98 protein-coding genes, 2 tRNA genes and 1 riboswitch (2 of these 101 cut by a window edge) are annotated in these 115,343 nt (G+C 42.8%); of the genes, 48 read left to right on the top strand and 52 right to left on the bottom strand.

The genetic code is table 11. The features are described from left to right. From AOC03_RS06980 to sdhC, 5 genes are all read right to left on the bottom strand, one after another. Positions 1 to 414 carry the start of a 2-oxoglutarate dehydrogenase E1 component gene (locus AOC03_RS06980; protein ID WP_062534525.1) on the bottom strand. The gene continues 2,448 nt to the left of window position 1, outside the view, so the window shows 414 of its 2,862 coding nt (coding positions 1-414); its start codon is at positions 412 to 414; its stop codon lies beyond the left edge, outside the window. A gap of 1,121 nt (positions 415 to 1,535) precedes the next feature. After that, a complete protein-coding gene (locus AOC03_RS06975; protein WP_062534523.1) occupies positions 1,536 to 2,246 on the bottom strand; it encodes a succinate dehydrogenase iron-sulfur subunit in 711 nt (236 codons plus the stop codon). 203 nt (positions 2,247 to 2,449) lie between these two features. Beyond that, a complete protein-coding gene (sdhA, locus tag AOC03_RS06970; RefSeq protein ID WP_062534521.1) occupies positions 2,450 to 4,300 on the bottom strand; it encodes a succinate dehydrogenase flavoprotein subunit in 1,851 nt (616 codons plus the stop codon). A 297-nt stretch (positions 4,301 to 4,597) separates the two neighbouring features. Further along, the gene (gene sdhD / locus AOC03_RS06965; protein WP_227514327.1) at positions 4,598 to 4,984 is read right to left on the bottom strand and encodes a succinate dehydrogenase, hydrophobic membrane anchor protein; all 387 of its coding nucleotides are present in this window, start codon (positions 4,982 to 4,984) and stop codon (positions 4,598 to 4,600) included. Positions 4,985 to 5,004: 20 nt separating this feature from the next. Then, positions 5,005 to 5,391, bottom strand: coding sequence for a succinate dehydrogenase, cytochrome b556 subunit (gene sdhC / locus AOC03_RS06960; RefSeq protein ID WP_084785796.1), 387 nt, complete (start codon positions 5,389 to 5,391; stop codon positions 5,005 to 5,007). Between the two features lie 1,076 nt (positions 5,392 to 6,467). Here sdhC and gltA point away from each other — a divergent pair. Continuing rightward, positions 6,468 to 7,748 (top strand): citrate synthase, encoded by a 1,281-nt coding sequence (gene gltA, locus AOC03_RS06955; protein ID WP_062534517.1) that lies wholly within the window; start codon positions 6,468 to 6,470, stop codon positions 7,746 to 7,748. Between the two features lie 128 nt (positions 7,749 to 7,876). Here the strand turns inward: gltA and AOC03_RS06950 are convergent, their stop codons facing one another. Together AOC03_RS06950 and AOC03_RS06945 are read right to left on the bottom strand one after the other, a co-directional pair. Then, on the bottom strand, positions 7,877 to 8,776 hold the full coding sequence (locus AOC03_RS06950; protein ID WP_062534515.1) for a hypothetical protein: 900 nt from the start codon (positions 8,774 to 8,776) through the stop codon (positions 7,877 to 7,879). A gap of 170 nt (positions 8,777 to 8,946) precedes the next feature. After that, positions 8,947 to 9,474: a type IV secretion protein Rhs gene (locus AOC03_RS06945; RefSeq protein WP_227514204.1), complete on the bottom strand. Its 528-nt coding sequence runs from the start codon at positions 9,472 to 9,474 to the stop codon at positions 8,947 to 8,949. 292 nt (positions 9,475 to 9,766) lie between these two features. Here AOC03_RS06945 and AOC03_RS06940 point away from each other — a divergent pair, with 292 nt between their 5' ends. Together AOC03_RS06940 and ribBA are read left to right on the top strand one after the other, a co-directional pair. After that, complete coding sequence (locus AOC03_RS06940) at positions 9,767 to 11,056, top strand: replication-associated recombination protein A (RefSeq protein ID WP_062534513.1); 1,290 nt, start codon at positions 9,767 to 9,769, stop codon at positions 11,054 to 11,056. A 182-nt stretch (positions 11,057 to 11,238) separates the two neighbouring features. Beyond that, a complete protein-coding gene (gene ribBA, locus AOC03_RS06935) occupies positions 11,239 to 12,351 on the top strand; it encodes a bifunctional 3,4-dihydroxy-2-butanone-4-phosphate synthase/GTP cyclohydrolase II (RefSeq protein ID WP_062534511.1) in 1,113 nt (370 codons plus the stop codon). 165 nt (positions 12,352 to 12,516) lie between these two features. On the opposite strand, the gene AOC03_RS06930 is transcribed toward ribBA, so the two are convergent. The 6 genes from AOC03_RS06930 to AOC03_RS06905 all read right to left on the bottom strand — a co-directional run bounded on the left by AOC03_RS06930 (position 12,517) and on the right by AOC03_RS06905 (position 18,714). Further along, on the bottom strand, positions 12,517 to 13,014 hold the full coding sequence (locus AOC03_RS06930; protein ID WP_084785795.1) for an acyl-CoA thioesterase: 498 nt from the start codon (positions 13,012 to 13,014) through the stop codon (positions 12,517 to 12,519). A 40-nt stretch (positions 13,015 to 13,054) separates the two neighbouring features. After that, on the bottom strand, positions 13,055 to 14,074 hold the full coding sequence (locus tag AOC03_RS06925; RefSeq protein ID WP_062534509.1) for a hypothetical protein: 1,020 nt from the start codon (positions 14,072 to 14,074) through the stop codon (positions 13,055 to 13,057). A 63-nt stretch (positions 14,075 to 14,137) separates the two neighbouring features. Then, positions 14,138 to 15,079: a uroporphyrinogen-III synthase gene (locus tag AOC03_RS06920; protein WP_062534508.1), complete on the bottom strand. Its 942-nt coding sequence runs from the start codon at positions 15,077 to 15,079 to the stop codon at positions 14,138 to 14,140. A 63-nt stretch (positions 15,080 to 15,142) separates the two neighbouring features. Next, positions 15,143 to 16,156 (bottom strand): hydroxymethylbilane synthase, encoded by a 1,014-nt coding sequence (gene hemC, locus AOC03_RS06915; protein WP_062534506.1) that lies wholly within the window; start codon positions 16,154 to 16,156, stop codon positions 15,143 to 15,145. Between the two features lie 190 nt (positions 16,157 to 16,346). Then, complete coding sequence (locus AOC03_RS06910; RefSeq protein WP_062534504.1) at positions 16,347 to 17,084, bottom strand: LytR/AlgR family response regulator transcription factor; 738 nt, start codon at positions 17,082 to 17,084, stop codon at positions 16,347 to 16,349. Positions 17,085 to 17,559: 475 nt separating this feature from the next. Further along, positions 17,560 to 18,714 (bottom strand): histidine kinase, encoded by a 1,155-nt coding sequence (locus AOC03_RS06905; RefSeq protein ID WP_062534501.1) that lies wholly within the window; start codon positions 18,712 to 18,714, stop codon positions 17,560 to 17,562. Positions 18,715 to 18,824: 110 nt separating this feature from the next. Here AOC03_RS06905 and argH point away from each other — a divergent pair, with 110 nt between their 5' ends. The 3 genes from argH (at position 18,825) to thiC (ending at position 23,017) form a co-directional block, all read left to right on the top strand. After that, positions 18,825 to 20,198, top strand: a complete 1,374-nt coding sequence (argH, locus tag AOC03_RS06900) for an argininosuccinate lyase (protein ID WP_062534499.1) — start codon at positions 18,825 to 18,827, stop codon at positions 20,196 to 20,198. 157 nt (positions 20,199 to 20,355) lie between these two features. Continuing rightward, on the top strand, positions 20,356 to 20,652 hold the full coding sequence (locus tag AOC03_RS06895) for an oxidative damage protection protein (protein ID WP_062534498.1): 297 nt from the start codon (positions 20,356 to 20,358) through the stop codon (positions 20,650 to 20,652). Positions 20,653 to 20,758: 106 nt separating this feature from the next. Further along, positions 20,759 to 20,883: riboswitch (TPP riboswitch) on the top strand. A gap of 250 nt (positions 20,884 to 21,133) precedes the next feature. Further along, entirely contained in the window at positions 21,134 to 23,017 is a 1,884-nt protein-coding gene (gene thiC, locus AOC03_RS06890; RefSeq protein WP_062534496.1) for a phosphomethylpyrimidine synthase ThiC, read from the top strand. A gap of 94 nt (positions 23,018 to 23,111) precedes the next feature. On the opposite strand, the gene AOC03_RS06885 is transcribed toward thiC, so the two are convergent. Both AOC03_RS06885 and AOC03_RS06880 read right to left on the bottom strand, forming a co-directional pair. Continuing rightward, the gene (locus tag AOC03_RS06885) at positions 23,112 to 24,002 is read right to left on the bottom strand and encodes a fructose bisphosphate aldolase (RefSeq protein ID WP_062534494.1); all 891 of its coding nucleotides are present in this window, start codon (positions 24,000 to 24,002) and stop codon (positions 23,112 to 23,114) included. Positions 24,003 to 24,189: 187 nt separating this feature from the next. Beyond that, positions 24,190 to 25,038, bottom strand: a complete 849-nt coding sequence (locus AOC03_RS06880) for a hypothetical protein (protein WP_062534492.1) — start codon at positions 25,036 to 25,038, stop codon at positions 24,190 to 24,192. A 293-nt stretch (positions 25,039 to 25,331) separates the two neighbouring features. Between AOC03_RS06880 and AOC03_RS06875 the strand changes: the two genes are divergently transcribed. The 3 genes from AOC03_RS06875 to AOC03_RS06865 are packed head-to-tail and all read left to right on the top strand — an operon-like array spanning position 25,332 to position 28,777. Beyond that, positions 25,332 to 27,233, top strand: a complete 1,902-nt coding sequence (locus AOC03_RS06875) for an ABC transporter ATP-binding protein (RefSeq protein ID WP_062534490.1) — start codon at positions 25,332 to 25,334, stop codon at positions 27,231 to 27,233. Between the two features lie 27 nt (positions 27,234 to 27,260). After that, the gene (locus AOC03_RS06870) at positions 27,261 to 28,151 is read left to right on the top strand and encodes an alpha/beta fold hydrolase (RefSeq protein ID WP_062534488.1); all 891 of its coding nucleotides are present in this window, start codon (positions 27,261 to 27,263) and stop codon (positions 28,149 to 28,151) included. Between the two features lie 8 nt (positions 28,152 to 28,159). After that, the gene (locus AOC03_RS06865) at positions 28,160 to 28,777 is read left to right on the top strand and encodes an alpha-ketoglutarate-dependent dioxygenase AlkB family protein (RefSeq protein ID WP_062534487.1); all 618 of its coding nucleotides are present in this window, start codon (positions 28,160 to 28,162) and stop codon (positions 28,775 to 28,777) included. Between the two features lie 21 nt (positions 28,778 to 28,798). On the opposite strand, the gene AOC03_RS06860 is transcribed toward AOC03_RS06865, so the two are convergent. The 4 genes from AOC03_RS06860 to AOC03_RS06845 all read right to left on the bottom strand — a co-directional run bounded on the left by AOC03_RS06860 (position 28,799) and on the right by AOC03_RS06845 (position 32,366). After that, positions 28,799 to 28,996: a hypothetical protein gene (locus tag AOC03_RS06860; RefSeq protein WP_062534484.1), complete on the bottom strand. Its 198-nt coding sequence runs from the start codon at positions 28,994 to 28,996 to the stop codon at positions 28,799 to 28,801. A gap of 82 nt (positions 28,997 to 29,078) precedes the next feature. Beyond that, positions 29,079 to 30,086 carry an NADP-dependent oxidoreductase gene (locus AOC03_RS06855; protein ID WP_062534482.1) on the bottom strand — a complete coding sequence of 336 codons (1,008 nt, stop codon included), beginning with the start codon at positions 30,084 to 30,086 and terminating at the stop codon, positions 29,079 to 29,081. Positions 30,087 to 30,179: 93 nt separating this feature from the next. Next, positions 30,180 to 30,938, bottom strand: a complete 759-nt coding sequence (locus AOC03_RS06850; protein WP_062534480.1) for an endonuclease/exonuclease/phosphatase family protein — start codon at positions 30,936 to 30,938, stop codon at positions 30,180 to 30,182. A 318-nt stretch (positions 30,939 to 31,256) separates the two neighbouring features. Continuing rightward, entirely contained in the window at positions 31,257 to 32,366 is a 1,110-nt protein-coding gene (locus AOC03_RS06845) for a hypothetical protein (protein WP_062534478.1), read from the bottom strand. A gap of 379 nt (positions 32,367 to 32,745) precedes the next feature. On the opposite strand from AOC03_RS06845, the gene AOC03_RS06840 reads away from it, so the two are divergent. The 3 genes from AOC03_RS06840 (at position 32,746) to AOC03_RS06830 (ending at position 35,919) form a co-directional block, all read left to right on the top strand. Next, positions 32,746 to 34,971: a M3 family metallopeptidase gene (locus AOC03_RS06840; protein ID WP_062534476.1), complete on the top strand. Its 2,226-nt coding sequence runs from the start codon at positions 32,746 to 32,748 to the stop codon at positions 34,969 to 34,971. After that, the gene (locus AOC03_RS06835) at positions 34,971 to 35,228 is read left to right on the top strand and encodes a YheV family putative metal-binding protein (protein WP_062534473.1); all 258 of its coding nucleotides are present in this window, start codon (positions 34,971 to 34,973) and stop codon (positions 35,226 to 35,228) included. The genes AOC03_RS06840 and AOC03_RS06835 overlap by 1 nt, the downstream gene beginning before the upstream one ends. Before the next feature lie 88 nt (positions 35,229 to 35,316). Beyond that, positions 35,317 to 35,919, top strand: a complete 603-nt coding sequence (locus AOC03_RS06830; RefSeq protein WP_062534472.1) for a hypothetical protein — start codon at positions 35,317 to 35,319, stop codon at positions 35,917 to 35,919. 150 nt (positions 35,920 to 36,069) lie between these two features. On the opposite strand, the gene pnp is transcribed toward AOC03_RS06830, so the two are convergent. The 11 genes from pnp to tpiA form a co-directional block, all read right to left on the bottom strand. Beyond that, on the bottom strand, positions 36,070 to 38,166 hold the full coding sequence (gene pnp, locus AOC03_RS06825; RefSeq protein WP_062536576.1) for a polyribonucleotide nucleotidyltransferase: 2,097 nt from the start codon (positions 38,164 to 38,166) through the stop codon (positions 36,070 to 36,072). Between the two features lie 568 nt (positions 38,167 to 38,734). Further along, the gene (gene rpsO / locus AOC03_RS06820) at positions 38,735 to 39,001 is read right to left on the bottom strand and encodes a 30S ribosomal protein S15 (RefSeq protein WP_062534470.1); all 267 of its coding nucleotides are present in this window, start codon (positions 38,999 to 39,001) and stop codon (positions 38,735 to 38,737) included. Positions 39,002 to 39,396: 395 nt separating this feature from the next. Beyond that, positions 39,397 to 40,473 (bottom strand): tRNA pseudouridine(55) synthase TruB, encoded by a 1,077-nt coding sequence (truB, locus tag AOC03_RS06815; protein ID WP_062536574.1) that lies wholly within the window; start codon positions 40,471 to 40,473, stop codon positions 39,397 to 39,399. A 92-nt stretch (positions 40,474 to 40,565) separates the two neighbouring features. Beyond that, positions 40,566 to 40,970 (bottom strand): ribosome-binding factor A, encoded by a 405-nt coding sequence (locus tag AOC03_RS06810; protein WP_062534468.1) that lies wholly within the window; start codon positions 40,968 to 40,970, stop codon positions 40,566 to 40,568. 143 nt (positions 40,971 to 41,113) lie between these two features. After that, positions 41,114 to 43,849 carry a translation initiation factor IF-2 gene (gene infB, locus AOC03_RS06805; protein ID WP_062534466.1) on the bottom strand — a complete coding sequence of 912 codons (2,736 nt, stop codon included), beginning with the start codon at positions 43,847 to 43,849 and terminating at the stop codon, positions 41,114 to 41,116. 157 nt (positions 43,850 to 44,006) lie between these two features. Next, the gene (gene nusA, locus AOC03_RS06800; protein WP_062534463.1) at positions 44,007 to 45,491 is read right to left on the bottom strand and encodes a transcription termination factor NusA; all 1,485 of its coding nucleotides are present in this window, start codon (positions 45,489 to 45,491) and stop codon (positions 44,007 to 44,009) included. 148 nt (positions 45,492 to 45,639) lie between these two features. Next, positions 45,640 to 46,140 (bottom strand): ribosome maturation factor RimP, encoded by a 501-nt coding sequence (gene rimP, locus AOC03_RS06795; RefSeq protein WP_062534462.1) that lies wholly within the window; start codon positions 46,138 to 46,140, stop codon positions 45,640 to 45,642. A 411-nt stretch (positions 46,141 to 46,551) separates the two neighbouring features. Next, a tRNA-Met gene (locus AOC03_RS06790) sits at positions 46,552 to 46,628 on the bottom strand. 124 nt (positions 46,629 to 46,752) lie between these two features. Continuing rightward, a tRNA-Leu gene (locus tag AOC03_RS06785) sits at positions 46,753 to 46,836 on the bottom strand. A 240-nt stretch (positions 46,837 to 47,076) separates the two neighbouring features. Continuing rightward, positions 47,077 to 47,385 (bottom strand): preprotein translocase subunit SecG, encoded by a 309-nt coding sequence (gene secG, locus AOC03_RS06780; RefSeq protein ID WP_062534460.1) that lies wholly within the window; start codon positions 47,383 to 47,385, stop codon positions 47,077 to 47,079. Between the two features lie 211 nt (positions 47,386 to 47,596). Then, the gene (gene tpiA / locus AOC03_RS06775; RefSeq protein ID WP_062534458.1) at positions 47,597 to 48,418 is read right to left on the bottom strand and encodes a triose-phosphate isomerase; all 822 of its coding nucleotides are present in this window, start codon (positions 48,416 to 48,418) and stop codon (positions 47,597 to 47,599) included. Positions 48,419 to 48,780: 362 nt separating this feature from the next. Here tpiA and pilB point away from each other — a divergent pair, with 362 nt between their 5' ends. The 4 genes from pilB (at position 48,781) to coaE (ending at position 53,657) form a co-directional block, all read left to right on the top strand. After that, entirely contained in the window at positions 48,781 to 50,499 is a 1,719-nt protein-coding gene (gene pilB / locus AOC03_RS06770; RefSeq protein WP_062534456.1) for a type IV-A pilus assembly ATPase PilB, read from the top strand. 203 nt (positions 50,500 to 50,702) lie between these two features. Further along, positions 50,703 to 51,926, top strand: coding sequence for a type II secretion system F family protein (locus AOC03_RS06765; RefSeq protein ID WP_062534453.1), 1,224 nt, complete (start codon positions 50,703 to 50,705; stop codon positions 51,924 to 51,926). 36 nt (positions 51,927 to 51,962) lie between these two features. Then, the gene (locus tag AOC03_RS06760; protein WP_062534451.1) at positions 51,963 to 52,862 is read left to right on the top strand and encodes a prepilin peptidase; all 900 of its coding nucleotides are present in this window, start codon (positions 51,963 to 51,965) and stop codon (positions 52,860 to 52,862) included. A 93-nt stretch (positions 52,863 to 52,955) separates the two neighbouring features. Beyond that, entirely contained in the window at positions 52,956 to 53,657 is a 702-nt protein-coding gene (coaE, locus tag AOC03_RS06755; protein ID WP_062534449.1) for a dephospho-CoA kinase, read from the top strand. On the opposite strand, the gene rlmB is transcribed toward coaE, so the two are convergent. Continuing rightward, the gene (gene rlmB / locus AOC03_RS06750; RefSeq protein ID WP_062534447.1) at positions 53,620 to 54,390 is read right to left on the bottom strand and encodes a 23S rRNA (guanosine(2251)-2'-O)-methyltransferase RlmB; all 771 of its coding nucleotides are present in this window, start codon (positions 54,388 to 54,390) and stop codon (positions 53,620 to 53,622) included. The two genes, coaE and rlmB, sit on opposite strands and share 38 nt — an antisense overlap. Positions 54,391 to 54,487: 97 nt before the next feature. Beyond that, entirely contained in the window at positions 54,488 to 54,823 is a 336-nt protein-coding gene (locus tag AOC03_RS06745; protein WP_062534446.1) for a pyrimidine/purine nucleoside phosphorylase, read from the bottom strand. A gap of 640 nt (positions 54,824 to 55,463) precedes the next feature. Between AOC03_RS06745 and recN the strand changes: the two genes are divergently transcribed. The 7 genes from recN to xerD all read left to right on the top strand — a co-directional run bounded on the left by recN (position 55,464) and on the right by xerD (position 61,767). After that, a complete protein-coding gene (gene recN / locus AOC03_RS06740) occupies positions 55,464 to 57,146 on the top strand; it encodes a DNA repair protein RecN (RefSeq protein WP_062534444.1) in 1,683 nt (560 codons plus the stop codon). Positions 57,147 to 57,294: 148 nt separating this feature from the next. After that, the gene (locus AOC03_RS06735) at positions 57,295 to 57,858 is read left to right on the top strand and encodes a YqgE/AlgH family protein (RefSeq protein ID WP_062534442.1); all 564 of its coding nucleotides are present in this window, start codon (positions 57,295 to 57,297) and stop codon (positions 57,856 to 57,858) included. Positions 57,859 to 57,970: 112 nt separating this feature from the next. Next, a complete protein-coding gene (gene ruvX / locus AOC03_RS06730; RefSeq protein WP_084785794.1) occupies positions 57,971 to 58,510 on the top strand; it encodes a Holliday junction resolvase RuvX in 540 nt (179 codons plus the stop codon). Positions 58,511 to 58,585: 75 nt separating this feature from the next. Next, a complete protein-coding gene (locus AOC03_RS06725; protein ID WP_062534440.1) occupies positions 58,586 to 59,089 on the top strand; it encodes a hypothetical protein in 504 nt (167 codons plus the stop codon). An 89-nt stretch (positions 59,090 to 59,178) separates the two neighbouring features. After that, positions 59,179 to 59,439: a sulfurtransferase TusA gene (gene tusA, locus AOC03_RS06720; RefSeq protein ID WP_062536569.1), complete on the top strand. Its 261-nt coding sequence runs from the start codon at positions 59,179 to 59,181 to the stop codon at positions 59,437 to 59,439. 52 nt (positions 59,440 to 59,491) lie between these two features. Beyond that, positions 59,492 to 60,709, top strand: coding sequence for a methyltransferase (locus tag AOC03_RS06715; RefSeq protein ID WP_062534437.1), 1,218 nt, complete (start codon positions 59,492 to 59,494; stop codon positions 60,707 to 60,709). 119 nt (positions 60,710 to 60,828) lie between these two features. Then, the gene (gene xerD, locus AOC03_RS06710; RefSeq protein ID WP_062534435.1) at positions 60,829 to 61,767 is read left to right on the top strand and encodes a site-specific tyrosine recombinase XerD; all 939 of its coding nucleotides are present in this window, start codon (positions 60,829 to 60,831) and stop codon (positions 61,765 to 61,767) included. A gap of 85 nt (positions 61,768 to 61,852) precedes the next feature. Here the strand turns inward: xerD and AOC03_RS06705 are convergent, their stop codons facing one another. Further along, the gene (locus AOC03_RS06705) at positions 61,853 to 62,692 is read right to left on the bottom strand and encodes a hypothetical protein (protein WP_062534433.1); all 840 of its coding nucleotides are present in this window, start codon (positions 62,690 to 62,692) and stop codon (positions 61,853 to 61,855) included. A gap of 180 nt (positions 62,693 to 62,872) precedes the next feature. Here AOC03_RS06705 and AOC03_RS06700 point away from each other — a divergent pair, with 180 nt between their 5' ends. After that, the gene (locus AOC03_RS06700) at positions 62,873 to 63,481 is read left to right on the top strand and encodes a class I SAM-dependent methyltransferase (protein ID WP_062534431.1); all 609 of its coding nucleotides are present in this window, start codon (positions 62,873 to 62,875) and stop codon (positions 63,479 to 63,481) included. A 92-nt stretch (positions 63,482 to 63,573) separates the two neighbouring features. Here AOC03_RS06700 and lptG read toward each other — a convergent pair whose 3' ends face one another. Together lptG and AOC03_RS06690 are read right to left on the bottom strand one after the other, a co-directional pair. Continuing rightward, positions 63,574 to 64,818, bottom strand: a complete 1,245-nt coding sequence (gene lptG, locus AOC03_RS06695; RefSeq protein WP_062534429.1) for an LPS export ABC transporter permease LptG — start codon at positions 64,816 to 64,818, stop codon at positions 63,574 to 63,576. Continuing rightward, positions 64,818 to 66,122 carry an LPS export ABC transporter permease LptF gene (locus AOC03_RS06690; RefSeq protein WP_062534427.1) on the bottom strand — a complete coding sequence of 435 codons (1,305 nt, stop codon included), beginning with the start codon at positions 66,120 to 66,122 and terminating at the stop codon, positions 64,818 to 64,820. Before AOC03_RS06690 ends, lptG begins: the two co-directional genes overlap by 1 nt. A 317-nt stretch (positions 66,123 to 66,439) precedes the next feature. Here AOC03_RS06690 and AOC03_RS06685 point away from each other — a divergent pair, with 317 nt between their 5' ends. The 3 genes from AOC03_RS06685 (at position 66,440) to sstT (ending at position 70,071) form a co-directional block, all read left to right on the top strand. Continuing rightward, positions 66,440 to 68,107 carry a leucyl aminopeptidase gene (locus tag AOC03_RS06685; RefSeq protein ID WP_062534425.1) on the top strand — a complete coding sequence of 556 codons (1,668 nt, stop codon included), beginning with the start codon at positions 66,440 to 66,442 and terminating at the stop codon, positions 68,105 to 68,107. Positions 68,108 to 68,156: 49 nt separating this feature from the next. After that, a complete protein-coding gene (locus AOC03_RS06680) occupies positions 68,157 to 68,618 on the top strand; it encodes a DNA polymerase III subunit chi (protein ID WP_062534423.1) in 462 nt (153 codons plus the stop codon). A gap of 250 nt (positions 68,619 to 68,868) precedes the next feature. After that, positions 68,869 to 70,071 (top strand): serine/threonine transporter SstT, encoded by a 1,203-nt coding sequence (gene sstT / locus AOC03_RS06675; RefSeq protein WP_062534421.1) that lies wholly within the window; start codon positions 68,869 to 68,871, stop codon positions 70,069 to 70,071. A 180-nt stretch (positions 70,072 to 70,251) separates the two neighbouring features. On the opposite strand, the gene AOC03_RS06670 is transcribed toward sstT, so the two are convergent. Then, a complete protein-coding gene (locus AOC03_RS06670) occupies positions 70,252 to 70,563 on the bottom strand; it encodes a chaperone modulator CbpM (RefSeq protein WP_062534418.1) in 312 nt (103 codons plus the stop codon). Between the two features lie 112 nt (positions 70,564 to 70,675). Beyond that, positions 70,676 to 71,677, bottom strand: coding sequence for a DnaJ C-terminal domain-containing protein (locus AOC03_RS06665; protein WP_062534416.1), 1,002 nt, complete (start codon positions 71,675 to 71,677; stop codon positions 70,676 to 70,678). 456 nt (positions 71,678 to 72,133) lie between these two features. Between AOC03_RS06665 and AOC03_RS06660 the strand changes: the two genes are divergently transcribed. Then, positions 72,134 to 72,496, top strand: a complete 363-nt coding sequence (locus tag AOC03_RS06660) for a septal ring lytic transglycosylase RlpA family protein (RefSeq protein WP_062534414.1) — start codon at positions 72,134 to 72,136, stop codon at positions 72,494 to 72,496. Between the two features lie 63 nt (positions 72,497 to 72,559). Here AOC03_RS06660 and AOC03_RS06655 read toward each other — a convergent pair whose 3' ends face one another. Continuing rightward, complete coding sequence (locus AOC03_RS06655; protein ID WP_062534412.1) at positions 72,560 to 74,620, bottom strand: ATP-binding cassette domain-containing protein; 2,061 nt, start codon at positions 74,618 to 74,620, stop codon at positions 72,560 to 72,562. A gap of 461 nt (positions 74,621 to 75,081) precedes the next feature. Here AOC03_RS06655 and erpA point away from each other — a divergent pair, with 461 nt between their 5' ends. From erpA to AOC03_RS06610, 9 genes are all read left to right on the top strand, one after another. After that, a complete protein-coding gene (gene erpA / locus AOC03_RS06650) occupies positions 75,082 to 75,462 on the top strand; it encodes an iron-sulfur cluster insertion protein ErpA (RefSeq protein ID WP_062534410.1) in 381 nt (126 codons plus the stop codon). A 389-nt stretch (positions 75,463 to 75,851) separates the two neighbouring features. Beyond that, positions 75,852 to 76,208, top strand: a complete 357-nt coding sequence (locus AOC03_RS06645; RefSeq protein ID WP_062534408.1) for a hypothetical protein — start codon at positions 75,852 to 75,854, stop codon at positions 76,206 to 76,208. A 334-nt stretch (positions 76,209 to 76,542) separates the two neighbouring features. After that, positions 76,543 to 78,174, top strand: a complete 1,632-nt coding sequence (gene gshA, locus AOC03_RS06640; protein WP_204247899.1) for a glutamate--cysteine ligase — start codon at positions 76,543 to 76,545, stop codon at positions 78,172 to 78,174. A gap of 68 nt (positions 78,175 to 78,242) precedes the next feature. Continuing rightward, on the top strand, positions 78,243 to 78,767 hold the full coding sequence (locus AOC03_RS06635) for a disulfide bond formation protein B (protein WP_062534405.1): 525 nt from the start codon (positions 78,243 to 78,245) through the stop codon (positions 78,765 to 78,767). Between the two features lie 427 nt (positions 78,768 to 79,194). Beyond that, positions 79,195 to 79,869, top strand: a complete 675-nt coding sequence (locus AOC03_RS06630; protein WP_062534403.1) for a copper resistance protein NlpE N-terminal domain-containing protein — start codon at positions 79,195 to 79,197, stop codon at positions 79,867 to 79,869. A gap of 174 nt (positions 79,870 to 80,043) precedes the next feature. Further along, a complete protein-coding gene (gene mpl / locus AOC03_RS06625) occupies positions 80,044 to 81,555 on the top strand; it encodes a UDP-N-acetylmuramate:L-alanyl-gamma-D-glutamyl-meso-diaminopimelate ligase (RefSeq protein WP_062534401.1) in 1,512 nt (503 codons plus the stop codon). 404 nt (positions 81,556 to 81,959) lie between these two features. Then, positions 81,960 to 82,214 (top strand): GlsB/YeaQ/YmgE family stress response membrane protein, encoded by a 255-nt coding sequence (locus AOC03_RS06620; protein WP_062534399.1) that lies wholly within the window; start codon positions 81,960 to 81,962, stop codon positions 82,212 to 82,214. A 422-nt stretch (positions 82,215 to 82,636) separates the two neighbouring features. Next, positions 82,637 to 83,197 (top strand): peptide deformylase, encoded by a 561-nt coding sequence (def, locus tag AOC03_RS06615; protein WP_062534397.1) that lies wholly within the window; start codon positions 82,637 to 82,639, stop codon positions 83,195 to 83,197. Between the two features lie 74 nt (positions 83,198 to 83,271). Next, positions 83,272 to 84,447, top strand: coding sequence for a type III PLP-dependent enzyme (locus AOC03_RS06610; protein ID WP_062536567.1), 1,176 nt, complete (start codon positions 83,272 to 83,274; stop codon positions 84,445 to 84,447). Between the two features lie 106 nt (positions 84,448 to 84,553). Here AOC03_RS06610 and AOC03_RS06605 read toward each other — a convergent pair whose 3' ends face one another. The 3 genes from AOC03_RS06605 to dnaJ all read right to left on the bottom strand — a co-directional run bounded on the left by AOC03_RS06605 (position 84,554) and on the right by dnaJ (position 87,758). Continuing rightward, positions 84,554 to 85,441, bottom strand: a complete 888-nt coding sequence (locus AOC03_RS06605) for a hypothetical protein (RefSeq protein WP_204247898.1) — start codon at positions 85,439 to 85,441, stop codon at positions 84,554 to 84,556. A gap of 78 nt (positions 85,442 to 85,519) precedes the next feature. Beyond that, positions 85,520 to 86,371, bottom strand: coding sequence for a 4-hydroxy-tetrahydrodipicolinate reductase (dapB, locus tag AOC03_RS06600; RefSeq protein WP_062534395.1), 852 nt, complete (start codon positions 86,369 to 86,371; stop codon positions 85,520 to 85,522). A 247-nt stretch (positions 86,372 to 86,618) separates the two neighbouring features. After that, on the bottom strand, positions 86,619 to 87,758 hold the full coding sequence (dnaJ, locus tag AOC03_RS06595; protein ID WP_062534393.1) for a molecular chaperone DnaJ: 1,140 nt from the start codon (positions 87,756 to 87,758) through the stop codon (positions 86,619 to 86,621). A gap of 483 nt (positions 87,759 to 88,241) precedes the next feature. On the opposite strand from dnaJ, the gene AOC03_RS06590 reads away from it, so the two are divergent. Next, on the top strand, positions 88,242 to 88,901 hold the full coding sequence (locus AOC03_RS06590; protein ID WP_062534391.1) for a DUF2939 domain-containing protein: 660 nt from the start codon (positions 88,242 to 88,244) through the stop codon (positions 88,899 to 88,901). Positions 88,902 to 89,029: 128 nt separating this feature from the next. On the opposite strand, the gene AOC03_RS06585 is transcribed toward AOC03_RS06590, so the two are convergent. Beyond that, entirely contained in the window at positions 89,030 to 90,094 is a 1,065-nt protein-coding gene (locus AOC03_RS06585; protein WP_062534389.1) for a disulfide isomerase DsbC N-terminal domain-containing protein, read from the bottom strand. A gap of 337 nt (positions 90,095 to 90,431) precedes the next feature. Then, positions 90,432 to 91,136 carry a pseudouridine synthase gene (locus tag AOC03_RS06580; protein WP_062534387.1) on the bottom strand — a complete coding sequence of 235 codons (705 nt, stop codon included), beginning with the start codon at positions 91,134 to 91,136 and terminating at the stop codon, positions 90,432 to 90,434. A 114-nt stretch (positions 91,137 to 91,250) separates the two neighbouring features. On the opposite strand from AOC03_RS06580, the gene AOC03_RS06575 reads away from it, so the two are divergent. The 4 genes from AOC03_RS06575 to AOC03_RS06560 all read left to right on the top strand — a co-directional run bounded on the left by AOC03_RS06575 (position 91,251) and on the right by AOC03_RS06560 (position 94,238). Further along, positions 91,251 to 91,850, top strand: coding sequence for a YigZ family protein (locus AOC03_RS06575; RefSeq protein WP_062534385.1), 600 nt, complete (start codon positions 91,251 to 91,253; stop codon positions 91,848 to 91,850). 178 nt (positions 91,851 to 92,028) lie between these two features. Then, a complete protein-coding gene (locus tag AOC03_RS06570) occupies positions 92,029 to 93,012 on the top strand; it encodes a YheT family hydrolase (RefSeq protein WP_062534383.1) in 984 nt (327 codons plus the stop codon). A 103-nt stretch (positions 93,013 to 93,115) separates the two neighbouring features. After that, the gene (locus AOC03_RS06565) at positions 93,116 to 93,658 is read left to right on the top strand and encodes an acyl-CoA thioesterase (RefSeq protein ID WP_062534381.1); all 543 of its coding nucleotides are present in this window, start codon (positions 93,116 to 93,118) and stop codon (positions 93,656 to 93,658) included. Between the two features lie 205 nt (positions 93,659 to 93,863). After that, positions 93,864 to 94,238 (top strand): DsrE family protein, encoded by a 375-nt coding sequence (locus AOC03_RS06560; RefSeq protein ID WP_062534379.1) that lies wholly within the window; start codon positions 93,864 to 93,866, stop codon positions 94,236 to 94,238. Between the two features lie 225 nt (positions 94,239 to 94,463). Here AOC03_RS06560 and AOC03_RS06555 read toward each other — a convergent pair whose 3' ends face one another. Continuing rightward, positions 94,464 to 95,411: an alpha/beta fold hydrolase gene (locus tag AOC03_RS06555; protein WP_062534377.1), complete on the bottom strand. Its 948-nt coding sequence runs from the start codon at positions 95,409 to 95,411 to the stop codon at positions 94,464 to 94,466. Between the two features lie 452 nt (positions 95,412 to 95,863). Between AOC03_RS06555 and AOC03_RS06550 the strand changes: the two genes are divergently transcribed. Beyond that, the gene (locus tag AOC03_RS06550) at positions 95,864 to 97,426 is read left to right on the top strand and encodes an MATE family efflux transporter (protein WP_062534375.1); all 1,563 of its coding nucleotides are present in this window, start codon (positions 95,864 to 95,866) and stop codon (positions 97,424 to 97,426) included. 109 nt (positions 97,427 to 97,535) lie between these two features. On the opposite strand, the gene AOC03_RS06545 is transcribed toward AOC03_RS06550, so the two are convergent. Then, positions 97,536 to 98,267, bottom strand: coding sequence for an aspartate/glutamate racemase family protein (locus tag AOC03_RS06545; protein WP_062534373.1), 732 nt, complete (start codon positions 98,265 to 98,267; stop codon positions 97,536 to 97,538). 152 nt (positions 98,268 to 98,419) lie between these two features. Between AOC03_RS06545 and AOC03_RS06540 the strand changes: the two genes are divergently transcribed. From AOC03_RS06540 to AOC03_RS06525, 4 genes are all read left to right on the top strand, one after another. Next, positions 98,420 to 98,674, top strand: coding sequence for a DUF2798 domain-containing protein (locus AOC03_RS06540; RefSeq protein ID WP_062534371.1), 255 nt, complete (start codon positions 98,420 to 98,422; stop codon positions 98,672 to 98,674). 83 nt (positions 98,675 to 98,757) lie between these two features. Next, on the top strand, positions 98,758 to 101,064 hold the full coding sequence (locus tag AOC03_RS06535; protein ID WP_062534369.1) for a DUF2157 domain-containing protein: 2,307 nt from the start codon (positions 98,758 to 98,760) through the stop codon (positions 101,062 to 101,064). After that, positions 101,061 to 101,660 carry a GDYXXLXY domain-containing protein gene (locus tag AOC03_RS06530; RefSeq protein ID WP_062534367.1) on the top strand — a complete coding sequence of 200 codons (600 nt, stop codon included), beginning with the start codon at positions 101,061 to 101,063 and terminating at the stop codon, positions 101,658 to 101,660. The genes AOC03_RS06535 and AOC03_RS06530 overlap by 4 nt, the downstream gene beginning before the upstream one ends. Before the next feature lie 147 nt (positions 101,661 to 101,807). Then, positions 101,808 to 102,785 carry a zinc-binding dehydrogenase gene (locus tag AOC03_RS06525; protein WP_062534365.1) on the top strand — a complete coding sequence of 326 codons (978 nt, stop codon included), beginning with the start codon at positions 101,808 to 101,810 and terminating at the stop codon, positions 102,783 to 102,785. 271 nt (positions 102,786 to 103,056) lie between these two features. Here the strand turns inward: AOC03_RS06525 and AOC03_RS06520 are convergent, their stop codons facing one another. From AOC03_RS06520 to AOC03_RS06495, 6 genes are all read right to left on the bottom strand, one after another. After that, the gene (locus tag AOC03_RS06520; RefSeq protein WP_062534363.1) at positions 103,057 to 104,787 is read right to left on the bottom strand and encodes a DUF262 domain-containing protein; all 1,731 of its coding nucleotides are present in this window, start codon (positions 104,785 to 104,787) and stop codon (positions 103,057 to 103,059) included. A gap of 282 nt (positions 104,788 to 105,069) precedes the next feature. After that, entirely contained in the window at positions 105,070 to 106,665 is a 1,596-nt protein-coding gene (gene guaA, locus AOC03_RS06515; RefSeq protein WP_062534361.1) for a glutamine-hydrolyzing GMP synthase, read from the bottom strand. 187 nt (positions 106,666 to 106,852) lie between these two features. Further along, positions 106,853 to 108,013 (bottom strand): MalY/PatB family protein, encoded by a 1,161-nt coding sequence (locus AOC03_RS06510; protein WP_062534359.1) that lies wholly within the window; start codon positions 108,011 to 108,013, stop codon positions 106,853 to 106,855. 419 nt (positions 108,014 to 108,432) lie between these two features. Continuing rightward, positions 108,433 to 109,458, bottom strand: coding sequence for a DNA helicase UvrD (locus AOC03_RS06505; RefSeq protein WP_062534357.1), 1,026 nt, complete (start codon positions 109,456 to 109,458; stop codon positions 108,433 to 108,435). Continuing rightward, positions 109,443 to 111,005 carry an ATP-dependent nuclease gene (locus tag AOC03_RS06500; protein ID WP_062534355.1) on the bottom strand — a complete coding sequence of 521 codons (1,563 nt, stop codon included), beginning with the start codon at positions 111,003 to 111,005 and terminating at the stop codon, positions 109,443 to 109,445. The genes AOC03_RS06505 and AOC03_RS06500 overlap by 16 nt, the downstream gene beginning before the upstream one ends. A 78-nt stretch (positions 111,006 to 111,083) precedes the next feature. Then, on the bottom strand, positions 111,084 to 111,872 hold the full coding sequence (locus tag AOC03_RS06495) for a crotonase/enoyl-CoA hydratase family protein (RefSeq protein WP_062534353.1): 789 nt from the start codon (positions 111,870 to 111,872) through the stop codon (positions 111,084 to 111,086). A 220-nt stretch (positions 111,873 to 112,092) separates the two neighbouring features. Between AOC03_RS06495 and rlmF the strand changes: the two genes are divergently transcribed. After that, the gene (rlmF, locus tag AOC03_RS06490) at positions 112,093 to 113,130 is read left to right on the top strand and encodes a 23S rRNA (adenine(1618)-N(6))-methyltransferase RlmF (protein ID WP_062536564.1); all 1,038 of its coding nucleotides are present in this window, start codon (positions 112,093 to 112,095) and stop codon (positions 113,128 to 113,130) included. Between the two features lie 149 nt (positions 113,131 to 113,279). On the opposite strand, the gene gyrB is transcribed toward rlmF, so the two are convergent. Next, positions 113,280 to 115,343: the 3' portion of a DNA topoisomerase (ATP-hydrolyzing) subunit B gene (gene gyrB / locus AOC03_RS06485; RefSeq protein WP_062534351.1), read on the bottom strand. The gene runs 561 nt beyond the window's last position; 2,064 of the gene's 2,625 nt are visible here — the last part of the coding sequence; the start codon falls outside the window, past its right edge; its stop codon occupies positions 113,280 to 113,282.

Here is a 115,343-nt window from a genome sequence, read left to right as displayed (position 1 = left end):
AGCATCCGATAGACCATGATAGGCTAACGTTAAATCTTCAACCGCAGCACGTGGATGCAGCTCTAATGGATCCAACTTCGCGCGGCGATGACCACGACGACGATAAGCAGAAATAAGCTGTTGTACGCCCATTTGCTTAGGGTCGGCAGCGTTCGATGAGCCGACAGTACCAGTGGCTACCGGCTTTCCTTTATTAGCGGTTTGATTACGCGCAAGCAGTAAAAACTGGTCTTGAATCGCGTTATGCTTAGCGTCATTAGGAGATTGGTATTGTTTAAAATAATCTTGCCAATCCGCATCGACACTATCAGGGTCGCTTAGGAACTGCTCATAGAGGGATTCAATGTAATGGGCATTGTCAGCAGCGAGTTCGGTTTGTCCGGTGTCGGCTGATTTTTTAGTTATACTATTCATAATAATCGTCTATTTGATAGATAAATGAATGGAATCGTGCTTATTGTTGTGTGATCCGTCGTATGCTGGGCGCTTAGACAAATTGGCGGTTACCATGGAGTACTGTTTGCTAGGAAAGCGATTGCTAGTAGGGGCTATTGTTGACTGTAACACTTATCTACCGTACCTAAATCTTATAAGATTTGCATTTATAAAATTTTAGAGTATGACCCACTTTATGACTATCAAATCGATAAACGCAAAGTGACTCTATTAAGTAATGATTAATAAAGTGACTCTATTAAGTAATGATTAATTAAGTACCGGTTACAGTCTTCATTATTTGCGAACGTTCGGTCTTGTTTACTGCCTCGTTCCACAAAATTAATCTATATATACTGACATCAGCCATAACCCAAACCACTAATACTTTTCAATAAAAGCCTTAGTAATCAGTTATTTCGTTCAGCTAGCCGATAAATCAGCTATTTCCTGCTGCAAAAGTCTTTCCTTGACCAATAAACGCTGTTTTTGTGCCAAACATACATTGCTATCTAGGGTAGCATGGATAAATAACCTGACATAGTTTGTTTGTTCAATACTAGGTATTTATATAATAAATAGTCACTATCGCTAACATTCTTACTATGTTTGTACCTTCTGCCACTGCTGTACAAGTCTTACCTCAGACTAAAATCAGTCTTGATTAAGAGCAGATAAATTTTACCGCTGCTATGATAGCACTTTTATTGTAATATTTTTATCACAAGTTTACAGATATTCATATTTTTTTGGTAGTTTATTATTACAGCTTTCTAAGTTAGTGAGTAAGACTATTATATTAGCGTTATTTGTGACTTCTAAGCACTTTATATAATTGCATGATGATAATGGTAGTTTAAAGTAAAAATGTGAATGCTTACAGGCGATCAACGCGATACTATTCTATATTTACATTCCGTTATCTAGCCGTTATATAAAGGTAATTTATCTAATGCTTTCGTTATTTGCTGCTTTCGTTACCCACTACTTTAGTTATCCACTGCCTTGCTGATAATAAAAAAACACCGCTCGATTATCGAACGGTGTTTTTTTATTTATACAATATAACGTTAAATACTAGGGTTTAGAAATACCAGCATTTAGCCGGCTTGATCAATCAACAAGTTACGTAGATTGCCAATGGCTTTGGTTGGGTTCAAACCTTTTGGACAAACCATGACACAGTTCATAATGCCACGACAGCGGAATAAGCTGAACGGGTCGTCTAAACGTGCCAGACGCGCGCGCGTATCCGTATCACGACTATCCATAACAAAACGGTTGGCATTTAATAAAGCGGCAGGCCCTAAGAATTTATCAGGGTTCCACCAAAATGAGGGGCAACTGGTTGAACAGCAAGCGCATAAAATACACTCGTACAAACCATCCATTTTTTCCCGTTGCTCAGGTGACTGCAAACGCTCGGTTGGTGGCGCTGGCTGGTCATTGATTAGGAACGGATGTATCTTTTCGTATTGCTCGTAAAACTGGTTCATATCGACGACCAAGTCGCGAACCACTGGCAAACCCGGTAATGGACGAACGGTTACTTTTTCAGGCAAAGTATTCATGTTGATAAGACATGCTAGACCATTCTTACCATTGATATTCATACCATCCGAGCCACAAATGCCTTCACGGCACGAGCGACGGAAAGTAATGGTTTCATCTTGCGTTTTTAGGCGTAATAACACGTCAAGTAACATACGATCTGAGTCAAGTAGCTCAATCGTATAGGTTTGCATACGCGGCGCGGCGTCCTGATCAGGATCGTAGCGATAGATTTCGATGGTGCGAGTACCACGGCTCATAAGCTAAACTCCACACGTAGGTGATGGCGGGCAGACAAAAAATTTCTTATGTCAGTACTAGAGCAATTTTTTTTATCGCGATAGCACTGACTTAATATTGTTGCTAGCGGTCACCTTTTTAATAAATTAATAAGGGATAACACGTTTAAGATATTCGTGCCTATAACATACACGATTACTTATTTTGCTAATCATTACACGAATTAGTAGACGCGAACTTTTGGTTCAACATAATCTACGGTCAGTGGAATTTTACGCACTGGTTTATAGATGATTTTGTTACCTTCAGCATACCATAAGGTATGTTTCATCCAGTCGTGATCGTTACGACCGTTTGGTGCGTAGTCATCATCTTCAGGACGGTCATAGTCCGCCACACTATGCGCGCCGCGACTTTCATGACGATGTGCTGCCGATACCATGGTCGCTTTCGCTACTTCATATAAATTTGCCACTTCAAAAGCTTCAATACGCGCGGTGTTAAAGACTTGTGATTTGTCCGCAAGATGAATTTGGTCAATCTTATCTTCTAAGGCAAGAATTTGTTTGACACCTTCATCCATCATGGCTTGGGTACGGAAGACGCTAGCATGTGTTTGCATGATTGAGCGAATTTCATCCGCCACTTCTTGCGCATTGTAGCCTGAGGTTGACTGCTGCAATTTATCCAGACGCTTAACCGTGTTATCAAGTACATGAGGATCTAATGGTTTATAGTCATGGTCAGCATGATGGAATTCATCAACAATATGTTTACCAGCGGCACGACCGAAGACCACTAAATCAAGTAGTGAGTTCGTACCTAGACGGTTAGCACCGTGGACACTGACGCAAGCACATTCACCAATGGCGTAAAGACCTTTAACCACATTGCCTTTAGTATATAAGCCTTCCTCATCCGTACCGGCTTCTAAATCCGGTGTAATCACTTGACCATGAATGGTGGTAGGAATACCGCCCATCATATAGTGAATAGTCGGAATAACCGGAATCGGCTCTTTGGTAATATCAACGTTTGCAAAGTTTTTGCCAATCTCAAATACCGATGGCAAGCGCTTCATAATGGTTTCAACACCCAAATGGGTCATGTCCATTACGATATGGTCAGCGTTAGGTCCACAACCACGACCTTCTTTGATTTCTTGATCCATAGAACGAGAAACCAAGTCACGTGGTGCCAAGTCTTTTACGGTTGGCGCATAACGCTCCATAAAGGCTTCGCCATCTTTATTACGTAAGATTGCGCCTTCACCGCGGCAACCTTCCGTCAATAGTACACCTGCACCATGAACGCCCGTTGGATGGAACTGCCAGAACTCCATATCTTGTAAGGGAATCCCGGCACGCACTGCCATGCCGATACCGTCACCGGTATTGATATAAGCGTTGGTAGAGGCGGCAAAGATACGACCTGCACCGCCTGTTGCCAGTACGGTAACTGGAGATTGGAATACCGCAACCGTACCAGTTTCTTGCTCAATCGCAATCACGCCATTGATATTACCAGCGTCATCTTTAATTAAATCAAGAGCAATCCACTCGATAAAGAACTCAGTTCCTTGCTCAAGGTTTTTTTGATATAACGTATGCAATAATGCGTGACCTGTACGGTCAGCCGCAGCGCAAGCACGTTGGACGGCTTTTTCACCGTAGTTTGACGTATGACCCCCAAACGGACGCTGATAAATCGTACCATCTTCATTACGGTCAAATGGCATGCCCATGTGCTCAAGCTCATACACCACTTTTGGTGCTTCACGACACATGAACTCAATAGCGTCTTGGTCACCCAACCAATCTGAGCCCTTAACGGTATCATAAAAGTGAAAATGCCAGTTATCGTTACTCATATTACCCAAGCTAGCACCAATGCCACCTTGAGCAGCAACAGTATGTGAACGCGTTGGGAACACTTTCGTAATTACCGCCACCTTCATGCCCGCTTGCGCTAAATGCAAAGATGCTCGCATACCTGAACCACCACCGCCTACGATGACCGCATCGTAATTGAGGGTTTTGATGTTGCTAATCGTATTATCTTGTCTTGTCGCCATTACTGTTTTCCTAATGCCTGTTAATGCCTGTGAAGTAAATACAAAAGCTGCTTAATTAAAGGATAAAACCAAGAAATAGTATTCCTCAAACAGCCTTCAACCACTTACTAAAATTTGCATAATCATCGTTATATAGTGTGTTGCTGATTAGAATATGAACCCGCTCAACACTGTTTGATGACGTTAATCTGGCTAGTGACCTATTGCTGTTCAGGACTTAAGTGGCAAACAAAGCTGACCACGAAATCAGTCCATACACAAGGTCGGTCAATAAAGGTTTAAAAATTAATTTAAAAGTTAAACAGCAACGACACCGAAGCCATTACCCCAAAAAATCATGATGCCCCAAAATAGAAAAACTAAAATGGCGATAATCATCAATGTCTGTAATACTAAACGTAGGCTTGATGCGCCTGCGCCCAACTTGCCTGTGGTAATGTAATCAGTAAATACCGTCCACATTCCAATCCAAGCATGACCGGCAAGGGATAAAATAGCCACCAAGCTGAATAGGCGCATCGGTAAGCTGTTCATAAATGCTGACCATTGATAAAAATCTACATTACTGTGTGTCAAAAAGAACCCGAGTAGTACCACGCTGTAAACCGCTAGCACGACGGCACTGATACGCTGGACAATCCAATCACGCGAGCCTGAGCTGGTCAGACCGGTGGCGCTTTTGATACTTGAATCATTTTTAATCATTAGAACATCACCCATACAAATGACGCGGCAATTAGAATGGCGGCAATCACGAAGCTGACGATAGACGCCGTACTTGCAGACTTAAATTCTTCGTTCGTGCCCATATCAGCAAATAAATGCTTCATACCCATCACAAAGTGATAAGCAATGGCCGCGACAAATATCCACGCCAAAAAGCGTACGAGTACGTTATCGAACACCGTCTCAAAGCTCTCAGGCGACGCCAAAGAATTCTGTAATAGCCATAACATGACAGGAATCAGTAAAAATAAGATAATGCCAGATATACGATGCAGAATTGAAGCAATCGCAATCGGTGATCTATTAACGCTAATCACTTGGCTCAGAGGCAGATTTATGGGTCGGTTGCTTTTCAAAGCGGGCATCCTTTTGCGGTTATACTCGAGTAGTGGCTTATGGTTTGGTAATCGGCTACCACACACACCTAACCCCACACGAGACGAATAAAATAAGGAAGAGCTGGCTGACTTTATTACGGTCGTATATTGTTACTCTCGTACACATTCATAATACGTAATAAAGCATTATTAATCGTGCACTTATATTCAGTGAATGCTACTGCTGAACGGTTTTATAAAATAGTTAACAATCACTATAGGTTCTAAATTCACATCGTCATTCATTGCAATAGCGATTCTATAAGTGACAGGTCAATGCTAATAATTGCCTTAGCACAAAAAATATGGCACTGCTTAATCATCTTTTATTAAGAAAAACTACACAACTACCACTATAAAAATAGAACAATTAACTGCAACATTCAAGCAATAAACCTTGGTTAAGTGTATAAAATATCTGATCAATCGTAACAAAAAATGCGAGCATACAATGTTACAAATGCGAGCGTTTAGTGTTACAAGATAGATTAGCTATTTTATTAATAAGTACAAACAGGATTAATTTGCATAAAATGAGCGATATTCAATCATGTTAATTATAAAATGGCTGACCATTAATTACAAACTTATCCCATAAATAGCAAACATATCTCTAATATGAACAAAAATTGAGAATTTACTCACATGAATAACATTTTAATTTTTATGATTATCAGACAAAACATCATGACATGAATGTGCTGTTAGGTATGCCCTGTCTATTTTTGCCCAATTTTTTTCTAAAACTTATCATCCATATCTTATTAAAAAGATTCAGTCTTTATCAGGATAACCAACATTCTCTTGGTTCGTAAAAACGTTAAAAATCATGCAAAATTACGAACCAGACATATTTTGATACAAAAATTACAGTCAGTAACTGCCACGAAAGCACGTAAATTGGGCGATCTGCTGCGAAAACTCTTTTCAAATGTTGCAGCTTTACTGTTAAGATAACCAGATTATTAAATTAGTTGAATAAATGTTTGTGTATTTAACTAGTGATAACGCGACGAAATATGTCGATAGCATCTTTACTCTAAAAAACCAATGGAGAGGAAATTATGGCTGAGAATAATGCCACCCTAACAGTAGATGGTAAGGATTACCAACTTCCTATTACTGAAGGTACTTTAGGTCCGTCAGTTATCGATGTCGCTGCTTTTCAAAAAGCGGGCTACTGGACTTATGATCCAGGCTTTATGGTAACGGCTCCTGTTGAGTCAAAAATTACGTTTATCGATGGCGGCAAAGGTGAGCTATTGTATCGTGGCTATCCTATCGATCAGTTGGCGAACAATGCTGAATATTTAGAAGTCGCTTATGCGTTGATTCATGGTGAGCTGCCAAACGCTGAGCAAAAAACAGAGTTTTATAAAAAAATTCATAGCCATACTGCGGTACACGATCAATTACGTAAGTTCTTCGAAGGTTTTCGCCGCGATGCTCATCCAATGGCAATTATGGTTGGTGTCGTTGGTGCTTTATCAGCGTTCTACCATGAAGGCTTCGACGTTAACGACGTGCGCCATCGCGAAATCACTGCGATTCGCCTAATTGCTAAAATGCCAACGCTTGCCGCGATGAGTTATAAATACTCACAGGGTGAACCGTTCATGTACCCACGTAATGACTTTACTTACGCGGAAAATTTTGTTTATATGATGTTTGCAACGCCTGCTGATGTTAATTTCCAAGTGAACCCAATCATCGCTAAAGCATTAGACAAAATCTTCACGTTGCATGCCGATCATGAACAAAACGCTTCAACGTCTACCGTACGTTTGGCTGGTTCTACGGGTGCAAACCCTTACGCTTGTATCGCTGCGGGTATTGCTGCGCTATGGGGTCCATCACATGGCGGCGCGAACGAAGCTGTTCTTGAGATGTTAGATGAAATCGGTACGGTTGAAAACGTTCCTGCATTTATGGAAAAAGTGAAGAGCCGTGAAGTGAAGCTTATGGGCTTTGGTCACCGTGTTTATAAAAACTTTGACCCACGCGCACAAGTATTAAAAGAAACTTGTGATGAAGTATTACACGCGTTAGGTATCAACGATCCTAAGCTTGAGCTGGCAATGGCACTTGAGAAAATCGCCCTTGAAGACCCGTTCTTCATCGAGCGTAACTTGTATCCAAACGTTGACTTCTACTCTGGCATCATTCTAAAAGCCATTGGTATCCCAACGTCAATGTTTACCGTTATCTTCTCATTAGCACGTACCTCTGGTTGGATCAGCCATTGGTTAGAGATGCACAGTGAACCGTTCAAAATCGGTCGTCCACGTCAGTTATATACTGGTGAGACGCAACGCGATTTCGTTGAAATCGAAGACCGTAAATAAGTATAGACGTCAGTTCATAATATTAATTTAATAAAAAATCCTGCCATGTGCAGGATTTTTTATGGGAAATGATATCGACTATTGTTATAAATTAATTTTTCTTAAGGATAGTTTGTTATATCTCAGGCTTACTTAAACTCTTTTAGCGTTTGCTCATATTTAGCAATTTGTTCATCATAGCCTTTAATGGTCTCATCAAATTTGCTCATTAATCCTTCAAACTCTTGTTGCTGGCTGCGTTTCATTTGTTGCATATCGAGCGCCTGTTGCACTTCTATTTGCTGCCATACTTGATGCTGTATGATTAAGCGACCAAGCGCAGGGCTTTTGATGGTCAAGCGTTCGGCAATTTCAGAATGTTCAAATAGCTGTGGTATTAAAGTAGCGATATTTAACAACGTATCTGCGTCTTGTGCACTCAATGCTTCTGATGCGGGCTGATAAAGGGCTTGCAAAGCGTGTTGGTAACTTTTAATGATTTGAGCTTCGGTCAGAATTTTTGGTTCACGGGGCTCAAGACTCAGGCGTTTTAACACTTCTAAATCACGTTCACCCACTTCAGTGCTAGTATTTATTTCTGAGTCAGTTTTTGGGCTGGCAATAGTTGCTTGGGCTTTAGCGTTACTATCCGTTTCAGGTGATGAGCCATCTGCATGAGGCGCTAATGAGACGTTGCCAATATCTGCGGCATCTGCGGCTTCGAGCGATGCATATTCTGCTTGCAAGCGCCGTTGTAACCCTTGCATCTGCGTGACATATAATGGTTGGAACTGCGCGATACGAGCAGCGGCTGAGTCGCTCTGTACAATGGGTTTGTTCGCATCAGTTTGCTGTTGCTCTGTGGTTTTGGGAGTACTATTTTCTGTCGTTGATTCAGTTTGTGGCTGGCAAGCACTGAGCAATAAGGTTCCTGCCAACATAGTCGCAAGAAGCGTAGATTTTTGCCGTCTATGATTGGTCACTTTGCGATTAACCATTGCCCTATCATGAAAGGCGGTATCAGGCGTTGGTGTCAAAAACGTAAACATCACGGCACAGTTCCTATTTTAAAAGCTAAAAATTAAAGGTGAAAATATGTATATGTATTGGCTGCGTTCATAAATTGCGTTCATCAATTGTATTGATAAATCATGAGACAAACATCATGGCGGCTATTAGTCGTTGTTGAAGAGGACACTATAAATACGGTGTTCGTACACTACGCATTAGCACTGGTTTTAGTCTGTAAAAATGGAATACATGCCACCAGTAATTCACAATCTTGACCGCGCTGCTGACGTACAAAATAATCCTGCACCATGCGCGCTTGCTGCTCAATACCATAATTAAAAAAGGGCTTGCCCGCTATTAATTCATAGCTATAACGCCGATTCAATAAGGCACCGCGCACGACATTAAGTCCCTGCTGCAGTTGCCAAACGTGCGTCAACTCATGAATGAGCCAACTTTGCTTGCGTAGTGACTCTGCGGTAAAGTCAACAATCCAATCCGCACGATTAAAATAAATATTACCGTTAGGACTGACGGCATAGGTCTTCAGCACCCACCATGCCGTTTTTAGCTGTACGTTATCAAGCTGAATAGTGTCACCAAATACCGAGCGCGCAAGGGCAATTTCCGCCGTATTTAATTTGCGTGTCTGCTTTGGATGGAATTGAAAAAATAAGCAACGTCGCTTTGATGGTTCAGACGGGCTAGTAGATGAATTAACGTTTTGCCTTGGCATGGTGAGTAGTTGACTCCATATCTATGATTCGATGTATGATTCGATGTCGCATTATAGTTATAAGATGATTCGTTATTATCGATACGACATTAATAGGGCTGATAACGCTAAATTAAAAGCGCTTAGGACATAAGCTGTACACTTACGTGACTTTCCTTAACGTGGTTTTGCGTTAGTCTATTTATTGTTTTACCTGTTTTGTCTGTTTGAGTAGTTATTTTGCCTGTTTTGGCTTTATCGTCTTTGGTTTTATGGTCATTTTTCAAACCTCTTTTTTAGTAGCGAGTGCCTTATGTCATCATCTTTCCATGCCGATACGCCCCTTGCGCAGCGCATGCGCCCTACTTCCCTTGATGCCATTATTGGACAGCTGCATTTATTAGCAACGGGTGCGCCGCTACGACGTTTAGTTGAGCAAGGGCATTTGCCATCGATTATTTTGCATGGTGAAGCGGGTATTGGTAAAACCACGATTGCGATGTTACTTGCCGCGGCGGTGGGACGACCTTTTCATGCGTTATCGGCGCTCAATACCGGCGTCAAGCAATTGCGCGAGGTATTAGACAGTAAAGATTCATTGAACTTTGAGTCTCCGGTAGTATTTATTGATGAGATTCACCGTTTTAATAAGGCACAGCAGGATGCCTTGTTAGGTGCGGTGGAATCAGGTGACATTACCTTGATTGGCGCGACCACGGAAAACCCTTCCTTTAGTGTCAATAATGCGCTGCTGTCACGCTGCCAAGTGTACCGTTTAGAGCCGCTGAGCGCGGAGCAAATTGCAACGGTGCTACAGCGTGCCATTACTGAAGATTATCAGCTAAAATGCCTTGATATCAACTTACAAGCTGAGCACTTTATCAGTGAATTGGCGCATGGCGATGCCCGTAAAGCGTTAAATTTATTAGAGTTAGCGATTCAAACCGCTGACCCAAAACAATCGCCACTCATTATTGATGACGCATTAATTGGGCGCGTGGCTCAAACGGCATTGGTACGTTATGACAAAGATGGCGAGCAGCATTATGATATGGTTTCAGCGCTGATAAAATCGGTGCGCGGCTCTGACCCTGATGCTGCGTTATATTGGATGGCGCGAATGCTAGTAGGCGGTGAGCCTGCTGATTTTATCGCACGGCGGTTGGTGATATTAGCCAGTGAAGATATCGGCAATGCCAATCCCAATGCCCTATTGCTCGCCGACACGGCATTGCGTAGTGTGCAATCCATTGGTATGCCCGAAGCGCGCATTATTTTAGGACAAGTAGTGGTCTATTTAGCGACCAGTGCCAAAAGCAACAGCACTTATAATGCCATTAATGCCGCGATGACATTAGCAGAAAAGGATGCTTCTCCTGTACCACTACATTTGCGTAATGGCGTCACCAAACTCATGCGTAATGAAGGCTATGGTAAAGGCTACGCTTATCCGCACCATTATCCCAATCACTATTATCCGCAATCCTATTTGCCAGATAATTTAGTCGGTACTCGTTTTTATGAATTTGCAGACAATCAGCGCGAGCAACACAGTAAGCAATTTATGGACTGGCTAAAAAACCAAGCAGCCAGTAATCAATAAGGCTGGTAATAAGTAAGTAGTCACTCTCTTAACATTCTCCTTGTCGTACTTTTATTTTAATGATAAATGACTTTTACTAAGCACTACAGCACACGGTTCAATCAACTGTTACAATAGACCACGAGTATTTTTAATACCCCTATCTGCTATATATTTATAAATAATAAAATACTGAGACTGTTATGAGTTTAAATACCATTCCTGACATTATTGACGACATTCGTGCTGGTAAAATGGTCATCTTAATGGATGATGAAGACCGCGAAAATGAAGGCGATATTATCATGGCGGCGACCCATGTACGCCCTGAAGATATTAACTTTATGATTACCCATGCACGTGGCTTGGTTTGTTTGACACTTTCACAAGCACGTTGCCAACAGCTTGCGCTGCCACTCATGTCTGACCGCAATGAGGCAAAATTTAGCACCAACTTTACGGTATCTATTGAAGCCGCTGAAGGCGTGACTACCGGTATTTCAGCCGCAGACCGCGCGCGTACCATTCAGGCGGCGGTGGCATCAGCCGCGAAGCCTAGCGACATTGTCCAACCGGGTCATATTTTTCCTATCATGGCGCAAAATGGCGGCGTCTTGCATCGTGCAGGACACACCGAAGCCGGTTGTGATTTAGCGCGTCTTGCCGGACTTGAGCCAGCAGCCGTTATCGTTGAGATTATCAACGCGGATGGTACGATGGCACGCCGCGATGACCTCGAAATATTCGCCAAAGAACATGACATTAAAATCGGTACGATTGCTGACTTGATTAACTATCGTATTGCCAATGAGCAAACGATTGAAGAAGTCGAAGTGCGTCCATTTGCCACTGAATATGGTACGTTTACTTTGTACCGTTTCCGTGAATTTGGTGCGGACGAGACGCATTTAGCCTTGGTTAAAGGCGATGTGAGCACGGGTGTCAGCACCGTACGGGTGCATGGTCTGCATCCTTTACGTGATTTGTTTGCCGCTAAAAATGACGCCACCGGACGTAGTGGCTGGAGTGTACAGTCAGCGTTAGAAGAAATCAGTACCAGTGAGCGTGGGGTGTTGGTATGGATTGGCAGTAATCAGCCGATTGACTTGGGTGATGCGTTAGATAAAGCTGCCGCCAATGAGGCGCTCTCGACCATTACCCAACAGCCGTACCGCAGTATTGGGGTTGGCGCACAGATTTTGCGCCATTTAGGCGTGCGTGATATGCGTTTATTATCATCGCCAATGAAATTTTATGCCTTATCAGGCTTTGAGTTAAACGTGGTAGATTTTGTTCATGCACCTGAGCAAAAATAAGCGTTAATGCCATAATAAGCATTGCTACTATAGCGATGCTTATAGTGTAAAAAACAGAGTATAAAAAAGGCACGCTAGCATCCGTTAGCGTGCCTTTTTGCAGACTTATTAAATAGTTATTAATCAGTTTAAAAACATAACCGTCAGATGACTGTTAAAAAATAGTTATAACTTAGGACTATGCCCCACCTTGTTCTCCAACTCGACCAAACGCGCGCGCTCATCAATAGTCCACGGTACTTTATTTTTGCCCTTGCTATCTAAACGCACGATGACCGCATCGGCAATAGCCACAATGGCTTGTTGCGCACAGCTATAATAACTGTACTCAATGGCAATACTGGTCGTGCCCAAACGCTGACAGCGCACGCCTAATAATAAGGTATCAGGATACGTGACTGGACGTAAATACTGACAGCTCGACTGCGCCAGTACGGTCACCATATTACCATCGAACATACCTAACGCTTGTAGATAGGCGATACGCGCGGACTCGGCATAACGATAATACACCACGTTATTTAAATGGCTAAACGCATCCATTTCGCCCCAATGTATGGGCTGATTATAAATAATAGGATAACCCGCCAATTCTTGTGGTACCTCAGCGCCACTCCCCTGTACGTCGATAAAAGTATTGCGGGTGAGTTTCTTATTATTCATCGTTCACTGCCTATTTTTTGTTTTTTTACGTCTAAAAAGTTTAGCGTTTAGACTGATCTAAAATCTGCGAGGTTAATAACGGTGTCGACGTTGGGGCATTGGCAATTAATTTATCAAGCCCTGCAATCACTTCTGGTATATTTTTTGGCGCTGCCATTGTTACGATACTATTTTGGCTGTCAGCTCCGGAGTCGGTGCTCGATAATTTGGCTGCTGCGGGCGTATCCTTGGCTACCTTATTATTAACAACAGGCTGATTGCTAAGCGCCTTATTGGTAGTTTGCGCCTTATCTTTGGTCGTAGCAGTCGCATCGACTACCAACAGTTGCAATTCATTGCGGGCTTGACGTAAATATTCGGTAAGTTGGTTTTGGTCACGCATATTACTGGCTTGACTGGCTAAATTCAGGGTCATAATGACTTCATGAATCGTCAATTGCTGGCGGGTCAATGCCGTATTGATATTACTACGCTCATGGCTATCATTGCGCTCATGGCTGTGCAAAAACTCTTGGATATTTTGGATAGCAATATTTTGTAATTGCCACGGGTTAGGCTGGGTACTCTGCGCTTGTAAACGTGCAATATCTTTGACCAAGCTTTGTGTAATTACCACGGTCAACGCTGGGGCAATCTCATTACTGCTTTGTGATAGCTGCCATTGCAGTCCACGTAATAAGCCAATCGCGCTCTGATAGTCACTATCAGCCAGCAATCTGTCCGCTGCTTGGATTTGAATCCGCAATAAATCCAGCTGGTTTTGCGCTTGACTACCGATACCTGTGATACCTGTGGCGGTGTTCGGCTCAGCTAAGCTTTGCTGATTAATAGCAAAAAGACGGTCATCCATTTCATTCAACCGCGTCACCACTTGCTCATTGCTTTGCAAGCGCTCATTCATCTGCTGTTGAAAGCGCTGCTGACTGACATACATCCATAGCAATGCGCCAATCATTAGCAACATCAGTAACCACTGCAAACGCAATAATAAAACACTGGCTTGCTGGCGCTGCTGACCTGCCGTAGGCGCATGAGAGGACGTCTTAAATTCGGTTGACATAGAGGCAGTACCGTTATTAATAGATTTGGAAATAAAAGAAAAATAAAATTTAGCGTTGTGCCATTAGGATTGGAGGGCGGCTAAAATGGTCTGAGGGGCTAAATCTTCTACTCGCCAATAACTAAGAGACCGCTCGGCAAGCATATCCGCCAAACGCGCACCCAATACCACGTAGGAAAAATCTGATAACTTAAGCGCTGTGACTTGGTTTAAATTTGTATTGGTATTTAAATTTATATTGGAATCTGAATCGATAGACTGTGCTTGCTCGACCACGCTGAGCCAATGCTCAAATGCCGTGCCACTGCTGATAATCACGACAGGTTTTGGTCGTTGTATAAGCGTGTTATGTGAGACGTTAAATTGCTGTTGCCAGTGCTGATATTGCGCGCTTGCCGTAGCAGGCATGGTACGTTCATACCACGCAATGCTATCAATATGTACGCCGCGCGCTTGTAACGTATCCACCAATAGTCGGCGTCCACCAAGACCACGCCATACCAGTAGCTTATCACCGGCTTGTAAACCTTCAATCTCAGGCATGACCAGCATACCTTCGTTATTAGCAATCGTTGGTTGAAGCACTTGGTAACTGAAAGACGGTAGCGCCACATTATTTAATACAGCTGCCGTCGCTTCACCAACGGCTATTAAATGGCTCGGTGGTTTAGGCAAACTTGCTAATGATTGATTATTAACATCATCATTTTTATTTTCATGCGCCAACGTTTGCCATACCGCCAACCCTGAAGCTGCTGCCGTTGGGCTGACGATAACGAGCGCTTGATATTCTCCTGCCAACCATTGACGCATCAGTGCCATATCAGCATCAGTCACGGGGCGCGGCTGCAAAGCCAACATAGGTATGTCCACCACCGTAAAGCCTGCCGCTTGCAAATGGCAGGTCAATGGCGCGGCACGCTCTATTGGGCGCGTATTAATTACGACGGGTAACGGTGAGGATAAGCTATCACTTGATGGCAAAGACGACAATGAGCGAGACATAAAAACACCACTCTATAAGACTCACGAAATTAAAATAATAATAAAGGATTATCAGCGGCTGGTTTATTCTTCAGGATGATAGATCGCTGCTAAAATAGCACCTGCACCATCGGCAAGCAGCATCGTTGCAACCTCAATACCCAATTGATTGGCTTGCGCTTCTTGCTCTGCTTGCGTGCCACTTAACATAACGCGCTTTTCTGCTTTTAATAAGGCACTGCCATCTGCTTGCCCAACGCGACCGCGCAACCATAAGGTATTACCGTTATCATCATTCGTATAGTCGCTCGCATTATCCGCATGGAGCACGGCATAAGCCGCAATCGGTACTTGGCAACCACCGTCTAAATGGCGATTTAGCGCACGCTCAGCAATCAGGCGAATACGGGCTTGTTCATCGTTAAGTGGTGCTAATAATGCCAATATCTCAGTATCACCCTCGCGACACTCAATCGCTAAAGCACCTTGACCGACAGCAGGCAAACACATATCAATATCCAGCTCGCCACGAATACGCGCGTCAAGCTCAATACGCTGTAGACCACTGGTCGCCAAGATAATTGCATCATACTCGCCAGCATCCAGCTTACCTAAACGCGTCCCCACGTTACCACGTAAGGTTTTGATTTGTAGATCTGGGCGATAGGTTTTAATCTGACACTGACGGCGCAGACTTGACGTGCCTACGATAGCACCTTGTGGTAGCTCATCGATACTATTATAAGTATTGGATACAAAGGCATCGGTCGGCGCGGCACGCTTACAATATGCGCCCAGCATCAAGCCTTCAGGCAGTTGCATCGGCACATCTTTTAATGAATGCACGGCGATATCTGCTTCTTTATCATACATCGCTTGTTCAAGCTCTTTCACAAACAGACCTTTGCCACCGATTTTTGCTAATGGCGTATCCAAAATCTTGTCACCCTTAGTGACAATTTTGAGCAAGTTAATCGTCAAGTTTGGGTACAGCGCTAGCAGACGATCACGAATGTGTTCCGCTTGCCATAATGCCAATGGGCTTTGACGAGTAGCGATATTTAAAGTGCTGATAGTAGGTTGCGGCGTGGTGCTCATAAATGACCTCAATAAGATAAATACTATAGGGTTTGTGCGATGCGCTGACGCAAAAAAATACCCCTATTTAAGCATAAATAAGGGTTTTAAGATATGGGCGGTTTATGAGACGCTTGCTTCTTCATAGACAATGAATAGACGATGCACAGACTATCAGCAGACAATACATGGTTAAGCGCTAGGCTTGGGTTTACATATTTTGAATCTTATCGCGCAGTGCCGGTAAGTGGCGACGGCTGACCGCTAACGTCTCATCAATACCTTTAAAACGCACCTGATATTGACCCGAATCGATCGTTTCTAAGAAATCTAAATAGCTTAAATTGATAATCGCATTACGATGTACGCGGAACAGGCGCTCACTAAATTCTTGCTCAAGCTCTTTTAAGGTGTCATCGATGAGGACGACACCCTCTTTATGATGAACTTTCACATACTTTTGATCCGCCGTACAATAATAGATATCTTTCAAATTAATAAGTTCCACCCCACGATGCGTACGGGCAGCGATATGTTCCCGCAAAGGTCGTGCCGTTGGGTCTTCCAGCTTACGAATTTCATTGAGCTGCGCGGCATTGAGGTTTTTCGCTTTGCCTAAAGCTTCTAGTAGCTCATCTTTATTGGCGGGCTTCAATAAATAACCAATGGCATTGGCTTTAAAAGCGGCAATAGCGTAATGGTCATAAGCGGTGACAAAGATAATAGCAGGAGGATGATCCAGTTCATTTAGTGCCGTCGCGCAGCGAACACCGTCCATCTCTGGCATCCGAATATCCAGTAAAATCACATCGGGCTGCTGCATTTTTACAGCGGTAATGGCTTCAGCGCCCGTCATCGCTTGTGCCACCACTTCATGACCTGACTCTTGTACGATTCTAACCAAACGCTCACGTGCTAATGGCTCATCATCACAAACTACAATGCGCATGTACTTTCCTTTTAAACCGCTTACTGAATAATTTTTTATGATCATTAGTGACGTATATCTTCATACTATTACTATCTTTCTACGATCTTAACCATAGAAAAGAACTAATAACCTAAAGGATTTAAGTTCTATTTGTACCCTTTGAGTTTTATTTGTAATCTTTATGTATCTATAGTACGCCAATTTATGAATAAGAAAAGCGTAATTTATAGAAAACTTTTGTCTATTATTTTATTGATTAAAATAATAGACGATATCAAAGTTGACTTAATATGTTATGCAACAATTGTGCCATTATGATAGGGAAATGTAGAATATGATGGGTAAGTGGTAGCAAATGAGGAAGGTTATATCAGGGAACAATATATAAATAGTTGAGAAACAATGTAAGAATATAAAATCTCACTGCCCATTATAAAAACGCAAAGCAGAATAAAAAATCGCGGCAACAAATAAAAGTCATAAATAGCAGCAACTACAGCCCAACATCTTGCAAAGGGTAATCAATAATGGTCAAAATCTGTTTATGAGTGACTGTACTTTTAATATCTGCACTTTGACCAAAAAAAATCTTAAGACGTTCTGCCTGAATATGAAAGTTAATATGCCGGCGCAAGTCATGAGTCACTATAAAAGTCTTGTTGGGTAGCTGCACGGTAATGTTAATAACAATGCGATGCTGCTGCCACGTGACCATGATATCAATCACAATGGTTTCGGTCGTCATCTCGACCACATTGAGCAGCATTTTTTCGAGTACACTTTGCAACGTCAACGCCGTAATGACCATATCGTACATCATATCGTCATCCGGTAGCTGCCACGTGACCACCAGCTTATCCGCTAAACGGCTCGACTCAATCGCCAGATAATGCTCGCATAGCGCCACTTCTTCCTCAAAGCTAATCTCACGCACCCCATTAAAACTCGCCCGAAATAACGCTGAGACGTGCTGTAATAGCTCAGAGGCACGCGGTGGATTGGTTTCAATTAGCGATACCAAACTATTAATGGTATTAAAGAAAAAATGCGGAGAAATACGCGCTTTAATGATGTCGTTTTGCGCGGTCAGCTTTTGCTCAAAGGATTGCTTAAGTGTCATTAACTCACGATGACGCCGTAAAAAATATAATAAAAATACCGAGGTAAAACCGCCCGTAATCACCACATTAAATAACACATTGAGTAAAAATGCTTTGGGATTGTATACCAGCCAACCCATATTAATCATGACCAACATAATAAGCGTGGCTGAAACTGCCGCGCCACTCATTAATAGCAGTAAAATACGCCCGCTGACACTGATCGTATCCGCACGTTTTAAGAGCGGACGTAAATAGTCAATGAGATACAATGCGGGAAGAATGGTAGCGACGTTTTGGACAATACGACTGGCAAACTTCACCAAAAAATCTGACCATGTTGCCAAATCATGGCGGTCGATAACCGTGACAAACAGCGACCAAAAAAAGATATATAAAAGCCACTGCCAAGGTCTCATCACATCCATGAGCTTGGGAATAAAAAACTCTAAGCGCTCAGCTAGTAAGGCAACCTCATCATTTGCTATACTTGAGGTCTTATTCTCCTGACTTGTCTTAGACTCATATGAACGCCAACTCTTTAACACCTAGTAATCCCGAGCAAAATAAAAATTCACAAGCGCCTGATTCTAGCACAGATGTTTCTAGAACAGACAGCAGCACACAAAATAGCCCGACGAGCAGTCAGGGTCAACAGATGTGGGGCGGACGTTTTAGCGAAGCCACTGACAGCTTCGTTGCCGCCTTTACTGCCTCAGTTGGCTTTGACCAACGCTTCGCCCGCCATGACATTCAAGGCTCAATCGCCCATGCGACCATGCTGAAAGAATGCGATATTTTAGAGGCAAGTGAGGTTGCGACCATTATTGATGGTCTGCATCAAGTGCTGCGCGAAATCGAAGCCGGTGAGTTTAACTGGTCGATTGCGCTTGAAGACGTGCACATGAATGTTGAATCGCGCTTGACCGATATCGTCGGCGCGGTCGGCAAAAAGCTGCATACGGGTCGTAGCCGTAATGACCAAGTTGCCACCGACATTCGCCTGTGGTTACGTGAAGAAGTCGATAATATTGTCGCGCTCCTCGTACGTTTGCAAAGTGGCTTATTAGATTTGGCTGAACAGCATACGGATACCATCATGCCGGGCTTCACGCATTTGCAAACCGCACAGCCGGTCAGCTTTGGTCATCATGTGATGGCATGGTTTGAGATGTTGTATCGCGATACCGAACGCTTGGTTGATGCGCGTCGCCGTATTAACCAAATGCCACTCGGTAGTGCTGCCCTTGCGGGAACGACATTCCCAATCGACCGTACTATTACTGCTGAATTATTAGGTTTTGAGGGTATTTGCCAAAACTCGCTCGATGCCGTATCCGACCGTGATTTTGCCATCGAATTTACCTCGGCAGCTTCTATTTTAATGATGCATATGTCACGCATGAGTGAAGAAATCATTCTGTGGATGTCGGCGCAATTTAACTTTGTGCAAATCCCTGATCGCTTTTGTACTGGCTCATCTATCATGCCGCAAAAGAAAAATCCTGACGTGCCAGAATTGGTTCGTGGTAAAGCGGCGCGCGTATTTGGGCAATTAATGACTTTATTAAGCCTGATGAAAAGTCAGCCACTTGCCTACAATAAAGACAACCAAGAAGATAAAGAACCGCTCTTCGATTGCGTCGATACCTTGACTGGTTCATTATTGGCTTTTGCTGATATGCTGCCAAATATCACCCCTAATAAGGAAAATATGCGCGCGGCAACGATGAAAGGTTATGCGACTGCGACCGACTTAGCCGATTATCTCGTGCGTAATGGCGTTGCGTTCCGTGATGCCCATGAAGTGGTTGGTAATGCTGTTGCGTTAGGTATTGCTGAGGGCGTTGATTTAAGCGATTTATCATTGGCGCAATTGCAGCAGTTTAGCGATGCGATTGGCGATGATGTATTCGAGTATTTGACGTTAGAAGGCTCACTTGCCGCGCGTGACCATTTGGGCGGTACTGCACCGAATCAGGTTAAGCAAGCGATTAGCCGTGGTCGTACTCGCTTGGAAGTATTTGCTTAACAGCTGCTTAAAAATATCAGCGTTTTACTATTAAAAATACCCGCCATTGTTGCGGGTGTTTTTTTGAGCAGAATCAGGTACAGTATTAGGCAATCTCATTTATTCTTAAAACCATTAAAAACATCATTAAAAAAACCATTATAAACAGGAGTCATTCATGACCGAAACTTTTAACCCACAAGCCAATACCGTTTTTTGCCGTAAATATCAGCAGGATTTACCGAAAATGCCGCATCCTCCTTTTCCAAACAAAATCGGTCAAGGTCTACAAGAAACGGTCTCTGATAAAGCATGGAAAGAGTGGCTTGAGCACCAAACGATGCTGATTAATGAAAACCATTTAAGCATGATGGATCCGGAAGCGAAAAAGTTCTTAACTGAACAACGTGATAAATTTATGGACAATCAAGACTATGAGCGCCCACAAGGTTGGACGCCTGAAAACAAAGGCTAAGCAGCTAGCGATGCTCGATATGACGCCATAACCCCTTTATAAATATAGCAGACAAAGGACTAGGACTTGTCATTGAAGTTTGCTAATATAAAGGAGATTTACAACACTGACAGACTCGGGGTGCGGTGTATTATTGACTGATTGATAATTGGTCATCATACATTCGCTGAGAAACCACCCGCCGAACCTGATGCGGTTAGTACCGACGCAGGGAAGTCTTAAGCCTATGTTATATTTGTATAAAGGGCGCGCAGAAATGCCTTTTTATTATTGCCCGCTTTTAGCAGCGCTCAATATTGCTGTTGATAGTGCGGTATGCCAATAAATAAAAATGACGCCCACCAATCCTTTATAGATGACTTATCAAGATTTATGTTGATAGGCATTTATTTTGTGCTTGAATTTATCATTATAAGATAGTCTTGCCCCGCAGCTTCTGGCGGTGTTGCCTTTACCATTGGACAACACGCTAGGACAGCATATGACTATTTCAAATGTTGGCTCACAAGCCACCACCTATACCCCATCAAAAGCGACGACTAAAGCCGACGCGCTAAAAACTCCTGCCCATCGTAGCGAAACCGACGCCCGTTTTGAAGAAGACGCGCGCGATTTACATCGTATTTTACCTGCCTCTCGCAAAGTTTATATAGAAGGCTCACGCCCTGATATTCAAGTGCCGATGCGCGAAATTACCCTTGACCCTACCCCTATTCAAGGTGTGTCCGAGTCCGAGTGGGAACAAAACCCGCCGTTTTACGTCTATGACACCTCAGGCGTTTATACTGACCCCAATGCCACAATCGATTTGACTAAAGGTTTGCCAAAATTACGTGAAGATTGGATTAAAGAGCGTGGTGATACCGAACAGCTCGCTGGTTTATCCAGTTCATACGGTCTAGCGCGCGCGCGTGATATCAGTACCGCTAACTTACGCTTTGCTCATATTGATAAGCCGCGCCGTGCCAAGGCAGGTCAAAACGTCACCCAACTGCACTATGCCCGCCAAGGTATTATTACCCCAGAAATGGAATATATCGCCATACGCGAAACTCAAAAACAGCACGCCTTGACTGATATGCGTCAGCATGAAGGTGAAACATTTGGCGCACACACGCCAGCGATTATTACCCCTGAATTTGTCCGCAGTGAAGTAGCTGCCGGTCGCGCCATTATTCCGAATAATATTAACCATCCTGAATCTGAGCCGATGATTATCGGGCGTAATTTTTTAGTGAAGATTAACGCCAATATCGGTAACTCTGCGCTGGGTTCTTCTATTGATGAGGAAGTATCCAAAATGACGTGGGCGACGCGTTGGGGTGCGGATAACATCATGGATTTATCCACCGGTAACCATATTCATGAAACCCGTGAATGGCTAATTCGTAACTCGCCAGTACCAATCGGCACCGTACCTATTTACCAAGCACTTGAAAAAGTTGATGGTGTGGCGGAAGATTTAACGTGGGAAATATTCCGTGATACCTTGATTGAGCAGGCTGAACAAGGCGTTGATTATTTCACCATTCATGCAGGCGTATTATTGCGCTATGTGCCGCTTACTGCTGGACGCTTGACCGGTATCGTCTCCCGTGGTGGCTCCATCATGGCGCAGTGGTGCATGTTTCATAATAAAGAGAGCTTTTTATATACCCACTTTGAAGATATCTGCGAAATCATGAAGCAGTATGACGTGGCATTTAGCTTAGGCGATGGCTTACGTCCGGGCTGCTTGCAAGATGCCAATGACGAGGCGCAATTTGGTGAACTGCGTACCCTTGGCGAATTGACCAAAGTGGCGTGGAAGCATGATGTACAGGTCATGATTGAAGGTCCCGGTCACGTGGCAATGAACCGTATTAAAGAAAATATGGACTTGCAGTTAGAGGTTTGTGCCGATGCGCCTTTTTATACATTAGGACCTTTGACCACTGATATCGCACCGGGTTACGACCATATTACCAGTGCGATTGGTGCGGCAATGATTGGCTGGTTTGGTACGGCGATGCTGTGTTATGTGACCCCAAAAGAGCATTTAGGTCTGCCGAATAAAAAGGATGTTAAAGACGGTATCATCACTTATAAAATCGCCGCCCACGCTGCTGATTTGGCCAAAGGTCATCCGGGTGCGCAAGCACGTGATAATGCCTTATCAAAAGCTCGTTTTGAATTCCGCTGGGATGACCAGTTCAATCTGGCACTCGACCCTGATACTGCGCGCGAATTCCATGACGAAACGCTACCTAAAGACGCACACAAATCCGCACACTTTTGCTCGATGTGTGGTCCGAAATTTTGCTCCATGAAAATTACCCAAAACGTGCGTGAATATGCAGCGGGACTGAAGAGTAAAGAGGCGTAGGCTAAGTTAATGAATAGCACATTATTTTGAAATAAAAAAAGCCCTGCTATTTAAGTAACAGGGCTTTTTTATATAAGCGGGTTAACTTTTAAACCTATACTTTAGATGCTTGATAAATTTCATCAATCGAAGTATTAATGGTATCGGCAAATTCTTGATCGCTTTGTTGTTTGCTAAGTCCTTCGGTAAAGGCACGTGAGAAGCTGGCAATCATACCCGGATTTTGCTTAAGTTTTGCACAAGCATCCGTGCGACTATAGCCACCCGATAATGCCACTACTTTTAATACTTTTGGATGGTCAATCAGCTCTTGATAGAATCCTGCTTCTTCAGGCAAGGTCAGCTTGAGCATCACTTGCTGTTCATCATTTAAGCGCTCAAGATTATGTAAAATACTGGTTTTAAGAATCAGCTCACAGTCATGCTTTTTCTCACTATTGATATCTACTTCTGGCTCAACGATTGGCATTAGACCTTTTGAGATAATTTGCTTTGCCACATCAAATTGCTGCTGAACGACCAACTCAATGCCGTCAACGTTTGGCTCATAAATCACAGAGCGCATTTTAGTCCCAAATACTGGATAGGTTTTCGCCTTATCCAATAAGAGGTCTAGATTTGGCATCAGGCGCATGACTTGAACGCCATTCATACGTTCTGCTAAGCCTTTATCGACCTTTAAAAATGGGACAATTTGCTTGTCTTCCCATAGATAATTGGCAGTTGGCTTTTCATTCACCTCACGCTCCATGGTATCTTCGAACAAAATAGCGCCAAGCACACGCTCATTATCAAAGCAGCCGCACGTCATGATACGCGCGCGCATCTCATGCACTTGGTCAAACATGGCTTCATCATTGTCATAGGCATCACCCATAACCCCATAATTCTCTAAGGCTTTTGGCGTGCTGCCGCCACTTTGGTCAAGTGCCGCGATAAATCCTGAACCATTTTTGATACGTTGTAATTGCTTTTGGTATTCCATGGAACGAGCATCCTATTTTTAGTTATCAAGGTCAAGTATGACAGGGCTAAACGATTGGCAATCCATTGATAATCGCCTCACCGTGTTGAGTTAACCTTATCATAGGTCGCGCGATGTGCCTAATTTAGCCAAATAAAAAGGTGTTTAAAATAAAATATTAATAAACAATAGTCAATTATAATCATGTTTACGCCAAGAATAACACTGCCACACAGGCAATCGCTAATACTAGCCCGAGCATATTAACGCGGTTCAGCGCTTCTTTAAATACTCCAACACCAATGAGCGTGGCGACGGCAATCACGCCGACATTCATACCGGTAAAGACGATACTTGGTGAGTCAGATAACACTTGATGAGCACGAATATAAGCATAAATATTACCTACATTTAGCGCACCTAATAATAAGCCAGCTGCTAATGCTCGACCTTGCCAGCGTACCCGAATAATCAGCAAATAAATCAATAACAACAAACCGGCACAGCCAAAACTAATAAATAATGTCAGTGGAAAAGCCGCACCTTGCTTGGCAACTTGTTTAAATAAAATATCAATAATGCCATAACCTGCCCAGACACCAAATAACCACAGCGGTGTATGTTTGGCTTGTTTGCTAACCTCACCCTGCTGCGGACGATAAATGAGCGCACCCAATGCCAAAAATCCAAGCAATAAACCAAAAACGCGCGTTCCGGTGAGCACTTCTCCAAATAATAAAAAAGCAGCGATAATAGGAATAATCAACGACAATCTTTGAGCAGCATCAGTGGCTACCATGCCGACTGCTTCAATCGCACGACCCAAAATCACAAAAACGGCTGGCAACAAAATACCAAGCGCAATAATAATTGCCCATGCCCCGCCAAGTGCATTTATGCCACTGATATCAGGCTTGAGTAAAAGCCAAGTCAGCAAAAATGCAACGGGATAACCCGCAACGATGGTTTGGCGAATATCCAACCCTTGTTGCCGTAACACTTTAAGCAGCACAGAAACCGCAACGCTACACAGCACGGCAATGATGAGATACAGCATAAATGAAGACCTTTTTTATTGTTATATATGGAATATAAAGCGATTAAGCATATTGCCTATTTAAGACAGCTTAGAATGTAACCACATACGTCACTGTCAGCAAACTATTTTTAGCATTACTTTATATGATGAAAAAATGCCTGATGCGTTCAAATTACAATTACCATGCAGGGGTGATTGCGAAGTTTTGCTAAAATAGTGTGCTATTTTACTAACATAAGTAACGACGCAGGATAACGCTAAATAGCGTTGGTCCTGACGTATTGCTATTGAATTAATTATTGCTACCGCCTATGAACGCTCTATTTCGCTTTTTTGAATCTCGCCTATCCGCTTTCCCTGATACCCCTATGCCTTTGCCCCGTGATGGACTGATTAAGTTCTTGTGGGCGTGTACCGAGGGCTTGCGCGGTTGGCTACTGCTATTTATGATTTTGTCCGCTGGTATCGGTATCTATGAGGCGATGCTGTTTGCATGGATTGGTAATATCGTTGACTGGCTAGGTACTTATACCCCGCAGAATTTATGGACCGAAAAAGGCGACATACTACTATTAATGCTAGCCGTGCTGATTATCAGCCCCTTTTGGATTACCTTATCCTCGTTGATTCGCTTTCAGTCGATTCAGGGCGTGTTTCCGATGCAGATGCGCTGGCGTTTCCATCAGCGCATGCTGGGTCAATCCATGCAGTTTTATCAGGACGAGTTCTCTGGTCGTGTCTCTGCTAAGGTCATGCAAACGGCGCTGGCGGTACGTGATACGGTGATGACGGTCACGGATATGCTGCTGTATGTCTTGGTCTACTTTATTACTACTGGCGTTATTTTATTTAATTTAGACGTTTTATTATTAATCCCATTTGTGATTTGGTTTGTCCTGTTTGGTTTGAGCATGTGGTTTTTTATTCCTAAGCTCAAACATACCGCCATTGTGCAGGCTGATGCCCGTGCATTGATGGTTGGTCGTATCACCGATGCCTATGCCAATATTATGACGGTCAAGCTATTTAGCCATTCACGTCGTGAGCTGAGCTATGCTAAAGATGCGATGGGGCAGTTTTTAAGCACGGTACATTCGCAAATGCGCTGGGTCTCGCAACTCGAAATCGTCAATCATACCATCAGCGTTATTTTGCTTGGTACGACTGCTGGTATTGGCTTGTATCTCTGGCAACATGGCACAATCGGTGTGGGCGCGATTGCCGCAGCGACCGCCATGGCGTTACGGTTAAACGGTCTTACCAAAATGATTATGTGGCAAACCGCCAGCCTATTTGAGAGTATCGGTACGGTACAAGATGGTATGCGCACCTTATCCGCGCCGCAAACTGTCGTGGATCAGCCCAATGCGCAGACATTGACTGTGACTGCCGGACAGATTGTCTTTGATCATGTTGATTTCAGTTACGAGAGTGATGAGATTGTTGATGAGATCGAAGGCGATTATATTGATGAGGTCAATCCTATGCCTGCCGCGCGGGTGAAGTTATTAGACGATTTTCATTTAGATATCAAAGCCGGTGAAAAAATTGGTCTGGTTGGGCGTTCAGGTGCCGGTAAATCTACCTTAGTTAATTTGCTACTGCGCTTTTTTGATGTTGATAGCGGTCAAATTTTTATTGATGGGCAAGCGATTGATGAGGTTACCCAAGAGTCATTACGTCAGCAAATCGGTATGGTGACTCAAGATACGTCATTACTGCATCGTACGGTACGCGAAAATATCGCTTATGGTCGTCCTGATGCCAGTGATGAGGAAATTATTACCGCGGCAAAACAAGCCCAAGCATGGGACTTTATCAAAGATTTATACGATGATAAAGGCAATACGGGACTGGATACCCAAGTCGGTGAACGTGGGGTCAAATTATCAGGTGGTCAGCGTCAACGCATTGCCATCTCGCGGGTGATGCTAAAAAATGCGCCGATTTTATTATTGGATGAAGCGACCAGTGCCCTTGATTCTGAAATTGAATTTGCCATTACTGAAAGCCTAAACGATATTATGACTGGCAAAACCGTGATTGCTATTGCCCACCGTTTATCTACGATTGCCGCCCTCGATAGACTGGTCGTCATGGATAAAGGACGTATTATTGAGCAAGGCAGTCATGACGAATTACTCGCATTACACGGTGTTTATGCGCGTTTATGGCATCGTCAAAGTGGTGGTTTCTTAGGCGAAGACAGCTAATTTCCTTTAATCAAGACAGGTAAGCCTATGGAAGCCTTTGCAAAAAGCATCACGATAAATGAAAAAAAGGCACGCTATTATGCATTAAGTCAGCTTAATGCTTTGGTAAAAAATAGTGATAAATTGCGCCCACCGGCGCATTTTTATGGTGGTAACGGTTTTACGGTCGGCGCTTATGTCCCATTCTTAACCGAGCTTGCAGGCAATTTTAACTTGAGTGCATTGGCGATGCGCGGCTATTGGTATGATAAACCGACCAGTCGTCGCTTAACCCGCGCGCAAGACGCTAACATGTTGATTGAGTTTCTAGAAAAAACGCAAGACGCGCCTATTATTGGTATGGGTCATTCACAGGGTGCAACCGCTACCGCTATCGCCGCAGCAAAGCGTCCCGATTTATTTTCTCAATTATATTTAATAGAGCCAGTGACATTTACTAAGGCGCAAACACGACTGTATAATTTAACGCCGCGTGTGCTAAAGCTCAGACGCGAACCCTTTAAAAGTACGTTAACCAAGCAATCCACTTGGGCAAGCGTCGCAGAATTTTATGAGCATCTGCGTATGCAACGTGCTTATCGTCGTATCAGTGACGAGCATCTGCAAATGTTCGCTGAAAATAGCTTGGAGCAGCGGGCAGATGGCAGCTATCAGTTAATATTTAGCCCTGAGCAAGAACTTGCGAATTATTTTGGTACACCTTATATTGATGAGGCGCTGAAACAATTACGCTGCCCTTATACCCTTATTACGGGCAAACCCACGTTATTTATCAGCGATAAAGTCAGAAAAAATTGGGCGAAATTCATTCCTAATGAACACATCATATCCTTGCCAGAATATGGACATCTTCTACCCATAGAAGCGCCTGAAATCTGCGCTCAAGTCATCAACAACCATTATCAAAACGGTAAATAAATAGCGCTATGACGGATCTTTTCTCCCCTGCACCCATGGATAATATATTGCCTTATGACGGTCAAGTTCATGACTTAGGGCTAGTTATCGATTATCCCAGCCCTTTATTTTATAACCTAGTGACCGAGCTACCTTGGCAAGCGGATGTCGTCACGTTATGTGGTAAAACGCATACCACCACGCGGCAAATCGTGTGGATGGGCGACGAGGGTATTGACTATCGGTATGCAGGTCATGTGCGGCAAACCATACCTTGGACAAATACTATATTGTCTATCAAACAGCATGTTGAGCAGCAGTTGTCAGATATTGGCATTGAGGCGAGTTTTAACTCGTGCTTGCTCAATTATTATCCGTCAGGTGACGATGGTATGGGCTATCATGCCGATGATGAGCCGGAGCTTGGCGCGCAGCCGCTTATTGCGTCTTTATCGCTTGGTGCGACGCGTAAGTTTGTGTTTAAGCATAAAAAAACTCAAGATAAAGTGGCGCTTAATCTTGAGTCCGGTCAGCTGATTGTCATGCGTGGCGATACGCAGACCTTTTGGAAACACAGTATCCCAAAAACTAAAAAAGTAACCGAGGGACGTATTAGTCTTACCTTTCGACGCATACTAACGCTATAACTATCAAAGATAAGAGTTACACTATCTTTGCCGTTGGTGATATTTTTTTCGTAACCACTGAATCACAACGGCGATAGTCAATAGTGCCAACATCGGATAAATAAACAATAAATCAATGCGAATGGGTGCAATCATGCCTTGCGCCCATTGCTGCATGATAAAGTAATAGGGCACGTACAATACCCACGCACACAACGTAAAAATCTGCAGCTTAGTCATCGTATGGCTTACTCATTACCACTGCCCTTTTTAATCTTTATTTTTAAATTCTGATTCTTTAATCTTAATTTTTTAATCTTAGTTATGCTGATACTGCTAAAACTATTTTACCAAAGGTATCGCCTTTTTCTAGTTCATGATGAGCGGCTATCACGTCAGACAAGGGATAGCTTTGCGGTACTTTTAACGTTAATTTACCATCGGCCACCTGCTGTAGCACTTGTTCCATATCTGCCCCATTGGGTTTAACCGCATAACCGCCCACGCTCAAATTTTTATCACTTCCTGCTTCTTTTAATTTATCGACCCAAATGGTCGGCAGCACACAGACGCGCGCGCCCGATTTTAGCGTATTCAGCGCTTGCACGCCTGCATCATCACCAACCAAATCTAATAGTACGTCGGCTTGTAAGTCAGGAAATACTTTATCTTTGGTATAGTCAATCCAGCCTGTTAGCTGTGATGTATCAATTAAGCTATCTAATTTGGCGTACTTTTCGGGAGAGCAAATGATGGTCAACTTGATATTATCTTGTGCAACTTTATCCATGAGCAGCTGAATGAGTAAATGCCCCACACCGCCTGCGGGCGCGTTCATCACCACATACTCGCCCGCTTTAATATCCGCAAACGCTAGAAACTGTAATGCAGTTTGACCAGCACATGGCAGCGCGCCTGCTTGTTTTAGCGTCACGTTGTCCGACACAATGGCGAGCAAGTTGGCATCAACCGCCACGTATTCAGCGTAGCAGCTGCCATCAAAAGTTAATGCCGCGACCTTATCGCCACTTGCAAATTTGTCACTACGGCTGGCAACCACTTCACCTGCCACATCAAAACCTAAAATTGCAGGCTTATCGTTATTGAATTTATCATTACGAATTTTATCCGCGCCCCAGCCTTTACCTTGACGGGTTTTATAATCGACCGGATTGATACCGGCATAAGCCACTTTAACTAAGACTTGTTCTACACCAAGTTCAGGAACGGCAACGCCCGCTTGATATTGCATCACTTCTGGTTCGCCAAACTCGCGAATAACAACGGCATGTTGATTATTAGAATACGGTTTATCAACAGTATGAGACATTATCAAACATCCTTATATTTTTATTTTAAATTGCTGTTAAAAATTTATAGTGCCAAAATATTTTGCCCGGTATATCGATATCAGCAACAAATATTATATTAAGCCTAACTCTGCGCTAATCGGCAGATGATCTGATAGTTTCGACCATGGCTTACCGCTATGTACCCACGCGCGCTTGATTGACAAATTGCGCACGTAAATACGATCCAAACTCAGTACCGGCAGCTTTGCTGGAAATGTCGCTGACAGCTTACCATGACAATGTTTAAAGGCTTCCGTCATACCAAGACTGCTTGCCAGCCGGTCACAGGACATTTTTTTCCAATCGTTAAAATCACCTGCTAAAATCAACGGCTGTTCAGGGCTAATCTCATCACGCACATAATCACTAATCGCTTGGTACTGCTTGATACGATCGTGCTCAAACAGATTCAAATGCGCGCATAACACCACCACGGGCATATCCCATCCGACCGGATGCACTTCACAATGCAAGACCCCGCGCTGCTCCAGCTTATTGACCGTGATATTGACATTATGCTTGGGATCCAGTGGAAAGCGGCTAAGTACGGCATTGCCATGATGCCCATTGTCATATTCTGAATTTTTGCCATAGCTATTTTGCAGATGTAAAAACTCACCGAACCACTCGTGCTGCGACTGATCGGGATACTCGTTATATTGCAGATTACGCTTAAGATTCTGCCCCTGTACTTCTTGCAGACACAAGATATCTGAACCCACAGTCTCTAATGCTTGGGCGATACCTTGCATTTTCACTTGGCGATTCAGTGGCGACATGCCTTTATGAATGTTATAGCTGGTCAGGATAAAGGTGTTTTTATTTTTCATATTTTTGTAGTCATAAGGCAAAAAGTAAACTCGATTATGTGCATAAATAGCATTATTCAGACTCGCTAAGCAATAACATTTTTTGCTTAATGGTTTTTGCGTAATAGTTTTTACCGAGTGGTTTTGCTAAGTGCTGCACTATCATAAACCATCACTATCCAAAACAATGTAGTAAATAATATAACGCCTAATAAATCATTGAGCTTAAAGCCGAGATAATAAAAAAGCATTGGCTCATATTGAACCAATGCTTTTTTTATTAGCAAATAACTAATCTATGTATGATTACAAGATTATGCAGACGTAAATGAATCGCTATTAATAGCGGGTGACCAAAGCAATAGGTTGGTCTGCACTCATCATTTCTTGTGGCATAAAGACGGCTTTACCACCGTTATTGATGACATGCTCAATGATTAAACCTACCGCATCATCCGTCACGCCGTCGGCAGCAGCATCAGCCATCGTTAGGGTTTGAGCGTCTTCATCGACTTTAGCTGCTTGGATATAACCACGACGGACATAAAGAGTCTCGCCAGCACCTTGGAAGGCGGCACGATAGACGTCTTGTAAATCCGTGCTTAACGCATTGGCACCGCGAGCTTTATCAATCTCGCCCAAAGCCGCTTCATGTAATGAGGTACGATAGCCTTCTACCGCGTCTTGCACACCATCAATAATACGTTGCGCGTTACCATCTTCCAGTTCAGTCAAATTTGATACCGTGGCAATAATATTTTCTGGACGGTCACAAACTTCTTTATAGTAGCTGATATTGCGGACGTCACCGACGATGACCAGTGGCATTTTATGTTCGCCCCACAGCTCTTGCACGCTTTTATCCACTTGATTAAAGAACTCTTTAAGATAGCTGTTCTCATTGTTTGCTGAACGGTCAGAGCCGCCATCGCCTGTGGTATAAAGACCATTATTATCAATCGGGAACGGAATACCTTCCATATTATTTTGCTTGGCATTGTCTGTATCGAATTCTGCCACCACGCGATCATTAGCCGCTTCGATGAGACGCGCCTTATCACGGGTCAATACGACCGTGTAATAATGTACCGCACTTGCCATATCACGCACTAAATCACGCGTTGCAAAACGATTAGAGATGACGACACGTTCTGGTGTATCGAGTGGCATACGAATAAGCTGTACATCGTCAACACTGGCGAAAATAGCTAAGGTATCAAGATTGTATTTATGATTATATTCTTTCGTCTCAGCATGAATCTTATCCAAAATAGTCGTCGCGGTACGTTTATCAAACTCATTGGTTAAACGTTCTTCAACAATTTTTAATTGGTTTTTCAGAGCAATAGGGTCTTGGTCGTTTGCAGGATGCTCACGATGGGTCTTCACAAAAATGCTGACCGCTGGATTGGCTTTGGTTTCACGGAGACTCTTGAGTGTCGCTTTCATAAATACTTTTCCTTATTTTATTATCATTAATTCTATAATAGTAAAAGTGAATTTTATTTGAAGCTCATCTTTATGCTTGCTTACCGTCTTTAATCCTAGCAAGTTCCTCCTGCTCGCTATAGGGTTAGTTTGTAAACAAAATTTTGGGTTGGTAACGTGAACAAAAACGCGATTAATCATCATTAGTATAAACAGTTAGGCGTCATTGACTATAAATTAGTTTTTAACCAGTCTTTAATCCTAAAAACTGTTTTACTTTAAATAAAGTATTGGCGGAGGCAGGCTTGGGTTGTATTCTTAGGAAAAGAGTCCCATCATTATTAACACTGATATAAATTTTTGATTATAAATAAATCACCTCTTAACATTGGATATCTCTATGCCGACTCTATCCCCAGATTTACGCCTTGTTGACTTTGCCGACACCGCTCCTAGCACCTTACAGACAGAAGTAACCGCCGCTATTGATAACGCCAATCTTTTTTTAGATCAGCTGGTTGCTATCAAAACGGGTGACAACGTAAGCGCGGAACAAATGAGTGCAGAACCAATAAGCGCGGAACAAGCGTTAGCGGATATTATCGAATTTGACTATATTAATCTGGCGTTAGATCGCAGTTGGGGTATTTTATCGCACCTTAATAGCGTGATGAGTAATGATGACATTCGCCATCTCCATCATGAGTTGCTGCCTAAGTTATCGGCTTATGGCACACGCGTCGGTCAACATCAGCCGCTATTTATGCGTTATCAAGTCATTGTGAATGATACAGCGTTTTTGGCACAGCTTGAGCCAGCACGACGACGCGCCATTGAACTGGCAATACAAAGCTTTGAGCTGTCTGGTGTTGCCTTACCAAAAGCTGAGCAGGATAAATTCGCGGCGATTCAAAGTGAGCTATCGACGTTATCCGCAATCTTCTCAGATAATATCTTGGATGCCACTCAATCTTATACATTGCCGTTAAAGCCTGAGCAACTAGCAGGATTGACCGAAAGTGGCTTGGCATTATTAGCGGATGCAGGCGAGCAATATAAAGCCCACGAATTAGAAAATGGCGCGCTGACGCCAGCTGAAATCGATGCCTTGCCGCAGCCTTATTATGTGGCAACCTTAAATATTCCTGTTTATATTGCAGTGATGACTTATGCGGACAATCGCGAGCTGCGTGAGACGCTGTACCATGCTTATGTGACTCGTGCTTCAGAATTTGATACCCATACCAATGCCAAAGGTGAGTCGCTTAATAATGCCAATATTATGGGGAAAATCTTACAACTGCGCGAACAAAAAGCCCAGCTATTAGGCTTTGCCAACTATGCGGAGATGTCGCTGTCCACTAAGATGGCAGATAGTGTTGCCGAAGTTGAGACTTTTTTGCGTAGTCTGGCAACGCAAGCCACACCGACTGCCAAACAAGACTTAGCACAATTACAAGATACAGCTAAAGAGTATGATATTAGCGACTTGCAGCCTTGGGACAGTGCTTATATCGCTGAAAAAGTGAAGCAGAGCAAATTCAGCTTATCGCAAGAAGAAATTCGTCCGTATTTTCCACTGCCAAAAGTCATTGATGGTCTATTTGCCATCGTTAAGCGCCTATATGGCATCACGGTACGCGAACAGCATAACCGTGATACAGAGGTAGTGACCAGTCAACATACCGCTGTATCGCGCTGGCATGATGATGTGCGTTTTTATCAATTATTCGATGCCAATAATACGTTGCTTGGTGGCTTTTACTTCGATTTATTTGCTCGTAATGGCAAACGTGGCGGTGCGTGGATGAGTGGCTTTCAGTCGCGTTATGTTCATGACGAGCAAGACTATCAACAGCTACCCGTTTGCTTTATGGTCGGTAACTTTACCCCCGCGCTTGATGGCAAACCGAGCCTATTGACTCATGATGAAGTCATTACTTTATTCCATGAGTTTGGTCATGGTCTGCATCATTTATTAACGCAAGTGACCGTTGGTGATGTGGCAGGGGTGAATGGCGTGGAGTGGGATGCGGTGGAACTGCCCAGTCAGTTTATGGAAAATTGGGCGTGGGATGCTGAAGGTATTGCCCTGATTAGCAGCCATGTTGAGACTGGTGAGCCGTTGCCAAAAGACAAGCTTGATGCCTTACTTGCCGCTAAGAATTTCCAAAGTGGTATGCAAACGCTACGTCAAATTGAGTTCGCGTTATTTGATTTATTAATTCACGCGCACACGCCTGTGCTGGATTATACCGGTATTATTGCGACTTTAGATAGCGTCCGCAGTGATATTGCCATTATGGATACGCCCGACTATAACCGTTTTGCTAATGGCTTTAGTCATATTTTTGCAGGCGGTTATGCCGCCGGTTATTATTCTTATAAATGGGCGGAACTATTATCTGCTGATGCCTTTAGTAAGTTTGAAGAAGAAGGTATCTTCAATCCTATTATCGGCAACGCCTTTCGGGAGACCATTTTAGCGGTGGGTGGCAGCTTACCTGCTAAAACTAACTTTGAGAATTTCCGTGGGCGCAGTGCCAGTATTGATGCCCTATTACGCCATAGTGGTTTTCATCATGAGCAGGCGACTAACACTAGCCTAAACAGTAAGGTAAGCTGATGCGCTATCAATCTGAACGTCCAAAACGCCAATTCTTAGCAGGGGTTCGCTGTCCTAAATGTGCGGCAATGGATGCGGTGGTGCAAATAAATATTGTATCACCTGCTCCTGATGAATATATTGAATGTACCCAATGTGGTCATACCGAACATCGCCCTGACCCTGAGGCGATTAGTGCCAAAAATCATCTCGAAGATCAGCTTGCTCGCGATGCCATGATGACGGGCACAAGTGGTACGGTAAAGTTTAAAAACTAAAAATTAAAAGCGAACGCCTAAATCATACTCTCGCAGCCATAATTTTTTATTTATCTCCTATTCACTATCGACTTATAGAGTATTCATTATGGCTGTTATCCACCAAACCTATGAGCCTATTTTAAACAGCAACGCCCAAGTTCTCGTACTGCCTGTCAATAATGCCGGTACGCTTTTAGACCCAGTACTAATGCGTACTAAAACGCTATACCCTGACAACTATCAAAGCTATCGCCGCCGCTGCCTCGATGGTAGTCTGAAAGTTGGTAGCTGTCTGTTACATAAACGCCAACGTGAACAAGCGGGATTAAGTGCCAGTACGAATAGTAATCAGCCTAATTATATTGCGAATTTAGTCATCTCTGACCACCCTTATCATGCGACTCACTTGCGCTGGCTGGGTGCTGCCTTGATAGAATGTCAACAGCAGCTATTACCGCTCATTCGTGATCAAGGCGTTCGTAGAATAGCGGTATTAACGCGCCCATTTATCGTGCCTACTTCCCCGAATAATGACGGCCATAGCCCCTCTGATAGCACGAATCACCTCAATATTGACAGCTCATCTGCTTTTAAAGCTTTAGATTGGCACTCTGAAATATTGCCATTATTTACCCAGCATTTGCAAGACTTGCCTAAGGTACGTATTGATTTGCACCTACCCAAATTTATAGCCATTAACATAGATTAAGCACTCAAGTAATTTTTAAGCTGTTTACTTGCTTATTTTACTATCACTTTTTCAAACTCATAAAAAAACCGCCTTGAGACCATGCTCAAAGCGGTTTTTATAATATGAAAACAATACGATATGAATTCAGAAGAATGTCAGTGATTAGACTTAGTTCTGCTCAACACCTTTCATGGTCAATTTGATACGACCACGGTTATCGACGTCTTGTACCAATACGTTAACGATTTGACCTTCTTTTAGATAGTCAGACACATTCTCTACGCGCTCATCGGCGATTTGTGAGATATGAACGAGACCATCAGTATTTGGCAAGACGTTAATGAATGCACCAAAGTCAACGATACGAGCAACCGTACCTTCATAGGTTTTGCCCACTTCAACTTCAGCGGTCAAAGCTTCAATTTTACCAATAGCAGCTTTAGTGGCGGCTTTATTTTCACCAAAGATACGAATGTTACCGGCATCATCGATATCAATAACCGCACCAGTTTCTTCGGTTAGCTGACGGATAGTTGCACCGCCTTTACCGATAACGTCACGAATCTTGTCTGGGTTGATGGCAATAACCGCATAGTTAGGCGCATGCGCATTGATTTCAGTACGGCTCTCTGGCAGTACTTTATTCATAGCGTCTAAAATATGGATACGACCAGCATGGGCTTGCTTGAGCGCTTGCTCCATGATATCAGGGGTAATACCTTCGATTTTAATGTCCATTTGTAGGGCAGTAATACCGTCTTTAGTACCTGCAACTTTAAAGTCCATATCGCCAAGATGATCTTCATCACCCAAGATGTCAGACAATACCGCAAAGCGCTCGCCTTCTTTAACCAAACCCATGGCGATACCAGCAACGGGTGCTTTCATTGGTACGCCCGCGTCCATCAATGCTAAGCTTGCGCCACAAACTGACGCCATAGACGATGAACCGTTTGATTCAGTAATCTCTGATACCACACGGATCACATAAGGGAAGCGTTCGCTATCAGGCAGCATGGCTTGTACACCGCGGCGCGCTAGGCGACCGTGACCGATTTCGCGACGTTTAGGTACGCCTTCACGACCAGTTTCGCCCACTGAGAAATGCGGGAAGTTATAATGCAACATGAAATGGTCCCGAATCGTACCAGCAAGCGAGTCAATCATGTTGACATCACGGCTGTTACCAAGGGTAGTCGTTACCAAGGCTTGGGTTTCACCACGCGTAAATAACGCTGAACCATGAGTAAATGGCAACACGCCAACTTGTACATCAAGGGCACGAACCGTTTCTAAATCACGACCGTCAATACGTGGTTTGCCTGACAAGATATTGTCACGAACCGTACGATATTTTAAATCATTATAGATTTCTTTAAGCTCAGCAACATTGTTGCTATAAGCTTCTGACTCAACATCGCCAGCAAGTGCTGCGATAGACGCATCTTTGATTTCGTCAAGTTTCGCATAACGGGCTTGCTTGTCAGTAATGGTATAAGCGTCAGACACTTGCGCACCGAACTGCTCTTTCATGCCAGTCTCTAATGCTTCATCACGTTTAGGCGCAGTATATTGTTGCTTAGCAGTGCCCACTTCTGCGGCTAATGACGCAATGTTATCTATAACGATTTGCTGCTGCTGATGACCGTATAATACCGCACCTAGCATTTGATCTTCTGACAGCTCTGCCGCTTCAGATTCAACCATCAATACGGCAGACTTTGTACCAGCTACGACCAAATCAAGGTCACTTTCTTTTAGCTGTTCAAGCGTTGGGTTAAGAACGTATTCACCGTTGATAAAGCCAACGCGCGCAGCGGCAACAGGACCATTGAATGGCGCATCAGAGATGGATAGCGCAGCTGAAGCACCGATTAGTGCAGCGATATCTGCTGACTGAGTTTTGTCAGATGACACAACCGTTGCGGTGATTTGGATTTCGTTCACATATCCTTCAGGGAACAATGGACGAATCGGACGGTCAATCAGACGCGACGTTAAGGTTTCAAACTCACTTGCACGACCTTCACGTTTGCCGTACGCACCTGGGATTTTACCAGCGGCATACATTTTTTCTTGATAGTTAACCGTTAATGGAAAAAAGTTTTGACCTTCTTTCGCATCAGATTTCACAACAGCGGCAACAAGTACAGATACGCCACCCATGTGTACTAAAATAGAATGGGCTTGGCGTGCGATGCGACCGGTTTCGATAACCACTTGCTGGTCGCCGTATTGGAATTCACGTTTAATCGTATTAAACATTGTCGGATTTGTCATATAATTTTTTTCCTAATATTGAATGACGAAGATCGTATCAGCTATATAAATAGTGTGATACTGATCGTTATAAATTCTGGCTATAGTGCTTGATTGTCCAGCAGTATCATTACAAAACCTGCTCTCAATAAGCTTAAATTCATACACTTTACGGTGATACCACTGTCTTTGTGCGACTTCAAATTCGATGTCATATAAGCGTGGATCTGCTTTTATTCATGCTAAAGGCAGGCATATATGACTTAGCTTTCTTTTTTCTACGTGTACATCTATTGAACGTCTGTTATATAGCGACGGCGATATAAAATCGCAGTGCATTATTTTACAGTGATTTATAGCCATTGACCAATTTATTGCAATATTGGCTAGAGATGACTTTTTCTCACTATATTCTCACCGCCACGTTACCCTCACTGCCACGTTCGTACGCTTAGTAGCTTACTACCTTGTACGCACGTTTCATCTTTATACTTACTTAATTACCATAAAAAAACGGTGTGAAACTATTCCACACCGTTTTTGTACTGCTGCTATCTTTGTATCTGGCGTTGAATTAACGACGTAGACCCAATTGGCTGATCAATGTGGTATAACGACCAAGATCTTTACCTTTTAAGTAATCAAGCAATTTACGACGCGTATTAACCATACGGATTAAACCGCGACGGCTATGATGATCCGCTTTATGTGCTTTAAAATGATTCTGTAAATCATTAATACGTGCGCTTAATAGAGCCACTTGAACTTCAGGGGAACCAGTGTCATTTTCGCCACGTTGATATTGGGCGATAATTTGTTCACGATCAGAATTAGTTAACATAGATTTCTCCGGCAATGCTAAAAGATCCAAAGGCACTCAATAAATTTGAGCGATTATGGAACGATAGAATAGTATATATAAAATAGCTTGCCTATCATTCAGGACAACCCTGCATTACTAGAGTGGACCTACTGATAAGCAAACACGATGTTTTGACGTGGCGCAATTATAGCAAAAAACTGCTGAACTAACAGCAATTTTCCACCTTAGTTTTCAGTCGTTTTTAATGACTGTTGGCAAGGGTAATATTACCGTGTTTAAGGATTATAAAGCCGCTTATTTAAAAACGGTTATAGCCCTTATTTAGATTTATCAGTATTATCCTGCGGTGCATGAGCACTAAGCGCATCGTCAGCTCACGACATGGTTGTTGCTTTAGCTAACCTATCAACACCCTATCTTTGAATCAGCTTCTTAGGTTGTAAACGCCCATTCAGGCTCACTGCCCCTAAGCCGATGAACTGACCTTGCTCATCTATCAGGCGAATATCGACAGCTTGCTCATGCTCCAATGATGGCACTGGTTGAACGTCACTGTCGTTATCTGCATTCTGCAGAGGCTCAGAAGCTTTTTCTTCTTTTTGCATCTTTTGAACATTTTCTAAAATATAATGTTGTAATTCATCTGTGAGCTGCTCAAAGACGTTGAGGCGCTGACCTTGATGCACACGTTCGCATTGTAAGGCGGTCAATATCAGTTGAGATTCAATATTGACGCACGCATCTACGGGTAACAATTGCGCCATACGACTATCTGGTGTTTGCGCCTCCAACTCTGCCAAAGTAAGGGCATCTTCAAGCAGAAAATCACCGACTTGCAAGCGACGTAAAGCTGTTAAATGACCTAACGTGCCTAATACTTTGGCAATGTCTTCTGCTAAAACGCGGACATAAGTGCCTTTGGTACAGGTGACCGTCAGCTGAATTTGCTCGTCATCAATCTTTATCAAGCTAATCGCTTTAAGCACAATATTTCTTGGCGCACGCTCAACCTCTATCCCAGCCCGCGCGTATTCATAAAGCTTTTTACCGTCTTTTTTTAAGGCGGAATACATGGGCGGAATTTGCTGCTGCGTACCTAAAAACTGCTGAGCAATCGTATTTAACAGTGCATCATCAAATACTGGAATAGCCGCTTCAAGCGTAACCTGTCCATCAGCATCGCCCGTATCTGTCTGCCGACCCAGTAATATCGTCGCTTGATAGGACTTATCGGCATCCAGCTGATAGTGGCTGAACTTGGTTGCCTCCCCCAAGCAAATAGGTAGGAGTCCGGTCGCCATCGGGTCAAGTGTGCCAGTATGACCAGCTTTTTTGCTGTCATGCACAGGTGACTTAAAAAGGTACTTCACTTTTGAGACGACTTGCTGTGAGGTCATACCTTTTGGCTTATCAATTAAGATAACCCCAGAAACCTTTATTTTACTGGCGGGCTTGTTACTTGCTTGTTTTGTCATTGCTTGTTTTGTCATTGCTTGCGGTGTACTTGCTTGGTTGGGCGATATAGACATGGTGGTCACGACTCGTCTGTTTCTGACTATTCTGTTTTTTACTGGTCTGGTTGTTACTGGTCTGTTTCTTGCGCTTCAGCTTCATTTTGCTCAGTTTTGATAACCGCTTGGCTAATCAAATCCATCATATAATTACCACGAGCGGTGACTTCATCATAATGAAAGCGTAAACGCGGAGTGGTACGGGTTTTTAAGCTATGGCTCAGCTCGGTACGTAGGAATCCAGCAGCTTTGTTGAGTACTTTGACACTCTCTTCATGATTGGCTTTGGTCATGGCATCATTAAGCTCAGGCTCCATGATGGTGACATAAACTTCTGCATAGCCCAAATCTGGGCTGACTTTCACACTAGAGATGGTCACAAAACCAGTGAGGCGCGGATCATTCACTGCATCACGAATAAGAACAGCAAGCTCGCGCTGAATCTGATCGGCTAAGCGTTGTAAGCGTTGGTTCATATTATTATCCTATTTTTTATAAAAAAATTGCTTGGGCTATATAAATAAAAAAGGTCTAGCAGGATGAACCTGTTAGACCTAAATACAGCACGATATCAGTCAGCAATGCTAAAGATGCTCAGCTGGTTAGGCTTATCGTGTACTTAAATAGTACGCTCAAACTGCTGAATCTCAAACACTTCAATTTTGTCACCGGCTTCAACGTCATAGCCACGAACAGCAAGACCACATTCCATGCCAGTACGCACTTCGTTAACGTCTTCTTTATAGCGACGTAGCGACTGCAATTGACCGGTAAAGATAACTTGGTCATCACGTAGGACACGAATGGGCTTATTACGGAAAATAGTTCCTTCAACCACCATACAACCGGCAGCAGCACCAAACTTACTAGAACGGAACACTTCACGTACGTCAGCAACACCCAAAATCTTCTCACGATGTTCAGGCGCAAGCATACCACTCATTGCCGCTTTCACATCATCAATCAAGCCATAGATAACGCTGTAATAACGAATATCCATGTCAGCAGCATCTGCTGTACGGCGCGCCGTTGCATCTGCGCGAACGTTAAAGCCGAGCAATACCGCTTCGCTAGATTCAGCAAGGGTCACGTCAGATTCAGAAATCGGACCGACACCTGAGCTGATGACGCGAACTTTGACTTCATCAGTCGATAATTCATTCAAGGCTGAAAGCAAGGCTTCTAATGAACCACGAACATCGGTTTTAAGAACGATATTTAAGAATGAGACATCACCTTGTTCCATCTGCTCAAACAAACTCTCTAAGCGCATGGTGTTCTGACGGTCAAGTTGCTGCTCACGCTCACGGTTGGCTCTGAAATCTGCCACTTCACGGGCTTTTTTCTCATCGCTAACGACTAAGAATTCACTACCAGACGCTGGGGTTTCAGGTAAACCTAAAATCTCAACAGGAATAGAAGGTCCGGCTGATTGAATACGATTACCATGCTCATCAATCATGGCACGAACTTTACCATAATGTTCGCCGGCTAATACCAAGTCGCCTTGCTTCAACGTGCCTTTTTTGACCAAGACAGTAGCAACAGGACCACGACCTTTTTCAAGTCTAGATTCAATGACCACACCTTGCGCAGCACCGTCTAGTGGCGCTTCTAATTCCATTAGCTCTGCTGTTAAGCTGATATATTCTAAAAGCTGATCAATACCTTCGCCAGTTTTGGCTGAGATACGTGCCATTGGTGTGTCGCCACCCCATTCTTCTGAGATAACTTGCTTAGCCGTCAGCTCATTCAGTACACGATCAGGATCAGCGCTTGGCTTATCCATTTTGTTGATAGCAACAATAATTGGTGTACCCGCTGCACGCGCGTGATCAATTGCTTCTTCAGTTTGCGGCATCATACCATCATCAGCAGCAACCACTAGAACCACGATATCTGTCGCTTGAGCACCACGTGAACGCATCGCACTAAAGGCGGCGTGACCTGGGGTATCAAGGAAGGTAATAACGCCACGTGCGGTTTCCACATGATACGCACCAATATGCTGAGTAATACCACCAGCCTCGCCAGTGGCGACTTTGGTTTCGCGAATCTTGTCTAGTAAAGAGGTCTTACCATGGTCAACGTGACCCATAATCGTCACTACCGGCGGACGCGCTTGGATGTTACTACTACGCTCATCAACGGCATCATGAAGATCATCTTCAACCTTAGTATCACTAACTAATACTGGGTTGTGACCCATTTCTTCGACAAGCAGACTGGCAGTCGCTTGATCAATGCTGTCTGACTCGCTTGCCAACTCACCCATTTTCATAAGTAGCTTAGTCACTTCACGGGCTTTAACAGCCATACGTTGTGCCAAGTCTGAAACGGTGATTTGCTCACTGATTTCAACATCATAAATAATTTTTTCAACTGGCTTTTCAAACTTGTGCTGTGCCGCTTGTGACGAACGTAAACCGCTGTTACGGTTTTTCATTTCACGCTCATCTTGGTTCTTACGACGACGACCACGAGTACCAGTGCTGCTTGCTCCACGCTTAATCTCGCGGCGCTCTTTCTCGAACGATTCTTCTAAAGCATCACCAACTAAACCTTCAGCCAAAGGCTCATCTTTACGCACTTCAGTAGTCGGTTGATCGGTATATTTACCAGCCATTTTACGCATTTGCTCAAGGGTACGCTTTTGCGCCTCTTCAGCTTGGGTACGACGGGTTTCTGTTTCGATTTGACGTAGGCGACTTTCTTCTTTCTCACGTACTTCACGCGCTTTACGCTCAGCTGCAGTTTCTACTTTTGGCTTAGTCGCGGCGACTTTTTTCTTCTCTTTCTCTTTTTCTTTAACAATGATCTCAACAGGCGTGTTTTTACCGCCTTTTTTGACCACTACTGAAGAGTTGGCAACTTTAGCACTTTTGCCATCAGAGCTTTTACTTGAGCCGAGACTGGTACGCATGGCCGCTAAGGTTGCTGCTTGGCGTTCTTCAGCTTTCTTCTTAGTCGTCGCACGCTCTTCCGCTTCTTTTGCTGCACGTGCTTGCGACTCAATCAGAGCCTGTTCACGGTTAGCAAGTTCTTCAGCCATTTTTTCGGGATCTGGTTTTTCAAATACTTTCTTTTTACGCACTTCAACATTAACGCTCTTTGATTTACCTGAAGAGCCGGTCACGCGCGCAGTACTGGTCGTCTTAGATTTTAGGCTAATACGGCGTTTTTCTTGCTGGCCATGACTTTGTTTTAAATACGTCACCAACTTCTCTTGCTCAAGTTCGGTGACTAAGTCATCCTCACTACGAGCAGGTAGCCCAGCATCCACTAATTGCTGCTGTACAGCAGTTGCGGCTTTGCCTACCATATCTGCCAGTTCTTTGACGGTCTTATCTGCCATTGATTATCACCTACTGTCTATTGTTTGCTATATGTTCAATTCAATTATTGGCTACCAATGATTGCGCTAAAGTGGATAGCAGGGTCATATGTGCACCATGATATCCACTTTATTGTCGCTAGCATATCACCAAAAGACAGTGATATGCAGTTAACGGCTATTCATTGAACCAAGATTCCCGCGCTTTCATAATCAGCTGTCCTGCTGTCTCAGCATCTAAGCCTTCGATATCTTCTAAATCAAATACTGCTTGTTCAGCCAAATCATCAACGGTAATGATATCTTTTTGTGCCATTTTATAAGCCCAACTGACGGTCATACCTTCAAGATCTTGCAGCTCTTGACTTGGCTCTTTCATATTTTGTTGTTTGACCAGCTCATCAGCGATAACCACTTCTTTAGCACGCTCTTGAATCATGTCAATCGCGTCATCGTCTAAACCTTCTATATCATAGAAAGTGTCAACAGGCACATACGCGACTTCTTCAATACTGCTAAAACCGATATCTACGAGCGCTTGAGCCAAATCGCGATCGACTTCTAGACGCTCATAAAACAAATCAATAAAGCCTTTTGATTCATTTTCTTGACGCTGCTTGTATTCTTCTTCCAACATCATATTGAGCTTATAGCCCGTCAGCTCAGAAGCTAAGCGTACATTTTGACCTTGTGAGCCAATAGCACGCGCCAGCTGATCATTGGTGCTAAAGACGATATCAGCAGTTTTAGTATCTTCATCGAGAATAATACTACTTACGTCTGCAGGCTCAAGGGCACTGATAATATATTGGGCTGGATCATCTGACCACACCACAACATCAATACGCTCGCCATCAAGCTCTTGCTGCACTGCTTGAATACGCGTACCACGCATACCAATACAAGCACCGACTGGATCAATGCGATGATCGTTGGTTTTCACTGCTATTTTAGCACGAGTACCTGGCAAACGAGCGACGTTACGAATCTCAATGATTTGCTCAGCGATTTCAGGCACTTCTTTTTGCATCAGTGCAGAAAGCATTTCAGGATGCGTGCGTGATAATAATAACTGTGCCCCACGGTTCTCACGATTCACATGATATAAAATCGCGTTAATGCGTGATTTTACACGTAGCTGCTCACGTGGCAGCATTTGATCACGTGCCAAATACCCTTCAGCATTGTCGCCTAGATCAATGATATAACCATCGCGTGTTTGTTTTTTTACCTCGCCATACATCATCTCGCCAACGCGTGGCTCAAAAGCATCGGCAACGAGCGCACGCTCAGCTTCACGAATTTTTTGGATAATGACTTGCTTAGCTTGAGTGGCCGCAATACGACCAAATTCAATCGACTCAATCTGCTCTTCTTTAATATCACCAATTGACCATTCTTCTTGATCTAAATCAGTAATAGCAAGCTGACAGGCTGGCATCTCATGATCTTCATCAGCCACGACCGTCCAATAACGGTAAGTATCATAGTCACCAGTCTCACGATTGATTGCTACCCGTACCGCCACTTCTGGCTGCTCGGTGTATACTTTTTTCTTGGTTGAGACCACTAAAGCGTCTTCTATGGCTTCAAAGATGTCTTCAGGATTTAAGCCTTTTTCATTACTGACGGTTTCAACTACCGTTAAGATTTCACGACTCATGCTATACCTGTCCTATCATTTTATAATTGGCTTAAATTTTATAATTTTCGTATTGACACTATGTTACTACAGTAAGCCATACGCTATTTAAAGTTTGAATAGTCTATCTGTACTACTCTATATAGACTACTAAGTAGTCTGCATCAATCTAAGCATCTTCATAAATCAAATTGGCTTTATCAATATTGCTTAAATCAATTTTGAACTGCTCACTATCCGTAGTCGTCAGTGTTAAGCTCGTCGCATCGATACTATTTAAGATACCCGTCACTTTACGACGTTTTTTATCGCCTTCACCGATTGCTTGAATCAAACGTAGGCTGACGGTCTGACCGACATAGTGATGCATTTGCTCATCAGAGAAAAATGCGCGATCAAAGCCAGGTGAAGACACTTCTAAAATAAATTCGCCAGCAATAGGATCGTGCACCTCAAGAATACCACTGACTTGGTGATTCACCGCTGCGCAGTTTTCAATCGTTACATGTTTATCTTGCGCTTGCTCTTCAGGCAATGACTCAATATAGATACGCAACAAAGAACGCTGTCCTTGGGGTACGAACTCTACACCCCATAATGCCACGTCACAAGCAGCGACGGCAGGGGCAATAATCGAGGTTAACTCTGTCACTTTGGTAGAAAGTTTCATAATCTGTTTATCGCTTCCTATTCACTTATTAATCAGGCTAAGTGAATTATATAATGGGTGGATATGTATTTTTAAAGGCGTCGTCAGCGCTATTTTTCATATTTATTCATAATCAAACGACTGTCTACTGTCTATCTGTGCTTTTATGACTCACCAAGCAATTTTATTATTATGTATATAGCAGCATGGTTCTACAGCCGTAGCTGTAAAAAAGAGTGAAATAAAAGGTAGTGTCGCTTACGAATAATAAGGCAAAACGCGGATATTATTGTACTCTATAGACGTAGAGCTTAGCATAATTATGATAAATACTGCGATAACACTAACTTTCAGATACAAAAAAACCCACAAACATAATGGTGGGCTGATTGTTACTGACAAATTTAGGTTACAAAACATCAGTATAAAAAGTGGTAGCGGGGGCTGGATTTGAACCAACGACCTTCGGGTTATGAGCCCGACGAGCTACCAGACTGCTCCACCCCGCATCAATCTAGAACGCACATTATAGGTAGGTTTTATACAACTGTCAATCTTTATTTTAAAATAACTTAAATTAAAAATCTCGTTGCTATAATCTCTAACCTCACGCGGTGCTGCGTGTCAAAAACTTGGTGCGATTGGGGGGACTTGAACCCCCACAGCTTGCGCCACCACCCCCTCAAGATGGCGTGTCTACCATTCCACCACAATCGCTTAATACTGTCTGTGCTGCTTTCTCTTATAACACTATTTTGATACTTATCAGATAAACCATGAGGATGATGATAATAAGTAAAGCGCTATAAATGTAGGAAGGCATTGTAAAACTAACGGCTTGAAATTGCAAGAGCAGTGATCAAAAACGTTACTATCAATCGACATCAACATCAATATTGCTATGCCTTACTTATGATATTAAAAACTTATGGCATCAAAAATACTATGAATAAGCTGTTATTGCGTATTTCCAGTTAATGGACGTGGCGTTTGCGGTACTGAAACAGGCGTGTCTAAGCGAAATTGGTCTTCGGCTTGTTTTCGGGCTTGTACCGCTAGCGTCATACTGGTGACAAAAAATATGGCGGTCAATACGGCGGTAGCACGAGTCAGGAAGTTTGCGGTGCCGGCAGCGCCAAATACAGTGCCTGAAGAACCAGCACCAAAAGAAGCCCCAGCATCTGCCCCTTTACCATGCTGTATCAAAATCAAGCCGATCATGGCAATCGCCACAATAATATGCAGGGCTAATATAAACGTGTACATGGTGTCCTCTTTTGCCGCGTAATGACGACTGCTAACGGTAGTTAAATCTTAGGGTTAAACAATGATGCTAAGTACAATGGCATTAAATAAGGCGCATTGTACACGATTGCAAGGACACTGTTAAAGACAGTTATCACAATTTATCAGGTCATGGTGAGATATGGTGGGTAATCTATGTACGAGTATCACGCCTAAATTTTAGCGCAATAGATTAGGCTTTCGCACGTATAAAAGCATCAGCAATTGCCAAAAAGCTGTCTGCCTTTAATGCTGCACCACCAACCAAGGCACCATTTATCATAGGACTTGCGGCAAAGTTATCGGCATTGACAGCATTAACGCTACCGCCATATAACACACTGATATTAGCAAGCGGGGCGGCAAAACTGGCGACGGTTTGCTTGATATATTCATGAGTAGCGCTGACTTCGGTGACGGTAGGTACTTTACCCGTGCCAATCGCCCAGACAGGTTCATAAGCGATGATTAAGTGGTCAGCGAGCTTCTGAGCACATTCAGGGCTTTGGTTGGATTGCTGATTAAGCAGCTCTTTTATGACGGAGAGTTGCGCGTCTAATACGGAAAGGGTTTGCTTGGCATCATACTGGGCTTGGGTTTCACCGACACATAGCACAATGCCTAAACCTTGCGCCAAGGCATTACTCATTTTTTGTACCAGAATATCATTACATTCTTTATGGTACTGTCGGCGCTCAGAGTGCCCTAATATGGTCCACGATGCGCCAGCATCCGCGACTTGCTGCGCTGAGCAGTCTCCGGTATAAGCACCGGTGCTGTGACTGTGGGCGCTGATGTCTTGCGCAGCACACAGTAATGAGGAGTCTTGCAGGCGCGCACTGACACTTGCCAGATGGATGCAGCTGGGTGCGACCATTAATTGGCAAACAGCAGTCGCAGCATTTTTAGTCACATTATCCTTATTAGTTGCTTGTAATAAACTATCTACGAGCATAGTAACGTCGTGATTCGTTGCTGGATTTTGCTTCCAATTACCAATTACCCAAGTTTGCATTACTCATCTACCTTGTATCGAATGTCATTGCCAAGATGGCTGATATGCGCGCAAGTATAACAAATATTTGTCAAGTGCTATAGTATAGGCTTAATTCAATCATGGTTTTGATCACTCACTACTGTGATAACCGGTCATCTTTAATAATCTTTAGATAATTTTAATATTTTTTAATTGGTCACTACTCTAGCGTGATGATGCCTGTTTTTAGTGTCCTTATCCTTTAGTCCTTATCCTTTAATTGCTATATTTATCTAGGGATTAGCCATAACAGCTGCTATCCCTTAATTGTCACGTTTCTTGCATATATTTCTATTATATTGAGCGTTTTGTCGCCTATCCAGCATTAGGAAAACAGTTTTATGTCTAGCACAAGCAGTAATTTTGGTGGTCTGCCGCAGCAATTGATTAACAAAGGCATTGTTAGCGAAGCATTTATGAAAACGGCACTGCTTGAATCACAGCAACAGCAGGTCGGACTGGTGTCGTATTTGGTAGCCAATAAAATGGCGGATGCTTATGCGTTGGCACAGCTGCTGTCAAAAGCATTCGACGATCCATTTTTTGATCTGAATGTGCTGAGTAATGACAATATACCAAAAGACTTGGTTGATGAAAAAATCATCCGTAAGTTTAATGCACTGCCCATCTTTAAGCGTGGGCAGCGCCTGTTTGTAGCACTCAGTGATCCGACACGTATCGATGCGATTGATGCCATCGCCTTTAATTCACGACTGTCTATTGAAACCGTCGTCGTCGAAGACGATAAACTTAAAAAGCGTATCGATAGTCTTTATGCAGATACCATGCAAAATTTTGGTAGTTTTGCCGATAGTGACTTAAAAGTTGGTTTTAATGATGACGACAATGATAGCGACAATGAGGGCGAAACCAAACTTAGCGATAACGTCGAGGAAGCGCCAGTTGTCAAATTCGTCAATAAAATGCTGGTGGATGCGATTCGTATGGGTGCATCTGACTTACATTTTGAGCCGTATGAGAAATCTTACCGAGTGCGCTTTCGGGTGGATGGGGTCATGCAAAAAATGTCTAATCCGCCGGTACAACTGGCGGGCAAAATCGCGGCACGTCTTAAAGTCATGTCACAGATGGATATCTCAGAACGCCGTTTGCCACAAGATGGACGTATTAAACTCAAATTATCTAAAAATAAAGCCATCGACTTTCGAGTAAACTCGTTACCGACACTGTTTGGCGAAAAAATTGTCCTGCGTATTTTGGATCCCTCCTCTGCGATGCTCGGTATTGAAGCCTTAGGCTACGAGCCTGATCAAAAAGAGATGTTCTTAGAAGCATTGCATAAGCCACAAGGGATGCTGTTAATCACGGGTCCTACTGGTTCTGGTAAAACAGTGTCTTTATATACCGGGCTTAATATTCTTAATACCGAAGAAACCAATATATCTACTGCTGAAGATCCTGTCGAGATTAATCTTGAAGGTATTAATCAGGTCAACGTGAACGCAAAAGTGGGGCTGACCTTCTCGAACGCCCTCAAATCATTTTTACGCCAAGATCCCGATATTGTGATGGTGGGTGAGATTCGTGACCTTGAAACCGCCGAAATTGCTATTAAAGCTGCGCAGACCGGACACATGGTACTGTCAACGCTACACACTAACTCCGCACCTGAAACCTTAACTCGTCTGCGTAATATGGGTGTGGCGTCATTTAATATTGCCACGTCAGTGAACTTAGTGATTGCGCAGCGCTTGGCACGACGCTTATGCAAAAACTGCAAAAAGCCCATCACCATTCCCCATAAAAGTTTACTAGAACTTGGCTTTAATGAAGCGGATTTAGATAACCCAGAGAACATTATTTATGAACCTGTCGGCTGTAGTGAATGTCGTGAAGGCTATAAAGGTCGAGTGGGTATTTATGAGGTGATGAAAGTCAGTAAAGATATTTCACGTATTATTATGGAAGATGGTAACGCTATTAATATTAAAGATGCGGCGCTCAAAGAAGGCTTTCGTGATTTGCGGCGCTCCGGTATTTTAAAAGTATTACAAGGCGTGACCAGTATTCAAGAGATGATGCGCGTTACCTCTGAGTAGCATGACATTACTATGACTTAAGTAGATAGAATAAACCATAACGGCAAGACGATAGAATGTCGTAAACAAATAACAAATAACAAATAACAAATAACAAATAACAAATAACAATTAGAGTGCCATTAAGGCGTTCATTTCTGACGCTTGATGGCACTATTAAACAGTAACACCACGCTGAATAGGCAAATTTTTGAGGTAAAAACATGGCAAAAGCAAAGACTGACATGCTATTGGACTTTGTCTATGACGGCGTCAATCGGCGTGGACAAAATATAAAGGGTGAAACCACCAGCCGCAGTTTGGAGTTGGCAAAAGCCACCTTACGCAAACAAGGTATTACCGTTAAGAGCATCAAGAAAAAGGCTAAACCCTTATTTACCTTTAAAAAAGGTATTAAGCCGATTGATATTGCCATTTTTGCGCGGCAACTGGCAACGATGATGAAAGCGGGTGTGCCATTGACTCAATCGTTTGAGATTGTTGCCGACTCGCTGGACAATCCCAGCATGAAAGAATTGGTATTACAAATTAAAGCCGATATTGAAGCGGGTGGTACTTTTGCGTCGGCGCTGCGTCGCCATCCTCGTTACTTTGATGACCTATTTTGCTCTCTTGTCGATTCTGGTGAGCAATCAGGGGCGCTCGAAACCATGCTAGAGCGTGTCGCCACTTATAAAGAAAAAAGTGAGCTGCTGAAAGCCAAAATTAAAAAAGCAATGAAGTATCCTATCGCCGTTATTGTAGTGGCAGTGATTGTGACGATAATTTTGCTGGTCAAGGTGGTTCCCGTATTCTCAGGATTGTTTGAATCTTTTGGTGCTGAGCTACCTGCTTTTACCCAGATGGTGGTGAGCATGTCTGAATGGATGCAGGCGTGGTGGTTCGTGTTAATTATTATCATTGGTGGCACTATTGTGAGCTTTTCTGAAGCTAAAAAGCGCAGTAAAAAGTTCCGCGACTTTTTAGATCGGGCAACACTAAAAGCACCGATATTTGGCAATATTGCTTATCAAGCGATTATCGCGCGGTTTTCTCGTACCTTAGCCACTACTTTTGCCGCTGGTGTACCTCTCATTGATGCCTTAGATTCTACGGCTGGCGCAACCAATAACGTAGTTTTTTATAACGCCACCCAACAGATAAAAAATGATGTCTCTACCGGGCAGCAATTACAGTTTTCAATGCGCTCTACCAACTTATTCCCAAGTCTCGCCATTCAAATGGTGGGCATTGGTGAAGAATCAGGTAGTTTAGAGGATATGCTCGACAAGGTAGCCGTCTATTACGAAAATGAAGTGGATAACGCCGTTGATGGTTTGACCAGTTTGATGGAACCCATGATTATGGCGGTGCTTGGGGTATTAATCGGTGGTTTGGTCATTGCGATGTATTTGCCAATCTTCCAGATGGGTGCAGTGGTAGGCTAGGACAATAAAGGCTAGGACAATAAAGGGCAGTCATTGATGCAATTAATAGAATTATTACAAGATAACATGAGTATGGCGCTCGTCGTCTTTACTCTTTTGGGGCTTTGTGTCGGCAGTTTTTTAAATGTTGTGATTCACCGTATACCCCTCATGATGCATTACGCATGGCGGCAAGAATGCAGTCAGTTTTTAGCGCAGCAAAGCGATATGCCCAGTGAGCAGACTACGGTACTAACCGATATCGTGGCTAAAGATGCGCCCATCACCTTAAGCACACCCGCCTCACGCTGTCCGCACTGCGCCCATAAGATTAAATGGTATGAAAATATACCGTTAATCAGCTGGCTGCTATTACGTGGACGTTGCTCAGACTGCAAAGCGGCTATCGGAGTGCGCTACCCTGTCGTTGAGCTGGTCACTGCCCTGCTTTCAGGTTTGGTTATTTATCATTTTGGGGTCACTGCTACTGGATTGTCTGCCTTAATATTGGTATGGACGCTGATTGCGCTCACGGGGATTGATTTTGATACGCAGTTATTACCTGATCGTCTGACCTTTCCTTTAGCAGGATTGGGCTTAGCCGTAAACTCACAAGGCTGGTTCGTGACGCCCACTCAGTCTATTTGGGGCTTATTATTAGGGTTTTTATCACTGTGGGTAGTGGTTAAAATCTTTTATTTAATAACCAAAAAACATGGCATGGGACAAGGTGATTTTAAATTATTAGCGGTATTGGGTGCGTGGCTTGGTCCTGCAATGTTACCGTTAATCATTTTACTATCCTCTCTACTTGGTTCGATAGTCGGTATTATTTTAATGAAAAAGCAAGGTGAAAGTAAGCCCTTTGCGTTTGGTCCTTATATTGCTATTGCGGGTATAATTGCCTTATTATACGGCTCAGATATTGTCAGCTGGTACTTAGGGATGTACGCTTAAGGTAGATTTTTTATCACCTTTACCGCAGTCTTTATCCATCATGTTTATTAAGTGTTTTTAATTTTTATTCTATCAGCCAAATAAGTCACTCTTATGTCAACAAACTTTAATGCCTCGTCTCATCATGCGGTTGCTAATACCAACGCCACGCATCAGCTCCCTAAAAATAAAACCTTAGTTGTCGGTTTAACGGGTGGTATCGGCAGTGGCAAGTCTGCCGCAAGTGACTGGTTCGCGACTCAAGGCATTGACATTATTGATGCGGATGTGATTGCTCACGAGATAGTCGCTAAAGGCAGTGACACCCTGCGCAGAATTCAGAAAAAATTTGGGGATTGGGTGATTAATCCTGCAGGAGAAATGGATCGGGCAGCAGTGCGCACTCATGTCTTTACCCATCCTGACGCACTGATTGAGCTTGAATCGATTACCCATCCGGCAATACGTGAGGCGGCAAAAGAGCAGTTGCTCGCCTGCACCTCACCATATGTGGTGCTGTCAGCGCCGCTATTGATTGAGGGTGCAGAAGCGGGATTGGCTAATTTATGCCAGCGTATCTTAGTCATTGATGTGCATGAAGATACACAGCTGGCGCGTGCCAGCTTACGTGATGAGCAAAGTGCGATAAAAATTAGAGCCATTATGGCAAATCAGCTCGACCGCGCGGCACGTAATCGCCACGCTGATGATGTGATTGTCAATGAAAGTGATGTGGCTGCTCTACATGTACAGTTGCAGCCGCTACACCAAATGTACCTTACGCTTGCACAGCAGCTAAAGTTCGCTGCCGATTAACCTCATACAGCGCCATACCTGTCGCTACACTGACGTTAAGGCTCTGCAAATTACCATGCTCGTTACCAGACATCGGGATATAAACCAGCTCATCACAACTTTCTGTGGTGAGACGACGCATACCCTCGCCTTCTGAGCCCATAATCAGAGCCGTTTTACCAGTCAAATCAGCCGCATGTATCGGCTTGGCATCAGCATTAAGCGCCGTACCAAAGACAAATACGCCCGCACTTTTAAGTTGTGATAACGCGCGCGCCAAATTAGTGACACTAATAATCGGCATCATCTCAGCAGCACCGACCGATACTTTAGCAACGGTTGGGGTTAGACTTGCCGCATGGTGCTTAGGGCAAATAACGGCATCGACACCCATCGCCACAGCCGTACGCAAACACGCGCCAAAATTATGCGCATCGGTAATCTGATCCAATACTAATAATAAGCATTGATCACGCGTCACAATCTTATCTAAAATAGCTTCATTAGCGAACGCTAATGGACGCGCATGTAAGACAACACCCTGATGCTGCGGACTGCCGCATAACTGGGTCAAATTATCTTTTTGAGTGGGCTGAAGACTCACACCATTTGCTTGCGCTTGCGCCATAATCAGTTGCACATGACTGTCACTTTCGCGACCTTGCTGTACAAAAAGACTGAGCGCATCCATCGGACGATACTCAAGTAACGCTTCAATAGCATGAATGCCATAAAAATAGGTGGGTTTTGCCATAACATGCCTGCTGATTAAAAAAGGAATATCGCTTAATGCGATAATAGAAGGTAAATACTGCGCGAGACGATAGACTATGAGCTATTTGTCCAGCTGCCTAGCCTTCTAGGTGGCAAACATACTGGACGATTTCTTCGGTACGTAAACTAAAACCACTATTGCCTTCTACCACAAAGGATTGACCTGCGCGGTAATAGCTATACTCTTCTTCACTATCGATTTTGACTTCACATGTGCCGCTGATGATTTCAATACGTTCGGAGGTATTGGTACTAAATTGATAATGGTCAACGCTATTGTCACACGGTAAAATGACGCCTAACGTTTTATGGCGACCATCTTCGAACATAATAGTGTGGCTAGAACAACGCCCATCATAAGTTATCGTCGCCTGAGCATTGACGGTCACGTTGGTAAATTGTGCGGCTGTCATAGTGACTTCCTTATCAAATAATTATTACTAAACTACAAAATAAGTGATTGATTACATCTTCTATTCTAAACTCTTGCCTAGTTTGTAACGAACATACCTAACATAAAAAAATACTGACCTCTAACTCAGTCGCGATACAGCGTAAGTTATGGTGTCATAAGTTACCATTAGGTGAGATTATGCTACCACATTATATCTATAAAGTTTGTTACAGCGTCGCTTGAAATATCATTTTGAACTTAAACTAAGTCCTCTACACGCTTGCACATAAGTGCTAACCGCAGCGTTCTATCTCAGAATTATTTGTCCTATTTTAACGTTATTTATCACATTGATAAAAAGGGCTGATGCTCAAATCATTTGAAAAATAGTTTGAAATGAACAACTAAACGTGATATGTCTTTATGATGCTGATGGTCGTTAATGTTGCTTTTAGTTCAGCTGACTTTCGTTATAATGGTCATTCCTGATTGGTTTATGCCTTTGCATGCAAATGATAATAAGGTAATAAATAGTCACTTCATTTGTTTTTAAAGCGTGCTGTCATCATATAATGACCGGTAACTTCCACTTGATTGACCTATCTTAGCGCCATTTTCTAAGATTTTTTGCGGTTGATTGTTTGCCATGAGAGGCTTTGATGCTGTTATCACTTACCTTACATCAGTTTGCACTAATCGCGGAGCACGAGCTCAACGTGGCTGATGGCTTTAATGTCATCACAGGTGAAACGGGTGCAGGCAAATCCTTACTGCTGGACGCGCTATCCTTGTGTGCTGGCGAGCGCGCGGACAGTGCGATGGTCAGACATGGCGCGGCTCATGCGGATATTTATGCCCAATTTGATGTGACGGATAATACGGTTATCGCCGATTGGTTTGCCACGCACGAGCGCGTATTAGACGAATCAGAAATTCTCATTCGTCGGCAACTGAGCAGTAACGGACGCTCAAAAGCGTGGCTCAATGGCTTGCCTGTTAGCCTATCTGAGCTTAAAAGTCTCGGTTCACTACTGGTGAATATTCACAGTCAGCACGCGCAGCAAGCCCTGCTTAAACCACAATTTGTGGTGCAGTGGCTTGACGCAATGGCACAATTAAAACCACTGACTATCCAAACAGCAACAAGCTATCAGCACTATCAACAGCTCAAACGTCATGCGGATAATTTGGCAAACCGCGCAGCCCAACGCCAAGACCGAATACAATTATTACAAAGTCAGTTGGCGGATATCTCGCCTTTATTGAGCGTTGATTATCAGGAAATTGAAGCGGAACACGAAGAGCTGTCTAATATTGAAGCCTTAATGATGGAAGCCAGTCGCGGCTTGCATCTACTCGACAATGATACAGATGAACCCGATGTGATGTCGTTATTGGGGCAAGCCATTAAGCTTTGTGACCAACAGATAAGCGTCAGCCAAACCTTTGTGCAAGCGTCAGAACAGCTACATATCGCGCAGCAGCAGATTACTGAGGTTACGGCACTATTATCAGATTATGCAGAACAGCAATTACCTGACCCCGAACGCTTGCAAGAGTTAGACAACCTCATCAGTCTCGGGCATCGTTTATCACGCAAGCATAATTTGCCCGCCAGTGATTTGATAAATGAAGCGAAAGCATGGCAGGCGCAATTAGAACAATTAGAAAATGAGCCGAGCAGTGACACATTAACTGCACAAATTGAAGACGCATGGCAAGGTTATTTGGCACTGGCTACGCAGCTGAATACTGAGCGCAGGCAAGCTGCGCCCTCTATTTGTGCACAGCTGATTGCCCAATTGCAACCTTTAGCATTGCCCAATGCGCGCTGTGAGTTTGTATTTACCCAAAAGTCCGATACCGCCAGTTATAACGCGCAAGGCTGCTATGATATCGACTTATTATTTAGCGCCAACGTCGGCATGCCGATGCAGCCGCTACATAAAATTGCCTCCGGTGGTGAATTGTCACGTATGGCGTTAGTCATGCAAGTATTACAAGCGACCAGTGCTGATAACAATGCGGCAAAACCAATGCTAGTGTTCGATGAAGTCGATGTGGGTATCAGTGGCGGTACGGCGCAAGTGGTGGGTGAGCTATTGCGCGCACTTGGACAAACGCAGCAACTATTGGCAATTACCCATCAAGCACAAGTTGCCGCGCAAGCGCATCAGCATATCTTGGTGCAAAAACACCATCATGAGCACACCCAAAGCGAGCTGATTATTTTGACCGACAGCACACAGATAGATGAGCTGGCGCGGATGTCAGGTGGTGTGACCATCACCGAAGTCACACGTGAACATGCGCGTAGTTTGCTGACTGATGTCAAAGTTTAAATAACGCTGATAAAGAAATAGTAAGTAACTGACAAACAGTACCCGTGTCATATCCATATTAGACATCGGTTGCTTTCTTAGTCAGTATCACCATATAGTAGTCTTTCACCTTCTTTATATTGTGCCTGTACCTATGCCGAAAACATCGATGCCTAAAGCCAATTTGACTCACCATTTTTTAATTGCAGCGCCTGAGTTATCAGACCCACGCTTTGAGCGGGCGCTGATATATATCTGTCGCCATGATCAGCAAGGTGCGCTCGGTTTGAGGGTCAATCGCCCGATAGCACACTCGCGGGTGGGCAAGCTGCTAGAAGATTTAGATATCGAAGTGACCAATGCGCAGGTGATGGAAGATGTGGCATTAGATGGCGGTCCTATGTACCCTGAAATAGGCTTTGTGCTGCATACGGGTCAGCCGCAGTGGGCATCTTCCTTTGCCATTTCGGAGAATGTCTGTATCACCACCAGTCAAGATATTCTACAGCGTATTGCCGCAGGTCAAGGTATCGGGCATTATCAGCTGTGTTTGGGACATGCCAGTTGGGGTAAAAAACAACTGGATAATGAGCTAAAGAATGGCGACTGGCTGGTCTGTCCGGCGGATTTAACCCTTTTATTTGATACGCCCTTTGAAGAACGCTGGCAAGTGGCGGCTGAAAAGATCGGGATTAATTTTGATTATCTCAGTAGCGATATTGGTCATGCTTAACAGAGAAACTGCTATTAAAGCAACTTAGGTTAAATAAATACGCTTAATTATAGTAACAACCATTCAGACAATACATTCAGACAATAAATGAACATAGGAAAAAGTCGCTACTATGACGATAGCAGACCGTAATACAACAACAGATATCGAAAGTGAAAAGTCAGTTATTGATAACGCTGAGCCTGCACCAAAAGCGCACCTTATCTTAGGGCTAGATTATGGCGTTAAGAAGATGGGCATGGCGCTTGGTAATACTATTACCGAAACCGCGCGCGCTTTTGATATCTTGGCGATGAATAATGGGCAACCAGATTGGGATAACTTACTGGGCATCATTCAAACGTGGGGCGTGACCACGGTGGTGGTTGGACTGCCACTGAATATGGATGGCAGCAGCTCGATGCTATCAAAACGCGCGCATAAATTTGCCCGCCGCTTGGCACATCGGATGATGGAGCAAGGCGTGCCTGCGAGTGTGCTGCTATCCGATGAGCGTTTGACCTCAGTTGGCGCGCGCGAGCTGGCGTGGGAGCAAGGCTGGATTAAAAACGAGCGTGACCCAATTGATGATATTTCAGCGTGTATTTTATTGTCAGCCTACTTTGCTGACCCAAGCTGTGCGCTGCCGATTGACGCGATTAAAGCAGAATAAGCCAACATGGCTGGATAACTATCAGCATCGTTATACCGTTCTTAATCATATTTATATAGAAGATGGCTGTTTGTTATGACCACTGCTCCAGACCAATCCTTGCAATCTAAGCAAAATGCTGCTCAAGCGTCGTCGCAACATGGCTTTGCACCACTGGCGATTGCGCGTATCAAAGGTGCACAGCGAGCGAATACAATCGCTATTTATCTCATTTATGCCGCCATTATTACCTTTATGGTCTTTGGTACGATTGCCAGTATTAAGATGTTTCATGACAATACCTTACTGTATCGCCTGTTTTTTAATTTGCCGTATGCGCTGATTGCGCTCACTATTCCTATGACGCTATATGATGCCTTTATTATTTATCGCTATCGCCTGAATCAAGCCTCGATGGTTAGAATGACGATTGGCGTTTCAACCATCGTATTGATTGGCGGCTTGTTATTTGCCGATACCGCTTGGCTTGGGCTGTCGTGCTGGCTTGGCGTAGCGTTTTTATTTAAAGTCAGTTTTAAACGCTTTTTTGATTTTTTAGCAGTAGCAAATGAGCCTGAATCAGTTGTTCATGAAGAATAGCTGATAAAGACTGACTGGCAGTAATAAGCAAACTATTAACCTATTTTCAAACTCTTAACTTTTCTAACACGATGACTCTCATGATGACGATGACTACCTTGACTTCAGATACGACTGTTAACCATCATCTAGACACGCAAGGGCTGATTTGCCCTGAGCCGGTGATGATGCTGCACAAAACCATACGTCAAGCGGATGGCGGCGAGATTATTGAAATCCTTGCCACTGATCCAGCAACGACGCGTGACATTCCTAATTTTTGCCGTCATTTGGGGCACACGCTTGTGCATCAAGAAACGCTGAACGACGCGCCAACTTATCGCTATTTGGTTAAGAAAAAAAGCGCTTAATAGCGGCTAATGTCATCAGCAATATCTCATCCATAAGTTAAAGGTAGGTCGCGTGTTAGCAACAGAAAAGCAGTATGTGCAGTGGTTTGAGAACGAAACGTTACGTCATGCGCGCTGGTTGTCTGAGAGTAATCAAGTGCCGCCTGCACGTATCGTTTTGGTCGATGACAAAACGAGCGCAGATGAAGCCTATCGCTTGGCTTGCGCGGGCACATCAATGCTGTGGCAGGGTGACTTTCAGAATGCGCGGCAATTATTACAAGCGCTCACGCGCCGTATTGAACGCAGTGAACAGCGCAAAATGAGCAAAGCGGCTAATAAATTAAGTAAAGCTGCTGAGTCTGAATTCGATACTAAATTAGAAAACGCTAAGGAAATACCTAACTTATTCCATCAGCAGCGCCAAGCTCAAGCACAGCGTTCACGTCTATTAAGCCGTTTGCTATTAGAACTTGATGCCGGTTATGTCAGTCAGTTACGTCGCGCCCCCGATGTGAGTGCGGCTTGTACGGCTGCTTTTGGTAAGCTGGATGAGCCGTGTTTAATTTCATTTCGTGATTTGCAAGGGGCGTTAGGTGCGGCAGGGTGGCGCGCGAAAGGCGTACCGATTACAAACTTAGGACTATCAATTTTTCCACATTATGGCGTGTTTGCGCCAACCCGTCATGAGTATGTGCAACTGTTGCTTGATGCACCTCTGCCTAATAAACATGAAGTCGCCTTTGATATTGGTACGGGAACTGGTTTGCTAGCGATTATTCTGGCACAGCGTGGTGTAAAACAGATAATCGCAACCGATTTAAATCCACGCGCCTTGGCTTGTGCTCGCGAGAATTTTGAACGTTTAGCGTTATCTAGCGTGCAGTTGCAGCAAGCAGATTTATATCCAACTGAGGTGCCGTTGGCAAATCTGATTGTCTGTAATCCACCTTGGCTGCCTGCTAAGCCAACCTCGCCATTAGAATATGCCGTCTATGATGCCAATAGCGCGATGTTGCGAGGGGTTTTACAGGGCGTAAAACAGCACTTAGCGGAGCAAGGAGAGGTCTGGTTGATTCTGTCAGATTTAGCGGAACATTTGCAGTTGCGCAGCCGTGATGAATTATTAGGCTGGGTTGCGGATGCTGGATTAGAGGTGAAATACCGTCTCGATACCACGCCCAAACATGGTCGCAGCCAAGACAATACCGACCCACTGTTTGCAGCGAGAAGTAGCGAAATCACCTCGTTATGGTGTTTAGTGCCTTTTGATAATTGCAATAACACTTAAGAATTAATATTTAAGCAGTAACATTTAAGAAGTAATACTTAAATAATAACTGAAGCCATAAACTGCTCAACGAATCACCTTATCCCCTTTTATCCTACAAAACTGCCGAGTAGTGTCTTATGAGCCGTGATCGTGCCGTACAGCAGCGTCAACCAAAAGCGCTAGCCGTCGATGACGAACCGGCTTATATCACCGAATTTCGTCAAGCCATGCTCGCGCGTGGTTTGGCAACGCGTACCCGTAATGCTTATGTACGCGATTTACGTTCCTGTGAGCTGACCAACCGTAAAGCGCTAACGATTTGGCAACCTGACGATGTCCTGCATTGCTTGTCAATTCTCACTCAAGATGGCAAAACCCCACGCACCCAAGCGCGTATGCTCTCAAGCCTGCGCCAGTTTTATCTGTGGATGGTTGCTAGTAATCTGCGCGAAGACAACCCTTGCGAACGTATCAAAAGCCCAAAATTGGGGCGACCGTTGCCAAAGGACTTGTCCGAAGCCGATATTGATAACCTCTTAACTGCTCCTGATAACAGCACCACGCTCGGACTACGCGATAAAGCCATGCTTGAGGTGCTCTATGCCTGCGGTCTGCGCGTGAGTGAGCTGATTAATCTGTCGCTTGAACAAGTCAATCTCAATTCAGGCTGGCTACAGATTACCGGTAAAGGAAATAAAACCCGTTTAGTGCCATTAGGTGAATACGCAGCGGATGCGCTGGAAGACTATCTCACCCATGGTCGCGGCGATTTAATTGCCCATCTAAAAGCGGGAAATTGCCAAGCGGTTTTTTTGACCGCACAAGGCGGCTATATGACGCGGCAAAACTTTTGGTATCTGCTAAAAAAATACGCCAAAATTGCCAGTATTGATAAAGAATTATCGCCGCATACCTTACGCCATGCCTTTGCCACACACCTACTCAATCATGGTGCAGACTTGCGCAGTGTGCAGCTATTACTTGGACATAGTGACTTATCAACCACGCAAATCTATACTCATGTGGCGACGGCGAGATTGCAGAAGTTGCATGCGGAGCATCATCCGAGGGGCTAAAGAAAATTAAATCTGATATAGGTTATGTCCTATTCTTTTCTTAATGTGATTTTTCTTGAGGAAAGATTCAGCTCATTTACTAAATCTATTCATAAGCTTTTTTTATCGGATTGAACTTTACAGCCTTACTGTAGTTGACATGCTCAATACGCTCATCATCATCGGTAGGCATTTCGCCTTTGTAAGTCAACATAATCGGATAATAAGTGGTATTGTTCGACAATACTTTTAAAGTCCCTTCATAACCATAATATAAAGGTGATTCTTCATCATAACTAGCATTGCTTGAGCCAGCATCACCAATATAATAAACGTTAATAAAATCATTCTCAGGTAGGTGTAAGGCTTCCCACCAGTCATCCCTTGCACCTTGACCCATATAGAAATTCGTAAATACACTTCCTACTAGGTTCTTACCTAACGGCTGCAAACCATCCTGAATATCTTCGGCATAGAGTCCCACACTTCCATTGCTACTCGAATACTTTGCGTTCTTTGGTGTTTGACTCACTAACTGAAATAACCCATTATCTAGTTTTTTGAAACTGTATAAATCCGCTGTTGCCTTGCAGATATGACAAGAATCAATTTCACCATCAGAAACCTGAGCCTTTTCAATGATAACTAGATAGCGATCTTCACCTGCTGTATTTTTATATTGAATAATAGGGCGCATTAAGGCAACAGTTGCCCTTCCAGAATTATCATATTTTCCTAAGCCGATATACAGTGTATCTTCCATATAATCTACATGAATATTGAACATCTGACCGCTATAAAACTTACGCATAACTTCTTTAAAGCTTAAGTCTTTGATTTTAACCTGAGCTATTTTACTGGCAGAGAAATTTGGAACGGCAGCAATTACAGGGGTCGCTGATAGAATACTTAAACTGAGCGCCAAACTAAGTAAAAGATTTTTCATGCGAAATTCCATTTGATTATAATGTTCTAAAAGAATCTATCAATGAGTAGAGTATATGCAGCCATAATGTAACATACAAATTATAAAAGTATAAAATCTAAAGAACCATAGCTGCAAACCTGCCCTTTTCTCGCTACAATACGCCCTATATTTTGTAATCCTTTCCCAAGCGAGAAAACCATGAGCCATAGACCGCCTGCTGACCTATTAGAAAAAGCCAAATACTGGCGCGATGATATTAATTTTCGCGAAGACGTACTGGGCAAGCCGTTTGATTTTGCCACCACGTGGGGTATTTTTTCACCGCAAAAGCTTGATGACGGTAGCTTGATGCTGCTTGATTATGTTGATTTTCAGCAGGATGATGATTCGATAGATTTGGGCTGCGGCTATGGCGTGCTTGGTATGACGGCAGCGCGTGAATGTCCGAACGGTCAGCATACATTGATTGATAAAGACTTTATGGCGGTAGAATATGCGCGCCAAAATTGCGAAAAAAACGGTCTACATAACGTCGATGTGCATTTATCCAACGGTTTTAATCATGTGGATAAAGCGAAAGACTTTAGCTTGGTCATGTCAAACTTGCCCGCAAAAGTAGGCAAAGAGCAGCATTATCTGTATTTCCTCGATGCCCATGCGCGTATGCGAAAAGGTGGGCGCTTTTATGTGGTCACGATTAATGGCTTACGTCAGTTTATGAAACGCTCGTTTACCGAAGTATTTGGTAATAGCGAAAAGGTCAAACAAGGCAAAACCTATACCATTACGATGGCGACTAAAGACTAAGATTTAAAAGTTAGACAATAAGTAGATAAGTTAAAAAAAGCACGCTACATCATGATGATTTAGCATGCTTTTTTATGGCTATCTTTTCAGGATTACATTTGCCGTTTGAGCAAATATAATCCTAAAGCGGTGCTAGCTATAATTGGTAATAGCACCATTAATAACGGCGAAAATCCAGTAGCTAATGACACAAAGCCAACCAAATCCTGAATATAACTGAACAGTAAACCAAATAATAAAGCGACCACAATACGCAAACCTAAACTGTGCGTCCGCAATGAACCAAAGACAAACGAGCAGGCGACAATCACTAATGATAAAATAGATAACGGTGAGAGCAGCTTTTGCCAAAATGCCAATTCATGCGCGAGTGAGCGTTTACCTTGTTGACGCATAAACTGACGATGTTCATACAGTTGCGTCAGCGATAAATCATCGGCTTGGCGCGTGAGTAAATAAACCGACTCCGGTGCAAATGGTAGACTTAAAACATCAGATGCGGTTTTAGATTGCGCACTACCAAAACCTTTATTAATCGTGAGCGTGGTCATATTGCTGAGTTGCCAATCGTAGCGATATTGTTCACTGAGTGTGGCGTTTGAGCTTTGTACTGGTTGCCGACCCATATACTTGCCACCTTCGGCATGAATCGCGGTTTGCAAATTGCCATTATTGTCCAAATGCCAACGCTTTACCTCACCAATATTGCCTTTGACATCGGCATAGTCAATATAGAGAATATCACTACCATCGGGTTGTACGTTTGACTTATCCGCATTGCTATTAGTATTGTCATTTGAACTATTACTATCATTAGCAACGGTCTTAAAGCGCGGCTGTACCGTCCAATAGCCACGTACTGAGGTGACAAGCGAGCGGTTATCTTCACTATTAATTTGATTTGCCAATGGATTGGTATAAGGCAGTACAAACTGATTGAGTGCCAACGCCAATAGCACAAACGCCAACGCGGGCTGTAATACCCAACCAACAATACGATAAATGCTAACGCCAGCGGCGCGCATCACCACCAGCTCGCTTTTATTCGCCAATAATCCTAGACCAACAACCGCGCCCAATAGCGCCCCTGTCGGCATAAACTGTGCTAAAAAATGAGGTGAGCGATAAAGGATAAATTTGAGCGCATCGGACATGGTATAGCTATCAGTAAGCGCATCAAGCTCAGATAAATAAGAAAATAAAACTTGCAGCGCCCACAGTCCCATTACAGCAGCGACAATGGCTAATAAAGCATTGAGTTTTACATAACGCCCAAGTATTTGTAGGTTAGCAGATTGCCCATGAGTGGATTGAGCTTTAGAGAGTAAGGAGCGCATTATAGTTGCCCTCCATTTGAGCCACTTATATTATCAGTGTCAGCGTCAGTGTCAACGTTGATTATCGGGTCTTCTTTTAAGCGAATACGCAGTCGATGTTGGATACGGCTGCTCCAATTCAAATACAGCGCCAAGGTCATAAAGCCGATGACCAGCCACGCATATGACCACACGCTGACACTGCCTTTACTGACCGCATTCTTAAGCGAGATAATACCTAACGCACAGCTGACAAATAATAAAATCGCTGGAAACAGACGCAGCCAACGCCCTTGACGGGGACGCACTTGTGCCAGTGGTACGGCAAGCATCGGGGCAATAATCATCAACCACGGCAGCGCCAACCGATAACCCAACTCCGCTTGTGCCGCCCGCATGGCATTGACACTGCCCACTTTTGCATGACCAGTTGCCGCTTGCCATAACGGCATAATAGGCTGAGTTTGGATATTGTCTTCGGTCACCACTTCTTTCGGCGATTCGGACAAGGTAATACGATAGCGATCAAAACCAACTTGATTATACTTTAGGCTGCCTGCGCCCACCTCATAACGTCGCCCTTGGAATAAATCCAACTGGGTCACGCCACTAGCGCCATTTTCAACTTGCTCAGCGCGCTTAGCCAAAGTAATCGTATCTTTACCAATCGTGGATTTACTGCTGTCAATACGCGCCGTTAACTCTGCTGGCAACTCGCTTGGTAATGCATTCGGCGATTGATTTGCATCAAGATTGTTAGGATTATTGTTATTTTTAGCATTGTTATTGCCTGAGCCTTTTTCTTGCGGTGCGGTTTGAATCAATACCACGTCTTTGAGCTGCTTTTTATCATCGCTGAGACTGCCCACATACAGATGGTAATTGCCGCTATTAATAAACTCATTAGGACGAATTAAATCAAACGCGCTGGTTAACGCTTGCTGTTGCCAAATGGTTTCGGATGAGCGCACGCCCCAAGGTTTTCCGACTATTGATAACGCCGCTTCGCCTACAAACAATGCCAAAATTAACGGTGTCGTCAATCGTGCCAGCTTACCGCGTGATACGCCACTGGCATTAATCACCGCCATTTCTTGGTCAACGTATAAGCGCCCAAACACCAACATCAGTGCGATAAAAAATGCTAATGGCAAAATCAGCTCTAAAAAAAACGGCAAATTATAACCAATGATTGTAAATAATAAACTGATGTCTAAATTGCCTTCAGCCGCAATACCAAAGTAGCGAATTAAGCGACCGCCAAGCATGAGCACCATTAAAAACCCCAATACCAAAGCGGTGGTTGAAGCAACCTGACGGGTCATGTAGCGGCGTAATATCACAATAGGTACTCTTAGAAGTGGGCAATCACACGGTTAGGCGTGTCTATAGCAAAATTTTGGTGAGAGATTCAAAGATAATTAGGACGTATAAAAGCCACCATATATCACGGTCAATGCTAGCATGTTTTTGTAAAAAATGGCGGTGAAATGTGTTTGCAAACATTACCTAAGCCTTACACACTGCGCAGTTGTCGCCTGATATGCTACACTACCACCATGGTTTGCTAGTCGACTACTATGAGTTAAGGCGTTAGCCATACACGTTTAATTCTCTGTCATTCTAATAAGGATAAAAATATATGAATATCACGTTAACTGAACAGTTACCACAAACGCATACTAAAAAAATCCTCAAAAAAGAAGCCAATGATAAAGATGCATCTTGTCTTGTCGTTTTAGTTGATGATAAGAAAAATATAGTAGCGGCATCCGCGTTAACCGAGTATCAAGACCGTATTGAACAATTGATTGACGTCTCACACTTTACTGGTAAAGCCTGTGAAACGGTTGCTGATTATGCCTTGGCTGGCGATAAGAAAACCACCAAGCAGAACCCTGTGCAACTATTATTAGTAGGCGTTGGTAGTCTGGATAAGCTTAGCAATACTATTCTACAAAAAATCGCCACGACCATTTATCAAAGCACCCAAAAACGTGTGGCTTCTATTACCGTAGCCTTAGGTGACGCCTTAGAAGCAGATGAGTTCGGTCAATTTGCCCTTAATTTATTAGCCGCAAGCTATCGTTTTGAAAAGTACAAATCTGAGCAATCAACGCCGGTCTTAACTGATATCTACCTGCTTGCAGATAGCACATTACAACCAACGTTAGAGTTTGCTGAATCGGTATTTGCCGGTCAAAGTCTGACCCGTGATGTTGCTAATGAGCCGGGTAATATTTGCTTCCCCGCCTACATGGCAGAGCAAGCGCAAGAATTAGCCAAAGCTTATCCTGACCTTTTAAAGGTGACGGTATTGGGCGAAAAAGAAATGGCTGCTTTAGGAATGGGTTGCTTCTTATCGGTCTCACAAGGTTCAACCAAAGAAGGTCAGCTGGTCATTTTAGAGTATCAAGGCAAATCTAAATTCAGCGCCAATACCGATACGCAGTCAGCGATCCAAAAAGCTACTACCAATGCGGCAAAAGTCAGCAACGGACTAAAAGCCATTACCGATAAGCTTCCACTTAAAGGCACTGGCAAAAAAGCGGTCAAAGAGGATAGTAACGCTCAAACCGCTAATGACGATGCGCCGATTGCCTTGGTTGGTAAAGGCGTGACCTTTGACTCAGGCGGTATCTCTATCAAACCGGGTGCGGCAATGGATGAGATGAAGTTTGATATGGGCGGTGCGGCTTCGGTATTGGGTACGATTAAAGCGTTATGCGCAGCGCGTCTGCCAATTAACGTCGTTGGTGCGCTTGCCTGTGCCGAAAATATGCCCTCAGGTGATGCCACGCGTCCTGGTGATATCGTAAAAGCAATGAATGGCAAATCGGTAGAAATCCTAAACACTGATGCCGAAGGTCGCTTGGTATTAGCCGATACGTTATGCTACGTACAGCGTTATCAGCCAAAAGCCATTATTGATGTGGCGACATTGACTGGCGCTTGTGTGGTCGCACTGGGTCATGTGCGCTCAGCAGTATTTAGTAACGATGAAGACGTGTTATTTGCCTTAGAAAATGCCAGTGCGCAGTCCGGTGATTTAATTTGGCACATGCCGTTAGATGATGCTTATCAACCGCAGATAGACTCGCCGATTGCTGATATCCAAAATATCGGTGGTAAATCTGCGGGTGCGGTTACTGCTGCATGTTTCTTAGCGCGATTTATTGAAGATGGTCAAGCGTGGGCGCATTTAGATATCGCGGGTACGGCATGGGTCTCTGGCGCGGATAAAGCGGCAACCGGTCGTCCTGTACCGTTATTTATGCAATATCTAAAAAACTGTGCGGACATGGCTTAACTTATTAATGAAAACTAATTTATGACCAATAATTAATGAATACCAGTTTATGAACGTTAGCTTTTACGTATTAAGCGAGAGTAAAGCCCAAGATGTCTTGGGCTTTATTTGTCAGTTGACGCAAACGGCACTAAATAAAGGCACTCAATCGCTGCTCATTCTTACTGAGGATGAGACGATGCTTGGCGTGCTTGATGATGCGCTGTGGGCGGATGAAGCTACTAGCTTTATTCCGCATCAACGTCTGGTTGCTTATGACACGATGACTGACAAAACAGCGTCAGCGGTAGCGCCCGTTTTACTAGGCGCTTATTTACCAGCAAATTTTAATGGCATTACCATTAATCTTACGTCTCGTCCTATTACTGACTTTATGACTGCAACCAACAATGCCACCCCAACGCGGGTACTTGAACTTATCCAACCTGATGCTGTAAGTATGCAAGCAGGGCGCGATAACTATAAGCATTATCAACAATTGGGCTATGAATTAACCCATTTTAAAGTATAGCCGACCTACTTTTATAACTATCACTCTCTCTAACTTCCTTTTATACCCTACCTTGCTGCTCATCTTCAAGATAGCTTTTTATCGTCTTAAAAATGGTGCACCCTTTTTATTGCAGTAGGCGAATATCCCAAAAAATGCTACCATCCCCCGCTTATTATAATATTGATATGTATAGTATTGATATGATTCAGCTTTCATGAGTGATGTTTGTTGAATAAAACCAGTAATTAACTTAAGTAAAGGTGGGGTAATGCGTTCATTGATTGCGATGTACCAGCGAATAGGGCTAGTACCGCTGATTATTATTGGCTTAATATTAGGGGTGTTGATTGGATGGCTTGCACCTAGTATTGGCATTGCCTTGGGCTTGCTCGGCACGTTATTTGTGGGTGCGCTAAAAGCGGTCGCACCAGTGTTGGTGTTTGTTTTAGTCATGGCAGCGATTAGCCAGCATCGTAGTGGCAATGAGGTTTTCGTCAAGCCGGTCATTATTATGTATATGTTCGGCACTTTTTTGGCGGCGCTGACAGCGGTGGTGGCAAGTAAGTTATTTCCCACCAAGTTGGTATTAATCAATGCCACTCTTGAGCAAGCCCCTCCTGCTGACCTACAAGAAGTACTGACCAATTTACTGCTTAATTTGGTTGCTAACCCTGTTAACGCCATTGCTGAAGCCAACTATATCGGCATCTTAGCGTGGGCAATTATCATCGGCTTTGCGCTCAAACATGCCAGCGCTGCCACGCGCACAGTGGTCAGTGATTTTGCCGATGCCATCTCGCAAGTGGTCAAATGGGTGATTGCCTTAGCACCCTTTGGTATTTTGGGCTTGGTTGCCAATACCATCGCCGTTACTGGCTTTGAGGCATTGGAGACTTATTGGCGACTGTTAAAGGTATTAATCGGCTGTATGCTGTTTATTGCTTTGGTTGCCAATCCTTTAATCGTGTTTGTAAAAACGAGAAGAAATCCCTATCCACTGGTATTTACCTGCTTGCGTGAATCAGGCATTACGGCATTTTTTACTCGCAGCTCAGCGGCAAATATTCCGGTCAATATGAATCTTGCTGGCAAGCTCGGTCTGCACGAAGACACCTATTCTGTGACCATTCCACTGGGCGCGACTATTAATATGGCAGGTGCGGCAATTACGATTAACGTGCTCACCCTTGCCGCCGCGCATACCTTGGGCATTGAAGTGACGTTTGCCTCGGCTTTATTATTGAGCATTGTCGCGACCATTAGTGCGTGCGGCGCATCGGGCGTGGCTGGCGGCTCATTGCTACTGATTCCCCTTGCCTGTAGCTTATTTAACATTCCAAATGAACTTGCCATGCAAGTGGTTGCCATTGGCTTTATTATTAGCGTGGTGCAAGACTCTGCTGAAACGGCATTAAACTCATCAACTGACGTTTTATTCACGGCAGCAGCCGATCCAAAGTATGCACGTTGATAAGTATGCGCGTTAATCATATTTAAAAGCTAACGCAGCATTATTTCTAACCATAAAAAAGGGCAATGAGTGCCCTTTTTTGTTGTCTAGTTTTTACTAAACGGCTTACCATATTTTAAAGCATTGGCTATTTAAAACATAAGCCTGTTTACGCCTAAGCTACTTTGTACCTAAGCCTTTTTAATCTTCACTCTCAATCATTTGCGTATGCATATCCCACTGACGTTTAAATTGACGGAGCTGCTCAATCTCCTCTAACAAGTCCAATATCAGCCCCAACGCTGGCACACTGGCATCAAAATCTCGACTCAACCGCGCGGCACGGCGCACGGTGGTCAGCTGGTAGCCGCTAAATTGTCTACTTTCAGGCACATCGTAATCGATAATACTTTCTTCAATCAATGCCATAACCCATTGCGGTTCTTGTCCGCATGCCGCAACTAGCTCATCTAAGCTCATGACAATATCGGTTAATTCAGGTGAGTGTTTCATCATTATTATCCTCGTTCGCTTTTTATGTCATCATTATCGTATGGTCATCTCTATTACAGTTGTTAAAGGAGTACAGTTATTAAAGGCTATTAATCAGAACAATGCTTAACGCTTAACGATTAATAGTCGTATCAGCAAAGGCTTGTTTGAGCTGCTCATAGGCTTGTATTTCTTCGTCAGTGGTCACTTTAGGATTGACGATAGTTAAGGTTAAATATAAATCGCCTGCTGCTTTAGCCGGAATACCTTTGCCTTTAAGTCGTAAGTTACTGCCCGATTTGGTGTTTTTTGGAATAGTGACACCCAACGTTCCTGCTGGCGTAGTGACGTTAATTTTTTCACCCAGTGCTGCTTCCCATGGGGTGATATTGACGGTTTGATAAACATTGGCGCCATCTAAGCGTATATTACTGGGATGATTAATTTTAACTTTTAAGAATAAATCACCATTTTTGCCGCTACCACTGCCCGCTGCCCCTTGTCCGGCTAAGCGAATTTGTTTGCCATCAGTGATGCCTTTTGGAATTTTAATTTTTAAGGTTTTATTATCATAGCTGACATCACCATTTATTTGGCGCACCGGAACATTCAGTTTAATACTGTAGTCATCGCCACTATAGACTGACGCCAAATCAACATTAATCTCCGCGTGCTGATCTTGACCTTTGTTATCTTGATGGCTAAAACCACCGCCAAATTGATCAAAGCCGCCACGCTGAGACTGACCGCCTTGACCGCGTGCACCGCCACCAAAAGCAGAGAAAATATCGTCGAAACGAAAACCGCCACCACCAAAAGCTTGACCTTCACCGAACTGACCACTCATATCTTCCCAGCGTTGACCACCGCCACCACCCGCCTGTCCACCAAAGCCTGCATTACCGCCGCGCCCAGCAAATGGGTTGGCAAGCATGGCATCATATTCTGCACGCTTGTCTTTATCTCTTAGGGTCTCATAAGCATTATTAATTTCGGCAATTTTATTATCAGCATCCGGAGCATCGCTGACATCGGGATGATATTGACGCACAAGCTTACGGTATTTTTTTTTGATATCCGCATCTGAGGCATCTTTTTTGACACCTAAAATGTCATAGTAGTTTTTTTCTGCCATTGTCGTTTTCCCTTAATAATAGGTAAAAGCTTTTTAATAATGAGGGTTATGCAAATTTTAAACGCTATGATACTGAAGTTTATCTGACTATATAACAATAGTCTGTACCTTTACGCTAATAATAAAACAGACGCTAACAATAAAAGAGTCTGACTAATAATAGCCATCAATACCAAAGATTCAATCCTGCCATTTATTCAAATTATGTCACGTGATTACGATTTTATTATCAGCAGCGATGACATTAATTCTAGCATCATTATTTTTTAAGGATTGTTACTGCACTGTCATATCAATCGGAGAAAAAGTAACTTTGGATATGGGTGTCTTGTACATGGCGGTAAGAACGAGGCAAGCTTAGTCCTGTAAAATATGTATATTATTCATAGTCATAGAGAATATGAATAGCATAGGCAAGGGTATCTGTCTATCTTATAAATTGCGAAAAGGTATTAAATGTCTTATTTTATAAAATCTTTGATAGTCACGTTATCACTGTTATTAACGACCAGCGTTTTTGCCGCTAACACCAGTTATTACGGTAGTAAATTTCATGGTAAACGTACGGCAAGTGGTAGTATCTTTAATATGAACTCTCTGACCGCTGCGCATAAAACGCTGCCGTTTGGTACGAAAGTGCAAGTAACCAACAAAAAGACAAAAGAGAGCGTGGTCGTAAAAATTACGGATAGAGGTCCATATATTGGTGGACGAGTCTTGGATTTATCGAAAGCGGCAGCAAGTAAAATAAGCTGTCAGCTTTGTACAACCAGTATGAAGATATTGTCGTATGGTGATGGCAAATATCGTCGGTTATAAGCGAACAAAAAGGGGAAAGCATAAGCTCTCCCCTTTTTTATGGGCTAAAGGTTGGTTTATCAACTAAGCAGATTTTGCTTCCATTTCTTCCAATGTAGTCATGGCATGTAATAGCTTTTCTTCATTTTCACTGTGCTGTTGCTGCTGCGTGGTTTGCTCGTTTAATAACGCCATTAAATCAGACTTACGACTGTCCTCATAGAGTTCGGTATCAGCAAGTTTTTCTTCAAGCATAGCCAAGGCAGCATCAATCTTGACCAATGCCTTTTCAGAATTCTCAATATCACGGCGAATAGGCGCGGTAAGCTTACGCTGTTCAGCCGCTAGTTTGCGCTGCTCTTCTTTACTGAGCGACGATGATACCTCTGACTTAGGATTTGCTAGTTTTTTTTTAGCGTGCTTGTAATTATCAGGCTGAGAAACGTGATTTTCAGCATCAGTTTCACGTGAAACATCATCTTTATTCACGAATTTTTTCTTAGCTTTTTTATTCTTGCCTTTTTTATCAGCGCCTTTATCTGAGCTATTGGCTTCTTTACGCTTGTCAGAAAGCCATTTGCCATAATCGCTGATGTCGCCATCAAACTCATCGATTTGACCGTCATGCACGAGGAACAATTCATCGCAGACATTGGCAATCAGTTCGCGATCATGCGAAACCAACACCACTGCGCCTTCAAAACCTTGCAATGCCATGGTTAATGCTTGGCGCATTTGTAAATCTAAATGGTTGGTTGGCTCATCGAGTACCAAGACATTCGGACGTTGCCAAACAATCAACGCTAACGTTAAACGGGCACGCTCGCCACCTGAGAACAGCTCACTTGGAGTGTCGATACGTTCACCACGAAAGTCAAAACTGCCTAAAAATGAGCGTAATTCAGCGTCGGACGTCTTACCAGCCAAACGGCGCATCATCTGTAACGGGGTAGCCGCAGCGTCTAAAGCATCCATTTGATGCTGATTAAAATAGCCCAATTTGAGCGTGTCGGAGACGTTATAGGTGCCAGATAATACTTTCAGCTCACCGACTAAGGCTTTAATCAAGGTTGATTTACCCGCGCCATTCATACCCAGTAAACCGATACGAGTATCAGGTGTTACTTGAATATTGGCATTATGCAGCATCGGCGTATCGGTGTAGCCAATACCGGCATTGGTCAGCTCAATAAGTGGTGAGCTCATATTTGCCGGCTCATAAAACTGGAACGAGAACGGGTTGTCAGCCATCATCGGTGACAACTCGCTCATACGTTCAAGCTGTTTGATACGGCTTTGCGCTTGTTTTGCCTTACTAGCTTTGGCACGGAAACGACGAATAAAATCGTCCAAATGCGCCTTAGTCGCTTCTTGCTTTTCAAACGCTTGCTGCTGCTGTGCCATGCGCTCATGACGGGTGCGAATAAACTGCTGATAGTTACCGGTATACAAGGTGATTTTCTTTTGCTCAACGTGCAAAATATGCCCAACAGTATTATCCAAAAAGGCTTGGTCATGCGAGATCACGATAACGAGACCCATAAAGGCATTAATCCACGTCTCAAGCCACAGAATAGCATCCAAGTCCAAATGGTTGGTGGGCTCATCGAGTAACATTAAGTCAGCACGGCTCATCAAGGTTTTCGCCAAGTTTAAGCGCATACGCCAGCCACCAGAAAAGCCTTCGACTGGCAGTTCATGCTGATTGGTATTAAAGCCCAAACCCGCCATAATTTGTGCCGCTTTGGTGGGTGTACGATAGCCGTCAACTTCATCAAACTGCTGATGCAATACGCCAATTTGGTCATCGCTAACGGTGCTTAAATCACTTAAAGCGGCATTGATTTTATACCACTGTTCATCACCGCTCAGTACATAATCAATCGCCGTCTGCGCGCTTGCGCCCACTTCCTGCGCCATGTGCGCCACATGCCAACTATCCGGAATACTCACTTCTCCGCGATCGACGGTAACTTCCGTATCACCTGTGCCCATCCGCGTTAATAACAAGGCAAATAAGGTTGATTTTCCGGTTCCGTTGTTGCCCGTCAAGCCTACTTTGTGACCTGGATGTAGCTGAAAGCTAGCACCAGCAAATAATTCACGACCATCACGGCGAACACCAACGTCTTTAAATTCGATCATAGGGTTTTTTCATCTCAAGGGTTTTGTAAAAAGTATCATTAACACTAATAACTGGATAAGCAAAGCACGCACAACGCGCACCAACTGCGCGCTATTATTTCAAACGCCTAACAGATAGGCAAACAATTAAATAAGTATTTCATAATTAAGCTTTTATTATCGCTAAACCAAGTGTTTTTCGGCACCACATAATGCTTCTCTTTTAGCGTACACTACTATTGTCCTTGACAAATCTATCATTACCCCAATTATGCTATAATAGCAAAACACTATTGACATCAGGTAGTTAAGCGCTATTCCCTTTATATCAATCCTCTATTTTTGATTCTTTAAAGGTCGTGATGTAGCGCTAATCCTATCGTTATCAGGAACTATTTATCCTGAATGATTCTAAGCAATAGTCATCCTATTTTTCCCCACAATAACAACCACAATATCCGATTTTAGCCATTGAGGTAATCATGAGCACAGCAACCAACCAATATAATCCAAGCGCCAATCAGCCTGTAGATCCAACCGTTTTAAACCTGACAGACAGCGCCGCGCAAAAGGTTCGGCGTCTGCGTGAAGAAGAAGGCGACAGTAACCTTATGCTACGTGTGTATGTCACCGGTGGCGGCTGTTCAGGCTTCTCTTATGGTTTTAACTTTGCCAATGAGCTGAATGAAGATGATGCTAATTTTGATAATAATGATGTGACGCTAGTCGTTGATTCACTCAGCTATCAGTATTTGCAAGGCTCGACTGTTGATTATACTGAAGGCTTAGAGGGCGCGCGTTTTATCGTCCAAAACCCGAATGCGACGACCACTTGTGGTTGTGGCTCGTCATTCTCTATTTAAGACAGTCTCTTATATTAATAATCATCACATTAATATAAGAGCCACACTATTAAAGCCAAATCCTTATGTCTTAACACCATAACCGCTTTACATACGTCACTTTTAAATATGTCATTATTACCATAGCACGGTATAAATAGTATACAACTGTACTCCAAACGACGTTTTAATGACCGATGACTCAGCCTAGAGCGCAGTTAATCGGTTTTTTATTGTATTGTTATTAAGTTATGATTAAATAATGCCAGAAATTAGGTAGCTACGTTAAACAAGTTAGATAACACTATTATATGAACTATAAAAATAATGCTTAACCATAACGACTATTACTAATAACTACTTAAAAAAATTCTAAATACACTTTTATATATTCTTGAAGGAATAATACGATGGCTAGATTATCACTTGATCCATTAAATGAAATTGACGGTTTTATCGCAGCAGCTTTAGTTCATAGCGAATCTGGTTTGGCGCTTGCCACGGTAGGTACGGGTATTGACCTTGAGCTTGCCGCTTCTGGCAATACTGAAGTCTTGCGTGCCAAACGTAAAGTCGCTGATGCGCTCGGTCTTGATGAAAGTATTGAGGACGTCCTCATCACCTTAAGCAAGCAATATCACTTGCTGCGTCCCCTTGTGCGTAATAGTAATTTGTTTTTATATTTAGTACTTGATCGTCAAAAGTCTAATCTTGCGATGGCACGCCATAATCTCAAAACCTTCGAGACTGAACTCGATTTCTCATAAGCTCCTTGTATCTCACATCGCAATTTTCTATCTGTGTGTAGCTATCTGTGTATAGAGAGTATGTTTGTCAAAAAAGCATTTACCTATTGGGTAGGTGCTTTTTTTAATACTCAATTTAAAAAAAGCAATTTAAAAAGTTCATAGCAGCCACTTAACAACTACTTTATGTCGTAAATTTCGTCAAGCTGATCTTTAGCAAAGGTGACTGGTTTTGTAATTGCACATAGTTTTTAAGCCTGCTTTGGGCTAAACTGACTGCATTAATGACACTACATTTCCATCGATTCTGAGCAAGTCCAACTGGTCATTGCTCTGCCATAATAAATAACAATAGATGACTATTATGAGTAATTTTGCCCCGACCTTTGCCAATTTTGACATCCCAAGCTGGTTTAAGACCCAACACTTGGCAGGAATGCTGCGCGGTATCGAAAAAGAAGGGCTACGCGTGCGACCTGATGGCTATTTGGCACAGACACCGCATCCAGCAAAGCTTGGCTCAAAATTGACCCATCCGTTTATCACCACCGATTATTCGGAAAGTTTACTTGAGCTGATTACCGATCCGAAAGAGTCCCCAAAAGAGACGCTAAACATGCTGCGGCAGTTGCACGTCTTGGTCTATAAAGCCTTACCTGAAGAAGAGCTGATGTGGCCATTATCCATGCCCTGCATGCTGTCAGCGAATGATGAAGATATTCCACTCGCAGACTATGGCAGCTCGAATACGGGTAAACTTAAAACCCTGTATCGTAGTGGTTTGGGTATTCGTTATGGTCGCCGGATGCAGACGATTGCAGGGTTGCACTATAACTTATCATTCGGTGATGGGCTGTTTGAATATTGGCACACTCAAGCTGCTGATACGCAAAATCAGACGCAAAAACAGGCAGAAAATCAGCCGCAAGACCAAAACCAAGCACAGTCCTTGTCAGCATTCAAAAATGCCAAATACTTAGGGCTGATTCGTAATTTTAAACGTCTGACCAGTCTCATTCTTTATTTATTAGGCGCAAGCCCAAGCGTCTGTCCATGCTTTCTTGCCGGACGTGAGCATGACTTAGAATTGCTCAACGACTCGACCTATTATAAGCCTACTGCCACCAGCCTGCGTATGGGCAAACTTGGCTATACCAATAGTGTGCAAGAGCATTTGGATATCCGTTATAACTATTTGCCTGAATATGTTGACGGTCTGCGCCGCGCTATTAAGACACCGCATGAAAGCTTTCAAAAACTGGGCTTAAATGATGCAGATGGCAATCCTATCCAAATCAATGATCATATTCTACAAATAGAAAACGAATACTACAGCCCTATTCGCCCCAAACAAATCGCCGCCAGTGGTGAAACGCCAACTGAGGCGTTAGAGCGTCGTGGCATTGCCTATGTTGAATTTCGCGCCATTGATTTAGACCCATATAGCGATGTCGGTATCCGCTTATCCAGCGCCTGTTTCTTAGAAGTGATGGCACTTTATTGTCTGCTTAATGACTCACCAGAGCTGCTGCCGGCAGAAGAAGATGAATTGGCGATTAACCTTGAACGCGTGGTCAATGAAGGTCGCCGTGAGGGTTTAACTATCCTAAATAATGGCTCTGAACAGCCATTAGAGAGCTGGATGCTAGACCATTTAAGCAATATGCAGCCGTTAGCAGCCCTGCTTGATGCGCACTATGGCGGTAACGACTATCGAGCGGCAGTCGCTTTAATGCAAGGGAAAGCAGGTCATTCTGAGTCCACTATTTCTGCACAAGTCAACGCTGACAGTGAACGTTTAGGCAGTATGTGGCAGCTTGGATTTACCTTGGCACAGCAGCATCGCGATTCCTTATTACAGCAAACGTTAAGCCCCAATACTCAAGCTAAATATGAAGTGTTGGCAGAAAAATCTATTTTGCAGCAAGCAGAAATTGAAGCCGCGGAAACTGAAGACTTTATGCAATTCTTACAGCAATATCGTTAAGAGTTTTCCCTTTACGCCTGATGAAACAACGCGCAATGAAACAATATCTTTATAGAAGTAGGAATTTAATGCTGCAACTGACCACTTATCGTAACCTGCAATGGCTATTGGTATTAACGACTGTCATTGGTATGGGCTACGCGCTATTTTTCTTGCAACGATATATGGGGCTATCACCCTGTCCGCTGTGTATTTTTCAGCGTATTGGGCTCATGGTAATGGGTACTTTTGCGCTGATTGCTGCGCTGTGGCATCCTAAATCAATGCCCATCAAGTTGGTATTGTGGCTGGGTAGTGTGGTGGGTATCGGCTGGGCAACGGCGATTGCAGGACGGCACGTATGGTTACAACATTTACCTGCCGACCAAGTGCCGTCATGTGGTCCTGGTTTAGACTACTGGCTCGACACCCTACCGATGCAACAAGTCTTACATGAAGTGCTTGCCGGTTCCGGTGAATGTGCGTCGGTTGCTTGGCGCTTCTTAGGGCTCAGTATCCCTGAGCAATCGTTGATATTCTTTATTGTTTTATTACTTATCCATGCGCTGATATTTTGGCGTATTGTGCGCCCCATGTCGTCTAATCCATTCTAACACCTTGTAATATTAGCACCCGTTAATCATCAACCTTGCACGCTTATGATATTAAAAAGCCCAGTCGCTGACTGATTAAGCGACTGGGCTTTTTAATACAAATTTTTCATACCTACAACAAAAAGGTTACATAACCGCTTTTAGGGTTTGATATCTTGTATCAGTTTATAGGAGTTATCCAAATTTGGACTGATATCATGCATCAGCTGCATATAAACAGTCTTTTTTGATGACCATATTTGTGATATGCCTCTAAGAGGCTACTTTTAAGTAAATAAGATAGTACTCTTAAGTAAATCTTTTTAAGACGCCATTTTTACAACGATGACTAATTGAGATGGCGCGTCGATATGGTGAGATGATGATGGCTTCCTACACTCGCTATTTCTCGCTGCTATCTATCTGAGGTTTACAGGTTGTTGAGATAATGATGAGATATTCTGCACCACTACTTTCTATACTTACTAAATCTATTAGCGTCACGACGTCATCATGTCGTGTTGGACGCTTGGGCTTGGTATTGCCGCTGTCTTTTTGTGTGCTACTTATCGGCTGCGATGCCCAATCGTCTTCGAGTCCTGCTCTTAATGGTTCAGTAAATAGCAAAAATGCCAGCGACTCAATGATGCAAAGTCTGACCTCTGACGATACCTCAGCACCATCAGAAGCTAGTACGGCTAACGTTGATGAAAGTATAGAGAGTGAAGATGAAGGTCAATCGCTGATTGCTATTGCTAGAACAGATGACAGTAATCGCGCGCGACGGGCGCCGATGATTTCAGCGCAGAATACGGATAGTACGCTACAAGCCACGTTAATTGGTGATTATACTGGTATGTTGCCCTGCTCATTCTGTGATGGGATATCGCTTACTCTAAATTTATTTTCTGATGGTTCAGTATTAAAAACCAGTGTGTATCAAAATCCAGAATCTCCCCGACTGCCATTGACTGAATCAGGGGTCTATCGCCAAGATGACAATAGGATTATCGTTGTCTATGGCGATAAGAGTCTTGAATCTTATCGCATTCAAGGCAATCATCTGATAATGATGAATAAGGATAAAGTACCCGATGCTGACTATACGCTATCGCGTAAATAAAATGATATCTCAGGTTCTGACCCCTTACCCTTATTGACGCCTATTTATTAGGCGTTTTTTATTGGTGTGGTTTTTGTTGGAGATAAGGCAGTGTTTACTTTACAATAACTACCATTCATTTTTACTTTCTCTACTTCTTTTATTTATATTTCTTTTATTGAGCGCGGAACGTCTATGCATATTCATATTCTTGGTATTTGTGGCACTTTTATGGGCTCGCTCGCGTTATTGGCACGGGCATTGGGGCATACGGTCACCGGTTCAGATGCCAATGTTTATCCTCCAATGTCGACCCAACTTGAGAAGGCGGGCGTGACGATTAGCGAAGGCTATTTGGTACAGCATTTACAGCCGACACCAGATTTAGTCGTGGTTGGTAATGCCATGAAGCGCGGTATGGACGTCATTGAATATATGTTAGATAAAGGTATGCGTTATACCTCAGGACCACAGTTTTTATCGGAGCAAGTGCTGCAATCACGTCATGTCTTAGCGGTTGCTGGTACCCATGGTAAAACCACCACCACCACGATGTTGGCATGGATACTTCATTATGCTGGGATCGATGCTGGGTTTTTAATTGGTGGCGTGCCGTTAGTCGATACCACAGATGAGCACTTACAACAGGTGTTTGCGCATAGTAGCTATTTGGGTTCGGACACTCTTGATGATACAAAACAGAGTCAAGAATCAGGCACAAAGACAGCAGGTTACTTTGTCATTGAAGCCGATGAGTATGATTCAGCATTTTTTGATAAGCGTTCCAAATTTGTGCATTATCGCCCGCGTACTGCTATTTTAAACAACCTTGAATTTGACCACGCCGATATTTTTGCCGACTTAAACGCCATTCAAACTCAGTTCCATCACATGATACGCATGATTCCGAGCACAGGTAAAATTATCATGCCAGCAGCAACGGCTAGCTTAGAAGAGACACTGGCAAAAGGCGTTTGGACACCGGTTTGGCGCACAACAGTAACTGACCGTCAATCTTCTACTAACCATAACGCGGCTATAGCAACGACTAACAGCAATTGGCAAGCAGAGCTGATTACCGCCGATGGCAGTCAATTTAACGTCAGTTTTGCAGAAGATAAAACAACGACCGCCACGGTAGATTGGTCAATGAGCGGCATTCATAATGTGAATAATGCCCTAGTTGCCATCGCGGCAGCCTACAATATTGGCGTAAATATCGAGACGGCATGTGCAGCGTTGTCGGCTTTTGCAGGTATTAAGCGCCGGATGGAGCTTATTGGCGATGTGAACGACATCCTAGTCTTCGACGATTTTGCCCATCACCCCACTGCCATTACCACTACCTTAGATGGTGCGAAGAAGAAACTCGCAGGTCGGCGCATTTGGTCGATTATTGAGCCACGTAGCAACACCATGAAAATGGGCATTCACCAAAACAGCTTGGCACAATCGGCGGCACTTGCCGATCATACGATTTGGTATGAGCCAAATGGTCTTGAATGGGGTCTAAAAGAAGTGATTGAGCGTGCCACTGTCGCCAATACAGCAAACGGTGATATGGGTCATCAACAAGTCATGCGTAGTGTCGATGGCATCATTGAGCATATTCGCACACATGCTGTTGCCGGTGATGCCATTATTATCATGTCCAATGGCGGCTTTGAAGGCATTCATGAACGCTTACTACATGCATTACGTGATTAATTTTCTTCAGCTAAAATAAGACAGTAAAGCCTTTAGCCCATACCAACATGGCTAAAATTGCCAATAGCGCCACTCTTGATGACCAATACATTAAGAGTGGTGCTACTTTTTATAGCGCTACTTTTTATGGTTGTCTTTGTTATGGCGTTATTTTTAGATTCGCTTATCAAAAACAAAGGACACAAATACTGTCTTTCGTTATCGTTAAACCTACCTTGGTAACCTTTCATTTACCTAAAGCATCTGCATAATAGCAATTCGCCCCATTCTCTGACATAGCGCCTACACAGATAACAATTTGCGCTTACTTTTTAAATTATTGATTGATTACAATAACTTCATCAAATAAGTAGTCGATGATAAATAAAAATATAATGAATAATGAATAAATTAGGAGAATAGAAATGGGCTTTATCTGGATGATTATCGTAGGTTTGGTGGCTGGTCTTTTGGCGCGTGCGATTAAACCGGGCAGCGATCCCATGGGTTGGATTATGACCATTATTTTAGGTATTGTTGGTGCTCTAATAGGTGGCTTTGTAGCCAGCGCAGTTGGTATTAATGCTAATGGTGGCTTTACTGGTTTAATATTCTCAGTGATTGGCGCGATTATATTATTGTTCTTATATGAATTTATTATGAGCAAACGCCATGTATAGCCTTGTATAACTGATGCTATTCTAACCACGGCACGGTAGCGCAAATCAAGAGACCTTATTTTATATAAGGTCTTTTTTTATCGTCTACAAAATGTCTGTAAAAACAAACATCCGTAAAAATCAATACTGATTTATTTACACTATTACAGCCCCTTATTATCAGTCCTGAAATATAGCAACTTTATAATATCAACATGAATATGAGGATAGCAAAAAATAGGAATTGGTAGTAAATGAGATTTATCGCTATTGATGACGGTATTGCTGTCAGTATTAATAACGGTGACATTTATCACTATGGTTAGGCTCTTTAGTTGCATTTATGGTGATAACCCCTGAAAGTCATTGATATATGTTACTTTTATCCCCATTTACCTTATAATAATCCGCCTATTCTAATCCGTATTTCTGAGGTGAGCCATATGGCATTACTCCCTATCTTAAGCTATCCTGACCCGCGTTTACGTACGATTGCGACGCCAGTAAAAGATATTACTGATGATATTAAAACGTTAATATCCGACATGATTGCCACCATGTATGACGCCCAAGGTATTGGGCTTGCTGCTACCCAAGTTGATCGCCATATTCAGCTGATTGTCATGGATTTATCGGAAGATAAAGACGCGCCAATGGTGTTCATCAATCCTAAAGTCACGCCATTAGTAGAAGAAAAACAGCCGTATGAAGAGGGCTGTCTATCGGTACCGGACGTTTATGATAAAGTTGAGCGCCCTAATAAAGTGCGTATCCAAGCGTTAGATCAAGATGGGCAAGTGATTGATAAGGAAGCCGATGGCTTACTGGCGGTTTGTATTCAGCATGAGATGGACCATTTAAATGGGGTCATATTTGTGGATTATTTATCGCATCTAAAACAAACACGTGCGCGTGATAAAGTTCGTAAAGTATTAAAAGTGCGCGACAAGCAGCAGCTAGATCACGACAGAAAAGTTAAAGAAGCGCAACCTACTCCGGTTTAATTGAAAGCTAATGCTATTTCTTCTATTGTTTACCGCTCGTTTATTATTGATATAAAAGGCTTCGTACCATGACCATGATCAAAATTGACCAGTATTTTGACCCTGCCGGTTGGCAGAAATTCACTCAAGCTGCAGAAGGTCGTGAGACTCCTTTTTTAGTAGTTGATCTTAATCGTATTAAAATCAAATATAATGAGATGGTAAATCTGTTTCCAACCGCCAAAATTCATTATGCGATGAAAGCCAGTCCTGCGGTAGAAGTGATTAATTTACTTGCCGATTTAGGTTCAAACTTTGATTGCGCGTCGGTTTATGAGCTTGATCGGGTACTTGATAGTGGGGTTGATGCGTCGCGTATTTCTTATGGCAATACCATCAAAAAAGCCAAAGATGTGAAATATGCTTATGACAAAGGCGTGCGTTTATATGCCACTGACTCCGAAGCTGATTTGAAGAATATTGCTGAGTTTGCACCCGGCTCAAATATCTTTGTACGCATTTTGGTCGAAGGCTCAGATACCGCTGAGTGGCCACTGTCACGCAAGTTTGGTTGCCATCCCAATATGGCGATTGACCTGCTGATTCAGGCGCATGAATTGGGCTTAGTGCCGTATGGTATTTCTTTCCACGTCGGCAGCCAGCAAAGAGATGTGGCGGCATGGGACGATGCGTTGGCTAAAGTTAAATATATGTTTGACTGGATGCTAAATGAAGAGCACATTAAGCTACAAATGATTAATTTGGGTGGCGGTTTTCCTGCTAATTATCTGAGTGAAGTCAATCCGATACAGGTTTACGCTGAAGAAGTGAAGCGCTACTTAAGCGAAGATTATAATGAAGATGACATGCCAGAAATCATTCTTGAACCAGGACGCTCATTGGTCGGTGGCTCAGGCGTACTGGTCAGTGATGTGATATTAATTTCACGTAAGTCACAGACTGATTTGAAACGTTGGGTCTATACCGATGTGGGACTCTTTCAAGGGCTGATTGAAACCTTAGGTGAGGCGATAAAATATCCTATTTATACGCCTAAAATGGAGACCTCAACCAGTCAAGGTACAGTGGTATTGGCAGGTCCAACCTGTGATTCAGCCGATATTATGTATGAAGAAACTGGCTATCAGTTGCCGCAAGAGCTTGAGATTGGCGATAAAATATTTTGGCTAACCACAGGCGCTTATACCAACTCTTATTCGTCTGTTGAGTTTAATGGCTTCCCGCCGTTGGACGTGGTTTATGTTGATTAATTCCAAATAAATTTATGCTTATAAAAAAGCGCGGTACTGTTATTGACAGTATCGCGCTTTTTTATTTTAAAAATTTTTTATGCATATTAAATTATTTAACGAATAATTACTGAACCAATAACTGTATCGGTATGCTGTTATTGCTGTTTATTGCGCTATTGCCATGCATATTTGAACGTTGATTTTGCAAATTTTGCGATATCTGTCCAATAGTAACCCACTGTCCGCGCGGAACGGTAATTCTAGTATTTAAGCTTTGGTATTGAATCGCACGGTTATGATAATTGCCTTGATTATATGACAGATTTGGTTTGACGTGCACTTCATTCACTTGCGCCAATTGTACCTCAACTTGTCCATTCGCTAATAACCTTGGGATGACTTGAATCCCTTGGGTGGTCGGCAATAACACCTGCTGTTGGATAATAATCTGTCTTGAGGATTGATTGTAAGGGGAATAAATAGTGGCATTATAATTTTGCGTGAGTGACCAAAGCATCCCAGTGCTGATACTGGCGGCACTGCCGGAGAGCGTTTGTACTTGATATAAACTGCTGCTTTGCTGCTGATTATTACTTTGATTAATGATGCCGCTGCCTTGAATACCTTGGTTATTAATAATTACCTGACCTTGACGAATATTGCCTTGGGCACTGCTATTATTACCCACGCGCACGGCAACCGTCAGTGCTTGCGGTTGGGTATCAATTTGTGTGAGTAATTGCTGTACGGCTTGATAATTGGCGGGTGTGGTATTCAGTACCAGTTTATCTTGATAAGTCGTCACTGAGCCGCCATCGGCACTGGCGCTCAGCTGTTGGCGGACGGCAGGTAGCAAGGTTTCACCGCCATAAGTAGCAATGACATAGGTTTGAAAAGGGGCAGCATGGGTAAAGATAGGTAATAGAATAACGCTTAGTGCAATTGCTATTAGCTGCGCATGAAAAAAATTAGTACCAAGAAAACCCGTCAGATGACATTTTTCTATGTGCATGCGTCACTCCTTATTATCACCTTATGAGCTCATTTCGAGATTCTTATGATGAATAGCAAATCCCTTTTCGCATCTGCCTTAGTCATTCAAACCCAAAACATCTTGCATATTATATTGTCCTGCTGATTGCTGAATGACCCAGGTGGTTGCACGAACTGCGCCTGCGGCAAACGTCATTCGCGCGCGCGCGCGATGGGTAATTTCTACCACTTCACCATCAGCAATAAACATCACCGTGTGGTCGCCAATAATTTCGCCACCACGAATCGCATGAATCCCAATAGTACCGGTTTCGCGCGCGCCCGTTTGTCCTTCGCGACCATATACCGCTACGTCTTTTAAATTTTGTCCACGTGCTGCGGCAACGGCTTCTGCCATCATATAAGCCGTACCCGATGGCGCATCAATTTTATGCTTATGATGAGCTTCGATGATTTCAACATCGGCATCCGTGCCAAAGGCTTTTGCTGCCATGCCCAATAGTTTTAAAGATAAATTCACACCTGTAGAGTAATTACCAGCATAAACGATAGCGATTTTTTTGCTGGCTTCTGCCAAAACAGCCTCTTGTTGCTCATTAAAACCAGTCGTACCGATAACCATCGCAACGTTATGTTGCGCACAAATCTTCATATTTTGCTCAGTAGCAGCAGGCAAACTAAAATCAATCAGCACGTCAATGTCATCAATAATACTGACTAAATCATCAACGATTGACACATTGAGGTGCCCGATAGCGGCTACTTCGCCAGCATCTGCGCCAACGAGACTTGAACCTTGACGTTCAATGGCGGCGCTTAAAGTGGTTTGTGGATTGTCTTGAACGGCTTCGATGAGCATACGTCCCATGCGTCCACCTGCGCCAATGACACCGATTTTAATGGCTTTATTATTCGTCTGATTCGTCTGATTCGTTGCTTGTTGGTTCATTTTTTATCCTAAATTTTTATGAGTTAACATCATTATTATATAAAGTGGTGCTTGCTGATCATGGTATTGAATATCATAGCATGAAATGATTTTGCGCCCGTTAGCAAAGACTTATCGTGAGCCGAGTAGACATAATATTTGTATAAAGAACCATGATAACTTTAAATAACGAGCATAAAAAAGCCCAAGAGTTTCACGTGAAACTCCTAGGCTGATGACTGCTAATAGGAATGAATAATTAATATTATCAGTCGAACAAGTCACCAATTTTCTTAAAGAAAGATTTTTTATGTGGTGATTGCTGATGATGACTATCACCGTCAAGCGTGTCTTGGAATTGACGCAGTAAATCTTTTTGTTCGCGAGTCAGATCCACTGGCGTTTCAATCACCACGCGACAAATCAAATCACCTTTCATGGTGGTGCGTACCGGCGTCACGCCGCGTCCACGTACACGCAGCATTTTGCCACTTTGTGTACCTTCGGCAATTTTAATTTTCACTTTACCATCTAAGGTTGGAATCTCAACTTCTTTACCGAGCGCAGCATCCGTGATGCTAACAGGCACGTCCATATAAAGATCGGCACCTTGACGCTTAAAGACATCGTGCGGTTTGACCCGTACTTCGACGTATAAGTCGCCATTTTGCACGCCTGCACCGCCCGCTTCACCTTCACCGCTTAGACGTACACGGTCACCATCATCAACGCCGGCTGGAATAGAGACTTCTAAATTGCGCGATTTGTCTTTGACCCCATTACCATGACAGTCAGGACATGGATTTTTAATTTGTTGTCCACTACCACCGCACTGTGGGCACGCTTGTTGTACTTGAAAAAAGCCTTGCTGCATACGCACTTGACCCTGCCCATGACACATCTGGCAGGTGACCACGTCTGAGGCATTTTTCGCACCTTTACCATCACAAGTGCCACAAGGCGCAGGCGCGGTAAAGGCAATCTCTTTTTTACAGCCACGAACCGCTTCCTCTAAAGTCAGCTCCAGCATATAACGTAAGTCTGAACCGCGACGAGTACGGCTACGATTACCACCACCGCCACCGCGTGACTGACCAAAAATATCGCCAAAACTGCCGAAAACATCACCAAAGATATCTTGGAAGTTACCACCGCCACCAAAACCGCCGCCACCCATGCCATTTTCAAAAGCGGCATGTCCCATGCGATCATAAGCAGAACGCTTATCGGTATCGCTGAGCACTTCATAAGCCATCGACGCTTCTTTGAATTTCTCTTCCGCCTTTGGATCGTCAGAGTTGCGATCGGGGTGATATTTCATCGCCAGCTTGCGATACGATCGTTTAATCTCTTTGCTATCAGCGGTTTTACTGACGCCTAATATCTCATAAAAATCGCGCTTACTCATGGGCTCTCCTATCGTCTTCACAGCCCTGCCTGCTCACAATCTCATCGATAATCACACTTATTTTTTATCATTATTCGCACGCCAGTGTTTCACATGAAACCTCAGCTATAAGGATATAAAAAATAAGGAGTAACGGAACGTTGCAAGCCAAAACGGCGGTATGCTGTTTAACCACATCAATTAATAAAAGTTTGCGCTATTAATGGAGATGCTGCGTTGATTTATCAAGCTGTTGCCCGTCTAAATTCAGAGGATACGTTGTAGCACTGCTGATATTGATATAAAAAAGTAAAAAATATTGATAGCAGCTGATATTTTCTTAAGGTATCGGCTGTCTCTGCTGATAACTGTTTATCATTTTCTTATACCTACAGCAAGCCACTGTCACATTTTCATACCTTTAAGCCCTTAAGTCGTGCTAATATTTATCGCCTTATTAACGGTAATAATTACGATAAAAATTCTGTAAAGGTACTGATATTTATGAAAAAACTGACCATATTACTGTCGTTACTGGTCGTTATCGCCGTGGCAATCTATGCCGGCTCACCTTATTACAGCGCCTATCAGCTTAAAAAAGCCTATGATGCTAAAGATGGCGCGACTATCTCAGCGGCGATTGACTATGAGCAGCTGCGCCCAAGTATCAATAAACAGCTGACGGATAAATTTGCGGCTACCATGAGTCAATATCCCGCCATTGCTGAATTGGGCGGGGATGCCCTTACCCAAGCCGCCGATGAATTTATCGTGCAAGCCGTAGATGGCGCAATCACGCCAGAAAATATAGAGCAATTAATTGATACTCAAGGTCAAGCCAATACCGCGACCAAAGAGCTTGCCGCTGCATGGGCTATCTCAAGCAATCAAATTGATTTAAAAATACTGATTCGCGATATGATTGTCCAGCGCGGTGACGTCAATGCGGTGGTGAAAAATCAGATTCAGAATATGATGACCAAGCAAGCGGATGAGCTAGAACAACACGTGGCGAAAGGTACGGACAGTGCCAAGCCAACGCTCAGCTATTGCGGTATCAATTGCTTTACCATTAGTGGGCAAGTTAAAGGTTACCCGTTAACGATTAATATGCAGCGTCAAGGGTTGATAACGTGGAAAATTGTTGATGTGGTATTGCCTTAAACCCTTTGCTATAACTACTGTATTAACTATCCGTTAGCAGCCATCAAAAAACCGCCGTATCAACATGCATTGATACGGCGGTTTAAGTTAAGTACAGCACTTATTTTTAATGGATACTGACTGAGTGTTTATTGAACCCCTAAAAACTCTAAAAACTCCGGACTTTCAAAGCTGGCTTGATACAGCTCGCCATCGTCACGGAAAATAGCAGGGGTCGCAACTACCGCAAGTCCCGCCGCTTTTTCGCGGTTCGGAGTCACATGATTTGCTTTACAGCTTGTAGGTGCTGGGGTCATTTTTCCGGTGAGCATTGCGCTATCTAACGCGTTACGGCGACTGGGATCACTGGTTTGACACCAAATACCGCGCATTTGCTCAGGTGACTGCTCATAGATGGGATAGCCAATCGTCTTGACGGTCACGCCTTTTTTATTCAGCGCGCTCATTTGCTTGTGTAGCATGCGGCAATAAGGACAGTTAACATCGGTTGCCACATAAATAACCGCTTTTTCAGGGCTGGTTGCGGGATAAGTAATCAGCTGCGACTCATCTAAACTTTTAAATACTGATTGGTTTTTGCGTTTTTCAAAATTGGCATCCAGTCCGGTAAATTGACCATTTTCAATGACCGATATCTCGCCATCGGTAACATACTGCGCATCATCCGAGATTAAAAACGGCACACCTTCAAGCGTTGCGCCCCAAATCACGCCCGGAATAGCGGTATAGAAAAACGGCGTTTTAGCACTCATATTTTTCAGAGCGCTCATATTGGCAAGCATTGAAGATTTGACCGCGGCGCTTACTGGCATACCGATTTGCGCGCTCGTGCTACGCGCAGATATTTTGGTTACTTGACGCTTGCTTGGGTTCTTTTGTAGCTCACCTTGGATGACGTATTTACCATCGGCGCTGATATGTAGCGGTGGTTGACCCGCTAGGCTGACTTGATACAAATTAGGTAAATTCGATGGCACGATAGAGGTTATTTGCGCTTTAATACCGGCTTGGGTCAATACTTGGCGTAATCGGCTATCGACAGTCGCGCTAACTTTTCCCGCTACTGGTGTATTTTGCATATTTTGTTTAGCGTTTTGAGTGACCGATTGGGAAGTCGCAGGTTGCGCACAAGCAGTCGTCGCTAATAATATCGCGCTCATTATACTGGCAAATTTGAATACAGGTCGTTTCACAGGGTAAGTCCTATCAGAATTTTAATAAATGCTAATCACACTATGTAAAAAAGTAGATTAATTAAGCTGATAAGGACTGTATCACATCATGAAATGGTCGGTCGGGATAAGGCGGTTATTTTGCAAAACTGCTACTGAGGTTTAAGAGACAGGCAACACAGCCGATTTATATAACGTTTATAAATTAAGACCAACGTTATCAATAAGCAAAAAAATAACGGCAGCCCTCTTCCAAATCAGAAAATGGTTACCGCTATTTTTTATGATAACTTTTAGATATACACTATTAGATTAGACTTAGACTTAACCTCAAAAGTGCATTAAAGCTTTTTTCTTACTAAAATTTTGCCACTTCTTCTGGGGTTAAAAAGCGACTGTCGCCTTTATCTAACCCTTCTAAAGTAATATGCCCAATACTGGCGCGATGCAGCTCGGTAACACGATTACCGAAGTAACCCATCATACGTTTGACTTGATGGTATTTGCCTTGCTCTAAGGTCAAGCGCGCATGCGTCGCGTCGATAAATTCGAGAACCGCAGGCTTGGTTTCTTCATGTTCGCCTTCTAATAAGATACCTTGCGCCACTTCTTCGACCGCATTGGCTTGCTGCGCTTCATCCATCGGCTCAGCCAACGTCAGCTCATAGATTTTGGCGTGTTCGTGCTTAGGACTGGTGACGCGGTGTAACCATTTTCCATCATCACTAATCAGCAGCGCACCTGTTGTATCGACGTCCAAACGTCCTGCAATACGTAAGCTACCCAATTCAGGCACGGCAATCAATTCAGTGACGATAGGATGTTCTTTTACTTTCAAGGTACATTCAAAGCCTTCCGGCTTATGCAATAAAATATAACGATTGCCCGTCGCTACCGATAACGGCTCGCCTGCCCAAACGATTTCATCATTTTCGATGTCGACGTGTAAGCCAACGTCTTTGGTCACGCTATCATTAACTGTGACTTCGCCCGCGTGCAGGATTTTTTTGGCTTCTTTACGCGACAGCTCGGTGGCCTTACTAATAAATTTATCTAAACGCATGCTATTTGCTACCATCAGTTGCTATAGTGGGGAATAAAATGAACACGCTGCCAAATATGGTCAGCTGTGATAATACTGTAAGTTTATCATATTCAACCTAGACCCTGATTAAATATGAGCTATCAAACGCTACAACGCGCGGTGCATACCCGTCTTGAGATTAAGAAATCTGAGTTCATCGCTTATGCTTATCCCGTAACCTCGCGTGAACAAGCCATGTTTCACGTGGAACAATTACGCGGGCAATATGCCGATGCCCGTCACTGGTGCTGGGCGTATATTATCGGTGACCCTCATAATACGACCAGTGCAGGCTTTGACGATGATGGCGAACCAAATGGTACAGCAGGTCGTCCGATATTAAATGTGCTGCAACATAAGTCAATTGGCAATATTATTATCATTGTGGTGCGCTATTTTGGTGGTATTAAATTGGGGGCTGGTGGTCTGACGCGGGCGTATGCGGGTTCTGCGCAAGCGGCTGTTGATGAGATGATATTATGCCCTTATGTACCAATGACCCAACTCCACATTCAAGCAGAGTTCGCGACCGAAGCCCAATGTCGCTATGTAGTTGATAGTTTACATGGCACGATTGACGAGGTGGCTTATAGCAAGCAAGTGTTATTGACCATTACTATCGCTGAGCGGGATGTTGACCAGTTAAAAGCTGAATTGGCAATGGCAGGTAAAGTCTTGTCGACTGAAGAATAATTAATCCTGATTAATTATTCACACATGAATTCAACGTTTCACGTGAAACTTAATTTTTTTGGTTGATAGCGTTGATATTTATTAATGTTCAGTTATTAACGTTTAAATGGTCGCCATACTTGTTAATTGCCCCATTTGCTCCCATTTCTAATACCTTAATATTATTTGATACCCTTTTATGAGTACTTTTACCTATACCGAATTTAAACCGCCCTTTTGGCTCGCGAATGCGCATTTGCAAACCATATTGCCAAAATTTATCGCCCCTGATGTGCCTATCTATCGGCGCGAACTGGTCAAAGACTCGCTCGATGAAAGCGAGGTTGCTTACGACTTTTATGATACCAACGATATCGTCTTATCGGATGATAAATATCATAAGCCGCTCGTGGTACTTTTTCATGGAATGGAAGGCAGTAGCCACAGCCATTACGCCCGTACCTTAGCGTATGCCGCACACCGTCAAGGCTGGCATTTTGTAGTCGCCCATTTTCGCAGTTGTGGCGGCGTCCCGATTAAAGGCTCAGTATTTTATGACGCAGGTGATACCAAAGAGCTTGAGCACTCATTGCAATATTTAGCGCGCAAATACAGCACCATATATGGCGTTGGCGTCTCTCTAGGTGGTAATGCGCTCGCGAAATATATGAGTGACTATAACGAAAAAGCCATTTGCGTCGCGGCGGTCGTGGCATCAGCGCCAGTCGATTTACTGTCTTCATCAATAGCGATGGAGCGTTTTGTCGGTAGGCGTATTTACACCCCCTATCTGCTGCACCCGATTATCCAAAAAGCCATTGATAACAACCTTACTGAAGAGGAAATTAAAGCCGTTAAAGCGACCAATCTTATCAGTGAATTTGATAATATTTTTACCGCACCGCGCCACGGCTATCGCTCCAAAAATGACTATTATAATAAAGCCTCTGCCCTACCGCATCTGATTCATATTGCCAAGCCGACCTTAGTAATCAGTGCCAAAGATGATCCATTCTTAGGCGCGGTTGCCACCAACGGTGACGTGTCTAACAGCGTCACATTGCTAAATACTCAGCATGGTGGGCATATTGGCTTTTTAGATTATCAAGATCGGAAGTTTAATTTGGACTGGTTACCTGAAACCGCGATAAGCTTCTTTAAAGATGTAGCGTCACGTATGTGAAATCGCCCTGAAAAAGTATCGCTAATTGATCAAGCAAAAATCTAAGCCTAAAAACACACCTAACAATAAGCCTGAAAAATAGACCTAAAAAAAGAGTGCTGCTATGTATCCGTTTATTCGCTATGCCACCACTATTGCACACGCCGCTCTACAAGTAAAAAAAGGCAATACGCTACCGCTCTCTAAGGTTGGCGAGATAACACTGCGCTGGCGTTTAACGGATATTGATAATTTTTTAGAGATGAATAATGGACGCGTGCTGACGCTGTATTACTTGGGACGGACGGATTTTGCCGTGCGTACGGGACTTGGAAAACAGCTTTTAAAACAGCGTTGGGGCTTGGTGGTGGCAGGCAGCACGATTCAATATCGTAAGCGTATTCGCGCCTTTGATAAAGTTACCATGAAAACTCAAATCGTGGCCATTGATAAGCGTTGGATATACGTGGAACAATCGATGTGGGTCAAAGGCAAACCGTGCTCATCAGCGCTACTACGAACGGGTGTGACTGAAGGCGGAAAAGTGATTGAGACGGCACGGGTACTTGCGGCATTGGGTAAAGCGGATTGGAAGTTGCCACCGACTGGCTATGTGGCTGAATGGATTGAGAGCGATCAAGATCGTCCTTGGCCACCGATGGATTGATTTCTAAAAACTCATAACGTCATTTAGTTTATAGGTCGGGTTGCGTTTACTTTAGCATTGCCTCGAAAATTAATATAATGAGTTAACTTCAAGATTACTATCTAACAACAATACATTATATAAAAAAGTATAATAAATGTTAGAATGTCAGTGATTCAGATACATTCCTCATATATATTCCTATGCAGCTTATTTGGAGATTGACATGCTAACAACTACAGATTATGTCGGTACTTTATTTGATAACGAAACCAACCCAAACAAAATAACTTTAGCATTTACGATGGCAGTCACAGCACTCAAAAGAGGTCATTCCTCGACGCTCATCTTGATGGTAGATGCCGTACATTTAGCGTTACCTAACGCGCTAGATGGCATTGATATAGGTGCGCCTTTTGAACCTGCTGCTAAACTACTACAAGCCTTTATGGAGCAAGGTGGTCAAGTATTGGTGTGTAAAGCATGCATGATTCACAATAATGTTGCTGAATCAACAATTGACCCTCGCTTCGGTGTCATTAGTGCCGATGATGTGGTTAACTTACTGATGAGTGCAAAAGGCTCGTTACAGTTGAACTAATGAATAAGTAAGCTGAAAAGTGAATGAAGCTAATTTCTGCTAATTGTTTAAAACAGTTTACGTTTTATAAATTATTTTGTTAGGCTTAAAAAAACTGACTCACTCTACTATTTTCTACTCAATAAAAAAAGAAACACCAGACATACTGATGTTTCTTTTTTTATTTGGACTCTATTATTATAAAAGCTAATATTTTGAGAATAACTGCCTTTCCGCTGACAGCAATTACTCACTCTTAATCCCCGCCCGAAACTTTTTATAATCCTTCGCCGTCTCTTTCACTGCCTCTATCATCGGTACATGACCAATTTTCGGCATCGTAATGATTTGCGCCTTTGGCATCAATTCAGCCATCAAGTTCACGGTTTCAAGCTTGATTACTTGGTCTTTTTGTCCCCAAACAATTAAGGTGGGAATATTATATTGGGCGACGACTTTGGCGCGTGTCTCCACATTATCTTCCACGATTTGTTCGATGATTTTGGTTTGCAAATTGCGATTGGCGATATTTTCTTGCGCAAAGACCGCTTGCACGGTTTTAGGTATAAAGGGCGGCTTATTCATCACCAATTTATACAGTTTAAAATACTCTTGAGTATTGGCGACAACGAGAGGATTGTTATCGGCGGTGGCATGTTGATATCTATCATACAGCCCTGCCGACCAAAAACCTGCGCTGTCCAATAACCACAAGCTTTTAACGCTGTCAGGATACATGGCGGCATAAGCGACACTGATCGCGCCGCCCATCGAATTACCGCCGATATGAATGTTAGATGCTAAGCCTTTGGCTTGCATCAGCTCATGCAATCGCTGCGCCTGCGCATCAGCGCAATAGTCTGCCGCCATAGGTTTACTTGAATTACCAAAGCCCAAGAGGTCTGGGATAATGAGATGATAATTGCCTAATTTTTCTGCAATACGGGTGAAATTGTCTTTATTACCGCCAAAACCATGTATTAATAATAAAGGCTTACCTGCTAAGTTACCGCCTTCTAGATAAGTCATATTATCGCCGGACGCTAGCGTAAACGCTTTGGTCTCAAGGCTTGATTTAAAGCGTTCATGCTGTACCAGTTTTTGGGTGGTGGCAACGGTAAAAGTATTGGGCGTGGTGCAGCCGATGATAGACAGGGTTAACAAAGCCGTGAGTCCGGTACGCACTAGTATCATAAAATAAATCCTTGGGCCAAAGCTGCCAAAAGTAGCGGTAAGCGACCGTTTACCATTGTGGTTGGTGTTGTAGTGTTTGCTTTTATTAATGTTGCCGTGATTCTTTAAAAAGGTCATATTTAAAAGGAGTAATCTTAACACAAGCACCTCTTACGCCTAGACTGAAGACAGCATGACCATTGCAACGTTTGGTAGGCGCTGCTAGCGTAAAGTGCGTTATCCATATGGACAATAAAAAAAGTTATTCTGCTACGGTCCTTTTAATGACGGACAATAATGGGTGCGGTGGGTTTAGCATTGTCTGATTACATTTTTAATTCAAAGGACAGGAACTCGCTCATTTATAATAACTGTTTTCATCTAATCAATCCAAAGTTAACGATTTGGTCTCTTTTGTAGGACGCTTTTCTATAAAAGAGACCAACATTTTGAACAGCGCAAAAGGATAGACATTGAGCAAAACAGCTACCTCCACCCATAAACGGCGTGACCTTACCAAAGGGTCGATTCCTAAAACAATGCTGCTATTTGCATTACCAACCCTTGGGTCATCAGCATTACAGTCATTAAATGGCTCGATTAATGCTGTCTGGGTAGGTCGATTTTTGGGTGAGGAAGCGTTAGCAGCCACAGCGAATGGCAACATTCTCATGTTCATCCTGATCTCCTTTGTGTTTGGTTTTGGTATGGCGTCTACTATTTTGATTGGTCAGGCAATGGGACAACGCAACGATAGCATGGTCAAGCAAACCATGGGAACGGCGTTGGGTAGCATTATCCCGATAAGTATCGTGGTGGCGGCTTTAGGGTGGATATTTGCACCAACGTTACTTGATTTACTTGGTACGCCGGCAAGCGCCGCAGACCTTGCGCTGACTTATCTGCGCATGATTTTTATTGCGATGCCCACTACATTAACGTTTACATTAATTATGATGGCGCTGCGCGGTACGGGCGACTCCACAACGCCACTTTGGTTCATCATTATATCGGTCGCTATTGACCTCGTTTTGACACCGACGCTGATTTTGGGTCTCGGACCCTTTCCTGAATGGGGTATATTTGGTGCGGCTTTTGCAACGGCCATCGCAAACACGTTAGCGCTTATTGGTATGGTCATCACCATGTATCTGCGTGGCTCGGTGCTGGCACTTAGACTGCCGGAGCTGCGCTTTTTGCGTGTAAACCGAGAAATCCTGAGGTCGATGTTTTCAAAAGGGTTGCCGATGGGTCTACAGATGGTCGTCATCTCTTCGGCGGCGTTGACAATGCTGTCGCTGATTAACCGCGAAGGGGTACAGACAACAGCGGCTTATAGTGCCACCCAGCAGCTTTGGACATACGTACAGATGCCTGCAATGGCGCTAAGTGCCGCGGCTAGTGCGATGGTGGCACAGAACATTGGCGCCAATCAATGGCACAGGATTGCAGGAATCACACGTTGGGGGCTTATTTTTAATCTGGTATTAACCGGCTTTATTATCGTGCTGCTGACCGTTTTTGATGAAACTATTTTAGAGTTTTTCCTCGGTAGTGACAGTGCAGCGGTGCCAATTGGGCGTCATATTCAGTTAATGGCGACATGGGGCTTTATCTTTTTTGGGGTAGCGCAGGTGCTGTTTGGCACCATGCGCGCAAATGGCTATGTGATTTGGCCGCTAATTGTCATGATAATTTCAATGTACCCAGTGCGTCTTGGCTTTGCTTTTGGGCTTTATCCCCTACTTGGAGAAGATGCGCTTTGGCTGTCGTTTCCAGCAGGCATGGTGGCAACCGCCGTGATGGGAATAGGATTATATTGGTATGGCGGCTGGCGTCAGGGTAAAAACATGCCCGCAGAAGAGGCTGCACAAAGGTCTGAAGAGTTTCGCGCGCAGACAGGCACCAGTGCGTCGTTTCGTGATATTGTTCCGACAACGGTATGGAAACGATTACCTTTGCGCCGTATCACAAGGTTGCATCGACGACTTCGTAGACGACTACATATACGCCCTATGCTAAAAAAGAATAAATGATAATAGCGCGGTCGATATATACACGCTTAGCAGTGCGGCTTTCGCTCATTAGTATGGCGAGTAAATTATTGATAATACTTGCCTGCTAACGCAAGTACCGAACCTAGCTTTAGAGTAAAACTGCATTACCTAATAAAAAATCCACCGCTGCTGCTGCATGAATAGCGGTGGTATCGAATACGGGAACAGGACTGTCCGCTTGGCTAATGAGTAAGCCAATTTCAGTGCAACCTAGAATAATACCTTCGCTTCCTTGTGCCGCTAAATCTTGAATAACTTGTCGATAATATTGGCGTGAGCTATCAAGCAGTTGTCCTTGGCATAATTCTTCATAGATAATACGATGCACTTCTTGCCGCGACTCCGTATCCGGTATCAGCACTTGCAAGCCAGTATCAATTAGGCGCTGCTTATAAAAATCCTCAGTCATGGTGAACTGCGTACCGAGTAAGGCAACTTTTTTTAGACCTTGCTTATTAATGGCTTGTGCCGTTACTTCTGCAATATGGATAAGGGGTAAATCGGTCGCTGTCTGTACAGCGTCTGCCACTTTATGCATGGTATTGGTGGCGATTAAAATCCCGTCTGCACCGCCCGCTTGTAAGCGTTGTCCGCTACTGACCATGATGTTACCCAATTCATCCCACGCTCCTTGAGCTTGCAAAGTAGCAATCGGTGCCAAATCAATACTATGAATCAATAACTCCGCTGAATGTAATCCGCCTAATTTTTCCTTGATACCTTGATTAATCAGCCGATAATAGCTTTGGGTACTCTCCCAACTCATGCCGCCAATAATGCCTAACGTCTTGTTTTTTGATGTGTGTTGCTGTGCTGGCATGTGATTTCCTTTTAGCTTTTACATTTATCGTTATTTTGTGATCTTAGCCGTGATAATAACCATTTTACCAATGGCTGAACACACGATATGATGATTAACCATAATCCCAATTACTATAATACTAATTATCATAATGCTGCACTGAGTAAACCATGACTGACACCCGAACCTTTAAAATTCGTACCCGCCAACGTTATTATCGCCTGATATTCACCGGACTTATGGCGATGATGATGTCACTCATTATTTCGGCGGCATTGATTATCGTCAAAACGGGGATTCATGATGGGTTTTTTATGACGCTGATACACTCATGGGGATTGGCGTTTGTGTTTGCATGGCCAAGCGCGTATGTGTGCGCCTATTTTGTGCAGGAGCATGTGTTGAGCCGCATTGAGTTTTATTAAGGTCGCCTTCATAACTTTACTACATCGGTCTCTCATAAAAACAGCTAAGATGGACTACAGACTGTTTTTAATGGGCAAGCGCTATGAGCACACCACGGCGTACTATAGAGCATTTAATTGAGCAAAGCATTCTTCCTATTGCGCAGGCAAATGCAGCAGCGACTCACCTAGAAGTCTTCCCAACCAAGCGCTCGTGGTTAGCGTTCTTTGATAAGTCATCGCTTATTATTGGCATGGTGGCACTGGTACTATCTCTTGTTTTCTTTATTGCCTATAACTGGCTACATATGGGCAAAATAGGTAAATTTGCGTTGGTGGAAAGCGCCCTCGTCATCACTATAGCCCTCTATATTATCCTATCTTTTAAGCAGAAATTTCAGCCAGTGCAGCAGTGGTTACTCTTTATTACGAGTATTATCACAGGTGTTTTGTTGGCATTATTTGGGCAGGTTTATCAAACTGGTGCGGATACGTGGCAGCTATTTTTTAACTGGGCATTATTTATTATTCCGTGGGTACTGATTGCACGGCTGCCAGTGCTGTGGCTATTGTGGCTGGGTTTAGTGAATGCCAGCTTGATACTTTATCTTGATGTTGCAGATTTTTTGTTTATCGATGCCAATTATCAAAGTATGTTGCAAGTAGGCGCATTGGCGCTCATCAATTTTGTGGCGCTAAATGCATGGCTGCTTAGTATTAAAAATACAGCCGAACTTCAAACGGATTCTGCTCATTCAGAGTTTGCTAACATTACCAATTCTAAAACTGCTAATTCCGAAAACTTCTATTCTAAAATCGTCCATTCTAAAATAAGACTGCCGACCGCATCTGGCTTGCACTGGAGTGTCTATATCGTCGGTCTGCTCAGTAGTTATTTCATTACTCATCTTGCCATTATTAACGTCTTTGATAACCTCATTTTTGGCAACTCGACCTTTAACAATACCGATATATTCATAACATTGAGCACGATATTAATATGGCTGGGCTGGTGTGGCTTTATGCTTTGGCGCTTTTATAAACGCCATATTGATTTACTCATGCTGACGTATGTATGCGGTTCTGTGATTGCAGTAGTGATGTTTTGGGCAGGCAAATTGTTGTTAAAGGATTGGGAAGCGGGCGGCATGTTAATTCTCGCACTATTACTCATTGCCATGAGCTCTATAGCGGTGGTTTGGTTACGTCGCATTGCTCACGTAGATAACATAAACAGTGAGGCTGAACTGACAGCCCGAACGCGAGATAATGATGAAAAAAGCAATCCAAATTCAAACCCAAATCAAATACTTGCGCAATTGCAGCAGCTTGGGCTGATATCGCCTAGCTCTACTATACAGACTGTAGACAGTATGAATGAACCAGACAATCATGACAGTACGCCTTGGTTTATTCATTTATTTTTTGGTTTTAGTGGCATCTTAGCAAGTATATTTTTGGTTGGATTTTTAACCCTTATCCTTTATCAAGCAGATATCTTTGACCGTCCCAACCTGCAATGGATAGTCGGCATAGTGCTTAGCATGATAGCGTTTGCTTTATTTAAACATAGAAAATCGCGTAACAATACTTTTTGGAATAGCTTGGCTTTTGCATTGAGTGGCGCAGGACAGCTGTATTTTGCATTTTCGATATTCGGTAGTGAGATGGATACGCCGTTAGATGTTTGGTTATTTTTGCTGTTGCAAATCATTATGACGATGCTCATACCCAATTTTATTTATCGGCTGCTCAGTAGTATGGCAGCATTAGGCAGTGTGGTTTATTTACTGAGCTTTTATCAGCTGCCTGAGCTGAGTTTGGGGCTATTGGCATTGGTCACTATTGTGGTAAATCTACAGGGGTATGCCTTATTAAATATCGTGCCTGCTAAGCTACGGTTCACTGCTTTTAGTATCAGTAAAGCGCTCAATTATTCTAGTGCCATCATGCTGTTGTGCGTTTCTGTTTATTTTATCGCTGCTGAATACGGTAATAGCTTTATCAGTAGTGAGGCAACCTTTCGCTATCATTATATCCTCGCGCAAGGGCTGCTGATACTTGCCAGTCTATATGGCGGTTATCTTATTCTTAAGCGCTACCCTGTGCATTTAGCAGCAAAATCTAGCGTACTGATTGGCGGTATCATTATTATCATGGGCATTATATCGGTGTACGTTTCGGGATTATTAGCCACCAGCTTGATTATCATTATTGCCTTTGCCAATAGTCAGCGCGTGCTATTAGGGCTTGGTGTATTGGCGTTAGTCAGTTATATCTTTTGGTATTACTATCAGCTCGATACCAGTTTACTGGTCAAATCAGGCTCGATGCTCATTATTGGGCTGACTGTTTTGATGATGCGCTGGATACTGATGCGCCAAACGAACCATAAGGCGGCTATCTTATGACGCACTCTGCTCACACTCTGCCGTGGTGGCAACAACGCGCCGTGACCATCACGATGGCGCTATTAGGATTGCTCGTGGTGTTAGTCGCCATGAATATCAATATCGCAAAATATGAAACCCATCTTGCCACTGGCGACACGGTTCTATTGGAGCTTGCGCCTGTCGATCCGCGTGGCTTTATGCAGGGCGATTATATGGCGCTCAGTTATGCGCTAGAGCGTGAGGTATTTGCGGCATTAGAGCAAAATCCTAATAGCTATCCTACCAATGAAGGCTATCTGATTGTAAAAATTGATAACAACAAGGTCGGACATTTCGTGCGCTTAGCCGACAATAATAACCGCGATAACCTTAATAATTTAGCCACAAATGAGATGCCGATACATTACCGTATTCGTAATGGTAGCGTGTTACTGGCAACCAATGCCTTTTTCTTTCAAGAAGGTCATGCGAAAGCTTTTGAAGCGGCAAAATATGGTTTATTCCGCGTCAATAAACAAGGCGAGCCGTTATTAACGGATATGGTGAATGATAAGTTTGAAGTGATTCATCCAGAGCCATTGAGTGCAGCGCAAAATGTTAATCCATCAAATTAAATGCTTATTACTTTAAGTCTGGGAGCAGGTAATAACCTTCCTTAACCAAAGTAATATTGCGGTGAGTAGCGATAGATTGGTACTGTTGATGGCTAAAAATTAAATAACCCTTCAAAAAAGCACTTAAAACCAATAAAGGAATTTATCATGCGCAGCGCAACTTATGACCATTTTGGTAAACCTACTGACGTTCTCAGCCTCGGCGACCGCCCTATCCCAGAACCTAAAGCCAATGAAGTTCGCGTCAAAACGATTTTAGCCTCGATTCATAATCACGACTTGCTGACCATTCGCGGTAAGTATGGTTTTAAACCTAAAATGCCCGCCATTGGTGGTTCTGAGGCGGTTGGTATCATTGATGCGGTCGGTAGTGAGGTTAAAGGTTTAAAAATTGGTCAACGTGTCGCGACAGCTAGTGTGCAGGCAACGTGGGCAGAATATTTCGTTGCGCCTGAGCATATGGTGTTCCCCGTACCCGATAATTTAGACGATGAAATGGCGGCACAATTGATTGCCATGCCACTCAGCGCGTTAATGTTGCTTGAGTTCCTCGAGACGCAAAGTGGTCAATGGGTCATACATAACGCGGCAAATGGTGCGGTTGGTAAATCCCTTGCGATGCTAGCAGCGGCGCGTGGCGTAAAAACGATTAATCTGGTACGCAGCAGCGACGCCATAACAGAATTAGAAGCACTCGGTATCAAAAATAATATTGTGACTTCAGACGAGGATTGGAAAGACCAAGTAAAATCACTCATTGGCGACGAGCAAATCAGCGCTGCCATTGATTCTGTCGGCGGTGAAGACAGTGGCAATCTGTTATCGCTACTCGGTCATGGTGGTGTATTTGCGGTATTTGGCGCGATGTCAGGCAAGCCGATGGTGCTTAATCCGACTGATATGATCTTTAAGCAAGCGATTCTAAAAGGGTTTTGGGGCAGTAAGCTTAGTCAAGAGATGAGCGTAGAAAATAAGCAACGCTTGGTTGATGAGCTGATTGATCGTGCGGTTAGTGGTCAATTAAAACTACCAACGGAAGCGACGTTTGATTTAGCGGATATCTTAAAAGCGGTTGATGGAAAAATGCAGGCTGAGAAGAAAGGTAAGGTGTTGTTGAAGCCTTAGATTATATTAAATATGAGGTTAGGTATTATTTCTCTCATCAAAAACACCTAACCAAGTAGAGTAATCTTCTATTACTTAACGATTAAATTAGAAATCATTCATACTCAACATACTTACTGTCTAAATAAATATTTTTGCACGGAAATACTGAGGATTTATAAAATACTTTCGTGCAATACTTTATACATTATTAATTTAAATTTAATCTTAAAAATCCTAATTATCTTTAAAATACTAGATGTTAAATCATATATAATAAAAGCTCATATAATTACTTTCCTATGTTATTTTTATTCCCCCAAAGATCAACAATCTTATTTACCAATTTAAACGCTCTATTATTAATACTTTCAATTGTCCAGTCCTCTTCTTTTGATATAATTTTATTTTCTAAATATTCTGAATTTACATATATTGATTTCTTAACTTGAAATTCAGCATTAGATGCTTTCTTATTCTTTATATCAATTAACAATGTCATATTTCCTAAATTATTTCTATACCTTTCGATATCATCACCGAATTTTTCAACCCATGAAGAATCTAATTCAGGATTCTGAGGCAAAATATGCTCTAACCATATCTTATAATTATCCCTATTAGTTAAAAGCTCCCCCTCTAAGTCCAAATAATATAAATTAGAGAAAATATACTTCAGCTTTATAAAATCTGGTGACGACTTAAATTCTCTTGTATTAATTGCACTTAATAACTGATCTTTATTATAAGTTTCCTTAACTAATTCCTTTATTACTAATTCAACTGGAAGTTTTTCATTAAAAATCTTCTTAGTAAGTTCTGCAATTAATGCTTCTACGGAGTTGGCTCGTTGACTTGCTAAAAATATATTGATAATAACTCTATTTTTCAAGGCTTCTGAAATTTTCAGAATATCATCATAATTATATTCTTTAACAACTAAAGCTAAAATTAACGGAATGTGTTGTTTAAAACTAAAAACATTTAAATCTTTTAAGGATTCTCCTAATTTTTTTTCTGATGCATCCTTATTAAAATGCATAGGATTGTTTATCCTATAAAACTGATAAGAATATTCTCCTAATTGCGTTATAAATCCTATTGCACTTGTCTCATTGTTATATAACTCTTTCTCACCTAAAACTCTAAGAGCATCTCTACTCATGGTCTTACCGTTATACATGGTAGCAACTGATCTGAGAAATTCTGACTTATCTAATCCATTAAGGTATGTATCAATTTTCTTCCATTTTTCTGCATCTTGATTTGAGACCTTCTCAATTAGAGCATTCTTCAATACATAATAATGTTCTACTTGTTGACCTGTACTATTCAAACTTTCAAACATAGCTTTAGCTATTTGTTCGTTAGTCGTTGAAACATAAACCAGAATAATACTATCCAACATTGCATTTATCATATCATTTATAGCATATACATCAATATTTTCATCTTCAAAATATTCATTTAATCTATTTTTTATAAATCTATTATTACTAATAAAATTTCTAACATAGTCATCGTCTGCAATTTTACTAAGATTACCATTCTCAATTATTGCTTGAAAAGCATGATTTGCATTTTCACCATTTTCAAAATAAATCTTCCATATTTTATTCGTTGATCTTAAATTAGTAGATTTTGAACAAATAAACTCTTCTATAAGACTATTATGTATTTTCCTAACTTCTTCTAACTGGTCATCTGTGCTATTTTTTAAAAATTTACTATATTCCATCATACTAATTAAATTAAACAAAATTAGAATTAAAGTTATGGTTCTTTGTTGCCCATCATAAATATACTTTTTACTGTCTTGATCATAAAATGTAAAGAAATTGACAACGTGTACATGGTCTTCGCTTCTATTCTCATAAACCATAATAACATCTTCTAAAAGCTTACTTACATCTTCTTTTTCCCATGTGTATGGTCTTTGTGTAAATGGAACATTAAATTGTCCTTGGTTTTTGGATAAATATTTTCTTAGTGAAATCTCACTTGCATCAATTACTTTTCCCACAATAGCCCCTATTGGAATTTAATATAAAATACTCTATAAAAATCAATAATATCAATTAGCATCTTTAAAATTAGATTATATAAAACTATTAATTTATATGTATTTTACTAATTTTTCTTATCAATATTAAACTCTTTATTTTCCGGTACAATTATTTTATTTTTTAAGATATATATTAAAATAATAAATATTTGAAATACTGAGTAGTTCTCATTTTCATAAAAAAGACACTCAACCTGAGCGCCTTTTTTATGAAAAATCTGTATTCAACTAAGTAGAGGTTTATTCCCACTCAATAGTAGCCGGTGGCTTGCTCGACACATCATAAGTCACGCGTGATACTTCAGCGATTTCATTCATGATGCGATTCGATACCGTTTCAATCAAGTCATACGGCAGATGCGCAAAGCGCGCAGTCATAAAGTCTACAGTTTCAACGGCACGTAGCGCAATCACCCACGCATAGCGGCGACCATCACCAACTACGCCAACAGACTTGATCGGTTGGAATACCGCAAATGCTTGTGCAGTCTTCTCATACCAGCCTGATTTTTCTAACTCTTCCATAAAGATGGCATCAGCAGAGCGCAGGATATCAGCAAATTCTTTGGTCACTTCGCCTAAGATACGCACGCCCAAACCCGGTCCTGGGAACGGATGGCGGTTAATCATCTTCGCAGGAAGACCTAAGGTAATACCCAATTTACGCACTTCATCCTTAAACAAATCACGTAACGGCTCAACCAATTCAAATGCTAAATCATCTGGCAAACCGCCGACGTTATGATGACTCTTAATGACGTGGGCTTTACCCTGATGCGACTTAGCCGATTCAATCACGTCTGGATAAATCGTGCCTTGTGCTAAGAATTCGATGACTTTACCATCGCTTTGTTCGCTCACTTGACGCGCGCTTTCAGCAAAGACGTCAATAAAGGTCTTACCGATAATTTTACGCTTGGCTTCAGGGTCAGACTCGCCAGCCAATGCGGTTAAGAATAACTCTTCAGCGTCAACGCGAATGACTTTTACGCCCATATTTTCTGCAAATACTTGCATCACTTGGTCGCCTTCGTGCAGACGCAAGAGACCAGTATCAACAAACACGCAGGTTAATTGGTCGCCAATGGCTTTATGCAATAATGCCGCAACGACTGAGCTGTCTACACCGCCTGACAAACCAAGTAATACTTGCTTATCACCGATTTGCTTTTTCAATTGCTCAATACGCATATCGATGATGTTATCAGACGTCCAACTACCGGCGCAGCCACAGATATCATGGACAAAACGTCCAAGTAACGCAGAACCTTGTGCGGTATGCGTCACTTCAGGATGGAACTGTAGACCATAATAGTGGCGCGAATCGTCTGCCATGATGGCAATCGGGCAGCTTGGCGTACTGGCAACAATATCGAAGCCTTGTGGCGCATCGACTACTTTATCGCCATGACTCATCCAAACATTCAGTTTGCCCGCTGCGTCTTCAATGCCGTCAGTTAGTGCCGATTTCCCATCGATATTAATGGTTGCAGCGCCAAATTCATGGATATCACTGGCGTGAACTTTGCCACCAAAACGCTCTGCCATGGCTTGCATACCGTAGCAAATACCTAATACTGGTACGCCTAAGTCAAATACGGCATCGTTAATGCGTGGGCTGTTATCCGCATGGACGCTCTCAGGACCACCAGATAAGATGATGCCTTTTGCGCCAAAATCAGTAATACGCTGAGTGTCGATATCATAAGGGAACATCTCACAGAATACGCCTGAATCACGTACACGGCGGGCGATAAGCTGGCTATACTGCGAGCCAAAATCGAGAATTAAAATGCGATCTTCTTTGATTGCGGGAGTGGCAGCTGCAGTGGTCATAAACAAAGTGTCCATCAATAAATAAATTGGTGCGCTATTTTAACAAGTTTAGGCAGGGCGATGGTTATTAGATGCGGAATTATTATCAGTTATTTGGCGTAACGTTAAATAGGATAGAAATTTAACCCTTAATAAGCGGTTATAAAAAATCTAGAGTAACCAGCGCAAGTCACTTAGATAACAGTTTTTAGGATTTAATATTACTCAAAGCTAAGTGCATACGCTTTAGCCCTTCTATCAGCAGCGCTTGCGGACACGCCACATTTAGGCGCATTTTAAGATGCCCCTCATTACCGTATTGAACACCGGCACTTAGCTCCACTTTAGCGTCTCTAAGTGCGTCATAAAGCATTTGATCGTCTTGCCCATACGCTGAGCAATCCAGCCATATTAAATACGACGCTTCTGGACGCATGACCTTAATTTCGGGCAGATGCTCCTCTAAAAAGCGTAACGTTAAGTCAATATTGGCTTCGATATAAGCTAACGCCTGCGCCAACCACTCGCCACCGTTTTCATAAGCACTACGAATCACTTCATAAGCAAATAAATTAAGATCATGCTCGTCATTTAAGTGCTGCTGTTGGCTAATTTTTTTAATCAAGGCTTTATCTTTAGCAAAAATCATTGAGCATTTAAGACCTGCCACATTAAAGGTTTTGGTCATTGCAGTGATGCTCACCATCTTGTGCTCATAGCCGTCTGCTAGCGTTAAAAAAGGGGTAAAGGTATGACCACTCAAGGTTAAGTCTTGATGAATCTCATCACTGACAATCGCTACATCGTGCTTTTTACAAACCTCAAGCAGCGCCTTAAGCTCATCAGCCGCCCACACGCGCCCACCCGGATTGTGCGGATTACAGAATAGAAAAATCTTTACATCATGCTCAATTATTTTGGCTTCGATATCCGCCAAATCTAGATGATACTTACCTTCAAACTCTTTTAATGGCGAGAGAATAAGCCGTCGACCATTATCTCGAACCTTCGACATAAAAGGCGTATAGATAGGATCATTGACCAATATCGCATCACCCACTTCAGTCCATACTCGCATCATTAGCGCCAAACTTGGTACGACACCGGGGGAAAACAAGATATTGTGCTGATCAAGCCACAAATTATAACGACTACCATGCCAATTAATAACTGCCTCGTATAGCGCCTCAGTGGGTTTGGTATATCCTAATACGCCATGATGCAGCACGCGTTCAATCGTGTTAAAGATGGGCTGTGCCGCTCTAAAATCCATATCCGCCACCCAAAGCGCAATGGTATCGTCGGTATAATGCCATTTAAGCGATCCAGTATGACGTCTGTCGATTATTTCATCAAAGTTGTATGGCATAGGTGCTCTCTTAAAGGGTGGCGTTGGCTTATTATAAATGGGAATTGAATGAGGTTGAAAGGTTAGAGTAATCAAGCAAAATGATAGGTTAAAGTATAGTATGAATGCGGCGATTGCCAGTGGCTTTATAGCGGTTGCGTGGAGGTGTTATAGGGTGATTAGATAGGTAATTTAGCTGATGTTATTAGAGATTAAGATTTAGTAGCTAATCCTGCAATTCGCTATTATCTTGCCTGCTCAGTGAGGCAGTGAATAAAGCTAGAGTCGTTCCAACATTCGAGCGACCACCTCTAGCCAATTCCCCGCAACCTCAGTGGTTAGACAAGAATAGCCGCTATTGTCATGGCTAAAAAACCTTACCTTAGCAAGAGACAGTAAAATATAAAAACCCCTAAAACAATCACCAAGTGAGCAATAGGTTACTGAAAATCTTTAAGCTTTCTAACATTTTTTTCAGGTATAAAATACAGGTTATTCTTTGTTCTACTACAAGCGACATAAAGTTTATTAAGTGTTTTCGAAGGTAATGTGTGGAGTGTACCATCTAAATAATGCTTCAAAGTAGTGTTGTTCAAAACCACACAAACATCTGAGAAATCATCTAGACCTTTAACAGCACCCCAGTTATCGCCATAACAACTATATTTATTACTTGATTGATAAAATAACTTTACTACTTCATCATCCCTGAATAATCTTAAAGCATCTTTTTCGCAGTTGGTAAACTCTATTAGAGTTGAATCACTACGATGCGAATTTATACTTATCTTTAGTTTATCACTTATAAATAAGCACACAGTTTGGCTACAACGATGGCTAGCAGATAAAGTTGACATGTCAATTACATGTCCAGATTTTCTTAACCTTCCTGTATATTTGACATAATCCTCATGTAGCTTTGCATTTGTATTACCATCTCTACTTGTATCAAAGGTATGTTGATAAAAATCACCAACAAGTAGTTGGTTTAGTTTAGCTTTCCCTAACTCAACTAAAAAATTAAAGTCATTACCTCCAAAATCTTGAATTTCATCAACATATAAATAGTCAAAATACTTTTCTATTCTATTTATCGTTTTAGCTAACGAATAGTTAATGATTAATTTCGAAAGCCTATTAGCATAGATGTAATTATTTCTCGTAAAATAGTGATTTCTGTCGGTGTTCTTAGTTCTAAGTGGAGGTTTTTGCCATACCAACCCTTTGGAGTTCAACTCAACATGAAGTATAGGCTTATAGCAAAATGTATAAAGAAAAGAAAAATACCCATATATTTTTATTCCGTTTGGAATTAACCCAAACTTCCTTATAATCCTATTCTTTATATTTTCAACATTATTCACAGTATAAGTTATTATTAACGCTCTGCTATCAATTTGAAGAGAGTTGATAATTGATGTTGTTTTACCGGAACCTGCAACCGCAAGAACTACCCTCTTATCCATTCTATTGCCTTCTCAATATAATCTGGAACGTTGATTTCCTCTGCTTTTTCATCAAGTAATTTAAAAGCACTATCTGCCTTATTTTTGAGCATATAGTCTAAAATAGGTAGTGTCCTTCTAGATGAATAAAACAGTTGATCACAAAGGTCTATATTTTTTTTATAGAGACATATTTCGAAAGTTGTATTTTCGTTATCAGAATCATAAAATACGTTTATAGTGCTAGATAAATAATCATTGTATCTTTCTAGACAGTTTTTATTATAATCTCCATCATTATCTCTAATAACAGCAGTTTTGATGCCTAGTTTCTCAGCTAAGTCTAAGTATCTTTTAAAACTTGTACCTCCTACTGATAAGATATGAACATCATCAATATCTGTTGTGGATTGACTGCACTTTTCATAGAAAGCTTCTAATAGAATAAACTCAGCATCACCTTCTACAAGTATTACTTTCTTAGATAAAATAAATTCCAAAATATTATTATTTGGTGCTTTCATAAAAAACTTAGCAGTATCTTCTGGAATATCTTTTAAGGTCACAGGAGATGTACTATTACTATTTAATAATATGGATTTCCTTAAATCTAGTCGTGTACTTACCAGACTACTATGAGTTGCAATAAAGATTTGATTGACTGAAGATTCCGATATCCGATTAATCAGCTTTTTCATGCTAATGTGACTTAAATGGTTCTCTGGCTCTTCTAATAAAATTGTGTTTACTGATTTTCCTTGGGGCTGACTTAAAGCAAACTCTGTTTTTACAAAGCACTGCTTTCCTTTACCTTTATGTTCAATAGGTATATCACCTTCCACAATAGTCAAGTCAGTATCTAAATTTGAACGTGGATTTGAACGTATTGAAAATTCATAATCACTTAAACTACTGTTAACTCTATGTAAGCTGTTATCCTTAAAGCTAACTTTTTGTTGCCTATATTCATTAGCAAGAATACTTCGATCGACTGGGTTTAATAGTGATTCATAAAGATTGGATATATATCTTCTAGTAGCATACTCGTTGTTAATCTGTGTGCTATCAATAGCTATATATCTAAAGTATTTACTATAGCCAGAGAACGCAATTCCAGCAAAGGTGCTAAAGCTAATATCATAAAGTTCAAATGGGAAATTATCACCAGATTGGCTCAGTATAGAACTAATCTCTCCTAATAGACTTTCATTTGGTTTGCAAATTAATTGAAGTCCGTCGCTATCCTTTTTGTCTAAATTATAGTTGCCATAAAGATTAGGGTCATTTTGTTCCTCTAAATATATTTCTACGTGAATAGTAGGTAATTTATCAGTTTCTTTTGTGCTAGAAAGAAAGCTTTTAATTACTGACATTGAGAAGATGTTTTCTAACCCTATACTTTCGACACGAGCAGCACTACCACTTATCACAAGCTCCAATGCTGTTAATATCGTACTTTTACCAGCTTCATTATCTCCAATTATTAAGTTTATGTTTGGCGTAAAGTCAACTTCAAAATCCTCGAATCTCTTAAAGTTTTTCAGCTTTAACTTTTTTATAACTTTCACATTCAATCTCTTCAAAAAATATCAAAGCAATCATGATGTCAGAGTGATTGTTATTAATCAACTTTTGCTTTATTTATTCTAACGCCCCACAAACTCAGCCTCCCTTCTCTCAACCATCGCCATTGCACCCTCTTTTGCATCTTCTGAATAAAATAGCGGTGGCAAATAGCTATGAATATTGGCTAAGGCTGCACTTGTACCATTGCGACTGGCATCTTGTGCTGAAGACAGTAACGCTTGGACCCCAAGCGGAGCTGCCGTGCAAATTTCTTTGGCGATAGTTAGCGCGCGCTCGTATTCTTCCCCATTTGGCACGACTTCACTAACTAAATTTAATCTATCTGCCGTTTGCGCATCGAAGTTTTTGCCTGTTAATAGATACGGCATGGCTTTTTGCCAGCCAGCTGCTTGGACAAAGCGCACGGTCGCGCCACCAAACGGCATGATACCGCGCTGTACTTCCATTTGCGCAAAGTTGCAGTTATCGCTCGCAATCACCACATCAGCATTTAACATCAGCTCAATGCCAGCGGTGAAACACGTCCCTTGTACCGCAACGACGACAGGTTTAGTACGTAACTTACCACCAATGCCCCACGGGTCGATTTGGGTTTCATCAAATTCAAATGCGCCTTTATCCCATTTATCCTGTAGCTCCATGAGGTCTAATCCAGCAGTGAAATGCTCACCATGGGCGAAAATTAACGCACAACGTAGATGCGTGTCATTTTCATAACGGGTGAGCGCGTCAGACAATTGAGCAATCATAAGGCTGTCAAAAGCATTGCGTTTATCAGCGCGATTGAGCCCTATCAGACAAATACTATCTTGAGTCTCATAGGTGATGCGATCTATGGCAGTGGTCATAATTTTATCCTTGTTGGTTGTTATTTTATAAGTCGCTATTGTCTTTTACACAGCGTCTTTTAAATAGCGTCACAACTTTTTAATATAGACAGCTGGGTTACCTAACGCAAGAGACTTCACTGCCCTGAGCATTCTATTTTTTGACCGAATGATATCTAAATAGTCGTGCGTGAAATCTGCTACACTTACCGGTTATATCCACATATCGCAGCCTGAAACCATGACAAGTAAGCCTATGAACCGTCGCCCGACCGCCAATAATCACCGCAATCGCTCGCCTGAGACTGCTAAAAAGTTAGGGCAGCTGCATCCGCGCAATCCGCACCAAGGTCGCTATGACTTTGCCGTGTTGACCCGCGCTTTGCCTGAGCTTGCCAAACATACGATTACCAATCCTAATGGCGAGCCGACGATTAATTTCTCAGACAGTGCAGCTGTGCGCGTACTTAATCAGGCGTTACTGGCTCATTATTATGGTGTTAAATTTTGGGATATTCCGGAAGGCTATCTATGTCCGCCGATTCCGGGTCGTGCCGATTATATTCATTATATTGCTGACCTACTCGCGCAAACCACGCATGTTAATAAAGACAATACGCCACCGACTGGCAAAGAAATCCACGCCCTTGATATTGGCACCGGTGCCAGCGCGATTTATCCCATTGTCGGTAGTCAAAGTTATGGTTGGCGCTTTACGGCTTCAGACATTGATCCGATATCGGTCAACACCGCAGCGCTTATTTGTGAAACCAATCCCAAGTTAAAAAGCGCGGTTAAAGTAAAATTACAACCTGAGCCTAAGCGTATTTTTGCTAATATCATTGGTCGCCAAGATTACTTTGATGTGGTGGTCTGTAACCCTCCATTTCATGCCTCATTAGAAGAAGCGATGGAAGCCAATAGCCGTAAGCAGCACAATTTGCAACGTCATCGCGGTAAGAATGAGAACGAACAAATCAGCCGCAGCTCAACCAAGTCTGGCAATGCCGCACAGAATCTAAACTTTGGTGGTCAGCATCAAGAGCTGTGGAGTGAAGGTGGCGAGATTGCTTTTATCACCAAAATGGCAAAAGAGAGTCAAAAATTTGCTGAACACGTGGGTTGGTTTACCACTTTGGTATCAAAATCTGAAAACGTCAAACCATTGCAGTTATTATTACAGCAACTCGATGTGGCGCAAATGCGCATTATTGAGATGAGCCAAGGTCAAAAGAATACCCGTATTTTGGCATGGCGTTTTAATACTGACGACGAGTAAGCCTTATTTATATCTCTATTGATTAATTCTTTAAGTTTCACGTGAAACAAAATTTTTATTATCCTCATTAAAAAACCACCGCTTAGATAATCAAAGCGGTGGTTTTTTATTTTTAAATCATGCTTATCGTTTAAAATCAGATAGCTAAATTAGATGTCTAAGTTAGAAACCGTGAGCGCATTTTCTTCGATAAAGATACGGCGCGGCTCGACATGGTCGCCCATGAGGCAGGTGAACATATGGTCAGCAGCAATCGCATCTTCAATGGTGACTCGTAGCATACGACGGTTTTCAGGATCCATGGTGGTATCCCAAAGCTGATCGGCATTCATCTCGCCCAGCCCTTTATAGCGCTGAATAGCCAAACCACGACGCGCATCAATCATCATTTGTTGCCACAGATAATCAAAGTCACGGACAGGAATGTCTTTATTGGTAGCCGTATTGCTGTCACGGCGAATAAAGGCACTGTCCTCAAGCAAGGTATTCCATTCTGCCGATAGACGCAGCAGACGCGAGTACTCACCTGAATTGATAAAGCTGGCATCAAGCAGATAATGATGCGCCAATTGATGCACATAAACGGTAATACGTGGCAACCATTGAGCTTTTACGGGTGCTGCTTCAGCATCAGAAGTATCGCCAGCTTCCACTTCAACAACAGGCTTCATACCTAATAAATCAGCCGCCGCCGCATCCATATTCTTTGGTTGCGGGGCATGGATATTGACCAGCTCAATCTCAGGGTTTAAGTCACTACCAAAGTGCTCAAGCTGAGTCTGTAGCGTGGCTTTCCATGCTTCCATCGCGTCTTTATCGTAAGTCATATCTGTCGTCAGCTTTGGCGTATGGGTTAAGCCATCTAATAACACCGCCGGATAACGAATTTGCAGACGTGCTTTAATCAGTTGCGTTTGGTTATAATCGTTTAATAACGTCTCTAATGCCTGACCGGTAATAGCCGGTGCATCCGCACTGACATGGAGCTTGGTATTATCAATCGTTGATGACAATAAGTAGGCTTTTAACGCTTCATCATCTTTTAAATACAGCTCTTGACGACCTTTTTTAACTTTATAAAGTGGTGGCTGAGCAATATAAATATAACCACGCTCAATCAATTCCGGCGTTTGACGGAAGAAAAAGGTTAATAGCAAAGTACGAATATGCGATCCATCAACGTCCGCATCGGTCATGATGATAATTTTATGATAACGAACTTTATCAGGATTATATTCATCAGGACCAATACCACAACCAAGCGCAGTAATTAGATTACCGACTTCTTGTGAAGATAACATCTTGTCGAAACGCGCACGCTCAACGTTGAGAATTTTACCTTTTAGCGGTAAAATTGCTTGCGTTTTACGGCTACGACCTTGCTTGGCTGATCCGCCCGCAGAGTCTCCTTCCACGATATATAGCTCTGATAATGCCGGATCTTTTTCTTGGCAATCCGCCAATTTACCCGGTAGCCCAGCGATATCTAAGGTGGTCTTACGACGGGTCATCTCACGAGCTTTACGCGCTGCATCACGGGCACGCGCCGCATCAATAATCTTACCAGCGATAGCCTTACTCGCACTTGGATTCTCTTGCAAATAATCATTAAACTTATCATGCATTGCCGATTCAACAGCGGATTTTACTTCGCTTGAGACGAGTTTATCTTTGGTTTGACTGGAGAATTTAGGATCAGGCACTTTAACAGAAACGATAGCCGTTAAGCCTTCACGCGCATCATCACCGGTTGCAACGACTTTCTCTTTTTTAAAGAGGTTTTCGCGATCCATATAACTGTTCAAACAACGCGTTAATGCGGAGCGGAAACCTGATAAATGCGTACCGCCATCACGCTGTGGAATATTATTGGTGAAACAAAGCACTTTTTCGTTATACGTATCCGTCCACTGTAGCGCCACTTCAACACTGATACCATCGGATTGCTCACTAGTAAAATGAAAGACGTCATTAACGCTGTCTTTACCGGCATTAATATAGCTGACAAACTCCGATAAACCACCTTTATGTTCAAACTCATGACGCTTATCAATACGCTCATCGGTTAACACAATGCGCACGCCTGAGTTTAGGAATGACAGCTCACGTAAACGCTTGGCTAAAATATCATATTCAAAAACAGTGCCCGTAAACACATCTGTGCTGGGGTAAAAACGGATTTGCGTACCCGTTCTATTGGTTTCTTCCATGGG

The sequence above is a fragment of the Psychrobacter urativorans genome, from assembly GCF_001298525.1.
Taxonomy (GTDB): domain Bacteria; phylum Pseudomonadota; class Gammaproteobacteria; order Pseudomonadales; family Moraxellaceae; genus Psychrobacter; species Psychrobacter urativorans_A.
This window is presented reverse-complemented; position numbering and strand designations above follow the sequence as displayed.

What these genes read in the sequence shown, in the direction of transcription:
- AOC03_RS06920 (WP_062534508.1), bottom strand. Translation starts at nt 15,079, where the DNA reads ATGTCTCGCTCATTGTCGTCTTTGCCATCAAGTGATAGCTTATCCTCA.
- AOC03_RS06895 (WP_062534498.1), top strand. Translation starts at nt 20,356, where the DNA reads ATGACCGAAACTTTTAACCCACAAGCCAATACCGTTTTTTGCCGTAAA.
- AOC03_RS06555 (WP_062534377.1), bottom strand. Translation starts at nt 95,411, where the DNA reads ATGATACTAGTGCGTACCGGACTCACGGCTTTGTTAACCCTGTCTATC.
- coaE (WP_062534449.1), top strand. Translation starts at nt 52,956, where the DNA reads ATGTCAACAAACTTTAATGCCTCGTCTCATCATGCGGTTGCTAATACC.
- AOC03_RS06830 (WP_062534472.1), top strand. Translation starts at nt 35,317, where the DNA reads ATGGCTGTTATCCACCAAACCTATGAGCCTATTTTAAACAGCAACGCC.
- AOC03_RS06855 (WP_062534482.1), bottom strand. Translation starts at nt 30,086, where the DNA reads ATGTCTCATACTGTTGATAAACCGTATTCTAATAATCAACATGCCGTT.
- AOC03_RS06660 (WP_062534414.1), top strand. Translation starts at nt 72,134, where the DNA reads ATGTCTTATTTTATAAAATCTTTGATAGTCACGTTATCACTGTTATTA.
- AOC03_RS06575 (WP_062534385.1), top strand. Translation starts at nt 91,251, where the DNA reads ATGAGCTATCAAACGCTACAACGCGCGGTGCATACCCGTCTTGAGATT.
- gltA (WP_062534517.1), top strand. Translation starts at nt 6,468, where the DNA reads ATGGCTGAGAATAATGCCACCCTAACAGTAGATGGTAAGGATTACCAA.
- AOC03_RS06975 (WP_062534523.1), bottom strand. Translation starts at nt 2,246, where the DNA reads ATGAGCCGTGGTACTCGCACCATCGAAATCTATCGCTACGATCCTGAT.
- AOC03_RS06655 (WP_062534412.1), bottom strand. Translation starts at nt 74,620, where the DNA reads ATGATCGAATTTAAAGACGTTGGTGTTCGCCGTGATGGTCGTGAATTA.
- AOC03_RS06580 (WP_062534387.1), bottom strand. Translation starts at nt 91,136, where the DNA reads ATGCGTTTAGATAAATTTATTAGTAAGGCCACCGAGCTGTCGCGTAAA.
- AOC03_RS06870 (WP_062534488.1), top strand. Translation starts at nt 27,261, where the DNA reads ATGGAAGCCTTTGCAAAAAGCATCACGATAAATGAAAAAAAGGCACGC.
- AOC03_RS06845 (WP_062534478.1), bottom strand. Translation starts at nt 32,366, where the DNA reads ATGAAAGCGACACTCAAGAGTCTCCGTGAAACCAAAGCCAATCCAGCG.
- AOC03_RS06690 (WP_062534427.1), bottom strand. Translation starts at nt 66,122, where the DNA reads ATGACCCGTCAGGTTGCTTCAACCACCGCTTTGGTATTGGGGTTTTTA.
- AOC03_RS06910 (WP_062534504.1), bottom strand. Translation starts at nt 17,084, where the DNA reads ATGCGCATTGTAGTTTGTGATGATGAGCCATTAGCACGTGAGCGTTTG.
- sdhA (WP_062534521.1), bottom strand. Translation starts at nt 4,300, where the DNA reads ATGGCGACAAGACAAGATAATACGATTAGCAACATCAAAACCCTCAAT.
- AOC03_RS06495 (WP_062534353.1), bottom strand. Translation starts at nt 111,872, where the DNA reads ATGACCACTGCCATAGATCGCATCACCTATGAGACTCAAGATAGTATT.
- AOC03_RS06590 (WP_062534391.1), top strand. Translation starts at nt 88,242, where the DNA reads ATGAAAAAACTGACCATATTACTGTCGTTACTGGTCGTTATCGCCGTG.
- AOC03_RS06530 (WP_062534367.1), top strand. Translation starts at nt 101,061, where the DNA reads ATGACGCACTCTGCTCACACTCTGCCGTGGTGGCAACAACGCGCCGTG.
- AOC03_RS06525 (WP_062534365.1), top strand. Translation starts at nt 101,808, where the DNA reads ATGCGCAGCGCAACTTATGACCATTTTGGTAAACCTACTGACGTTCTC.
- AOC03_RS06760 (WP_062534451.1), top strand. Translation starts at nt 51,963, where the DNA reads ATGCAATTAATAGAATTATTACAAGATAACATGAGTATGGCGCTCGTC.
- AOC03_RS06810 (WP_062534468.1), bottom strand. Translation starts at nt 40,970, where the DNA reads ATGAACCAACGCTTACAACGCTTAGCCGATCAGATTCAGCGCGAGCTT.
- secG (WP_062534460.1), bottom strand. Translation starts at nt 47,385, where the DNA reads ATGTACACGTTTATATTAGCCCTGCATATTATTGTGGCGATTGCCATG.
- erpA (WP_062534410.1), top strand. Translation starts at nt 75,082, where the DNA reads ATGAGCACAGCAACCAACCAATATAATCCAAGCGCCAATCAGCCTGTA.
- AOC03_RS06570 (WP_062534383.1), top strand. Translation starts at nt 92,029, where the DNA reads ATGAGTACTTTTACCTATACCGAATTTAAACCGCCCTTTTGGCTCGCG.
- AOC03_RS06540 (WP_062534371.1), top strand. Translation starts at nt 98,420, where the DNA reads ATGACTGACACCCGAACCTTTAAAATTCGTACCCGCCAACGTTATTAT.
- infB (WP_062534466.1), bottom strand. Translation starts at nt 43,849, where the DNA reads ATGGCAGATAAGACCGTCAAAGAACTGGCAGATATGGTAGGCAAAGCC.
- mpl (WP_062534401.1), top strand. Translation starts at nt 80,044, where the DNA reads ATGCATATTCATATTCTTGGTATTTGTGGCACTTTTATGGGCTCGCTC.
- AOC03_RS06505 (WP_062534357.1), bottom strand. Translation starts at nt 109,458, where the DNA reads ATGGATAAGAGGGTAGTTCTTGCGGTTGCAGGTTCCGGTAAAACAACA.
- AOC03_RS06700 (WP_062534431.1), top strand. Translation starts at nt 62,873, where the DNA reads ATGAGCCATAGACCGCCTGCTGACCTATTAGAAAAAGCCAAATACTGG.
- AOC03_RS06835 (WP_062534473.1), top strand. Translation starts at nt 34,971, where the DNA reads ATGCGCTATCAATCTGAACGTCCAAAACGCCAATTCTTAGCAGGGGTT.
- AOC03_RS06875 (WP_062534490.1), top strand. Translation starts at nt 25,332, where the DNA reads ATGAACGCTCTATTTCGCTTTTTTGAATCTCGCCTATCCGCTTTCCCT.
- AOC03_RS06560 (WP_062534379.1), top strand. Translation starts at nt 93,864, where the DNA reads ATGCTAACAACTACAGATTATGTCGGTACTTTATTTGATAACGAAACC.
- AOC03_RS06645 (WP_062534408.1), top strand. Translation starts at nt 75,852, where the DNA reads ATGGCTAGATTATCACTTGATCCATTAAATGAAATTGACGGTTTTATC.
- AOC03_RS06925 (WP_062534509.1), bottom strand. Translation starts at nt 14,074, where the DNA reads ATGTCAACCGAATTTAAGACGTCCTCTCATGCGCCTACGGCAGGTCAG.
- rimP (WP_062534462.1), bottom strand. Translation starts at nt 46,140, where the DNA reads ATGAAACTTTCTACCAAAGTGACAGAGTTAACCTCGATTATTGCCCCT.
- AOC03_RS06840 (WP_062534476.1), top strand. Translation starts at nt 32,746, where the DNA reads ATGCCGACTCTATCCCCAGATTTACGCCTTGTTGACTTTGCCGACACC.
- AOC03_RS06620 (WP_062534399.1), top strand. Translation starts at nt 81,960, where the DNA reads ATGGGCTTTATCTGGATGATTATCGTAGGTTTGGTGGCTGGTCTTTTG.
- AOC03_RS06665 (WP_062534416.1), bottom strand. Translation starts at nt 71,677, where the DNA reads ATGGCAGAAAAAAACTACTATGACATTTTAGGTGTCAAAAAAGATGCC.
- recN (WP_062534444.1), top strand. Translation starts at nt 55,464, where the DNA reads ATGCTGTTATCACTTACCTTACATCAGTTTGCACTAATCGCGGAGCAC.
- argH (WP_062534499.1), top strand. Translation starts at nt 18,825, where the DNA reads ATGTGGGGCGGACGTTTTAGCGAAGCCACTGACAGCTTCGTTGCCGCC.
- AOC03_RS06565 (WP_062534381.1), top strand. Translation starts at nt 93,116, where the DNA reads ATGTATCCGTTTATTCGCTATGCCACCACTATTGCACACGCCGCTCTA.
- AOC03_RS06605 (WP_204247898.1), bottom strand. Translation starts at nt 85,441, where the DNA reads ATGCACATAGAAAAATGTCATCTGACGGGTTTTCTTGGTACTAATTTT.
- AOC03_RS06945 (WP_227514204.1), bottom strand. Translation starts at nt 9,474, where the DNA reads ATGCCAAGGCAAAACGTTAATTCATCTACTAGCCCGTCTGAACCATCA.
- ruvX (WP_084785794.1), top strand. Translation starts at nt 57,971, where the DNA reads ATGACGATAGCAGACCGTAATACAACAACAGATATCGAAAGTGAAAAG.
- gshA (WP_204247899.1), top strand. Translation starts at nt 76,543, where the DNA reads ATGACTATTATGAGTAATTTTGCCCCGACCTTTGCCAATTTTGACATC.
- AOC03_RS06940 (WP_062534513.1), top strand. Translation starts at nt 9,767, where the DNA reads ATGTCATCATCTTTCCATGCCGATACGCCCCTTGCGCAGCGCATGCGC.
- AOC03_RS06510 (WP_062534359.1), bottom strand. Translation starts at nt 108,013, where the DNA reads ATGCCATACAACTTTGATGAAATAATCGACAGACGTCATACTGGATCG.
- rlmF (WP_062536564.1), top strand. Translation starts at nt 112,093, where the DNA reads ATGACAAGTAAGCCTATGAACCGTCGCCCGACCGCCAATAATCACCGC.
- tusA (WP_062536569.1), top strand. Translation starts at nt 59,179, where the DNA reads ATGACTACCTTGACTTCAGATACGACTGTTAACCATCATCTAGACACG.
- hemC (WP_062534506.1), bottom strand. Translation starts at nt 16,156, where the DNA reads ATGAGCACCACGCCGCAACCTACTATCAGCACTTTAAATATCGCTACT.
- rlmB (WP_062534447.1), bottom strand. Translation starts at nt 54,390, where the DNA reads ATGGCAAAACCCACCTATTTTTATGGCATTCATGCTATTGAAGCGTTA.
- AOC03_RS06705 (WP_062534433.1), bottom strand. Translation starts at nt 62,692, where the DNA reads ATGAAAAATCTTTTACTTAGTTTGGCGCTCAGTTTAAGTATTCTATCA.
- AOC03_RS06680 (WP_062534423.1), top strand. Translation starts at nt 68,157, where the DNA reads ATGAACGTTAGCTTTTACGTATTAAGCGAGAGTAAAGCCCAAGATGTC.
- AOC03_RS06745 (WP_062534446.1), bottom strand. Translation starts at nt 54,823, where the DNA reads ATGACAGCCGCACAATTTACCAACGTGACCGTCAATGCTCAGGCGACG.
- AOC03_RS06930 (WP_084785795.1), bottom strand. Translation starts at nt 13,014, where the DNA reads ATGAATAATAAGAAACTCACCCGCAATACTTTTATCGACGTACAGGGG.
- lptG (WP_062534429.1), bottom strand. Translation starts at nt 64,818, where the DNA reads ATGCGCTCCTTACTCTCTAAAGCTCAATCCACTCATGGGCAATCTGCT.
- AOC03_RS06885 (WP_062534494.1), bottom strand. Translation starts at nt 24,002, where the DNA reads ATGGAATACCAAAAGCAATTACAACGTATCAAAAATGGTTCAGGATTT.
- AOC03_RS06685 (WP_062534425.1), top strand. Translation starts at nt 66,440, where the DNA reads ATGAATATCACGTTAACTGAACAGTTACCACAAACGCATACTAAAAAA.
- rpsO (WP_062534470.1), bottom strand. Translation starts at nt 39,001, where the DNA reads ATGTTAACTAATTCTGATCGTGAACAAATTATCGCCCAATATCAACGT.
- dnaJ (WP_062534393.1), bottom strand. Translation starts at nt 87,758, where the DNA reads ATGAGTAAGCGCGATTTTTATGAGATATTAGGCGTCAGTAAAACCGCT.
- nusA (WP_062534463.1), bottom strand. Translation starts at nt 45,491, where the DNA reads ATGAGTCGTGAAATCTTAACGGTAGTTGAAACCGTCAGTAATGAAAAA.
- pnp (WP_062536576.1), bottom strand. Translation starts at nt 38,166, where the DNA reads ATGTTTAATACGATTAAACGTGAATTCCAATACGGCGACCAGCAAGTG.
- AOC03_RS06950 (WP_062534515.1), bottom strand. Translation starts at nt 8,776, where the DNA reads ATGTTTACGTTTTTGACACCAACGCCTGATACCGCCTTTCATGATAGG.
- AOC03_RS06735 (WP_062534442.1), top strand. Translation starts at nt 57,295, where the DNA reads ATGCCTAAAGCCAATTTGACTCACCATTTTTTAATTGCAGCGCCTGAG.
- pilB (WP_062534456.1), top strand. Translation starts at nt 48,781, where the DNA reads ATGTCTAGCACAAGCAGTAATTTTGGTGGTCTGCCGCAGCAATTGATT.
- dapB (WP_062534395.1), bottom strand. Translation starts at nt 86,371, where the DNA reads ATGAACCAACAAGCAACGAATCAGACGAATCAGACGAATAATAAAGCC.
- AOC03_RS06765 (WP_062534453.1), top strand. Translation starts at nt 50,703, where the DNA reads ATGGCAAAAGCAAAGACTGACATGCTATTGGACTTTGTCTATGACGGC.
- AOC03_RS06670 (WP_062534418.1), bottom strand. Translation starts at nt 70,563, where the DNA reads ATGAAACACTCACCTGAATTAACCGATATTGTCATGAGCTTAGATGAG.
- AOC03_RS06865 (WP_062534487.1), top strand. Translation starts at nt 28,160, where the DNA reads ATGACGGATCTTTTCTCCCCTGCACCCATGGATAATATATTGCCTTAT.
- xerD (WP_062534435.1), top strand. Translation starts at nt 60,829, where the DNA reads ATGAGCCGTGATCGTGCCGTACAGCAGCGTCAACCAAAAGCGCTAGCC.
- thiC (WP_062534496.1), top strand. Translation starts at nt 21,134, where the DNA reads ATGACTATTTCAAATGTTGGCTCACAAGCCACCACCTATACCCCATCA.
- truB (WP_062536574.1), bottom strand. Translation starts at nt 40,473, where the DNA reads ATGACAAAACAAGCAATGACAAAACAAGCAAGTAACAAGCCCGCCAGT.
- sdhC (WP_084785796.1), bottom strand. Translation starts at nt 5,391, where the DNA reads ATGCCCGCTTTGAAAAGCAACCGACCCATAAATCTGCCTCTGAGCCAA.
- guaA (WP_062534361.1), bottom strand. Translation starts at nt 106,665, where the DNA reads ATGACCACTGCAGCTGCCACTCCCGCAATCAAAGAAGATCGCATTTTA.
- AOC03_RS06635 (WP_062534405.1), top strand. Translation starts at nt 78,243, where the DNA reads ATGCTGCAACTGACCACTTATCGTAACCTGCAATGGCTATTGGTATTA.
- AOC03_RS06850 (WP_062534480.1), bottom strand. Translation starts at nt 30,938, where the DNA reads ATGAAAAATAAAAACACCTTTATCCTGACCAGCTATAACATTCATAAA.
- AOC03_RS06545 (WP_062534373.1), bottom strand. Translation starts at nt 98,267, where the DNA reads ATGCCAGCACAGCAACACACATCAAAAAACAAGACGTTAGGCATTATT.
- tpiA (WP_062534458.1), bottom strand. Translation starts at nt 48,418, where the DNA reads ATGCAAACTTGGGTAATTGGTAATTGGAAGCAAAATCCAGCAACGAAT.
- AOC03_RS06725 (WP_062534440.1), top strand. Translation starts at nt 58,586, where the DNA reads ATGACCACTGCTCCAGACCAATCCTTGCAATCTAAGCAAAATGCTGCT.
- ribBA (WP_062534511.1), top strand. Translation starts at nt 11,239, where the DNA reads ATGAGTTTAAATACCATTCCTGACATTATTGACGACATTCGTGCTGGT.
- AOC03_RS06880 (WP_062534492.1), bottom strand. Translation starts at nt 25,038, where the DNA reads ATGCTGTATCTCATCATTGCCGTGCTGTGTAGCGTTGCGGTTTCTGTG.
- sstT (WP_062534421.1), top strand. Translation starts at nt 68,869, where the DNA reads ATGCGTTCATTGATTGCGATGTACCAGCGAATAGGGCTAGTACCGCTG.
- def (WP_062534397.1), top strand. Translation starts at nt 82,637, where the DNA reads ATGGCATTACTCCCTATCTTAAGCTATCCTGACCCGCGTTTACGTACG.
- AOC03_RS06630 (WP_062534403.1), top strand. Translation starts at nt 79,195, where the DNA reads ATGATGAGATATTCTGCACCACTACTTTCTATACTTACTAAATCTATT.
- AOC03_RS06610 (WP_062536567.1), top strand. Translation starts at nt 83,272, where the DNA reads ATGATCAAAATTGACCAGTATTTTGACCCTGCCGGTTGGCAGAAATTC.
- AOC03_RS06535 (WP_062534369.1), top strand. Translation starts at nt 98,758, where the DNA reads ATGAGCACACCACGGCGTACTATAGAGCATTTAATTGAGCAAAGCATT.
- AOC03_RS06860 (WP_062534484.1), bottom strand. Translation starts at nt 28,996, where the DNA reads ATGACTAAGCTGCAGATTTTTACGTTGTGTGCGTGGGTATTGTACGTG.